This window comes from Arthrobacter sp. LjRoot78 (genome assembly GCF_964254335.1).
Lineage (GTDB): Bacteria > Actinomycetota > Actinomycetes > Actinomycetales > Micrococcaceae > Arthrobacter.
Window position 1 is genome coordinate 2546802 of the sequence record NZ_CAXUTG020000001.1, and the last position, 113016, is coordinate 2659817.

Sequence of the window (113016 nt, forward strand, 5' to 3'; positions counted from 1 at the left end):
TCGCTGACGGACGGGCAGGTGGTGGTTGCCGCCGGTGAAGAGGACGTAGTGCGCATCATCCTGGACGGCGCGGACGTGACCAGCTCCACCGGATCCCCGTTTGTGGTGCAAAGCGCCAACGAAGCAATCGTCTTCCTGGCAGAGGGCACCTCCAACGCCCTGGCCGACGCCGCCAGCTACACCGACCAGGGCGACGATGCACCCAACGCCGCGCTGTACTCCATGGCCGACCTCACCATCGCCGGCAGCGGCTCACTGACCGTGGACGGCAACTACAACGACGGCATCTCCGCCAAGGACGGCCTGGTGCTGGCCGCGGGCAATGTTACCGTGGACGCCAAGGACGACGGGATCGTGGGCAAGGACTACGCGGTCCTCCTCGACGGCGCCTACCAGGTCACAGCCGGCGACGACGGCTTCAAGTCGGACAACGAAGAGGACGAAGGCCGCGGCTGGGTCCTCATCAACGGTGGAACCCTCAACGTCAGCGCCGGCGACGACGGCATCAAGGCCTTCAACACGCTCTCCATCGCCGCCGGCACCGCCACGGTGAAAGAGTCCGAAGAAGGCCTGGAAGCCCAGCACATCGTGATCTCGGGCGGTACCGCCAGCGTCACCTCCAACGACGACGGCGTCAACGCTTCCGGGGGCAGCACGGGCACCACCTCGCAGGGCGGAATGGGCGGCGGCATGGGTGGCGGCGGCGGAGAAATGGCCGCAGGAGACTACACCGTGGAAATCAGCGGCGGCTCACTCACCATCAATTCGCAGGGTGACGGCCTGGACTCCAACGGCAGCGCCACCATCACCGGCGGCACGGTAGTGGTCAACGGCCCCACCAACGATGGCAACGGCGCACTGGACGTCAACGGCGAACTCGTGGTCAACGGCGGAACGGTGGCGGCCGCGGGAAGCTCCGGCATGGCTGTCACCCCGGGGACGTCCTCGGCGCAGTCCGGCGTCCAACTGACCTTCGGTTCGGCCCTTCCGGCCGGCACCACCATCCAACTGGCGGACGCCAGCGGCGCAGTCGTGGGGACGTTCGTGACCTCCAAGCAGGCAGCTTCGCTGGTCTACTCCTCCGCAGCCATCACGGCCGGCGAGGAATACACGGTGTACACCGGCGGGACCGCCAAGGTCACCGCCGGCCTCGGAGAAGGAACACTTGACGGTGCACAGGAGCAAGGCACCGTCACCGCCGGCGAATACACCGCCGCACGCGGTCCCGGCGGCCGCTAGGGGCAATACGCAGGCGGGGGACGACGGCGCGGCCGCGTCCCCCGCCGTCATGCCTGGCCGCTTTCGCCCGCCGCCCTTCCGTGCCGTCCTTCCGCGCGGGCCTTCTGTGCTCGGCACCATGTACGGACTAGACTCAGGAGTCGGTTCTCCTTACTACGCTCGGAAGAGGTATTCCCCTGATACGAGTCATCAGCTACAACCTTCGCAAGCACGCGGCGGTCGGTGAACTGCAGGATCTGGCCAGCGACTTCGGGATAGATGCCTTGTGCCTGCAGGAGTGCGACACCACGGATCTGCCGGACACACTGGGGCCGCTTCACCTGGCCGATTCAACCAAGGGCAACAGGCTGGGGCTCGCCATCTACTACCGGATGGACCGCTTCACAGCCTTTGAAACCAACACTTTCGCGTTGAAGAAGTCATTGCACGACCGCGTCCTGGCCCCGGCCCATGAGCGTCTGATCGGCACCCGGGTGGTGGACAACGAAACAGACCATGAGCTGGTGATCGCCTCGTTCCACGCGGCGCCCCTGACGGCCTCCAATTCTCTGCGCCGCAAGCAGATCAAGGCGGCCCACGCGGAGCTCCTCGGGATGGGCAGCGGGCTGATGACGCTCATGGTGGGTGACTTCAACTACCCGTTCTTCACCAAAAATCTCAACGAACACATGAAGAACTCCGGGTACGAGCTCTCCCTCAGCGACCGGCGGACTTATACGAGGTACAAGGTCTTCAAGGGGCATTTCGACTTTGCCACTTCCCTCGGCCTGGACATCGAAAGCGTGGAAACCCTGCCACGCGGCGCCTCGGACCACCTTCCCATCTTGGTCTCGGCCGAATACGGCCAGGATTACGGCCCCATCCAGGGCACGCCGTAACCTGACGCCGACCACCAGCCCGGGAGGCCCCAATGCACCGCGATTGGATCCTGAAAGCCGTTCCGGGCATCCAGCTGGCCCGGACATACCAGCTGCCCTGGCTCAAGTCCGATCTTGCCGCGGGAGCAGCCCTTAGCGCGGCGCTGATACCCGCCGGCATGGCCTACGCCGAAGCGGCGGGGCTGCCCGCGGTCACGGGGCTGTACGCGTCGGTGGTGCCCATGCTGTTTTACGCGGTTTTCGGGCCTGCCCGCGTGATCATCGTGGGACCTGATTCATCGCTGGCACCCATGATCGCCGCCGCATTGCTCCCGCTCGCCGGACGGGATCCGGCCCATGCCGTGGCGCTCGCCGGCGTCCTGGCAATCCTGATCGGAATCTTCCTCGTCGCCGGCCGGATCTTCAGGCTGGGCTTCATCACCGGGCTGCTGTCCAAGCCGATCCGGGTGGGCTACCTCAATGGCATCGCCCTCGCCATCATGGTCAGCCAACTGCCCAGGCTGCTCGGGATCACAGTCTCCGGCGACACGCTGCCGGCGAAGGCGACGGAGACCGTCGAAGCCGTCCTGCGTGGAGCCGCCAATCCCGTGGCGCTGCTGTTCGGGGTCGCCACAGTGGCCATCATCGTCGCCGGCCGTTTCCTTCCCTGGAAGGTTCCGGGCGTACTGCTGGCTGTGGCAGCCTCCATTGCAGCGGCCGCCGCCCTGGACCTCAAGGACGCCATGCCGATGGTCGGAGCCCTCCCGACCGGCCTGCCGGCACCGGCGCTTGCTGGCATCACCATGCACGATGTTGCCGGGCTAATCGGGCCGGCGGCCGGCATCGCCCTGATCGCATTTGCTGATACGTCCACGTTGTCCAAAAGCCTCGCCGGACGACGCGGCATCCACACGAGCGGCAACCAGGAAATGGGGGCACTGGGGATCGCCAACGTGGCCAGCGGAATGCTCGGCGGCTTTCCGGTCTGCGGCAGCTCTTCCCGGACGCCGATCGCGCTCGACGCCGGAGCCCGCACGCCCTTCAGCGGCATCGTAGCCGCGCTCCTGGTGGTGGTCTTTATGGTGGCGGCGCCCGAGGTGACGGCATTCCTCCCCACCACCACGCTGGCCGCCGTCGTCATCGTGGCTGCAGCCTCGCTGGTCGACGTCAAGACCATGCTCCGGCTGGTCCGGATGAGCCGGATGGAAACGGCCCTCCTCATTGCCACGTTCCTCGGGGTCGCGTTCGTCGGCGTGCTCCAGGGCATCGTCATTGCCATCGGGCTGTCGCTCATCGCGTTCGTCCGGCGGGCGTGGGATCCGTACCGCACTGAGCTTGCCAGCCTGGAGGACGTCCCTGGCTACCACGACCTCAGCCGGCACCCGGAGGGCCAGCGTGTCCCGGGCCTCGTGATCGCCCGCTTTGACGCCCCGCTCTTCTTCGCCAACGGTGCCGTGTTTGCGGAGCACATCCGCCATCTTGTGGCGAACGCCCCGGGACCGGTCAAATGGGTGATTGTGGCGTCGGAGGCCATTACGGACCTGGACACCACCGCCTTGGACGACCTCGTGGAACTCGACGACGAACTGGCCGGCCAGGGCGTCAGCCTGGTCTTCGCCGAGTTGAAGGGCCCCGTCAAGGACCGCCTGCTCAAGTTCGGGGTCAGCAGCAGGTTCGGCCCGGACCACTTCTTCCCCACGGTCAACAACGCGGTGCGGACCTACAAGCGGACGTTCGGAATCTAGGCCCGTCAGTCCGAACCCAGCGGGATCACTTCGATCCGGGTCCCCGGGCCCGTGATCACCAGGACACGGTCCGCCGCGACACCTTCCAATGCCCGGGCGAGCTGTTCGGACAACCCGCCCGCGGCTTCCTCGGTGGGGCCGGACGAAGCAGTGCCGGAAGACGCCGTACCGGACGCCACCGCGTCGGAGGTTCCGGCGTCGGCCTTTTTCCACACAGTGACAGCCGCACCGGTGACCTCCGCTGCCACCCGTACCAGCGGCTCCGGATCTCCCGCGGCCACCAGGATCAGTTTCCGGACCGTACGCTTCCGGGGCGCGGCAGCAGCAGTGAGCGAACGGTCGTGACGCCAGACCGCGAAGTGGTACCCGGCAGCGAGCCCCGTCGCCACCAGCAGGCCCAGCGGCGCCCGGGTGCGGTCCACCAGGCTTCCGCCGCTGACGTCGTCGAGCAGGAATTCGAAGACCCGGTATCCGATCACCAGGAGGGTGATGACGGCGACGATCGCGCTCAGGCCGAACACGGCGATGAGGTACACCCGCCGGCCGCGGCGTCCGAGTTCGGTCGGCTCGGGCGGAACCCCGGGTTTCCAGGTGAGCCACCAGAGAGGTCCACCAACTGCAAGCGCGCTGATTCCGCCCAGCAGCAGGGTACGGATGCCGTCGCCGGCCAGTGGCGTCGCCGCGATGCTGAGGGCGGAGTTGACCACAATGCCGATTCCGGTGGCGGCGGCCGCCAGGCCTACCCCTGACGTCACAAGCTTCGCCGACTGCAGCGTGGTGCCCGATCGTCCTGCGGAGACGGCCCGGTGGTACGCCCAGACGAGGGAACCCACTGCGCCGGCCGCAATCGCCGCGCCGAGCGGCTCCAGAATTTCACTCACCGGGTCCGTGCGGTCAAAGGCAAGCCTGAGCAGGACAAACAAGACAGTACCGAAGCCGCCCACCGTCAGGAGGACAGCACCCAGGATTCCAATAACTACCAGGGCGACGTCGGCGAAATCAGTCGTCAGCCGGCGTCCGCCGTCGTGAATCCAGTGCCACCACCAGATGGCGACGCCACCGAGACCCCAGGCGAGCGCCTGAAGCACCAGCTTCCACCACGGATCCCCGAGGGACGCGGACGCGGTGAAGCCCTGAATCGCGGTGTCCAGGAGATTCGCGAGCGCTGTGATCGAGCCGCCCACACCGATGATGAGCCCGAAAGCCGCCCCCACAACCGTGGGAACGTCCGGAATCAGCGAGGGGCTTTTCCGCGGATGGCGCCACATCCAGCGGTGCCATGCCAGCACGGCGGCCCAGACCAGTCCGTTGGACAGTGACAGCTGCCAGCCCAGCCGTTCGCCCCCGATGACTGCGGCCACGGCACTGAGCAGCGCTGTGGCCGACGTGATGAGCGAGACCGCATACATGCCCGTCAGGTACAGCCCCCAGCCCGCGGACGACCGCTCAATGGCGTCGTCGAGCCGCCGCCACACGAACCACCAGAGGGCGGCAGCCATGGGGCCGCCGATCAGGGTGAACGCCAGCGAGCGGGCCAGGCCTGCCACGTCACCTGAGACGAGCACCGTTCCCGCGCCAAGGACCCTCCCCAACAGCCCGCTCAGGCCGATGGTGGTCACCACGACCAGGGCGAAAAGAAGGGTGTAAACGATGAGGCGCCGGACCGTCGGCTGGGCGGATCCGGCTGCGGGCGCAGGCACCGTCTGGGCAGCGGTCACGGCTTCACTCCGCGGTTCGTGCAGACCCGGAGCTGCCAGGGAGCGGAATCGATCAGCCACTTGCCGTCCGTTTTGACGAGATCGAACACGTCCTCGGTTTCGTACTCCGAGTTCCCGAAGGGTCCGCTCCCGTTGGACACCACCATCAGCACCCTCACGTCCGCGGACGACGCCCGTTCAGTGGTGGACACCAAGGTAACGCGCAGGTTTTCCGTGGACGACCGCTCAAAGTCGACGCACTGGGTCCGGGCGGTTTCCGTGAGGTAGGCAGTGGCCGCCGCCTCATCGCCGTCGATGACAGCTGCAGAGTAGCGTTGCACCACACCCTGGGGCGTGGACTCATCCAGCAGGGCCGGTTCACCCCGCGAGAAGACCACGGCGAGCGCAGCCACCGCCAGCACGCCAATAATTGCCAGGATCACCACGAGGATCCTGTTAGGTCTTCCCGCCGCCGCGTTCATGTGGTCAGTATGGCGCACGGCCCACCCCCTAGCTACGGTACTTTCGGCCCTATCACCGGTGGTGGGCATCAACAAGGCTGGAGACAAATGTTGCTCCACGGGAAAAGGGAATCATGCGCAGGCTCCTGGCTGCCGTACTGCTTGTCCTGCTCGGCCTGCTATGCGGTTCCGCCGCCGCCCTGGCGGAACCGCCGGTGGAGTTCGTGGTGGAGGACCGCGCAGGCGTGCTGGACCGCAGCCGGCTGGTCCCGGCGGTGGAAGCCATCGACTTCTACGAACCCACCCGCGTTGCGGTCTTCACCTACCGCGGTGCGGCGGCGGACAACCTCAACGAGGAAGTCCTTCGCTTCGCCCGCGCCGAACATCCGGAATGGATCAGCACGGACGGCCAGAAATGGGCGGATGGTCTCTTCATCTTCGCCTTGGATCCGGTAGGCCGCCATGTGGGCACGTACATGGGCGAGGACCGCAAGGTGTCCCTGGAACAGCGGGAGGAAATCCAGAACGCTTCCAAGGATTTACTGCGGGATGCCCAGTGGACCGACGGAACCATCGCCGGCATCCGGCGCGGAGCGGAACTGATCAACCAGCCCTGGTACCGGTCAGCGGCGTTCCTGGTCACGGCCTGGAGCGCCGTGGCAGCGGCTGTCCTTGGCGCCGCCACCTGGCTGATTGTGCGATGGCGGACCAGGGTGGACAGCCGCCGGGAACTCGCCCGCGGGGACGCCAGCTACGCCAACGTGAGCATGGACCTGCAAGTCACCGAGCTGAACGCCGGCACCATCCCGGAGTCCTCGCGGTACGGCAGCACGGTCCTGGAGAAGCACCGCACTTTCCTGGCCAAGTACAACGCGGCCACCCAGCTGTCCAACCAGGCGCACGCGCTGACTCCGCGGGCCATGGGACGGCGGCCCAACCTGAAGCTGGTACGGAATTATGCCGACGCGTCTGCGGAACTGGATGCGCTCGATGACGTCATAGCCGACACCAACGCCCTGCTGAACCGCGGATCGGCGTGGGCACCTGCGTGGGACCGGCAGCTGGCGCCGTTCCGCAGCGACCTGGCCGCCATCGAACAGATGCTCAGCAAGCGCCATGCCGAGGGCGACTCGGCGACAGCTGCGGCGCTCCGGTCTCTCCGCGAGCAGAGCCAACGTGACATCGAGCGCTGGTCGGCCGAACTCGCCGAGGGCACCATCAGCCCCGAAACTGCCCTGGACCGGTTGCGTGATGCCCGGACGCATCTGACCGAACTGCTGAAGAACCACGCGGACACCGTTATTGCAGGCTTCGCGAAGAACGAGCGGGAAGCCAAAATGATGCGCGAGGAAATGGAAACCGCCCAGGCGGGCACCAAGGCCAAGCACGGCCGCGCTTACGAGCCCAGCATCCTGGGCACGGTCTATCCGTCGTACTACTTCTTCTCGGTCCCGGCCTTCAATACCGGATTCAGCACAGGCGTGGGCAGCGTCAGCACGGCCCGCGGCGGCGGCAGCACCACCGGCTATGGCGCCAGTGGCGGCAGTTTTTCCGGGTCCGGAAGTTCGTCCAGTTTCTAGGTCGGGGCTGCCGGCGGGCGGCCGGCTGCGTTCCGCCACGGGGTCTCGACAAGAATCCGGGATCGGAGGAAGCTGGGCATCGTAAGACGATCGCTACATCGGTTCGCCGCGCGGGTTCAAGCCTGGCAAGCCGAGTCCGCTGGCCGGTCGCCGTTGCGGCCCGGACAGCCCCATCCGCAATTCTGATTGATGGAGAGAGCCATGACCACGAATGTTGTCGCTCAACTCGCAGTTAAGTCCCACAATTCTCCGGACGAACAGCGCCGCCCCGATAAGACGGAAGTGGATCTTGTATCCGTCGACGCCTACACCATCGGAAGATTCAAATTTGAACCCGGCTGGCGCTGGTCCGAGTGCATCAAGCCCGTCGTTAAGACCGAGTCATGCCAGCTCAGCCATGTCGGTTTTTGCGTTTCCGGCAAACTCGTGGTCCAGACCTCTGACGGCAACCAGATCAACATCGCCGCTCATGATTCCTACAGCATCCCGCCAGGCCATGACGCGTGGGTCGAAGGCGACGAACCCTTCACCGGGGTGGAGTTCGTCAGCGCCGCGGTGTTCGCCAAGTCCCCCGAGTAACCGGCCGCGCCGAAGCAACCGAAGCGGCCGGGCGTACAACAGCCCGGTTGGCTGCGGGGCCACTACTGCGGGTTCACTGCTGCGGGTGGATCCTGTCAATCACGAAGTCCCGGCCGGGGATGACAGTGGTTTGATGGCCGTCGTCGAATCGCACCACATACGGCGGCGCTCCATCAGCGCCGTGAACCTCAACGATCTGGCCGTGCCGCTCCGACGATCCGACCGTCTTGCCCCGGATAGTGATCCGGTCTCCCTGGGTTGCCTTCATGGCAATCACCTCCAAGAACCAGAGTACGAGTCTCGGGGCGGGGATAACAGGGCCGTTGCGCACTGGAAGTTCGAGGGTGTACGGCCGGGATACGACTGAACTGACCTTGACACGGGACCGAGGGGGAACGGCTATGGCGGAGGAAAAACCCAACAACTGGTGGGCTACGCTGCCCGGCCTGCTGACCGCTGCAGCAGCTGTGATCACCGCTGTGACGGGGCTGCTGCTCGGGATGGGGCAACTGGGGATGTTCGACGCCGGCCGTCCCGCCGCTTCGACGGCGAGCGCCTCCGGTACGGGTTCCCCGGCCGCTTCCACCGGCGCCGCACAGCCGGGCGCTGGTGCGTCGACGTCCGCCCCCGGGTCCGGCACAGGTAACCGCGCGGAGTGGAAGGTAGCCCTGCCAGCCGAACGCACGTACCGGGCCGCCGACGTCGAATATGAAATTCTCAACGCCAGTGCGCGCCCCGATGTGTCCGGCAAAATCGCACTGACCCTCACGCTCAGGTGCACCAACCACGGCCGGTATGACCTGAACTTCTGGGACTCAACGTTCAGGCTGAACGTCGGTGGCGTCAGTTACTCCCCCGATCCCGGCCTGAACGAGTTGGTCGCGGGTGATTCGAGCAAGTCGGGTGGCGTCCGCTTCACCCTTCCGGCGGACACCCGCGACGCGCTGCTGCGCATCAAGTTCGCGGAAGGCGAGAGCACGGCCCAGCTCACCATCTCGCCGCCCTGAGGTACCCGTGTGCGCCGTTGTGCCACGAATACGCGGAAGGCCGGCGACCTGCTGCCCCCAAGGCAGCTGATCGCCGGCCGTTACGCCCGCTTGAAGAAGCAGCGGGGAGGCTAGGCTCCGGCGCGGACGAAGGTCACGCCGCCGGTGGCCGTCAGCCAGGACAGCGGGTGCGTGACGGTGGCGTTTACGCCGTTCATTCCGCCGCTGATCACCTGGCCGTCGCCGATGTAGATGCCGACGTGGCCGGACTGCACCACCATGTCGCCGGGCTGGGGCTCCCCCACTACGGAGCCATAGTTCATAAACTGCATGGGTCCCAGGTCCCCGACCGGAATGCCGGCTGAGCCAAGGGCCTTTTCCACCATGGCGGTGCAGTCCTGGGTGATGCCCAGCTGCGCGTAGGCGGCAGAAACCATGGCGGCGTTGACACCGCCGGCAGCAGGCGCCGGGGCGGGAGCGGGCACCGCGGCCTGGACCTGCACGGAAACAGCAGGAGCGGCAGGCGCCGGAGCCGCCGCGGGGGCTGCCGCCACTGCCGGGACGGGCTCTTCGACCGATACCTCCACGGGGGCGGGGGTGGTGCTGACGTCCGGACGTTCGTAGCTGATCTTGACATGGGAATCAGCGCTGAGCGGGGCACCCACTTGGGCATTGATGTCGGGGGCGGACGCCGGCGCTGAGTCACGTTCCGCCGGGGCTTCAGCGGCCTGGGCCGCCATGCCGCTGGACAGGACCAGGCCTGAGGCAGCGGCTATGACCGCAGCCTGCCGGCCGGCCCTGCTCCGGCCCCCGGCCGATGTGGACCTGGAGCGCCCCGCGGGCGCGGTTGACCGATGATGAGCGGGCAGTTTGCGTGAAAGCATGAATTAACCTCTCCCGATGCCTGCGAGGTTAGCTGTCGGATTCGGATGGGAGACACCCGGCCGCAGCGCCCTTCCGCGTTGCGGATGGCGTGCGGCTTCACCCCGAAGACCAGCACGAACTCTGCCGGTCAATAGTGGTTTCCCCGTCCCTGCCGGATGGTTTCGATCGGATCCCGGACCGCGGCAGGGTTAGGCAATCCGCCCGGGAGTGCCGGTATCTGAGACAACGGGCACCGTTCCACCGTACGCGGGCCACCGTTGGGATGTCACATCAAGGTAACGGGGCCGTCGGGCCCTCCCCCGGCACCGCTGTGGCCCGGCTCGCGCTGCTACAAGCAGGTAGCGGCACGCTACATATACTTGGATCTGCGGTTTGTCAAATTCGAGTGTTTTCCATTGACGCCGCGAGGCGTAGTCTACGTGCATGTTCTTGCGGGGGGACTCACACGCCTGGAGGAATCATGCGTTGGTCAAATCGTTCTGTCCACAACCAGCCACGTCATGTCGCGGAACTCCCAGAGCCTACGGCCGGGGCTAGTCACGGCCGGCGTTGGGTCGCCATCCTGGGAGCGCTGTTGCTGGCTGTCAGCACGGTGGTGGGTGTCGCCGGCACATCGAAGGCCGCGGGGCCGACCATCGTCAGCCTGACGTTCGACGACGGCCTCGGCAGCCAGTTGGCCGCCGCGCAGGAGCTCAAAGCCCACGGTCTGGTGGGAACCTTCTTCATCACCACGTCCTTTGTGGACCAGTCCGGGTTCCTGACCCGGGCGAACCTGCAGACTCTGGCCGCCGACGGCAACGAGATCGCCGGCCACAGCGTAACCCATCCAGACATGACAACGCTCAGCGCAGCGGCCGCGAGCGCGGAGGCCTGCAACAGCAAGTCGACCCTCGAAGGCTGGGGCTTCACCGTCCGCAACTTCGCCTACCCCTTCGCTGCGGTGAATGCCACGGCCCAGTCCGCAGTCAGCGGCTGTGGGTACGCCAGTTCCCGGGGCCTCGGCGACATACGCTCTCCTGCCAGCTGCGCCGACTGCCCTGTGGCCGAAACGCTACCGCCGCAGGAACCCATGGTCACCAGGGCACCGGACCAGGTGGCCGCCACGTGGAGCCTGGCGGACCTGCAGGCCACCGTCACCAACGCGGAGACAACCGGCGGCTGGCTGCAGCTGACCTTCCACGAGATTGCCAACGGAACGGACCCGTCCCTGTCGATCAGCCCCGCACTGTTCAAGGAATTCGTCACATGGCTGGCCGCACGGACAGCAAACGGTACGACGTCGGTCCGCACAGTCGCACAGGCATTGGGCCAGTCCCCGGTATCGCCTTCTCCCTCACCGTCGCCTTCCCCCTCCCCCTCCCCGTCTCCATCGCCCTCTCCCAGCGGACCTGTGGTGGGCGGCGCCATCGGAGCGGCCTGGCTTGCCCAAGGCTCAGGCGGCGGGCTTCTCGGTTCCCCGCTTACGAATGAAATCGCGGGGCTTAAGAATGGCGGCGCCTACCAGGTCTTCCAAGGCGGCCAGATCCACTGGTCACCAGCCTCGGGGGCACACAGCACCAGAGGTGCCATCGGTGCAGCCTGGGCCGCGCAGTCCTGGGAAAACGGAAAACTTGGCTACCCCCTCACAAACGAGGTCGCCGGCCTGAAGGGCGGCGGCGTCTACCAGGTCTTCCAAGGCGGCCAGATCCACTGGTCGCCAGCCTCGGGGGCACACGCCACCCTCGGAGCCATAGGTTCGGCATGGTCCGCGCAAGGCTGGGAAAACGGAGCGCTGGGTTACCCGGTCAGCGACGAGATCCCGGGACTCAAGAATGGTGGCGTCTACCAGGTGTTCCAGGGAGGCCAGGTCCACTGGTCCGCGGTCACAGGTGCCCACAGCACCAAGGGCGCCATCGGCGCCGCCTGGGCAGCACAGCGCTGGGAAAACGGCCAGCTCGGGTATCCAACCAGTGACGAGTACGTCGGCGCCGGTGGTGTCGTGGCCCAAAACTTCCAAGGGGGAATCGTCACTTGGTCACCGTCCCGTGGAATCCGTATCACATAGGAGGCCGGACGGTGGACCGGAATGAACGCACCGACCGCGCCGGATCTGTGGGCGAAGAGTGAAACACTATTGCGTGGCGATCTGCCAGCTGAGCGATCAGCCGCAGGAGGACTTCGACGTCAATACCGAGCTCCTGATCCTTGAGGGAAAGGAGCTCCATGTGGCGACGTGGGACGCGGAGCCGCGGGACGGCGGCTTCGACGTCCTGGTCCTCAACGACCGCGTCAGCGCCCTCGGGTTCATGGTGGTGACGGACTGGGAGTTCCTGGAGGGCAAGGCCTACGGGGTGGTGGAGCGCCGGGCCGGCGGCTGAGGGGCGTCCGCCCGCGACAGCTCGGCTGCCCGCCTCAGCCACGGATCCGGATCCCCCGCCCAGCGGTCCAGCACAACGTCCGCACGTGCCCTTGCCTGCCCTTCCAGGCCTGCGATCAAGGGACGGACGACGTCGGTTGCGAGGGGGTCCGCCAGCTCACCCAGCTGCGCCTCCCGCACAAAGCCCTCGATCCGGGTGAGGTCGGAGTTGTCCAGAAGGGCAACCCGGGACTGCAGCAGGACAACCGCCGCCAGCCGGCGTTCGAAGACGGCCACCGACCACAGTTCGGTGCTGAGCGCGGTAATGTCATCGTGTGTGAGGTCCCGGTGGCGGCGCAGCATGTCGCGGATGGTCCCCCGCACAGCACCCACGGAGGCGCCGTAGTACTGGAGCCCGTCGCCCAGCCGGGCTTGTGCTTCTTCTGCCCGGAGCCAGGAGCTCTCGCGCTGGAGCGAGGCATCCACGAAGTCACAGGCGTCGGTCATCCCACTATTCTGCCGTTCCCGCAGGCGGAGGATCGAACTCCCGAAGGCATTCTGTGCGGTATAGCTGGAGCAGCCCCGACGGAATGCCGTCGTCGTGTAGTCCTCCGGTACTGCGGCGTGAGATGCTCGGTCCCATGCGTGAACTGGTCGTTCTCGGCACCGCGTCGCAGGTTCCCACGCGGAACCGCAACCACAACGGGTACCTGCTTCGCTGGGACGGCGAGGGCATGCTCTTCGATCCCGGCGAAGGCACCCAGCGGCAGATGATCCACGCCGGCGTCTCAGCCAGCCAGGTGACGCGGATCTGCCTGACCCACGTTCACGGGGACCACTGCTTCGGACTTCCGGGCGTACTGTCGCGAATGGTGCTCGATGGTGTGCAGCACCCGGTGGACCTGCATTTTCCGGTCTCCGGCACCGAGGTGGTCCGCGCCCTCGTGTCCCTCGCCTCCCCCGGCCTCGAACTGCGGCTGCACCCGCATTCCGCACCGGGGCCGATCGCGCCCGGCCTGGAGGTGCGGCCCTTGCGGCATCGCATTGAGACTTTCGGCTACCGGCTGGTCGAGCCCGCCGGCCGCACGCTGCTGCCCGATCAGCTTACGGCGGCGGGAATCTCGGGAAGAGACGTCGCACGGCTGCAGCGGGAGGGAAACCTCAACGGGGTACGGCTGGAAGACGTGAGCGTTCCGCGCCCCGACCAGAGCTTCGCGTTCGTGATGGATACCGCGGAATGCGACGCCGCCGGGGAGCTCGCCGAAGGCGTGGACCTCCTCGTGGCGGAGTCAACGTTCAGCGACGACGACGCCGGGCTGGCCTCCCGGTATCTTCACCTCACTGCCGGGCAGGCCGGCGATCTGGCCTCCGCTGCCGGGGCCGGAATGCTGGTCCTCACGCATTTCTCGTCCCGGTATGGGGACGTCAGCGTGTTGGCGGAACAGGCCGGTGCCCGCGCAGGCCGGGCCGCCGTCGTTGCCGCAGAGGACCTGGACAGGATTCCCCTGCCCAGGCGGGAGCGGGCTTCCTGGCTTGCGGGCGGGGCTCGGCCCGCGATTGGTACGCCGCGCCCGTTCCCTACACCGTCAGTAGACAAAGATGTCGATCCAGGCGCGGTTGTGGGCATGCAGCAGGACCAGGAACAGCACGAAATCGAACAGCAGGTGCACGGCCACGATGTAGGACAGTGACTTTGTCCGGGTGAAGATGAACGCCTGGAGCAGGGCGAAGGGAAAGATGAACACCGGCGCCCAGGCGTGGAACCCCAGTTCCCAGAGGAAGGACGTGAACAGGACGGCCTGCAGCACGTTGGCCTGGGCCAGAGGCAGGTGCCGGCGCAGGAGGATAAAAACGGTGCAGATAAAGAAGAGCTCATCCCAGATCCCCAGCACGTTGGTGCCCAGGAAAAGCCGGAAGATCCCCTCCGGGTCGGACACCGCGGGCCAATTGCTGTAGACACCGGTGTTGACCATATACGCCGGAAGCACCGCGTAACCCATCACGACGACGGCGGCCAGGTACCATTTCTCCGCACGAGTCCAGGGGTGGCCGGTGAGCACAGGAAACTTAACCGCATGGTCCTTGTAGACAAAGCGCGAAACTGTGTAAGGAACGCCGACCGCGAGAATCATGGCCGTGCCCATGACGAGCATATGTTCGGTGCTGATGTCCGTGGTGATCGGCACCAGGCTGATGGCCACGAGCCCGGCGGCGATCAGGGCCAGGTCGCGCAGGAGCGCACGGTCGATCAGTCCCGCCGTGATGAGGGCCAGCGCCAGGAGGCCGTACCCTGGGATTTTCTGTTCCAGGACGAACAGGACAAAGCCGGAGAGCGACACCAGTGCAGCCGGGAGCAGTTTCATCGAGATGCCGCTGCGGACGCTGACGCCGGCTCCTGCTCCCGTTCCGGCCGCGGGCGAACGGTTAGACATACTTGCTGAACCACGCCAGTGTGTCGTTCCACGCGGCGGTGGCCTGGGTCTCGTTGTAGCGCTCGCCGGTGTCGTTGTGGAACGCATGGTCGACGCCGGGATACACCTTCAGCTCGTGCCGGACATCAGTGGCGGCAAGGGCATCGCGGAAGGCCGGCATCGCCCCGGTGATGCGGTCATCGAGTTCAGCGTAGACGCCAAGGACGGCCGGTTTGATGGCCGGGACCTTCTCCAAATCCGGGGCGGGCCCATAAAAGGCCGAGGTGGCCTTCAGCCCGGACAGTTCCGTCGCCGCCTGCCAGGTGATGCCGCCGCCGAAGCAGTAGCCCGTCATGGCAATCCGCCCGGAATCGACGAAGTCCTGTGCCTTCAGGTAGTCGAAGGCTGCCGAGAAGTCCCCGACGTGGCGCTTCGCTCCGGCCTGGGTCAGTGCACCCGGGACGGCGTCCCGGTCCAGGCTCGCCGTTCCTCCCTCCCTGCTCAGCAGGTCCAGGGCCAGGGCAGCGTAGCCTGCTTTGGCGAAGCGTCGTGCCACGTCCTGGATGTGCGGGGTCAGCCCGCGGTTTTCATGGCAGATGAGCACGGCGGGTCCGGGCTTGCCGCCTTCCGGCCGGGCAAGGTAGGCGCTGATGTCGGTACCGCCGGCAGGGAACTGCACGGTTGCGGTGACCAGGCCGGGAGCGCCCTCGGGAACGGACAGCGGGCTCTTGGCGCCGGGCACCGCGCCTGCGGATGCCGTGCTTGTGCCGGTGCCGTTGGACGCCGCGGACGGGGTGGGCGTCGGCATCGGATCGGTGCTGCGTGGAAGCTCCTGCGGCGTGCAGCCCACCAGTGCCATGGCGGCCGCAGCAGCGGCCATGCTCCCGGTGATGAACGCCACCCGGCGCATGAACGTGTGCCGGCTCATGGCACCGGCACGGTAATCGTCGAAGAATTCCTCGATCAGGTATTTCTCAAATTTGCCGAGCTGCTGGGTCATGGAGAGCCTCCTGCCATTTGCCAATTATCCTCCCCTGCGGTCAATCCTGGGGCAAGGGCCCGCTGGGTTTGCCCCAGGATTGACCGCAGCGCTGTGGCTCAGGGCGTTGCCCTAGAACGGGTTGAGCAGCCGGTCCACGAACTGCCGGGTGCGTTCCTCCCGCGGGTCGCGCAACACGGTGTCCGGGTGGCCGCGTTCGACGACGACGCCCCCGTCCATGAAGATGACTTCGTCGGCCACCTGCCGGGCGAACGCCAGCTCGTGGGTGACCACCACCATGGTCCAGCCTTCGTCCGCCAGCTCCTTGATGACAGTCAGTACATCGCCCACCAGCTCAGGGTCCAGGGCCGACGTCGGCTCGTCGAAGAGCAGCAGCTGCGGCCGCAGAGCCAGGGCACGCACGATGCCCACACGCTGCTGCTGCCCGCCGGAGAGCTCGAAGGGGTAACTTTTCTCCTTGGCGGACAGCCCCACGCGGGCAAGCAGCTCCCTGGCCTCAGCGATGGCTTCGGCCTTGGGGCGCTTCTGCACCTGGACCGGGCCTTCGATGATGTTCTCGAGGACGGTCTTGTGCGGGAAGAGGTTGTAGTGCTGGAACACCATGGCGCTCCGGTCCCGGAGCGCGGCCAGCTGCTTCTTGGTCACCGCTGCGGAGAAGTCGACGGCGAGCTGGCCCACAAAGTCCACCACGCCGTCGTCGGGTATTTCGAGGCCGTTGAGGCACCGCAGGACGGTCGTCTTACCGGACCCCGACGGCCCGATCAGGGCGACGACTTCGCCGCGCCGGACGGTCACGTTCACGGATTTCAGCACTTCATGGCTGCCGAATGCCTTGCGCAATCCCCGTACGGTCAGCAGCGCGGCATCGTCCGGGAGGGCGGATTCAGTGGGCGACATAACGGTCCAATCTTTTCTCCAGGGCGGACTGCCCGCCGGCAAGGACCAGGCAGATGACCCAATAGATGACCGCGGCCTCCAGATACAGCAGCATGAATTCCTGGCTGAAGGCCGCCACCTGCTGCGCCTGGCGGAAGAGCTCGGTGACAAGGATCAGGGAAGCCAGGGATGTGTCCTTGACCAGGCTGATGAAGGTGTTGGACAGGGGCGGCACCGAGACCCGGGCCGCCTGCGGCAGGATGATCCGCACCAGCGACTGGCGGCGGGACATGCCGATGGTATGGCCCGCCTCCCACTGCCCCTTGGGAACGGACAGGATGGCCGCACGGATGACCTCGGCCGCGTACCCGCCCACGTTCAGGGAGAAGGCGATGATGGCGCTGGGCCACGGGCTGATGGTGACCCCGATGGACGGAAGCCCGTAGAAGATGACGAACAGCTGGACCAGCAGGGGCGTGCCGCGGATGACCGAGATATACATCCGCGCAACGGTGGAGAACACGGGGTTCCGGCTCAGCCGCATCAGCGCGATCAGCAGGGCAAGCAGCAGCCCGAGGACGAAGGACGCCAGGGCCAGCGGAATCGTGCCCGTTACCGCGCCGATGAGGATGGGCCCCAGTGAGCTCCAGACGAGGTCCCAGTTGATAGTCATGCGCTGAAGCTGCGCTCGCCGTCGGCCTCCACCCCGCTACTTCGTGACGTCCGCGTCGAAGTACTTCTGGGAAATCCTGGTCAGTGTGCCGTCGGTCCGCAGTTCGCCGAGGGCCTTGTTCACGGCTTCGGCCAGACTGGTTGATCCCTTGCGGAAGGCGAGGGCGCTGAGCGATTTGTCCGTGGTCTCGGCGGCGATCTTGATGCCGCTGTCCTTCGCGGTCTTTTGGTAGTCCAGGTACGTCAGTTTGTCGTTGATGGTGGCGTCAACGCGGCCCTGCTTGAGCAGTGTGACCGCCTGCGCCCAGCCTTCCACAGCCTCGACGTTGGCGCCGCTTTCCTGAGCCAGTTTGTACCAGTTGCTGGTCAGTGACTGCGCGGTGGTCTTGCCCTTGAGGCTGTCGAAGGAGCTGACGCTGCTGTCGTCAGCCTTGGTGACGATAACGCCGGTGCTCACCGTGTAGGGTTCGGAGAATTCGTACTTCGCCTTGCGTTCGTCGGTGATGGAGACCTGGTTGGCCACGACGTCGAATCTCTTGGCTTCCAGCCCGGCGAAGATGGCGTCAAACTGGGTTTCCTGGAAGGAGGGTTTGACTCCGAGCTTTTCAGCGACGGCGGTGATGATCTCGACGTCGTACCCGGTCAAGTCGCCACTGCCGTCGGCGTGGAACGAGAAGGGCTTGTACGTGCCCTCGGTGCCGATCTTGAGCTCACCTGCGCTCTTGACGTCGCTGAGGGAGGTGTCCGCGCCGCCCGCCGGCGTCGAGCCGGACGGCGTGGTGGAGCCGGAGCCGCAGCCGGCAAGGGCAAGGGCTGCAGCTGCCATGAGGCCGATGGCGGAAAGACGTGTGCGCTTCATGATGAACCTTCGTCCTGTAGCCGGAAGGGCTCGCCAGCTGCACCGCAGGCCGGCAGTCCACCTCCGACGATAGCAACATCTGCCTTGGGGAGAACAGATGCCCGGCGGGTTAGGCTCATGCCATGTCGCCCGATCGCTACCTCGCCGAGCTGGCCCGCTTCCTCGAACGCCTCACCGGGCTCGCCCGCCAGCCTGACGACGTGTTGTCCCGTCCGGTACCGGCGTGCCCAGGGTGGACGCTGGAACAGCTGTTCGGGCACCTTGGATCGATTGAACGCTGGGCGGCCGCGGTGGTTCGTGGCGGGACATACGTCGAGGAACCGGCGCCGCCGGCCACAGGTGCGGCCGCGTGGTTCATCGAGGGCGCCGAACCGTTCCTCGCGACGATGGCGTCCGTGGATCCCGGGGCACCGTGCTGGAACTTCGGAGCGCCGCCGCGTACGGCAGGCTTCTGGCTCCGGCGCCAGGCGCACGAGCACGCCATCCATCTCATCGACGCCTGCCAGGCGTCCGGACGGGCGGCGCCGGCTTTGAGCGAGGACTTCATGATCGACGGCGTTGACGAGGTCCTGGCGATGTTCACGCCGCGCCAAGTGAGGCTGGGGCGGATGCAGCCGCCGGAGCAGGCAGTTTCGTTCCGTGTGCCCGGCTTTCATGTTCCCGGCGCGGGAAGCTGGACAGTGGGCGGCGGCACCGCTGCGGCATCTGTCACCGCGGCGCTACCGGACATGTACCTCGGCCTCTGGGGCCGGTCCAGCCTGCAGGAGACGGCAGCCATCGACGGCGACGCAGGCCTCGCGCTTCGTGTTCTGCGGGAGCCTCTTACGCCGTAAGGCGGACAAGCGCCCAAGGCAACCAGCCGCCGTCGTGCGCCGGTTCAGGCCTGTGACTGCAGGCTTGCCACGCGGCGGAGCCTGCGCCTGCGCACCGCCCCGCCGATCCGGCCTTGGACCATCAGCAGCCGGGGAACGGCAAAGTAGACGGCCGTGGGGACCACCACCAGGGTCAGGACGAAGGCGCGAAGGACCGGAGGCCATTCCGGCGCAACGAGGCCCAATACGTACATTCCCAGCGCCGCCATGGGAAAGATCGCCACCCAGGTGATGAATGCCCTGGTGTGGATGGACGCCAGGCCGGGGGGTCGATGATGGTGCCCGTCCGTCTCATCTGCCGCCAGGGCCTTGCCATCGTGTTCCACTCAATCTCCAAACGTTTAGTTGGAATTGATGCTAGCGAGCCGTTCCCCGCAAAAGCAAACGAACGGTTGGAGATAGAATGACGCGATGGCCTGGGACACGGATGCGACGCGCGAGAAGCTGCTCGATGCCGCCATCGCCGAGTTTTCCGAGCGCGGCTTCGCGGGGGCACGAATCCACCAGATCTCCCTGGCGTCGGGGTGCAACCGCGAACGGATTTACTTCTACTACGGCGGCAAGGGGCAGCTCTTCGAAGCTGCACTCGGGCGGCAGCTCGTGACGGCATTGGAGGACCTCCCCGTGGTGGGCTCGGGTCCTGAGGCCATTGCCGACTTCGCCGGGAGGTACTTCGATTTCTCGACAAGCTTTCCCAGCCTGGCCCGGCTGACGTTCTGGGAAGGGCTGGAGCGCGGTGACCCCATTGACGCCGAACGGCGGGCGCTGCTGGCGGCGGACAAGGCGGCTGAGATCCGCCGCGCGCTCCCGGCCATCAGCGAGGCGGCGGCCGAAGACCTGCTGTTGACCATCGTGACGCTGTGCCACGCCTGGGTCGCCGTCCCGAACGTGCGTGCTGTGATCACCCCGACGGCGGACGGGGTGCGCCGGCGCACGTCGATCATGCGGACTGTTGAGCTGCTCTCCCGGGACGTCGAGAGCATGGGACCACTTAGCTACTGACGAGCCGTGCCTTCTTGGATATGCTCAGGGTCTCACGGGCCAATGGCCCACCCGCCCCGACGCTTCGGCCAGGGCCGAAAGACTGCCGGGCTGAGCAGAGAGGCCAGCCATGGACTTTGCAGCGGACTTTACCCAATCGCTTGACCCGTTTCCCCAGTACCGGGCGATGAGGGAGAATGCACCCGTCTTCCAGGACGAGCAATCCGGGAGCTGGCATGTCTTCCGGTACGACGACGTACAGCGGGTGCTGTCCGAACATGCCACTTTCTCCTCAAGGATGGGCGGGGACGATCCGTCGGAGACAGGCCAGCTGTTTGCGGCGAGCCTGATCACCACGGATCCGCCCCGGCACCGGCAACTGCGCTCGCTGGTGACCCAGGCGTTCACACCGAAGGCAGTGGATGCGCTGGCTCCCCGCATCTCAACCCTGACGGACGACTTGCTGGACGGGATCGTTGGTGCCAGCACTGCCGATCTCATTGAGGGATTGGCCTACCCGCTGCCGGTGATCGTCATTGCGGAGCTCATGGGTGTGCCCCCGGAGGACCGCGACCGTTTCAAGCAGTGGTCCGATGTCATCGTCAGCCAAACGAGGTCCGGGGCGGCGGATGCCGACCACCACGCCACCAACGTTGAGATGACCGGGTACTTCCTGGACCTGATCGAACAGCGCCGGACGCAGCCCGGAAACGACCTGATCAGCAACTTGCTCTCAGCCGAGATTGACGGGCAGAAACTCAGCGTGGCCGAATTGCTGGGCTTCTGCAGCCTGCTACTGGTGGCCGGCAACGAAACAACCACCAACCTGATCGGCAACGCTGCGCTTTGCTTCACCGAAGTGCCGGGAACCATCGAACGGCTCCTCGCCGAGCCGCAGCTGCTGCCGCAGGCGATCGAGGAAGTGCTGCGGTACCGTTCACCGGTCCAGTCCATGTACCGGGTCGCGGCTGCCGACACCGCTTTGGGCGATGTTCAGATTTCAGCCGGCGCTCCGCTGGTGGCGTGGATCGGATCGGCGAACCGCGACGAGCGGCACTTCACGGAACCTGACCAGTTCGACATCGATCGTGGCCCTTCCCGGCATCTCGCGTTCGGCCAGGGCATTCACTTCTGCCTGGGCGCCCCTCTTGCCAGGCTTGAAGCCAGAATCGCGCTGGAGGCTATCCTGTCGCGGCTGCCCGGCTTGGCGGTTACCGAAGGGACGCGACTTGAACGGATGGACAGCACCATCGTCTACGGACTCAAGGAGTTGCCGGTGACATGGGAGGCGGGCTGACTGAGTCGAGACACGTCAGCGGCCAACTTCCTCGGTCACTTCATTGAGCGAAGATGCCCCGCAACGCACAGTTCTTGGGGTGTGTTCGTCGACCTGTTGTCACACTGCCGACGCCTGCGTAGGCTCGGCATTCAGCCGGTTGTCACACCGGAAAAATCGGATTGTGTCGTCTACCGGCCCCGGTTCAGGCACAGTCCCGGTGGGGAAAGGGACAACGATGTCTGGTGTTTGGTTGGTGAGCTATGTCGGGAACTTACTTGATGCACGGCGAATTCAAAAAATCCGCGTTGGGTCCGGGGACCAGAATCGGAACCTCCTCGCTCAGCTCGCATGCGCAAGCGGATACGAATTAATCTTCTTTTTCGATGCTTATGAAAAAGGAATTCATCCCGACAAACTCAGGCTACTTCAAGCGGCAGAGGCCCGTTCGGCGCGTCTTGAGCTCGTTGTGGCCTTGGACGACGCTCGACGTCTCGCCACAACTTTGGATGAACCCCACACGGTGAGCTACGCCAAACACGAAAAACGTTGGCTAATCAACAACTTGGTCAAGCAGGGAATAAGGAAACCGATAGGCGACGTGTAGACCGACCGACCACCAGGAACTCCCCTGTGCGAAGGGGCTCCGGCGATTGTCGTCATCCTGGTTCCTCCGCGCTCTTAGGACTCGTCACATATCTTTCCTTGTTCTGCTAGTTGCGCCCGGATCGCCGGGATGACTGGAACGCTGGAAAGGTCATGGGTATGAGCAATTCCGACTAAGTCCTGGCAAACCTTGTTGCAGAGCTCGGCTGGGTGCGGGCGACGTGCACGTGAGCACGCTACTCGGACCCGCCAAGCCCGTGTTCCAGCCGGCTGGAGATCGGTGCCGGATCAGGCAATGGTCGACGACGGCCTGGTCGCCAGAGTGCCCCGGCCCGACGTTGCGCTGGCGCAGCACGTGATGCCGTTTGCCGCCGGGACGCTGGCCACCGCCGGCGGACCGGTCCTCTCCGCACGGGATTCCCTGAAGGTCACCGTCCACGGTAAGGGCGCACACGGCTCCATGCCGCACATGTCCGTGGACCCCGTGGTGCCGGCCTCATCGATCGTGCTCCGGCTGCAGACTGTCGTCTCCCGCGAAACCAAGCCCGGCGACTTTGCTGTGGTCACCGTGGGGGCGCTGAATGCTGGCACCACATCGAACATCATCCCGGACCATGCCACGCTTCTGCTGAACATCCGAACTTACGACAACCAGGTCCGGGCCACCGTGCTCGCCGCGATTGAACGGATCGTCAGGGGCGAGTGCGCCACCGTCGGATCGCCCCGGAAACCCGAGTTCGAGTACTATGACCGTTTCCCGCTGACCAGCAACAACCAGGCAGTGACAGCTAAAGTCATTGCAGCGTTCGCGGCGCACTACGGTGCGGACTCGGTTGCCCACGCCACGCCGCAGACGGCGTCGGAGGACTTCAGCCGTATTCCGGACGAGTTCGGCGTTCCGTACACGTTCTGGTTCATCGGCGGGGCTGACCCGGAAACGTACTAGGCCGCCGTAGTCAAGGGGACGGTGTCCCAGGACATTCCGGCGAACCACTCCCCCTCCTTCGCTCCGGTGATAGATCCGACGTTGTCCATTGGTGTCCAAGCCAACGTCGTGGCCGCGTTGTCCTAGCTGGGTAAGGATGGCTAAGCCCAAAACTTATCGCCATCAGCACCGGGCCGGAGGCATACTAAGGTATGAGCGACGCCGACGACTTCCTGATCTGGGTGAAGTCCTCACTGCATGAGGCGGAACTGGCCCTCCATAACGGCGACTCGGCCCCGCGCCGGGCGCTTTGGTCGCGGCACGAGCCTGTGAGCATCCTGGGCGCGTGGCGGAATGCGTTTGGGCAGCAGGAGGTGGACGAGGCCTTCGCTGTCCTCGAGAGAGCCTTCTCCAACTGCACGTCCTACACTTTCGAACTGCAGGCCTACGACGTGGTCGGCGCCATGGCCTATACCGCCGGCTTGGAGCATATTTCCACCTCCGTCGACGGTCAGCCACGCAGTTACACCCTCCGCGCCACCCAGATCTATCGCCGCGAGGACGGCGAGTGGAGGGTGGCGCATCGGCACGCCGACACCGTGAACGGGTGACGATGATGTGTTTCTCGGCTGCCTTGGACCGCTGGCGGCACACAGGGCACCGCTGGCGGCACACAGGGTGAGGAGAAGGCCGTGACCGGAGGAACGAGGCATAGCGGACCGCACTGGCGGCGAGTTATGGCGGCCCTCGCCAACAACGACGCGCGGACCGTTTACGCCCGGATAGTGCTAGGCACCAAACTCCCCGAAGCTGACCCTGATCTGAAGGATCAGCGACGCAACCGTGCCGTCGACGCCCTTCTTGAGTCCGGGCTCGTTGACCGGAACGCGGCCGGTGAACTGGTGGCGTCCGAGGCGGTCTTCCGTGACCTTCTCACGCAGCAACCCCGGCGGCAGCCTGAGACGGGCGTGGCCCGGTTTATGCGTTTGGGCAGGATCGAGAGGTATCCGGTCAACAAGGCGGAGCGCCGGGACCTCCTGGCCTGGATCGTCGGCGATGCCATCAAGGCCGGCGAAGACCTCACAGAAAAACAGGTCAATGAACGGCTTCTCAGTTATACCGACGACGTCGTGTTGCTTCGTCGCTACATGGTCGACTTCGGCCTGCTGGAACGGACCCGCTCCGGGTCCTCGTATTCCCGGCCGAAAGAGACATAGTGCCCTTGTGCGGCAAGGGCTGCTGGTGATTCCAGGAACTGCATCAAGAATGTCGGTGCCTCCTGAGATGCTGTGGGTATGGACAGCAGCACAGCCTGGAGCGCGGAGAGCAGGGAGGCCATGGCGGCCGTCTCCGCCTCCGCTGCCGTCCTGGCGTCGTCTTTCGGCGCCGGCGCGGAACGCGCGGAACGCGCCGAGGTGCCCGACGCCGGCCTGCCGCCGGAGGCCGATCCGCTGCGGGATGTGGCTGATGCGTGCCTGGACGGACTGGCCGAACTGGGCCGGCTGGAAGCCCGGACCGCCGCTTTGAAGGTAAGGCTGGCCGCAGACTACCTGCAGGCGGCCACGGCCCTGACGCCGCCGGCGGTATCCCCGCAGGACTGCACCGCCCAGGAGATGGCCACCGTTGCCGAGCTCGCCTGCGTCCTGACCGTCACTGAACGCGCTGCCGGCGCCCTCCTGTCCGACTCCCTGACACTGACCACTACCCTGCCTTTGACGCTGGCTGCCCTGCAGGCCGGGACGATTTCCTGGCAGCACGCCCGGATCATCGTCGACGAAACCACCGGCCTGGATCCCGCCGGAGCGGCCGCCCTGGAAGCGCACTTCCTGGACCCCGACGCACCGAACCCGGCCCGCGGGTGCCCGGCCGGGGACCTTGTCCCGTCCCGGTTCCGCGCCAAAGCCCGCACCTGGCGCGAACGCCACCACCGGGTCAGCATCGAAAAACGCCACACCAAGAGCGCAGCAGACCGGCGGCTCGAGTACCACCCGGACCGGGACGGCATGGCCTGGCTTTCGGCCTACCTCCCTGCCGACACCGTCGCAGGGATCTGGGAACGGAGCACCACCGCCGCCCGCGCCCTCCAAGGCCCGGACGAAACCAGGACCCTCACCCAGCTCCGCGCCGACGCCGCGGCCACCTGGCTCCTCACCGGCCACACCGCTGGCGAGCACCCCGGCGCGGCCGGCACCACCGGCGGAACGGCCGACGGCGGCACCGGGTTGGGCGGGAATGCGGCCAGGGGTGTCCCGTCGCCGCGGGCCCAGGTTCTTGTCACTGTCCCGGTCTTATCCCTCCTGGGGGCCACAGACGAACCGGCCATGCTCGACGGGTACGGCCCGATCCCGCCGTCCATGGCCCGCCGCCTGATCGCAGACGGCGCCGACTCCTTCTACCGCGTCCTGACGGACCCCCGCGACGGGGCGCCCTTGGAAATCGGACGGACCAGCTACCGCCTCACGAAAGCCCAACGTCAGTGGCTCCGGCTCCGCGACGGGAAATGCCCGTTCCCAGGCTGCAACAACCACTCCCTGGACAACGAAGCAGACCACCTCCTGGCCTGGGCCGACGGCGGCACCACCGGAATCTCCAACCTCGGCCAGCCCTGCCCCAAACACCACCGCCTCAAACACAGCTCCGCCTGGACACCCACCGCAGCCAGCCAGAACAACCCGCCAGGATGGACCTCACCGTCAGGGCGGCACTACCCAAGCGAACACCAGGACTGGGAACCACCCCGCTGGCCACACGACGTTCTGGCCACGGAAGAACCCTGCCTCGATCCCGAACCGGAGGTACCCCCGGACCCCTTCCCGGAATGGCACCTCTTCACGGCCGGGCATCGACTTCTCACGGCGGACGTTGACGACTACCCGTTGCCAGAGCCCTGGGACGAGTTCCTCCCGGAGGCATTCCTACTTCAGGGCGCCTGATCTGCAGTGTCCTGATTGACAGCGTGCTGCAGGATCCTTCACCCCTCAGGGGGCGTGAACTGGCTGGCGGTAAACTCCGCGCCTTGGGGGTCCCGGATAAAGGCCGTACGCGTCCATTTGGTCTCGTTCTGGCGAATGACTTGTGCGCCGAGTCGCTTGGCCTCCGCTACCGTCCGGTCCCGGTCAGCGACGGTGAATGAGACGTGCCAGTGCGGCGGTTCGTCGGGGGCCGCGGTCGCGATCCAGGCGATCGCGTCCTCGAAGCCGGGTGGGGCGACCAGCCCGGACTGCCTCGCCCTGATGTCCGGATCGACTGTCGCTTCAAGGTGGTCACCATAACCGGGCCTTCGGATCATTATCGCGAAGCCAAGGTCGTCGACCTGCCAGTCGAACGCGCCCTGGTAGAACGCAATGGCCGCGCCGGGCTTGGCAGTGTGGAGGTCGCTGAAATTCCAGGCCCCTGGCACATTGACCACTTGTGCCCCTAAGCGCCGTCTGGCCTGCCAGATGCGGAACTCGGCACCCTCCGGATCGGTCAGTGCCGCACTGCGTCCGCCTTCACCGGCATCTGCGGGGGCCAAACGCACCGTGGCACCGGCGGCGACCAGCCGCCGTACGGCGGCATCCGTGTCCTCGACGGCTATGTAGGTGCTCCACACAGCCGGAGCCTCCTGAGCGCTGGCCATCCCGCCGACGTCCTGGCCGTCCAGCTTTGCTATCAAGTAACGGCCAGGCGCTCCCGGCGGCATGACGTCCTCGAACGTCCAGCCAAAGAGTCCAGAGTAGAACTCGACGGCCGCCTCGACGTCAGGCTGCTCCGTATCGATCCAACTTGGGACGCCGTGCGGGTAGGTCCGTTCGGTCATATCTGGCTCCCGTCCATGGACAAAGCCTAACGAGGCAGGATCCGGCCGGGTACCCCACAAGGCCGGCGCCTTGACGCCCGGGCGCAAGCGCGGGAACGGCCCCGCACGCGTCTGCATGCGGGGCCGTTCGAAATTTCTATAGGTGCAGCAAGAAGAAGAACAGACTGAACCTAGAAGTCCCAGTCCTCATCTTCGGTGTTGACAGCCTTGCCGATCACATAGCTTGAACCCGACCCCGAGAAGAAGTCGTGGTTCTCGTCGGCGTTCGGGGACAGGGCCGACAGGATGGCCGGGTTCACGTCGGTGACGGAGGCCGGGAACATGGCCTCGTAGCCCAGGTTCATCAGTGCCTTGTTGGCGTTGTAGTGCAGGAACTTCTTGACGTCCTCGGCCAGGCCGACGGAGTCGTAGAGGTCGTGCGTGTACTGGACTTCGTTCTCGTACAGCTCGAAGAGCAGCTCAAACGTGTAGTCCTTGATCTCCTGACGCTTCTCCTCGGAGACCTTCTCCAGGCCCTTCTGGAACTTGTAGCCGATGTAGTAGCCGTGCACGGCCTCGTCACGGATGATCAGGCGGATGAGGTCTGCCGTGTTCGTCAGCTTGGCCCGTGAGGACCAGTACATCGGCAGGTAGAAGCCCGAGTAGAACAGGAAGCTCTCCAGCAGCGTGGAGGCCACCTTGCGCTTCAGCGGATCGTCGCCCTGGTAGTAGTCCATGACGATCTGCGCCTTCTTCTGAAGGTTCGCGTTCTCGGTGGACCAGCGGAACGCCTCGTCGATCTCCTTCGTGGAGGCCAGCGTGGAGAAGATGGAGGAGTAGCTCTTCGCGTGCACGGACTCCATGAAGGCGATGTTCGTGTACACGGCTTCTTCATGCGGGGTGATCGCATCCGGAATCAGCGAGACGGCGCCGACGGTGCCCTGGATGGTGTCCAGCAGGGTCAGGCCGGTGAACACGCGCATGGTGAGCTGCTGCTCGTCAGGAGTCAGCGTTGCCCAGGACTGGACGTCGTTGGACAGCGGGATCTTCTCCGGCAGCCAGAAGTTGTTGACGAGGCGGTTCCAGACATCCACGTCCTTGTCGTCCTGGATACGGTTCCAGTTGATCGCCTCGACGTGGCTAAGCAGCTTGACCTTTTCGGTCATGTCATCCCCTAAACGTTGGGTTGTTCTTGAAGTTAAGCGTACGACGGCGGGCGGGCGCCCGCCGTCGTACTGTCGCGATTTAGTTGAAGATTAGAGCATGCAGCTGACGCAGCCGTCCACCTCGGTCCCTTCCAGCGCGAGCTGGCGGAGACGGATGTAGTAGATGGTCTTGATGCCCTTTTTCCAGGCGTAGATCTGGGCCTTGTTGATGTCGCGCGTGGTGGCGGTGTCCTTGAAGAACAGCGTCAGGGACAGGCCCTGGTCCACATGCTGCGTGGCCGCGGCGTAGGTGTCGATGACCTTCTCGTAGCCGATCTCGTACGCGTCCTGGTAGTACTCCAGGTTGTCGTTCGTCAGGTACGGCGCCGGGTAGTACACGCGGCCCAGCTTGCCTTCCTTGCGGATCTCGATCTTGGACGCCACCGGGTGGATCGAGGAGGTGGAGTTGTTGATGTAGCTGATCGAGCCCGTCGGCGGAACGGCCTGCAGGTTCTGGTTGTAGATGCCGTGCTCCATGACCGAAGCCTTCAGCTCGCGCCAGTCATCCTGGGTGGGGATGTGGATGTTCTTGAACAGCTCCGCGACCTTCTCGGTCTGCGGGATCCATTCCTGCTCGGTGTACTTGTCGAAGAACTCACCCGAGGCGTACTTGGACTTCTCGAAGCCGCCGAAGGTCTGGCCGGTCTGGATGGCCAGCTTATTGGAGGCGCGGACGGCGTGGTACACCACCGAGTAGAAGTAGATGTTGGTGAAGTCCAGGCCCTCTTCGGAACCGTAGTGGACCCGCTCACGTGCCAGGTAGCCGTGCAGGTTCATCTGGCCGAGGCCAATAGCGTGGCTCTGGTCGTTGCCGCGGGCGATGGAGGGCACCGAGGTGATGTTGGACATGTCCGAAACAGCCGAGAGCGAGCGGATCGCCGTCTCGATGGTCAGGCCGAAGTCCGGCGAATCCATGGTCTTCGCGATGTTCAGCGAGCCCAGGTTGCAGGAGATGTCCTTGCCGGTCTGGTCGTAGGACAGGTCATCGTGGTACGTGGTGGGCTGGGAGACCTGGAGGATCTCGGAGCACAGGTTGGACATGATGATCTTGCCGTCGATCGGGTTTTCCCGGTTTACGGTGTCCTCGAACATGATGTACGGGTAGCCGGACTCGAACTGGATCTCGGCGAGCGTCTGGAAGAACTCGCGTGCCTTGATCTTGGTCTTCTTGATCCGGGAGTCGTCCACCATCTCGTAGTACTTCTCGGTGACCGAGACGTCGGAGAACGGCATGCCGTAGACCTTTTCGACGTCGTACGGGGAGAACAGGTACATGTCCTCGTCCCGCTTGGCCAGCTCGAAGGTGATGTCCGGGATCACGACGCCGAGCGAGAGGGTCTTGATGCGGATCTTCTCGTCCGCGTTCTCCCGCTTGGTGTCCAGGAACCGGTAGATGTCCGGGTGGTGGGCGTGCAGGTACACGGCGCCAGCACCCTGGCGGGCACCGAGCTGGTTGGCGTAGGAGAAGCTGTCCTCGAGGAGCTTCATCACGGGGATGACGCCGGAGGACTGGTTCTCGATCTGCTTGATCGGTGCACCGACTTCGCGGATGTTGGTCAGCGCGAACGCCACGCCGCCGCCGCGCTTGGACAGCTGCAGGGCGGAGTTGATGGACCGGCCGATCGACTCCATGTTGTCTTCGATGCGGAGCAGGAAGCAGGAGACCAGCTCGCCGCGCTGCTTCTTGCCGGCGTTCAGGAACGTGGGGGTGGCCGGCTGGAAGCGGCCCTCGATGATCTCGTCCACCATCTGCAGGGCAAGCTGCTCGTCGCCGCGGGCCAGGTGCAGGGCAACCATGCACACGCGGTCCTCGTAGCGCTCCAGGAATCGCTTGCCGTCGAACGTCTTCAGCGTGTAGGACGTGTAGAACTTGAAGGCGCCCAGGAAGGTCTCGAAGCGGAACTTCTTCTTGTATGCGCGGTTGAAGAGCTCGCGAATGAAGTTCATCGTGTACTGGTCGAGGGTCTCGCGCTCGTAGTACTGGTTCTTCACCAGGTAGTCGAGCTTCTCTTCCAGGTCGTGGAAGAACACGGTGTTGTTGTTCACGTGCTGCAGAAAGTACTGGTGCGCGGCCTCGCGGTCCGCCTCGAACTGGATTTCACCGCTCGGTCCGTACAGGTTCAGCATGGCGTTCAGCTCGTGGTAGCCCAAGCCCTTGTAGGCGGCGGGCAGCGGCGGCTTCTCTGCAGTCTTCTCGACGGCGGGCATGGTTACTTCTGTGTCTGCGACAGTAGTGTCCAAAACTTGTCCAATCCTTGATTTACCAGGCGGACGTCTTCAGGCGTCCCCATGAGTTCGAAGCGGTAGAGGTGCGGTATCTGGCATTTAAAGGCGATGATGTCGCCCGCCATGCAGTAGTTGTCCCCGAAATTTGTGTTTCCTGCGCTGATCACTCCGCGGACCAAGGTTCTGTTCTGCGGGTTGTTGAGGAACCGGATCACCTGTTTTGGCACGGATCCCTCGCCGCCGGTCCCGCCATAGGTGGGAACCACCAGCACGAAGGGCTCGGAGGCCACGAGTTCAGGCTCACGCTGGTGCAGGGGAATCCTGGCCGCATCCCGGCCGAGCTTCTCCACGAAGCGCCGGGTGTTCTCGGAGGCCGAGGAAAAGTAGATGAGGTGACTGGATGTCCGTGTCATCGGCGTCGTATTCGCAGCATCCGCTGCGAGCGGCGCATCGGCAAGTGCCGGCGCTGCCATGGGAGTCACCTCATCTACGTAAAGTTCTTTGCCGGAAACGGCGGATGAAGCTGGGGCTAGGCCACGGATGCGGCGGCGCTCAGCGCCAGCTCTTCGATCTTGTCCGGGCGGAAGCCTGACCAGTGGTCCTGGTCCGTGACCACGACGGGGGCCTGCATGTAGCCAAGGGCCTTCAGGCGCTCAAGGGCGTCTGCATCCTGAGAGATGTCGACGCTCTGGTAGGTGATGCCCTTCTTGTCCAGCGCGCGGTACGTTGCGTTGCACTGAACACAGGCCGGCTTCGTGTAAACCGTAACGGTCATGGTTCCTGTCCCCTTTGTTGAAGTCACTGCTTTTTGAAGTCTCTTGTTCATCGTTGCGGTAGACACTGCCCGGAACTGAAACCCCTCATCCGCGCCGGTCCTGCGTCCCGCTCAATCTGTATGTCGATACTACATGTAGTGCACGGCCCCGATGTGGACCCCAAGATGATGTATTACAAGTATGTCATTTAATGCACCGTTAATCCACAGGCCGGGTGGTCAAAAATGTCCGGGATTCAGCTGTTTTCGCGGACGAAATCCACACCCTGTGGAGTAGTTAGCCACAATTAAACGCCCCGCGTGTCGCCCGGTGGACGGCGTGTCGCGACTGTGCGGCGGGCGTGTCGGAGGGCACACAAAAGGGGCCCTGGATGCAGACTCAGGGCCCCGATGTGATGAACGGAACTAGATGTGGTGCTTTGTCGCTGCGTGGTCCAGGACTATCTGCTGGACGTCGAGGTAGCCCGTCTCGAACCCTGCCCGGGAGTAGCAGAGGTAGAACAGCCACATCCGCTGGAAGATCGCGTCGAAGCCCATGGCCGCCACCTCGTCGGCGCGGGACATGAACCGTTCCTCCCAAAGGCGCAGGGTCTGCGCGTAGTGCTCGCCCATGGCGAGGCGTTCACGGACCCGGAGTCCGGTCTGCTTCTCGGTGATTTCCTCGATGGCCCGTACGGAGGGGATGACGCCGCCGGGGAAGATGTACTTGTGCACCCACGTGTAGCTCGTCCGGGTGGCGATCAGCCGGTCGTGCGCGATGGTGATGGCCTGGATGGCCACCTTCCCGCCGGGGGCCAGGACGCGCTCGATAGTCTGGAAGTACGTGGCCCAGTATTCGTAGCCGACGGCCTCGATCATTTCCACCGAGACGACGGCGTCGTACTCGCCCTCCACCGCCCGGTAGTCCTTGAGTTCAATGGTGACGGCGTCGGCGTAGCCGGCCTCGGCCACGCGCTGCCGGGCGAGCTCCTGCTGTTCGCTGGACAGCGTGACGGAGTAGACCGTAGCTCCGCGGGCAGCGGCTCGCAGCGCAAGCTCGCCCCAGCCGGTGCCGATTTCCAGCACGCGTGTCCCCTCGCGGACGCCGGCCTTGTCCAGCAGCCGGTCGATCTTGGCCTGCTGCGCCTCGGCGAAACCGTCCCAGGCAACGGTCCGAAGGGCGTCGCCGCTCTCCGGGAAGAGTGCGCTGGAGTAGGTCATGGTGCTGTCCAGGAAGGAGGCAAAGAGCTCGTTGGAGAGGTCGTAGTGCCGCGAAATGTTGGAGCGGGTGTTCTGCTCCGTGTTGCGCTCCCTGCGCGGCTGCCGCGGCAGGTAAAGGGCCCGCAGTTTCTGCAGCGGCTCCGGCACCAGGGTGCCGACGCGGGCAGCGAAAACCTCCATCACCGCGGTGAGGTCGTCGGCGTCCCAGTCGCCTGCCATATAGGACTCACCCAGGCCGATGAGTCCGCCGTCGCCGAGCCGGGCAGCGAACGCTTCGGGACGGTTCATGGTCATCACCGGGTACGGACGGTCGGGGGCGTCTGCCGTGCCGAGGGCTGCCTTTCCAAGAACGGTCCCGTCGGGGTAGCGGACTTCGAGCGGAAGCCGCCGCACGGCTGCCCTGAAGATGGCATCGGCAGCCCGGCCGGCCACCCGCGCCTTGAGGGTGGAGGGCACCGTGGCAATGCTCGGCCAGATGTCGGCGTCAACCACGGCGGGCGGCTGGGGAACAGTGTAGGGAACTCTGGAGTCAGCGGCGAGGACGGCACGGTCCGGGGCGGAACGCTCGTTCGCCGGCTTTCCTGCTGCGGATCCGGTAGCTTCGGTGATGGTCACTGGACTGCCTCCTGTGAGGGGTGGTGTGGTCGTTTGATGATGGGCAGCCGACGTGCCCAGAGCTTGAGGCCCTGCCAGCGGATCTGCGCGGCTACACGCAGCGGTGCCAGGGGAACGGCGAGCGCAGCGGAGAGAATGTTCGGCAGGGAGGCTTCGTGGCGTTCGCCGTCGACAGTTGCGATGAAGGGCTTCTGCCCTTCGCGCTCCAGAACGATGGAGACCGCGAGCCGCTCCCCCGGTTCCGGGAGCCTCATCCGGTACTGGCCCTCGACGTCGTTGAACGGGGAAACGTAGAACGCTTTGGGCACGCTGGCCCTGCCGGCGTCGTCCGTTTCGAGCAGATAGCAGTGCCGTTCACCATAGGTGTTGTGCACTTCGGCGACGACGCAGCGCAGGTTGCCGCCGGCGTCGTGGCACCAGAACAGGCTGAGCGGGTTGAACACGTGGCCGAACACCCTGGCGCTGGCCAGCATGGTGATCCGGCCGCCGTCGGGTTCTATCCCCCGGGTCCGCAGGAACCGTTCCACGTTGCCGCGGAGCGTGCCTGCCGGGTCGCCGAGGTGATCCGAGGCACGGAATTCGGCGAGCGGCCGGAGCGGCCACGGCACTGACGGAAGCCGGTCGACGTCGACGAACCAGCTGTAGCTGCGGTACGTGAACGCATTGTGCAGCGGCGTGCGGCGCACGTGCGCGATGGAGGTGCGGTAGATGGCTGCCCGTGTGTTCATCAGGCGCCCTCCGCGGCAACGCCCGCCAGCGCAGCACCGGACACGCCGGCCGGCTGTTCCCAGTCCCGGCCGAGCCGGGCGGCCGCTTTGACCCCCGAGAGCGCGCCGTCCTCGTGGAAACCCCAGCCGTGGTAGGCGCCGGCAAAGGCAAGGCGCCCGTCCCCCAGCGCGAGGATCTGCTGCTGGGCCCGGAGCGAATCGGGCGTGTACTGCGGGTGTTCGTACACCATCCGGTCCAGGACGGTGCCGTCGGCGATGAGTTCGGACTCACCGAGGCTCACGATGTAGCGTCCGCCGTCAGCGGGCTTGAGCCGCTGCAGGCGCGTCATGTCGTAGCTGACCAGCACTTTGTCCGGACGTGCGTCGCAGGACGGCAGCCGGTAATTCCAGGACGCCCGGGCATTTGCACTGGCCGGCAGCACCGCTTCGTCGCGGTGGAACAGCGTCTGGTTGACCGAATAGGGCATTCCGCCGAGCGCCTCCTTCTCAGCAGGGGAAGCATCAGAGAGCATGCGCAGTGCCTGCGCGGGATGCGCGGCAATCACGACGGCGTCATAGGTTTCCGTGCCGTGCGGGGTGGTCAGTTCAACACCCTCCCCGTGGCGTCGCAGCGCAGTCACCGGACTGGACAGCCGGATATCGGGAAGGGTGGCGGCCAGCTTGTCCACGTAGGTGCGCGAGCCCCCCTTGACCGTCCGCCACTGCGGGGAGCCCGACACTCCGAGCAGGCCGTGGTGGGCCAGGAAGGTAAACAGGTAGCGGGCCGGGTAAGCCAGCGCCGTGGTGGGGTCGCAGGACCAGACGGCGCTCACAACGGGTGTCATGAAGTGCGAGATGAAGTAGCTGCTGAACTTCTCCCGGGCAAGGAACTCCCCCAGCGTCAGTTCCGGCTCCGCGCTGACGTTCTCGTGACCGGACGCATCCTCGTGACGGGACGCATCGGTGCCCGGTCCGCCGTCGGGTTCCGCTGCCAGCAGGGCGCGGGCACGGCGGTGGAAGCGCGTTACTTCCAGCAGCATCAGCAGGTACCTGCCGCGCAGCAGGGTGGAGGGCCGCGGGATAATGCCGCGCCCCTTGGCGCGGGCACCGGCATATTCGAGGCCGCAGCCGTCGCAGCGGACCGACATGCTCATCTCGGAGTCCTGCGTCTCCACCCCGAGCTCCGCGAAGAGCCGCAGGAGCGTCGGGTAGGTGCGTTCGTTGTGCACGATGAAACCGGTGTCCACGCCCAGGACCGGGCCGTCCGCCTGCGGGACATCGTGGGTGTGGGCATGGCCGCCCAGCCGGGAGTCGGCCTCGAATAGGGTCACATTGTCCCGCTGGTTCAGGACATAGGCTGCGGTCAGTCCTGCCACGCCGCTGCCGATGACGGCCACCCGCCGGCCGTCCGGAATCGTTGCTGCTTGCGACACTGTTCTGCTCCTGTTGGCTTCGCCTGAATCGTCCTGATGAATCGTCTTATGGGCAATTCGTCACCGAAGGGCGCCCGGATGACTGTGAATTCCAGCCGGCCGCCTTGACGCGATTCTTCCCCATGGACACGGCCCGTCAGCGGCGACATTCCGGGGCCGCTGGGCGATATGCCACAATGAAGCGGGATTTCCGAGGCGAAGGACAAGCATTGATCAACCCTGTTCACCTGCGGACCCTCGTGGAGGTGACCCGCCTGGGTTCATTCGCGGCGGCCGCCAACCGGCTGGGCTACACGGCATCGGCTGTTTCCCAGCAGATGTCCGCCTTGGAGCGGGACACCGGCGTGGATCTCTTCCAGCGTTCAGCCCGGAGTATCCAGCCCACTGAAGCCGCCCTGGTGATGACGCGGCATGCCGCCAAGGTCCTGACGGACATCGAGGCCCTGATGGCCGCTGCCTCCAGGACGCACGACGCCACCCACCAGGAACTCCGGCTCGGCATCTTCCCCAGCCTGGCAACCTATGTGCTGCCGCGGATCCTGCAGAACCCGAAGTGGAAGGACCTGGGCATCGACCTCAGGGTGTCCGTGGCGGAGCCGTCCCAGACCATCCAGGGGCTTCGCACAGGCGGCGAACTCGACGTTGCCCTGGTCTACCAGGTGGGCCAGTCCGGCCTCGCGTGGCCGCACACCGTGAACCGGCAATGGATCGGCGACGACGAATTCCGCGTGGTGCTGCCTGCGGCCTGGGGTTTCCGCGCCGACGCCAAGGTGGCGGCGGACCACCTCTCCGACATGCCGTGGATTGTCCATCACCCGGGCACCAGCGACGCCACGGTCATTGAGCGCCTGTTCGCCAGCTGTAACCTGCACCCGCGCGTGGTGGCCTACAGCGACGACTTCCACGCGAGCCTGGAAATGGCAGCCGCGGGTCTGGGTGCCGCGCTCGTGCCCGAACTAGCCCTTCGGCACCGGCCCACCGGAGTGGTGGTCCTCGATGTTCCGGAGATCAGGCTTGCCCGCAACGTGTTTGCCCTCCTGATCAATGACAAGCAGACGGCGCGGGTCCAACTGTTCGTCGAACTGCTGGCCGACACCCTGCACAGCCTGGGAGCCACGCGCTAGGATTCGCGGCCCCGGAAACGGCGGGCTTTGGAAGGTCGGATTTTCGGAAGCCCCGGCGCCCGCCCGGCGAATGACAGCAGCGCGGTCACGAGCTTGTCCTTCGCCTTGCCGTACGGCGGATACGCAAGACCGAAAGTATCCGGCCACAGCGGCTTGTCCAGGCTGGCCCGCTCATGCGAGAACGTCCGCACGGAATGTTCGCCGTGATAAGCCCCCATTCCGCTGCCGCCGACCCCGCCGAATGGGAGGCCCGGGACCGAGACGTGCGCGGCCGGCGCCCCATACGCAAGCGCACCCGATGAGGTCTCGGCAGCGAAGGACCCGCGGACGCTGTCGTCCGTGCTGAACACATAAACGGCCAGCGGCTTGGGGTCGGCATTGATCATGCGGATGGCTTCGTCCCGTCCTGATACAGGCACCAGCGGGAGGAGCGGGCCGAAGATTTCCTCGCCCAGGATTGCGTCCCCGGGGGCCGGCCGCAGCAGGGTGGGTGCGAAGTAGCGGCTGCCGGGGTTCCGCTGGCCGCCGTGGACCACCGTGCTGCTGTCCGCCAGTTCAGCGAGCCGGTCGAAGTGCCGGTCATCAACGATCCGGCCGTAGGAAGCGCTGCCCGCAGGATCCTTGCCGAACATAGCGGTGATGGCGTCCACGATCAGCGGTTGGAGGGCGTCCAGTATCTTGGGTGTCGCCAGCACATAGTCCGGAGCCACGCATGTCTGGCCGGCGTTCACGAACCGGCCCCAGGCAATGCGCCGTGCAGTGGTGGCCAGGTCGGCGGTTTCGTCCACGAAGGCCGGGCATCTGCCGCCCAGTTCAAGGGTCACGGGAGTCAGGTGCTCGGCAGCAGCCCGCATGACCACGCGGGCTGCGTCCTGCCCGCCGGTGAAGAAGATGTGGTCGAAACGCTCCGCCAGCAGCGCCGTGGTTTCCGGGATGCCTCCGGTCACCACCTCCGCGGCGCCGCCAAGGTATTCAGGCATCCAGCGGGCTAGGGCCGCGGACGTGGCGGGGGCATGTTCGCTTGGCTTGACCACCACGGTGTTGCCGGCCGCCAGCGCTCCGGCCAGGGGTGCAAGGGTCAGCTGGACCGGATAGTTCCAGGTGCCGATCACCAGCACCACACCGAGCGGAGTCAGCTCGGTCCACGCCCGGGCCGGTTGCAGGACAACAGGCACGTCCACCGGGCGGGGCCGGAGCCAGGCCGCCAGGTGCCGTTCCAGATGGGCGGCTTCGGCCGTCACAAAGGAAATTTCGGTCATCGCGGACTCAGTCCGGTGCTTGCCCAAGTCGCTGAATAGTGCAGCGATGAAATCCTCACGCCGTTCGGTCAGCATCCTGCGCAGGTTGCCGAGTTGTTCGAGGCGCCACGCCAGCGGGCGGGTCACCCCGCTGTCGAAGAGCTCGCGGGATCGGGCGACGGCGGCGGCAGTGTGCATCCGATCAATGTACCCGTGCCGGGACGCAGCCCGGGCTGCAGCCCGGGGATACAGCCCCAGAAAAAATCCCGGATGCTGGAATGGACTGCCCGAGAGGGCTATGTTGAAGATATGAACAAGGTAGCGAGCCGGCACTTTGGTGAAATCGAGCTCAACCACGGCCGGGACCACAACATCGCAGCGAAGCATGAACTGGGCGGCCAGCCGGTAGAGCTGGACCTGAACATCAATGCCCACGACCACTTCGACGAGGCGGCCATGCACAAGGTGGACTACCGGCTGCGGTACTTGCCCGAGCTCGTGGACCAGGTCCGGGACATGATCGCCGATGAGCTGGAGCAGGAGGGTACCAGCCCCCAGGAGTACCGGCACTTCCACTGCAACGCCATCAAGGAGGAGCACCTCAAGAAGGTGTTCGGCGTGGAGGACAAGAGCCAGCTGACAAATGCTGTGTTCCTGAAGGCGTTGAAACTAGGCCATGTGGGTATCTACCCCGGCCAGCCCGAACGCTACTTCGTCCTGGATTTCACCCTGGGCGAGCACTTCACCGACGAAGTCCTGGTGGCGTCCGCGGACGAGGACGGTGTGGTGGACGACGAAATTGTCTGGGAGTCGTAAATCGCTTCATCGACTGCTCCGCAACGGCCCTTTTGAGCCATCAAAACGGCGGTTGCTCAGCAATCGATAGTTAAAGCCCGACGGCGGCCGGTCACCTGAGGTGACCGGCCGCCGTCGTGCGTTGTTCAGTGGTTGCGGCTGAAGGAGCCCTACTTGGCTGCTTGCAGCAGTTCCGCGCGGACCGTCCTGGTGGCCGAAACCAGGTTGCGCAGGGACTCTTCGGTCTCGGCGTAGCCGCGGGTCTTCAGGCCGCAGTCCGGGTTGACCCAGAGCTGGCGGGACGGAACGTGCTTCACAGCGGTGCTGAGCAGCTCGGTGACTTCCTGCTCACCCGGGACGCGCGGCGAGTGGATGTCGTAGACGCCCGGGCCAACGCCGCGGCCGAAGCCGTGGGACTCGAGGTCGTGGACAACCTCCATGCGTGAACGTGCGGCTTCAATCGACGTGACGTCGGCGTCCAGGCCGTCGATCGCGTCGATGATGGCGCCGAACTCGGAGTAGCACAGGTGGGTGTGGATCTGGGTGGCGTCGGCGGCACCGGCGGTGGCCAGGCGGAACGAGTTTACGGACCAGTCCAGGTATGCGGCCTGGTCGGCCTTGCGCAGGGGCAGGAGTTCACGCAGGGCGGGCTCGTCCACCTGGATGACCTTGATGCCGGCGGCTTCGAGGTCGGCGATTTCGTCGCGCAGCGCCAGGCCCACCTGGTTGGCGGTCTCGCCCAGCGGCTGGTCGTCGCGGACGAAGGACCAGGCCAGGATGGTGACCGGACCGGTGAGCATGCCCTTCATCGGCTTGCTGGTCAGCGACTGGGCGTACTCGGCCCAGGCCACCGTGATGGGGGCGCTGCGGGTGACGTCGCCCCACAGGATGGACGGACGCGTGCAGCGTGAGCCGTAGGACTGGACCCAGCCGTGGACCGTGACGTCGAAGCCCTCCAGGTTCTCGGCGAAGTACTGGACCATGTCGTTGCGCTCGGGCTCGCCGTGCACCAGGACGTCATAGCCGAGCTCTTCCTGCAGCTCCACAACGCGCTTGATCTCGTCCTTCATGAGCTGCTCGTACTGCTCATTGGTCAGGTCGCCCTTGTTGTTGCGGGCCCGGGCCGAACGGATTTCGGAGGTCTGCGGGAAGGAGCCGATGGTGGTGGTGGGCAGCGGCGGCAGGTGCAGGGCCTCTTCCTGGGCTGCTTCGCGGACCGAGTACTCGGAGCGGTTGAAGTCGGCCGGGGTCAGGGCCGCGGTGCGGGCCCGGACGTCGGCACGCTGCACACCCTCGGCGGCGGCACGGGAGGCGATGATGCGGGTGGCTTCGTCGATGGCGGGCTGCACTGCGCCGGCATCGGTCAGCAGGCCTGCGAGGGTGACAACCTCAACGGCCTTCTGGTCGGCGAACGCCAGCCAGCTGCGGAGCTGAGCGGACAGCTGGGCCTCTTCCTCGACGTCGTGCGGGACGTGCTGGGTGGAGGTGGAGGTGCTGATGGCGAGCTTGGCCACGGACTTCTTCAGTTCGGCGATCTTCTCCGCGGAGGCGGCAAGATCGTTGCGCCAGATGTTGTGGCCGTCCACGACGCCGGCAACCAGGGTCTTGTTGCCCACTGCGGCGAGTGCCGCTGCGGACGGAACAGCGCCCTTGAAAACGTCGATGTGCAGGGCGTCGATGTTGGTGGCGGCGAGGGTGCCGAGCTGGCCGTTCAGTGCGCCGTACGGGGTGGAGACGAACAGCTGCGGGCGCTGGGCAACAGCGGACAGGACTTCATAGGAACGGGCAACCGCGGCCTGGATCTCCTCGGCGGAGGTGTCCTGGTCAACCACCAGGGCGGGCTCGTCCAGCTGGACCCAGCTGGCGCCGGAGGCGGCGAGCTTCTCCAGCAGCGCGGCGTAGACCGGCAGGACGTCCTCGAGGCGCGACAGCGGGCTGAAGCCGGCCGGCGCGTCGTCGGAAGCCTTGCTCAGCAGCAGGAAGGTGACCGGACCCACGATGTACGGGCGGGTCTCCACACCGTTGGACAGGGCGTATTCGAATTCCTCGACAATGCGGTTGGAGGTCAGCGCGAAGTTGGTCTCCGGGCCGATTTCCGGGACGAGGTAGTGGTAGTTGGTGTCGAACCACTTGGTCATTTCCAGCGGCTGCTCGTCCTTGTTACCGCGGGCCAGCGTGAAGTAGCCGTCGATGTCCAGCTGTCCCTCGGCGTTGAGGAGGTTGCCGAAACGGGCCGGTACGGCGCCGAGGTGGGTGGCGGCGTCGAGCACCTGGTCGTAGAAGGAGAAGGTGCCCGGAACAGCGGCGGCTTCGGTCAGGCCCAGGCCCTGCAGGCGCTTGGCGGTGCCCAGCTGGATTTCCTTGGCGGCGGCGTCCAGGGCGGCGGCGTCGATCTTGCCGGCCCAGTAGGCTTCGACGGCCTTCTTGAGTTCGCGGCGGCGGCCGATGCGCGGGTAGCCCAGGATCGAGGCGGAGGGGAAGGGCGTGGTCACGGCCGGGGTGTTCTGCTCAGTCATGTGAAGTCCTTGAAGGTGTTGGTGAAAGTCAGGGGTGAATTACTGCTGGAAGATTTGGTGCTGGGGGCCAATACTGGCGGCCGGAGCCGGCGGTTGGGACCGACTTCTAGCTCGCCATTTCCTGGTGGCGGCGCGCAATGGCATTGAGCCTGCTCGCCGGACGGGCAGGGCGTGGCAGGGCCAGCTTGTCCAGGACCTCCAGCGCGCAGGCGTGCTCGTTGAAGGTGTACAAGTGGATTCCCGGCGCTCCGGCGTCCAAGGCGGCGTTGGCCAGATCCACTGTTGCCCGGACCCCGATCAGCCGGCGTTCGGCGTCGTTGTCCGCAGCGGCCAGCCGCGCCATGAGTTCCGGAGCGGGTTCGACCCCGGTCAGCTCGCCCAGGCGGTTGAGCCTGCGCACGCTGGTCAGGGGCATCACACCCGGAATGATGGGGATCGTGACCCCCGCCCGGCGCGCCCTAGTGATGAGGTCGGCGTACTGCTCGGTGTGGAAGAACACCTGCGTGATGGCGAAGTCCGCACCGGAGCGCTGCTTGGCCAGCAGCACTTCGACGTCGTGAGCCTCCGTCGGTGATTCCGGGTGCCGGGTGGGGTACGCGGCAACGCCCACCGCCACCTTGCCGGCACAGAGCAGCGCCGAACGGCGCTGCTCCACGCGCCGGATCAGTTCGATCAGGTCCTGGGCATACCGCAGGGAACCGCTCGCCGGGGTTCCGCCGTCCTTGGGCTGGTCACCACGGAGCGCCAGAATCCCGCGGACGCCGACGTCGAGCAGTTCACCGATGATTTCGGAGAGTTCCTCCGGCGTGTTGCCCACGCAGGTCAGGTGGGCCAGCGGACGCAGCGTCGTTTCGAGCAGGAGCCGGTTGATGAGTTCGACGGCGGTGTCCCGGTTGGAGCCGCTGGCTCCGTACGTCACGGAAACGTAGTCCGGGTCCGTGGCTTCGAGCTCCCCGATGGTGGTCCAGAGCGACGCGGCGGCAGCCGGGGAACGCGGCGGGAACAGTTCATAGGAAAGCGCCACCGGAGCGGTGTCGGAGAGATTCGGATGTGTGTCAATAAGGCTAGGCGGAGACATTTGCGTCCTTGGCTTTTGGGCCATTGCCGGCATGTGCACCTCAGTCCAAGGGACCTCGGATACGCAGAACCGTCAATGAATTTGAGTTTGGGAACACGGAGTGAACTTCGGCAGGGCGCAGCCGCGACTGTTACGCCTGATAGGAAGTTGTCCGTGAGCAAATGTCAGGCCCACATGGGGGCACCCACACCCTCCTGGCGGAGGATCGCTGACACGTTACCTCGGTAACTTGTATAAGACTCTAGGGCGCAGCTTGGGCGCGTTCAAGCTGGCCCCCGAATTAAGACGCACCTTTACGCTCTGTTGCGCCGCCGCACAGAACATTGTTCGCCCAAAAGCCCAAAATTGACCTTGGCCTCTAGCCCGCCCGGCCAAGGTGCTCCTAGCATGGCGTGAAGAGCAGGTAAGGAGGCATCGTCCATGACCGGCTCCGGACCCCCGCGGCACCTGACGGCACTCATCCCCGAAGGTGTCATCGGATGGATGGCCTCAACGGCTCTTTATCACGCCGCGCTGCGCCCGCATCTCCTCCGCTGGGGAGCTACCCGGGCAGAAAGGGCGGCATCCATGCCGGGCGACTCCCTGGTAGCTGACCCGTTCGTGGTTTCCACAAGGGCCGTTTCCATTCGGGCCGCTCCTGGCAGCATCTGGCCGTGGCTGGCGCAGATGGGAGACGGGCGCGGGGGCCTGTACAGCCACGATTTCCTCGATCGCGCGTTCGGTATATTGAGCGGTCCAAGCGTCAACCGGATCCTTCCCGAGTTTCAACAGCTCGGAGCAGGCGACGTGATCCCGCTTGGCAGGGGTCCGGATTGGCCGGTAGCCGCCCTTGACCGGGAACGGCACTTGGTGCTGGAGCCTGTGCCGGCCCGCGTCAGCTGGTGTTTTGCCCTGAACCGGGACACGAACGCCACCCGGCTGGTGAGCCGCGTGCGGATCAGGATCTACACCCGGCCCGTGCTGTGGGTTCTTGCGCCGCTCATCGATTTGGTCTGGTTCATCATGGAGCGCAGGATGCTCCTAGGGATACGCGCGCGTGCAGAGCGGCTGGAAAATAGCCAAGCCCCCGAAGAACAGTGAAGGTCACCAGGGCCTGTCCGTGCCGCTCCCGGCATCGGTGTTGCCCAGGTATTCGTCCCGCTGCCTGCCGCCGTTTCGTTCCCGCTGCGCGGACTTGGCGGACTCCTCCAGCTTGTCCAGCTGGCTCTGCTGCGGCTCCGGATCGGGCTGCGGCTGCTTGTCCGCGTCCCCGGTTCCAGCGTCGGGCGCGGCACCGCCGAGCTTACCCGCTTTGGACTGCAGCCGTTCTTCCGCTCCGCGGAGGCGGTCACCCTCGCCTTCTGCGCCGTTGGCGTTGTCTTTGCTTTCGTCCGGGCTGAAGCAACCTGGCGGAGCAGCCCTGATCACGGCCAGGCCGTCGTCATACAGGCGGGCCGCATCAGCGGCAGACTGCGCGGAGTTGGTGGCAGCGGTGGCGTCGGCGGCCGCTGCTGCCGCGTTGGCCAGCCGTTCAATGCTGAGGACCAGGTTGACGCGCACCTTGCACTCGTCGGCTGGCGGAGCGTCAGCGAGGGATGCCTCAAAGCGGGCGCGGGCCCCGGTGAAGTCCCCGCTGAGGACTAGGGCGTCGCCTGCTGCAAAGGGGGCCTTGTGGCGTTCCACGAAGTTGGCAATGTCCAGGCCGGACGCGGCGGAAGCAGTGCCGGCCTGGTCGCCGCGGCCGAATGACGCAGCCGCTTCGCTGCCCAGATAGCCGACGCTCAGAAGTTTGACGGCGAGCGCCACGGCAACCAGCACGGGCGCTGCGGACAGCAGCAGCAACCGGCGTCGCCTTTTCTTGTCTCGGCCCGGCACGGCGGCCGTGCTCTTTTCCCGGTTCATCAGCCGGCCTCCGTTCGTCGCGGCCGGAGTTGCCTCAACTGGCGGAGGACGCGGATGCTCTCCCACAGCGCAAGGACGAAAGCAACAAGTGCCGGGGCCCAGTAGAGTTCCGTCCTGCCCTGGAGTGACTCCGATGTTTCCTTGAGCGCGCCGGGCCTGGCCGCCTGCATCATCGGGGCCGTCCCGTCCCCGGGCGCGCGGTGGACGTAGGGAACGCCGAGCTGTGCCGCCACCTCCCGCAACGTGTCCTCGTCGATCCGGGACACGGCGTCCCCGGCGCTTCCGCCGCTGCGGTCCTGGATGTAGGCAGCGGCATCGCCGGACGAATAGCTGGATTTTTCCTTCATCCGGCCGCCTTGCCCGGTGCCGTAACCAAGCACAGCGCCGCCGTTGACCAGCGAGGCATCGACGCGCATCGGCTCCGGCGCCTTGCCGCTGGTCTGCTCGCCGTCGCCGAGGTAGTACACAATCCGTGCCCGCTCGGGGTGGCTGTCCCTGGCCGCCTTGAGCCGCTCGTTGAGGACAGTCCGGGCAACGGTGACACTGCTGCCTGTCGAATACTGGGTGATCTCAGGTTCCAACACGCCGGTGAGAGTGCCGAGGGCTGAGGTGTCCGTGGTCAGCGGCATCCGGACCACCGCCTGGGAGTCGAACGTGATCAGGGAAAACCGTGCGCCGGCCAGCTCCCCTGCGATAGCCATGATGTCCTTCCGGACGCCGGCGAGCCTGGGGCCGCCGTCCCCATAATCCTCGGCCGCGATGCTGCTGGTGGTGTCCACGACAAAAAAGACATTCAGATCTGCTTCTGCTGCCCGGACGCTGCCGCCGGGCACGCCCGGCCGGAGTGCCGCGAGCAGCAGCAGTACCACGAGGCCCGCGGGCAGCAGCAGGCCGCGGAGTCCTGCTCCGTGCTGCCGGCTTCGGACGGCCGTCCATCCCAGGAGAATGACGACGCCGGCAATAACAGGAAGCATGATCCACCAGGGCCAGATGGGTTGGAAGGTCACGACCTCAGCCTCCAGGTTGCGCCGGCCAGCACCAGGCCGGAGACCAGAGCGATGCCCAGCGGGATCTCGGCGCGGTCCGAAACGACGGCCTGCGGGGCGGCGGTGAAGGCCGTGGCCTCCGTCGACTGAACCTTGCGGATGATCTCCGCGACCGCGTCCGGGCTGTCCAGGGGGTAGTAAGCCCCGCCCGTCCCTTCCGCGGCCGCGCGAAGTTCGGCACCGGGTTGATCGGGGTCCGTTCCGTAGTCGAAGTCCCCGGGGTTGAGGGCGTAGACACGCACGTCCTTCTTTTTGGCCAGCGCTGCCGCTTCCGGCAAGGTAAAAATGGGTTCGCCCGAGACGAAGTTGTCGGTGGCCAGGACGACAGAACGGGACCGCTCCTGCGAACCGCCGCTTCCGGCCGGGCCCCCGCCATCGGTTGCCGGGAACCCCTGCACGCATGAGGCCAGGCCGTCCCCGATCAGGGAGGATCCGGCGCCGTTCCACGTGCCGTCCAGGAATCCGGCGCTGCCGGGTGCGCCGTCAAAAGCTTCCCTGGCTGCCTGCAGCTGTTCCTGCACGAAGTCGTAGTCGTCCGTCAGGGGAAAGACCTGCACCGCGCTGCTATCGAAGACGGTCAGGCCAATCCGTTCGCCATCGAATCCCTGTGCCAGGCGGGCGAAGACCTCGACTACGGCCGCGTCGGCGCTGTTCATGGATCCGGAGGCGTCAAGACACAGGATGATGTCGCGATTGCGTTGTTCGGGGCTGACGGTGTTGCGCTCGGCCGGCCTGGCTGCGGCCACCACCGCTGCTGCCATCAGGACTCCCCCTGCCACGGCAGCCACCGTGAGCCAGCGGCGATGGCGACGCACCGCTGCCTGGTACTCCGGCAGTTCGGTGAGCCGATTTCCGTGGGCCACCGGCCGCAGGGTGGTCTGGCGGCCCCGCTCCCGTATCCGGGCCAGCCAGTACGTCCCCGCACCAAGGAGGAGGGCAGCCGGAATCATCCACCAGAAGATCAGCTCCATGTCCGGACCACCTCCCGCGCCGTTTCCGCGGCGGTTGCGACAGAGTCGCCGGGTTCCGGGTCGCCGGGTTCAGAGTCGCCGGGTTCAGAGTCCCGCGGTTCAGGGCCGAATTCCGCAGGATAAAGGCTGCTGACGGCGAGGGCGGCTGCGGGAATGTTCTGTTCGCGGAGCTCTGCCAGGGTCATCCGCGGGGCATCGATCCCGGCAATATCGCGGACAAAGCTCCTGATGAGCAGGCTGAGCGCCTGGTGCGCGGCGCGGGCGGACAACCGGCCCGTGGCCGAGTCGGCTGCCACAGCATCAATGCGGCGCAGGTAGTCCCCTTTGAGGCTGGACGGATCCGACGGCGGCCCGGAGGCGGGCGCCGTCCATGAGCCCGTTTTTTGCCGGGTGCTCAGGAAGACATAGGCCAGCCACACGGCCACGAGCAACAGCAGGCCCAGGCCGGCCCACGGCAACCAGGGGCTGTAGCTCAAGGGGGCATAAAACCCTGCGTCATTTTCCACGGCGGTGCCGTTCCAGCAGGGTGAACACGGCAGGCATCACGTCGTGGCTGCTGCCTGCCTGGACGTGGGCAATGCCCAGCCGCCGCAGCACGGACTCCCGGGCCGCATCCCGCTGTTCCTGTGCCGCCGTGTACGCGCGGATCACCGCATCCGATGCCGAGAGGCGGCCGGGCAGGAGCCCGGCGTCCGCAACGTCATAGCGGTCGGCAGGCAGGGCGGCCGTTTGTGCCCCGGCCAGCTGTGCGTCCCGGACTGTCAGCCAGAGGACCTCGTGCTGGGCACGCAAACGGCGCAGCAACCGCTCCATCCCGGCATCCGGTACCAGCTCGTCGGCCACCACGAAGAGCAGCATGCGCTGGCCGAAGTTGCGTGCCACATAGGAGAGCTGCTCGCCGATGCTGCTGCGGGGTGAGGTCAGCGCCGTGCTGTCGTTGACTTCGCGGAGGAGCCTTTCCAGGTGCGCTTCACCGGCTTTCGCGGGCAGGGACCGGGATGAGGTCTCGTCACCGCACACCAGGCCCACCACGTCGCCGTGACGGTGGGCAAGGTAGCCCACCACCCCCAAGGCCATCACGGCCACGTCCTTCTTCGCCTCGCCACCGAGCGAGGAAGCAGCCATGTTGCGTCCGGTATCCGTCACCAGCAGCACCGTCTGCCGCCGCACGGCAACATAGCGCTTGATGAGCGGGGATCCGTGCCGGGCGGAGGCCTTCCAGTCGATGTCGCGGACTTCGTCTCCGGGAAGATAGGCCCGGAGGTCGTCAAAGTCGAGGCTGCGGCCCTTAAAGACGGAACCGTATTCGCCGTCGAGCATTCCGCGGGCTTTGCGGTGGGCGAAGATGGACATCTTCGATTTCACCCGGGTCAGGAGGCTGGACACAGGCCCGGGCTCAGGGAGTCTGTACGGACGCCACAATGGCATCGATGACCGTCTCCACCGGAACCTGCTCTGCCACCGCCTCGAAGCCAAGGATGATCCTGTGCCGGAGCACGCGGTGGGCCAGTGCTTTCACGTCCTCGGGGATCACGTGGTCCCGGCCGTTCAGGAGGGCGACTGCGCGGGCGGCCTGGCTAAAGGCGATGCTGGCACGCGGGCTGGCTCCGAACTCGATGAAACCCGCGAGCCGGGCGTCGATGTACTGGCCGGCATTCCGGGTGACGAACACCAGCCCGACGATGTACCTGACGATCGCCGGGTCAATGTAGACGCGCTTGACCAGCTCCTGCACCTCCGAGACCGCGTCCAGCGACGCGGCGGCGGCCGGACGCTGTTCGTCGGTGAAGACGCCCGAATCGATCCTGCGGATGATCTCGGCCTCTTCGGCCGGTGTGGGGTAGTCCAGGACGTCTTTGAGCATAAAGCGGTCCATCTGTGCCTCGGGCAGCAGGTAGGTGCCCTCCTGCTCGATGGGGTTCTGAGTTGCCAGCACCAGGAACGGGCTGGGCAGCCGGTGCACCACTCCCCCGATGGACGTCTGCCGCTCCTGCATGGCCTCGAGCATGGCACTCTGTGTTTTCGCGCTGGAGCGGTTGATCTCGTCCAGGAGCACAATGTTGGCGTGCACCGGCCCCAGCTGCGTGACAAATGTTCCCTTGGCTGCGTCATAGATCTGGGTGCCTACAATGTCGCTGGGCAACAGGTCGGGGGTGCACTGGATCCGCCGGAACTCTGCACTCACGGATTCCGCCACGGTCTGCGCAGCGGTGGTCTTCGCGAGCCCGGGGACGCTTTCCAGCAGGATGTGGCCGCCGGTCATGAGTCCTACCAGCAGCGATTCCCGGAGCCTCACCTGCCCCACGACCTTCGCGTCGAAACTGCGCGAGATGCTGGCCATGACCTGCTGCGCCCTGGCCAGTTCCGCCGCTTGGATCCGGACGGCGGCCGTTGACTGAAGCACTGGAAGTCCCCCTGGTTGCTGTTCGTGAACGGCCGCTGGTGCTGCCGGACTGCGTTGCGGTCGCAACGCGTCCGCCACGGGCCATCCTATCCAAGCCGTGGTCCGCGGATTCCGCAATGGGGAGCCCTCCCCATGCGGGCCGCTCAGGACTATCCTGATGGCATGATTCAGCTTCCAGCCAGTTACCAGGAGTATCTCGCCGGCAAGAGCGAGAGTTTCATCAACACCGTCCGGCCGATCCTCATGCAGTCGGCGGCGGAGAAGGTGCATGGTGTCAGGGTCCTCTACAACCCCGGCCCCACCGGCCACCAGGCCCATCTGGATGACACGATCCCGTTCGGGACGGTTGTCGAAGACATCGACTGACGGCGGGCTCAGCCCTTCATTGCACCGGAGAGCGCAAACGATCCGCCGGCCCCGCGCGCCACGAGGACGTAGAGGACCAGAACCGGAACCGAATAGAGGATGGAGAATGCGGCCAGCTGGCCGTAGGCAATTGCGCCGTGCTGTCCGAAGAAGCTGAAGATCGAAACCGATGCGGGCTGCTTCGACGGCGACAGCAGCAGGATGAAGGGCACGAAGAAGTTGCCCCAGGTCTGAATGAAAACGAAGATGAACACCACCCCGAGGCCTTGGCGCATGAGCGGCAGCACCACGGCGCGCAGGGCCGTGAGTCCGGACGCGCCATCCACCCAGGCGGCCTCTTCCAGCGAAACGGGAACCGCATCCATGAAGTTCTTGGTCATCCAGATCGCCATGGGCAGCGCGGTTGCCGCCATGAAGAGAACCGTGGCCAGCTGGGAATCAAGAAGCCGCAGCTGGACGAACAGGCCGTAGACAGGCACCATGATGGCGGTTACCGGCAGGCAGGTGCCGCACAGGATCGAGTACATGAACGGCCGGTTGAACCTGGACTCGAAGCGCGACAGAGGGTAGGCAGCCAGCACGGCGGCCACCAGGGTCACGGACGCTGTCCCGGCTGAGAGCAGCAGGCTGTTCCAGAGCGGCCTGAGGAGCAGCTCCGGCGTAAGGACCGCTGTGAAGTTGGCTAACGAGGCGCTGGCCGGCAGCCGGGTCTGGTAACCCGCTTCGGCGTCCAGCGAGCCGAACACCAGCCACAGCAACGGCAGGACGAAGCAGGCGCCGATCAGCAGCAGAGCAGCATCTGCCGGACCCCGGTTCCGGTGGCGTCCCGGCCATGCCCCTTCGCCGTGCCGGGGGCGCCGTAACGTCTCTTCGAAAGTCCGTCGGCCCGCCGTCGTCATCGTTTATCCCCCCTGAGCAGCCGGACGTAGGCAATCCCGAACACCAGGCCCAGAACGATAAGCACCGAGGCGATGGCGGTACCGTAGCCAATGTCGCCGAACTTGAAGGCTTCCTGGTAGGCAAGGACGGGCAAGGTGGTGCTGGCGCTGGACGGACCGCCGGCCGTCATCACCCAGATCAGGGTGAAAACGGCCAGGGTCTGGAGCGTCACCAGCATAAGGTTGGTGGCGATGCTGGACCGGATCAGCGGCAGGGTGATGAACACCAGTCGCTGCCAGCCAGCTGCACCGTCCATCAGGGCGGCTTCGGAGATGTCCTGCGGCACGTCGGCCAGGGCCGCCCGGTACACCAGCATGGAGAACGCGGTGCCGCGCCAGATGTTGGCCAGCACCACGGCCACCATGGGGTAGGCGTACAGCCAGTCGGCGCCGGCAATGCCCGCACCGCCAAGCACCTGGTTCAGCGTCCCGTCCTTGCTGAAATAGGCGTAGGCGGCGAAGGCCGCAACGATCTCGGGTAGCACCCAGGCCGCCACCACGGCGGTTCCGACGACGGCGGCCACCGGCTTGCGGGCACGCGTCATCAGGCCCGCGATCAGGAGTCCAAGCATATTCTGGCCCACCACCGCCGACGCCACGACAAAGACAACCGTCAGGACAACCGAGGCCGGAAAAGCAGCGTCTCCCAGCAGCCGCACATAATTCTCGACGCCGGTCCAAGCCGGGTTCCTGGCGTTGCGGCCGGTGAGGGCCGCGTTGGTGAAGGAGGCGTGGAAGGACCAGAGGATGGGAGCGGCCAGGAAAACGAGGATCAGCAGGACTGACGGCAAAACCGGCAGCAGCCGCAGCTGCTGCCGGACCGTTTTTCGTTCAACCATGCGTCATTTCTGCACGACCTTGGCGTCCCCCACCAGGTCCTTGACTGTCTTGTCATACTGCGCGGCTGCTTGCTGCGGCGAGAGGGCGCCGGTGATCACGGCTTCGGTGGCAACCTGAACTGCGGCGGAAATCCGTGGATAGTCAGCTGTGGCAGGCCGGTAGTGGGTGACGGAAACGAGGTCGGAGACGTCCTTGACGAACGGATTCGCTGCCAGGTATTCGGTTTCTGCGGCGACATCCGTCCGGACCGCGATCTGGGAACCGGACACGGTGAACGCCAGGGAGTTCTTCTTGCTCAAGGCCTCGGACAGGAACTTGAAAGCCAGGTCCGGGTTCTTGGAGTCCGCCCCGACGGCCAGCGTCCAGCCTCCCGACATGCTGACGCCGCCGGGTTCCTGGCCGTGTTGCGTGGGGAACTTCGCCACGCCCATGTCCTCGGCGTAGCCGGCCCACTCGTAGTTGCCGCCCTTCTGCCAGAACGACGGCGTGTAGGAGCCTTCCACGGTGGCTCCCATCTTGCCCTTCGGCAGCCATTCGCCGAAGACTTTCTTCCAGACGTTGGCATCGAGCGCCTCGGCGGGCGTCACGGCAAGCCCTTCGTCGTAGAGTGTCTTCAGGAAAGCCAGGGAATCCTTGAACCCTTGGGAGCCCACCACCCATTTCTTCTCCTGCTGGTCATACAGTTCGCTGTCCGTGCCGTAGAGAAGCTCGTAGAAACTCTGCATGACGGTGCCCTCACCGGTGGCCTTGCCGGCATACATGTTGAAGGGGACCAGCGACGGGTCCGCGGCTTTCATCTTGCGGGCCGCGTCCAGGATTTCGTCCCAGCTCCGGGGCTGCCATGGGACGGTGATTCCTGCCTTTTGCAGGACTGTCTTGTTGTACCAGATGGCGCGGGTGTCGGTGCCGAGGGGCACCGCGTAGATGCCGCCGTCGTCGGCGGTACCGGCGGCTTTGGCGGCGTCGTTGTACAGCTTCCAGTCCGCCCATTTCTCGAGGTAACTGTCCAGTTTCAGGAGGTACCCGGCGTCGACGTCGGACCGTACCTTGAAGGTGTCCTCATAGAAGACATCCGGGGCGGTCTCCGCCGACCTCAGGGCCAGCGACAGCTTGGTGCCGTAATCGTCATCGTTGGCCTCGATGGGCTGCAGGTCCACGGTAGTGCCCTGGTTTGCCGCTTCGAAGTCCTTCTTGGCGTCCTTGAACAAAGTGTCGAGGGCAGTAAACGAATCGGTCTTCTGGTAGACGATCTTCAGGGTCTTTTTTTCGGCGGCCGGCTGTTCCGCGGAGCAGGCTGATGTTGCCACCAGCGCTGTCGCACAAAACAGCGCCACAAGGAATTTGGCAGGGCGGTGCATGACGCTCCAATCTTCGAGCGGCTGCAGCCCCCAATGTCCTCCAGCTGGCCCCAGCCTTTAGCCGATTTGCAATTTCAACTTAGTGCTTCCCGCTGTCAATGCAGGGGACGCGGCCTCAGCCTTCCAACAGCAGCCGCTGCGCGCGAGGGGCCAGCGTATGCTCGAGCACCAGGCAGGCGGCGCCGATGGCACCTACGTCCTCTCCAACACCGGTTCCGACAACTTCAATGTCATGGATCTGGCGGGCCGCGCTGTTCTCCGCCAGCAACCCGGGGACGCGGTCCAGGTATCGACGTGAGAGGCGTGTCCAGAACGGACCGCCGAAAACGACTCTTTCGACGTCGAGGGTATTGGTGACCACAGCCACGGCGCGGGCGACCAGGACAGCGGAGTGGTCGAGGATCTCCGCCGCCTTGCGGTTGCCCGCGTCGGCTTCGTCACAGAGCCTCGCGAAGCTTTCCTGGATGTCCAAGGCGCCGGAAGGGTGGCGCACAACGTCAAGGACGCCGGCGGTTTCGGCCTGCGCCACGAGGACCTGCGGGATGCTGCTGGATTTCACGCAACCCCTCAGCCCGCAATCGCACGGCGGGCCGTCCGGGTCCACAATGATGTGCCCGATTTCACCGGCATTCCCCGAAGTTCCGCGGACCACTTCGTCGTTGAGGACGATGCCGCAGCCAATGCCGGTGCCCATGTACATAAAGACGAAACTGCCGGAGCCGCTAGGCCCGCCGGCCCACGTTTCGGCGACGGCTGCGCTGGTGACGTCCTTGTCCACCAGGGTGGACAGGCCGGTGGCCTCCGCGAGGGCGTCCCGGAGCGGCACCCTGTCCCAGCCGAGCAGGAGGGGCGGATCAACGACCGTTCCCTCATCCAGGTTGATCGGGCCGGGGGCGGCAACGCCCAGGCCGGCAATTTTGTCAGGATCAACGCCGGAGGCGGCCACCAGGTCCTTGATCTCCGCGGCAATGATGGCAATGATTCCGTCCGGATCGCTGGCGCCCGGGGTGTTGATCCGGGAGTGCCTGACGACGGATCCCACGAGGTCCAACACCACGAAGGTGGTGACGGTGGGATCGAGGTGAACGCCCACCGCGTACATGCCGGCGGGGTTCAACCGGAGGATGGTGCGCGGCTTTCCCGGTCCGCTGCCTTCCTTGCCGGCTTCGACGATGAGGTTCTGGTCAAGCAGGCGGCGTGAGATGTTGGAGATCGTCTGCGGGGACAGGCCCACGATCTGGGCCAGTTCCACCCGGCTGAGGCCTCCCGAGGAGCGCCGGATGGCGTCAAGGATCACCGTGAGATTGAAGTCCCCCATACGGGGCAAATTGGTTCCGCGCCTCGGCGATGGCGTGCGGATCTCAGTCACGGATTCCCCTAAACTTCTTCGGTTATGCACTGCTGATGCTTGAATCGTACGTTACCCGCGCGCGCGGCGGTACGCTCACACGCGGACTTTGGCCACGGTGGTTTCGCTGCCGTGGCGTGCTTTCACCCGGCCCCGGCATCCCGGCATCGCCGCAGTTGCCGTTACGCAGGGCGGCAGGTGCTGACCGCAACAGTGAATTTGGCGTTCCTGCCTGCCACTCGGGTGGGCCCGACGAACCGTTCCAGCGCGGGCAGATACTGCAGGTGGCTGTTGTAGACGGTCCAGAGTTCCCCGCCCGGCGCCAGCACCCTTCCGGCGGCACGGAACATTTTGATTCCCGCCCCGGCGTGGACGCTGGCACCCAGGTGAAAGGGCGGATTCAACAGGATGAGGCCGGCGCTTCCGTCCGGCAGGGAGTCCATCGCGTCGTCCTGGAGGACCGTGATCTGACCCGCCAGGCCATTGGCTTCAGCGGTGGCCCTGGCAGAGTCGACGGCCGCGGCCGACTGGTCAGTCGCCGTGACGTTCGATTCCGGATGGCTTCGGGCATACATGGCGGCCAATATGCCCGTCCCGCAGCCGAGGTCCACAACGTTGGGTACCGACGGCATGTCGGGCAAGTACCTCAGCAGGAACCGTGTTCCGATGTCGAGCTTGGTACCGGCGAACACCGCACCGCGCGCACAGACCGTGAGGTCCAGTTCGCTGTTGCTGTCCGCCACGGGAAACGGCGGCGCTCCCGTTACGGGCTTGGCGTCCTTGGCTATCAGGACCCTGGATTTTTGCCGGGCCAGTTGCGGTTGGACGTCGTTGAAGTACCGCTGCAGGACGCTGTTCATGCCCAAGCTCATGTGCTTGACCCGGCCGCCAGCCAGCAACACCGTGTCCGGAGCCGCGTAGCGGGCCACGGCGTCCGCCGCTTCCTCGAGCTCCGCGAGCGTCTTGGGCAGTTGGAGCAGCACCACGTCGGCGTCATCGAACAGTGCGGCACCGAGCGGCAACTGCTCAAAACCGGCGTCAACGCCAAGCCCCGCGGCATTGTTGCGAAGTGCCCGCTCCCCCGTGATGAGGTCCTGATGAACCTTCACGTCCCGGACGCCGTAGCCGGCCAGCGCCCCCAGCGTGAGGGCCCCGTAGCGGTCACCGATCACTGCGATCCGGCTCTCCGGCGTCAGCAGTTCCGACGCTGTTTCGAGGAGTAGCTTGTCGGTGGCATCCCAGGCCTGCAGGTTCGGGGCTTCAACGTCCGGGAACCGGCGCAGGCCGCCGAGTACTGATGCCACGCTGTTGTCCGCCACGTGCAAGCTGCCGCCTTCCCTGTCCATTGTCATTCCGCCGGCCGGTAGGGAACCACGGGGGCGAAAAGCTACCCAGTAAACCTACCCCGAAACGGTCCTGTCCGCGGCTGGCGCAAACGGTCAGGTCCGCACTTCTCCGGCCGCGCGGCGCTCGAACATCCGCAGGATGCCGGCCACAGCCGCCCGGCCGGCCCGGTTTGCACCGATGGTGGACGACGACGGCCCGTAACCCACCAGGTGAACCCGTTCCTCCGCGGCCACCTGGGTGCCGTCCATGGCGATGCCCCCGCCGCTGCCCCGCAGGTGCAGCGGGGACAGGTGTTCCAGCTCGGCCCGGAATCCGGTGGCCCAGAGGATCACCGTAGCGGCCAGGAAGCCTCCATCTGCCAGCCTGACGCCGTCGGGCTCTATCGCCGTGAACATCTCCCGCCGGTCCAGGGCGCCGCGCGCGGCAGCCGCACGCAGCGAGGGGGTCCGGAGAAGACCCGTCACAGACACCACGCTCTGGGGAGGAAGTCCCTGCCGGACCCGCTCTTCGACGAGGGCGACGGCGTCGTGACCCGCCTGTCGGTCAAACTCGGCGTCGCGCCACACTGGCTCCCGCCGGGTAAACCAGCTCGTGGTGGTCACCTGGGATATTTCGTCCAGCAGCCCGACGGCGGAAATGCCGCCGCCCACCACAATGACGTGCTGCCCGCGGAATTCCTCTGCCGCTACGTAGTCGGCCACGTGCAGCTGCCTGCCCCGGAAGCTGGACTGTCCCGGGTAGATCGGCCAGAACGGCCTGGTCCACGTGCCGGTGGCGTTGATGACCGCCCGTGCGGACCATCCGCCCTCGGAAGTTTCGATCCGAAGGCGCCCCGTGGGATGGCCGTCTTCTCGGGACACCGAACGGACCTTGACGGGCCGCAGGATATTCAGCCCGAGCCCGCCCTCGTAGTCCCCGAAGTAGCGTGACAGGAACGCGGAACTCGGCTCAGCCGGGTCGACATCCGGCTTCGGAATGCCCGGCAGGTCGCTGATTCCGTTGACGGTGGCCATCCGGAGGCTTTGCCAGCGGTGCCGCCACGCGCCGCCAGGCCCGGCTTCGGCGTCCAGCACAACGTAGGAACCCGGCGCGTCCGCCACAACGGCGGGAGCGGCGTTTTCGTCGGTTCCCCCCGCGGGCAGAAAGCCGCGACGCTGCAGGTGGTAGGCGGCGGACAAGCCGGCCTGGCCCGCGCCAATCACCACTACATCCGCGGCCTGCAGTCCGGCCGCCTGGGCGTTGAGGATCTCCGGTCCCGCCTAGACCTTCTTGACCACGCTGGATTTGAGCTGCATGGGTCCGACGCCGTCCACTTTGCAGTCGATGTCGTGGTCGCCCACTCCGTCCATCAGCCGGATGCCGCGGACCTTCGTCCCGACCTTGATGACCGTGGAGCTTCCCTTGATCTTGAGGTCCTTGATGACCGTGACGGTGTCACCGTCGGCGAGGACATTTCCCACCGCGTCCTTGATGACGGACTCTGTTACTCCTGCGGTATCCGTTGCCTCGGCAGACCACTCGTGGCCGCACTCGGGGCACACCAGCAGCGCACCCATCTCATAGGTGTACTCGCTGGAGCATTCAGGGCAGGGAGGGAGGGATTCGTTCACGCTCCCATATTAGTCGAGCGTTAAACAACAGAAGCCGCCCGGTCGGGCGGCTTCTGTTGTGTGAATCTGAGTGGAGCTGAGGGGACTCGAACCCCTGACCCCCTGCATGCCATGCAGGTGCGCTACCAGCTGCGCCACAGCCCCAAACTCTTGTGTCTTTCGGAACGATCTCCGTAAGCAACTTGATTATCTTAAACCACAATTGCGTAAGACGCCAATTCGGGCCCGGAGTGCCGGGTCCGTCCGCCGCCGCTGCCTAAATAGCGAGCCTCGGCACGGACCAGGGGGGCGCGGACAAGGGGCCGGAAAACAAAAAAGTCCGCCGGAATCTTTCGATTCCGGCGGACAATTCGGTGGAGCTGAGGGGACTCGAACCCCTGACCCCCTGCATGCCATGCAGGTGCGCTACCAGCTGCGCCACAGCCCCGAATTTTCATTGCTCCGGCACCTTCAGTCTTCACTGACGGGCCCGGTTCTGCGTCCGGATCTCTCCGAAGCAACTCAAATATCTTAGAACAGGCGTTCCGAAAATTCCAAATCGGGCATATTCGGTGGCCTGCCCCGGATTACTCGCTGTCTGAGGAAACAGCCGCTTTGGCCGACGTGTCTTCCCCGAGCTGAAGGTCAACCACGGGGCAGTCCTTCCACAGGCGCTCGAGGGCGTAGAAGACGCGGTCTTCCTCATGCTGGACGTGGATGACGACGTCGGAATAGTCCAGCAGGACCCAGCGTCCGCCGGAACGGCCCTCACGGCGCACAGGACGGAGCTCCTGCTTGCCCAGTTCCTCTTCGATGCCGTCCACGATGGCGTTGACCTGGCGCTCACTGGGCGCCGAGGCGATCAGGAAGACGTCGGCCAGGGCCAGCCGCTCGCTGACATCCAGGCCCACAATGTCCTGGGCTATTTTGTCCGCAGCAGCACGCGCGGCTACGCGGGCTATGGCGATGGATGAATCGGTTGCAGTCACGGGACTCCTTGTTGTGGTTTAAAGCTATGTAGGTCGGACGCGATGGGTATCAGCGTCGTGGTGTCGGGGCAGCGGTGCGGATAATGCCCCGGTGCGTTGAATCAGGGCGCCAGGCCGCTGATGATCATGGTCACGCCGGCAATCAGCGCGACGATCCCCAAAGCAAGGACGGCCAGCTGCAGCAGCCGGATACGGTGCGCCCGGCCCAGGCCGGCGGTGACAGCGTCAAGCGGTTCCAGTCCGTAGGCGCTGTTGGCCGCTACTCGCGGCTTGTCCACGAAATTCTCACCGGATTCAGCAGCCCACGGCTCTGCAGCCGGGGATGGCGGCAGGGTTGCCGCAGGATCGGCGGCCGCCTGAGCGGCAGCCTCCGCGCGGGCAAGTACGCCCGCCCGGCCGGTGGCCGGCGCCGCGTTCCGCCGCGGCGGACCGGGTTTGCGAGGTCCTTTGGTGCCGGGCTGCTGCAACCGGGGGCCGGGGTTGGTCACCACGGGGACATATGACGTAGCAGGCTTTTTCATCACCGGCCGGTCAATGCCGGGAACCTTTTCGAACTCCAGCGGAGTCACCATTGCGAGGTTGCTGACGGCTGAGGGCTCGGTCTTCGGGTGTGCAGGCTGGCTGGCCTGTTCGGCCAGCTTCTGCTTGGCCATGGCCCGTTTGTTCAGGATGGCGGCGCGCTCGGCCAAGGCGATCTGCTCCGCGAGGATTTCCGGATCCACTGCTTCGGGATCGTTCGCCGCAATGTGCTCCATCTTGGCGATCTGGTTCCTGGCCTGTTCGGCGATGAGGGAACGCGCTGCAAGGGCCTGCTCGACGGTCATTCCATCGGGAAGCCTGCTGTCCGCGTTGGCCTCCGGCGACGCCGTCCGCGGAGCCTCAGTGGGCGAAGGGCCGGGCTGCGACGCCGGCTGACCAGGACGTGCCTGCGGTGCGGACTGTCCGGAACGCGCCTGCGGCACGATGCGCTGGGAGGACGTGCGGGCCGGCGGAACGATCAGGTTCGCGGCGGTGGCAGGTGCGGCCTCGGCCTGGAGCTGCTGGAGCCGGAGCTGGCGGCGCGTGGGCGGACCGCCGGCGGACAGCCGTTCCTCCTTTTGCGCCAGTTCCTTGATGGTGCGCAGGGCGGCCCGGTCCCTTGCACGGCTCTGCGAGGAGCGTTCGGGGCCCGCAGGAGTCCGGACCGAGTCCACGGGACCTGGAGCCACACGACGGATGCGGCCGGTGCCGCCCTCGCCGTCCGGCGCCGGTGTCCCGTTCCCGGGCACTTTTGAGGCAGGGGGAACCGGGCCCGGTGCCGGGGGCACCGCGTCCTGAAGTGATTCCGCGCGCTCATCTCTGGCCTGCCGCAATTCACGGCGGCTACGGAGGGGAGGCTGTTCCTGGCTCATCTAACAACTCACTCGGTACTGGCTGGTTCGTGTAACTCGGTAAGTGCGGCACTGTCGTCCGGGTCGGCCTGCCCGGCATACAAGCCGTATTTCGCAATATATTGGACCACCCCGTCGGGCACGAGGTACCAGACAGGATTCCCGGCCGCGACGCGTGTCCTGCAATCAGTCGAGGAAATCGCCATGGCCGGCACTTCCAGGAGGCTGACGTCTTTCCTGCCCATTCCGTCGAGGACGTGCCCGGGACGGGTCACGCCAACGAAATGCGCCAGCGACCACAGTTCATCAATGTTCTTCCACGACAGGATCTGCGCCATGGCGTCCGCGCCGGTGATGAAGAAAAGGTCCGCATCGGGACGCAGCGTGCGGAGGTCACGCAGCGTGTCGATGGTGTACGTGGGGCCGGGGCGGTCCACATCAACCCTGCTGACGGTGAACCGTGGGTTGGAAGCCGTGGCGATGACGGTCATGAGATACCGGTGCTCCGGTTCGCTGACCTTCTTGCTCATCTTCTGCCAGGGCTGGCCGGTGGGGACAAACACCACTTCGTCGAGGCCGAACTTGGCCGCAACTTCGCTGGCCGCGACAAGGTGACCGTGATGGATGGGATCAAATGTGCCACCCATCACACCTAAACGCAGGCGACGCTTGGCGCCGCGCCGCTTCAGGACCGCGGTGATGTTAGTGGCCTTGGCCGTGATCGTGCTTGTTCGGGTGCTGGCGGTGGGGATCCGAGTGCTCCTCGACGGCCTCATGCCGGTTGCCCAGGTTGCTGTAGGACAGCGTCACGAACATCAGAACGAGCATGATCGCAAAAATGGACACACCAAAGACCCACGGTTCGGCCCACAGCGGAGCCAGTTCTTCATGTTCGGCGACCGACGCGCCTACCTGCTGCAGCAGCATTTTCTCCCCTAAAGAGTTCACACAATGACGACGGCGGTACTTCCCGCCGTTCCGGACTTCTGTTCCATGTTACAGCGTTGCTAGCTGCGGACCTGGCCCTCGCCCTGCACTATCCACTTGGTGGTAGTGAGTTCAGTCAGGCCCATGGGACCGCGGGCGTGGAGCTTCTGGGTGGAAATTCCCACCTCGGCGCCCAGGCCAAGTTCCCCGCCGTCCGTAAACCTGGTGGAGGCGTTGACGATGACCGCCGCTGAGTCGATTTCGGAAATGAAGCGTTCGGCGTTCGCGAGGTCGTTGGTGATGATGGCCTCGGTGTGGCCGGTCGACCATTTACGGATGTGCTTCACGGCCTCATCGAGGTTGTCGACCATGCCCACCGCGAGGTCCAGGTCCATGTACTCGGTGGCCCAGTCCTCGTCCGTGGCCGGAACAGATTCCACGGAGGCAGGCAGCGCGGCGCGGACCCTCGCGTCCGCGTGCAGTGTCACGCCCGCTTTCCGAAGGGCGACGGCGACGGCGGGCAGGACGGTGGACCCGGAATGCACCAGGAGCGTCTCAACGGTGTTGCAGACGCTGGGCCGCTGGGTCTTGGCATTGAGGAGGATTTCCACGGCCATGTTTTCACTGGCGGATTCGTCAATGAAGATATGGACGTTGCCCTCGCCGGTCTCGATGACGGGTACGGACGAATTGTTGACCACGGTCTGGATCAGGTCCCTGCCGCCGCGGGGAATCAGGACGTCCACCCGGCCGCGGGCCCGCATCAGGACGTTGGCTCCTTCACGGCCGAACTGGTCCACGCTCTGGACTGCGTCCGCAGGCAGGCCCACTGAATCAAGAGCTTCGCGGAGGACCCGGATGAGGGCCTCATTGGTGGCAGCGGCGGCCGTGCCGCCTCGAAGGATCACCGCGTTGCCGCTTTTCAGCGCCAGCCCGGCAATGTCCACGGTCACGTTGGGACGGGCCTCGTAGATGGCGGCAACGACGCCCATGGGAACGTTGATCTGGCGCAGGCGCAGGCCGTTGGGGAGCGTCTGGCCTCGGACCACATTCCCCACGGGGTCCGGCAGGCCCGCAAGGTTCTCCAGCGCAGCGGCCAGGGCCTCGATGCGCGCCTCGTTCAGCGTCAGGCGGTCCAGCAGGGCAGCCGACGTTCCGTTGGCACGGCCCGCTTCCACGTCCTTGGCGTTGGCGGCCAGGATCTTCGTCTTGCTGGCGATCAGGGCGGCACCGATGGCGCGAAGGCCTTTGTCCTTCCAGGCACGGTTTGCGCGCGCCATCCGGCGGGCAGCGTGACGGGATCGATCAGCAATGGCGTGCACGGCAGCCTCGACGTCAGCCGGGGACAGCCGGGCATTTTCCGTCGCGGAAGATTCCTCCGCGGAGTCGTGGGATTTCTCGGCGGCTTGGTGGATCAGTGCCTCAGTCATCATTCAAGTCTAGGCGAATCAGCCCGCTAGACCAGAACCAGGTCATCAACGTGAACAACCTCACGGTCGAAGCCGCGGCCGAGTGACTCCCCCAGTTCCACCGTGGAACGTCCTAGCATTTGGGGCAGTTCGTCCGAGGAATAGTTGACCAGCCCGCGGGCGATGACCGTACCGTCCGGCGAAACCATTTCGACGGCGTCGCCCGATTCAAAGGTGCCTTCAACGGCTGTGATCCCGGCCGGGAGCAGCGAAAAGCGGTGGTCACGGACAGCCTTGACGGCGCCGTCGTCGAGAATCAGCCGGCCCTGCACGTGCGCAAGGTGGGCGAGCCACATCATGCGCACCGATTTGCGGCCGCTGTTGACGGAGAACCAGGTCCCCACGTCCTCGCCGTTCAAGGCTGCCGCGGCGTTGGCGGTGGACGTGACCAGTGCGGGGATTCCCGAATCGGCGGCCATGGTGGCGGCCTCCACTTTCGTCTGCATGCCGCCGGTTCCCACGCCTGCCTTGCCGGGCTTACCGATGTTGACGCCTTCAAGGTCCTGGGGGCCGTCAACCTGAGGGATCCGTTTGGCGCCCTTCGAGGGAGGCCCGTCATAGAGTGAGTCGACATCGGAAAGCAGCACCAGGGCGTCGGCCCGGACCAGGTGCGCCACGAGGGCGGACAGCCGGTCGTTGTCACCGAAACGGATCTTGTGCGTGGCCACGGTGTCGTTCTCGTTGACCACGGGCACAACGCCCAAGTTGAGGAGCCGGTTCAAGGCACGGAAAGCGTTCATGTGGTGGCTGCGCCGCATCAGGTCATCCGCGGTCAGCAGGACCTGGCTCACGGTAACGCCGTGGGCTGCGAAGGCATGCGTGTAGCGTGCCATGAGGAGTCCCTGGCCCACACTGGCGGCTGCCTGCTGGGTGGCGAGGTCCCGGGGACGCTTCACCAGGCCCAGCGGGGCCAGGCCCGCCGAGATGGCGCCCGAGGACACGAGGATGATCTCGGTTCCCTGGTTGCACTTGGCGGCCAGCGCATCGGACAGCTCGATCAGCGCCTCTTCGGAGATTCCACCCTTGAGGCTGGTGAGCGACGACGATCCGACCTTGACCACGATGCGGCGTGCCCTGGCGAGCATGCTGCGGTCGTCGGTCCTGGGTTCCTCGATGACAATTGCGGAATTATCGGTCACGTGTGGGGGTTCACTCCTCATTTTCGGTGGTCAGTCCGCTCTCCTGGAGCGGCCGTGCGGCACGGCGCCCGCTGACTGATTCGGTCCAGATCCCGGCCTTGCGCTCGGCTTCCAGCTCGGCCCGGGCCGCTGCCTTGGCGTCGCGGCGCTCCTGCTGCTCGTCGCGCTTCTGCCCTCGGGTGGGTCGGTCGCCGATATCGGCAAAGCGGACGTCAGTGCCACGCGGCGAGGCAAGCAGTTCGGCGCCGGCCATCATGGTGGGCTCCCAGTCGAAGACCACGCCGTCGTCTTCACCGATCACTACGGTGTCGCCGGGCTTCGCGCCCTGCTTGAACAGCTCGTTTTCAACGCCCAGCTTGGCCAGGCGGTCCGCGAGGTAGCCGATGGCTTCCTCGTTGGTGAAGTCGGTCTGCTTGACCCAGCGCACGGGCTTGTCGCCCAACACGCGGAACAGCGGCTCGAGGTTCTTTTCCTCGCGGCGGATCTTAAAGCCGGACTCGTTGACTGCGCGGGGGCGCAGCACGGGTGCGTGAACCTTGGGCGGTGTGGCGGCCACGGCGTCCCGGGCGGCCTTGACGATCTCCGCCATGGCGAAGCCAAGCTGGCGCAGGCCTTCATGGCTTGTGGCGGAGATCTCGAAGACGCGGTAGCCACGGGACTCAAGCTCGGGCCGGACGAATTCGGCCATGTCCTTGCCGTCCGGCAGGTCGACCTTGTTGAGCGCCACCAGGCGGGGCCGGTGGTTCAGCGGGATAACCTCGCCGTCGCTGCCGGCGAAGCTCATATCAACGGCGTATTTTTCGAGTTCGGCTTCGATGATGGCGAGATCCGAGAGCGGATCGCGGTCAGCTTCGAGCGTGCCGCAGTCCAAAACGTGCACCAACGCCGCGCAGCGTTCCACGTGCCGCAGGAAGTGGTGGCCCAGGCCCTTGCCCTCACTGGCTCCCTCGATGAGGCCGGGGACGTCTGCAATGGTGAAGCGGACATCGCCGGCCTGGACAACGCCCAGGTTGGGGATCAGCGTGGTGAAAGGATAATCGGCGATCTTGGGCCGTGCCGCAGACATGGCGGCAATCAGGCTGGACTTGCCGGCGGACGGGAAGCCCACCAAGGCGATGTCCGCAATGGACTTCAGTTCGAGGACGATGTCGCTGGATTCGCCTTCGATGCCGAGCAGCGCGAAGCCCGGGGCGCGGCGCTTCTGCGAGGACAGCGCGGCGTTGCCGAGCCCGCCAGGACCGCCGGCGGCAGCAATGAACTCGGTGCCTTCGCCGACCAGGTCGGCCAGGACACGGCCGTCCTTGGTCTTGACGACGGTGCCTTCAGGAACGGAAAGAATCAGGGTTTCGCCGTTTTTGCCGCCGCGCCAGTCGCCCATGCCGGGTCCGCCGTTGGTGGCGTGGCGGTGGGGGGCGTGGTGGTAGTCCAGAAGCGTGGTGGTCTGGGGGTCAACGCGCAGGATGACGTCGCCGCCGTCGCCGCCGTTGCCGCCGTCGGGACCGCCCAGGGGCTTGAACTTCTCGCGGTGGACGGAGACACAGCCGTGGCCGCCGCTACCGCCGGATACGTGCAGTACTACCCGGTCTACAAAGCTCGCCACGTGAATCTCCTCTGTGCTTAACCTGACCGTCTTGGACGCCCAAATTGATTGTAATGCGGTTAAAAGAACAGTGGAGCGGGCCATCATGGCCCGCTCCACCGGTTTAGATCTTGTTGTTACTCTGCAGCTGCAGCAGCAACGATGTTCACGACGCGACGTCCGCGGCGGGTGCCGAATTCGACGGCGCCGGGGGTCAGTGCGAACAGGGTGTCGTCGCCGCCACGGCCCACGCCGGCACCCGGGTGGAAGTGGGTGCCACGCTGGCGGACGATGATCTCGCCTGCGGAAACTACCTGGCCGCCGAAGCGCTTGACGCCGAGGTACTGGGCGTTGGAGTCACGACCGTTGCGAGTGGAGCTCGCGCCTTTTTTATGTGCCATTTGAAATGCCTGCCTTAAAAATTCTGGGGAATCTGCTGAAAACCTGAAAAGTAACGGAAGGTTACTTGATACCGGTGATCTTGACCTTGGTCAGTTCCTGACGGTGACCCTGGCGCTTCTTGTACCCGGTCTTGTTCTTGAACTTCTGGATGACGATCTTCGGACCACGAAGGTCCTGGAGGATCTCAGCCGTAACCGTTACCTTGGCCAGGTCCGCAGCGGCAGACGTGACTTTGTCACCGTCTACCAGGAGCAGTGCGGGCAACTCAATGGTGCTGCCGGCTCCACCGGGGACGCGGTTCAGGGTAACGAAGTCTCCAACGGAAACCTTCTCTTGGCGGCCGCCTGCGCGGACAATCGCGTACACCACTGGGGAACTCACTTCTCTCGACGTTTATTACTAGATTTGCGTGCGGAACCTGGGTCCAATTGTTTGGCCTGGCTCACGCTGTGCCTCAACGCCGGTGGATTCCCCGGGGGAACCCATGAGTTATCCCACGAACTATTCCGTTTGTCATTCCAAACCGAGCAATCCGGGGTCATAACCCAAGTGTTGGCGTAAGCACCGAAGATCTAGACTACGCTAATTTTGCCTTCGGCCGCAAATGAGGCTGGCTCCGGTGGTAGTACGTGATGGGCGCCACTCTGTGCAATACAGACTGCCGCTGCAACGACTTCCGGAACCGTGCCCCACTACCTTACCGGCTCTGGAACACTTTGCGGTTCAGCATGCACGCGCGGCGCGTCGAAAAAATCCACCTCGTAGCGGCACGACTGCCGGAAGGCCAGCCGCATGGCCTGCCGTTCCACTTCGGAGGCGGCCTGTGCGGCGTCGTCGGTGATTCGCACCGCTTCCCTGGTGGCGGCGGCGAATTCTTCGTCCGCGTACGTGCGAAGCCAGTCGGCGTAGGGATGGCCCGACGGCGACCCGGCCGCCTGGAACTGACCGTGCAAGGTGGCACCCACCTCGGCGTACAGCCAGAAGCACGGCAGCACGGCGGCCACGAGCACTCCGTAGCTTCCGGAAACAGATGAGGCCAGCAGGTGGTCCACGTAGGACTTGGTGACCGGTCCCAAGGCGGCGTCCACGTTCCGGGTGCTGAGCCACGTCCTGTGCAGTTCGGACTCGACTTCCAAGCATTGCTGTGCCGACCGTGCCCAGAAGAGCTGCTCGGCCTCGGTGGGGGCAATAGCGGCGGCACGGGACAAGACCCTGGAATAGCCGTTCAGGTAGATGGCGTCCTGGGCAAGGTAATACGCGAAGTGCTGCTCGGTAAGGGAGCCGTCGGCCAGGCCGCGGATGAAGTCCAGCCCGTAGATGTCGTCCAGGTCCGGCCCGGCGTCCTGCCGGAGCGCCTCTGCGAACTCTCCTGCAGCCAGCGCATCCTGGCCCTTCGGGGCCAGATGGTGGAAATGGTGTACCGGGCCGTTGCCCGTTCCCACCTCCAGTGCTTCGGCTTCCCGGAGCGCTCCCTGCAGCCACGGCTTCACTGCCCGCAGGGATGCCTCCCAATCCCCCAGCCTTGCCTGCGCGGTGGCCATGCCCGATGACAGGGAACAGCCGGTGCCGTGGCTGTTCCTGGTGTCGATCCGCGCGCCCGGGACCACCACAACGTCCTGGGCGAGCAGCCCTTCGGTGTTGACGAGGGCGTCGGGGCACGCGCCGCCCTCGAGGTGTCCGCCCTTGACAAGGACGGTGGTGCCGGCCTGCGCAGCGAGGCGTTTGCCCTGGGCGAGTGCCGCTTCCCAGTCGTTCGCCAGGGGTTCGCGGAGCAGCATCGCCAGTTCGGCCAGGTTCGGCGTGATGAGGTCGGCCAGGGGCAGCAGTTCGCGCAGTTCCTCCTCGGCAGCCTTCTGCAGGAGCCGGTCCCCGCTGGTGGCGACCATCACGGGGTCGAGAACCACGACGGCGGGACGGGCTTTCCCAAGCCAGCTGCGGACGGCGGCAATCACCGCAGAGTCGCCCAGCATGCCGATTTTGACGGCATCGATGCTGATGTCATCGCTAATGGCCTCGAGCTGCGCAGTCAGGAAGCCGGCCGGCGGAACGTGGACCGCCCGGACGCCGTGGGTGTTCTGTGCCGTCAGGGCAGTAATGGCAGCCATGCCGTATCCCCCGTTAGCGGCAATGCTCTTGAGGTCCGCCTGGATCCCCGCCCCGCCGGACGGGTCGGAGCCGGCGATGGCCAGCACCCTCGGGGTACTGCGCAAGGGGGCGCTGCCTCCTGGTGCGGGCGCTGCGGCGTTGGCAGGGGTGGGCAGGAATGATGAAGCCAAAGGAGACATCCCTTCGCCGGTGCTAACCGGACAGGTTCAACGGGTCTGGATCTCAGCCGGCCCTGTGCGCGGCACCCCGTGTCAGTCCCCTAGCCTAGCTTTTCCCTGCAACGAACTCGCGGGTACGGCCCGAAACCGGCGTATTGCTACGCCTGTTCCGGGCCGCACCCGCGGTGTCAGCTGGCCGGATCAGAGCCTGCCGGATCAGAGCTCCGAAGCCGGGACCCCCACGCCAAGGATGATCGGCTCGTTGGCCGGCGCTTTGGCGGGCGCGTCCTTCTTTGCCGGCTCAGGTGCCTTAGCTTCGTGGGTGTGCCCTGATGCGGCGACCGGGGCAGTCTCGTGGTGCTCCACGGACGTCTCGTTCGCTGCGCCCTGGGCACGGCTCGCGCTCCGGTTGCGGCGGGGACGGCGGGCCCGGCCCTGCACCGCAGTGTGGTCGGTGTAGTCGGCTTCAGGAGCCTGCGCCGCCTGTACCTGCGCCGCCGGCGTTTTGGCCGCCTGCACCTGGGCCGCCGGTGCCTGCGGTTCAACCGGTGATGCCGGCGCCTCAGCCGCGGCAGGTTCGCCAAGGTGGGCGAATGCCTCAGCCAGGCGGTCAAGGGTCAGGGCCGCTCCGGAGGCAGGAGCTTCCCCGGCATGCTCAACGAACGGCAGAGCCACTTTTTCGCCGCCGAACGTCAGGACGGCCGCCGGCCGCCCTGCAGCAGCCACCTCGGCTTCCGACACCTTAGCGGGCCGGGCCGTAGCGGGTGCAGACGGGGTGGCCTGCGTCGGACCCGACTTGGCCGGCGTCCCCGCTTGCCCGGAAAGTACCTGCCCGGCCGGGGCCTGGGCGCCCTGTGCCTGGGCCGCCAGTGCCTGGCCCACTGCCTGTGCTGCCGCGGCCGCGGCCGCAGGTGCTGCATGGCCTGCCTCGGCATCGTGCAGGTGGGCAGCATGCGCTGCCGCTGCGATGTTGGCCAACGCCACGCGTGTCGCTTCAGCCTTGGCATGGCGCTCGGCGTCCGTGGGCTCGTGGTGCACCGGAGCCGGCGTCAGCGGAGCAGCCTCGGAAGACGGCTGGCCGCCCTTGCCCCGGCGGCGGCTCTTACGCTCCGTACGGGGAGGCTGCTGGGCTTCCGTCCGCGGCACGTGGTGCTCGGCGGCCACAACGTTGGCGCGGCGGTGCTCCACGGGCTCGTCGTGGGTGACAATGCCGCGGCCGGCGCAAGCCTCGCACTGCTCGCCGAAGACTTCCAGGAGCCCGGTACCCATGCGCTTGCGGGTCATCTGCACGAGGCCCAGCGAGGTCACTTCAGCAACCTGGTGCTTGGTCCGGTCGCGTCCGAGGCACTCCACCATGCGGCGAAGCACGAGGTCGCGGTTGGATTCGAGCACCATGTCGATGAAGTCAATGACGATGATGCCGCCGATGTCGCGGAGCCGCAGCTGGCGCACCACTTCCTCGGCCGCTTCCAGGTTGTTCTTGGTAACGGTTTCCTCAAGGTTGCCGCCGCTGCCGGTGAACTTGCCGGTGTTGACGTCCACCACGGTCATGGCTTCGGTGCGGTCGATCACCAGGGAGCCGCCGGAAGGCAGGAAGACCTTGCGGTCCAGGGCTTTGTGGATCTGCTCGTCGATCCGCCAGGCCGCGAAGATGTCCGTGTCCTTGGTCCACTTTTCGAGCCGGCCCACCAGGTCCGGGGCCACATAGGTGACGTACGCCTCGATGGTGTCCCAGGCTTCCTCGCCGGAAACGATCAGCTTGGAGAAGTCCTCGTTGAAGACGTCGCGGACTACCTTGATGGTGAGGTCCGGTTCGCCGTAGAGAAGCTCCGGCGCAAGGATTTTGGTGGACGTGGCCTGGCCCTCGATGCCTTCCCACTGGGCGCGCAGGCGGTTGATGTCGTGCGTCAGCTCTTCCTCGGACGCGCCCTCGGCGGCCGTGCGGACAATCACGCCGGCATCTTCCGGAAGGCGGTCCTTGAGGATCCGCTTGAGGCGGTTGCGCTCGACGTCGGGCAGCTTGCGGGAGATCCCGGTCATGGAACCGCCGGGAACGTAGACGAGGTAGCGGCCGGGCAGGGAGATCTGGCTCGTGAGGCGGGCGCCCTTGTGGCCGACCGGGTCCTTGGTGACCTGGACCAGTACGGAGTCGCCGGACTTCAGCGCGTTCTCGATCCGGCGCTGCTTGCCCTCGAGGTTGACGGCGTCCCAGTTGACCTCGCCGGCGTACAGTACGGCGTTGCGGCCGCGTCCGATATCCACGAAAGCGGCTTCCATCGAGGGCAGGACGTTCTGGACCTTGCCCAGGTATACGTTGCCGATCAGGGAGTCCTGCTGGGTCTTCGAAACGAAGTGCTCGGCCAGGACGCCGTCTTCCAGGACGCCGATCTGGATTCTGTCGTCTCGCTGGCGGACGATCATCTGGCGGTCCACGGATTCACGGCGGGCCAGGAACTCCGCCTCGGTGATCACGGTACGGCGGCGGCCGGTGTCGCGTGATTCGCGGCGGCGCTGCTTCTTGGCCTCAAGCCGGGTGGAGCCCTTGACGGACGTGACGCGGTTGTTGACCGGCGCCTCGCTGATGGCCCGGGGCGCACGGACGCGGGTCACGGTGTTGGGCGGGTCGTCGTCTCCCCCGCCCGTGAGCTCGAGGTCCTGGTCGCCACGGCGGCGGCGGCGACGACGGCGGGAGGTGACGCCGTCGTCCGCGGTAACGGTGGACTCCTCATCTGCGTCCTCGTCCCCGGCGGCGCCTTCGCCAGCCTCGGTCTCGCTGGCAGCTTCCCGGTCCGTCACGCGGCTGCGGCCACGGCGTCCGCGGCTGCGACGGCGGCGCGAGCCGCCGGCGTCGACGTCCTCGCCTTCGTCCTCCGTGTCTTCTTCTTCGCTTTCCTTGGCCACGGCAGGCGCGGCTGCCGGGCGGACCACGGCGCTCAGGTCCGGTGCCTGGAAAATCATGGAGGTGACGGCGCCAGGTTCGAGGAAGAGTGCACCGACGGGGCTGGCGGCTTCAGCCGCTGCAGGCTGCTCCGGCTCGGCAGCTACGGAAGCGGCGGATTCCTGGCCTGCGGCGGCCGCCTCTTCTTCTGTTGCTATCGGCTCTGTTGTTGCTACGGGTTCGGCAGCAGGCGCGGCCTCTTGGGCGGCGGCAGGCTCAGCGGCCGGCTGGACGTCGGCAGCTTTGACGGGGGCTTTGGCACGTGAGGCCCGGCGGCGGACGGGCTTTTCGACGACGGCGGCTTCTGCCGGCGCGTCTGCCTGCCCGGTTTCAACCTGCTCTGCTTCAACTTGATCCGCAGCAACCGTCGCCGACGCTTCATCGGCGAATACCGGAAGCGGCTCGGCAGGCTCCACCTTCTTGCGCGAACGGCTGCGGCGCGCCGGCGGCTTTTCCTCTGCAGCGGCTTCGGCAGCCGGGGCTTCTGCTGCCGGCGCCTCTGCGTGGGCCGGCTCCGATTCGACAGCTTCGACTGCCTCAGCCTTGGGGGCGGCCTTGCGCCGTGTCCGGACGGCCCTCTTGGGCGCTGGGGGCGCTACTGCCTCTTCGCTGGCAGCGGTTTCTTCGTTAACGGCTAGAACCTGGTCATTATCCATATGTGGCGACACTCCTGCCCCTGACGCACCGCCACATCCGGCACCCATTGGGGCACATATTGTCAAAACCCGCAGGCGTTGACAGAAGTCAATTGGATACCCTCAGGTTCGCACCGGCAGTGGGGTGCGGCAGCCCTGGAGGGCCGGTGGCGTTGTTCTGAAACCCGTTGTTCCTGAAAGCCACAACCAGGTGCCGTCCAATGGCATTGCAGGTAGTCCGGGATCTATCGTGGATCCGGAGCGTGCCCTGCTCATCATTGGCGGTCTTACAAACAAGCCACCGGACTGAAATTCGAATGTGGATCGTATTCCAGCCAGCTTCATTCTCTCATACGCTCAGTCAATCGGGGCGGAAGCGGAGCGATCCGGCTCACGGTCAGCGCCTGGCGGGAACAAGTCTGTGGGGCCGGTCCAGCCTCCGGCGTTACAATCAGGGCGAGGAGCCCTCTAGAAAAAGGACGCGACATCCCATGCCCAGCATCTCCAATTCCATGCAGAACGATTTGGTGGACGGTGACCTCCGCGAGCGTGGAGCGGCCCGGGAAGGCTTGCCTCCCATGACCCGGGACAAACCGTTTGGCTGGCTGATGGTCATCACCGGCGTCATTGGCTGGCTGGCCTCCGGGGCCCTGGTCCTGGAGAAGCTCGCGGTCCTCAAGGATCCGAACCATGTCACGGCCTGTGATATCAGTCCGTGGGTCTCCTGCGGAGCCGTCATGCAGACATGGCAGAGTTCCCTCTTCGGCTTTCCCAACATGTTTATCGGCATCGTGGCATTCGCCGTCGTGATCACCACGGGCATGGCAGTTCTCTCCGGCGCCAAGTTTGCCCGCTGGTACTGGCTTGGCCTGCAGGCCGGCGTGACGCTGGGCTTTGCCTTCGTGGTGTGGCTGTGGTCGCAGGCGCTGTACTCCATCCACATCCTGTGCCCGTTCTGCATGGTGGTCTGGGCCGCCATGATTCCACTCTTTGTGTGGACAACGGTCCGGAACATCGCACACGGCGTGATCAAGCTTCCGGCAGGCCCCGCGAAGATCGTCGGCGACTCCGGCTGGATCGTCACCGCCCTGCTGTATGTGGCCGTCATCGCCACGATCTTCTTCGCCTTCATCCAGGTGTTCGTCGGGACGTCCGGCTACTAACCCGGCTACTAACAAGCGCGAGCGTACAGTTGAGGCCCCCGTTTCTTCGGAAACGGGGGCCTCAACTGTACGCTCGCGCTTAGGCGGAGGGCTGTTAGTCCTGGAACCAGATCTTGATCTCGCGTTCGGCGGACTCCGCCGAATCGGAACCGTGCACCAGGTTCTGCTGGACCTTCAGGCCCCAGTCCCGGCCGAAGTCGCCGCGGATGGTGCCGGGTGCCGCCGTCGTCGGGTCGGTGGTGCCGGCGAGGGAACGGAAGCCCTCGATCACTCGGTGGCCTTCGAAGATGGCGGCGACAACGGGCCCGCTGAGCATGAACTCAACGAGAGGCTCGTAGAACGGCTTGCCCACGTGCTCCTCGTAGTGCTGCTCCAGCAGTTCGCGGTTGGCGTCGACCTTCTTGAGCTCGGTCAGGGTGTAGCCCTTGGCTTCAATCCGGCCAAGGATGGCGCCGGTCAGGTTGCGGGTCACGCCGTCGGGCTTGATCAGGACGAGGGTGCGCTCAATGCTCACAACTGCTCCAATGTGGTTGGGTGGGGGTTCGAAATTAGTTTAGTTGGTTTCGCCGTCAGGGTGGGCGGCTTCCCATTCGGCCTGTTCACGTTCGCGCTGGGCGGCCTCGCGGTCGATCCGGATGCCGGTCCTGATCCCGTACCACCAGGCAATGGCGAACAGGATCCCCACCACGAACATCATGGGTTCGATGAATCCGGTGAAAATCAGGACAAGCTGGAGGATCCAGCCCAGGGCAACACCCCACGGTTTGGACAGCACGGCGCAGGTGAACACCAGCACCAGGCTCAGGCCGATGCCCACGGAGAGGATTACAGCCGGCGGGAACTCGTCGCGGCGGAGGCCGAAGACCGCCAGCGTGGCGAAGAACGCAACGAACGCTTCGAGAACCAGGACCGTGGAGGCGAACATGACCTTGGTGGAGCGCCGCTTTTTGGGCATCCCCGGACGCCACTCACGCTGCGCTTTTGTAAGTCGGGCCATGGTCAGGCATCCGCCTTTCCGAGCAGGATCCGGGCTTCCGCCACGAGCGTGATGGAGCCGGTCACCAGGACGCCGCCGGCCAGGTCCTCATTGGCTTCAGCGTGCTCAACGGCCCATTCCAGGGCGTCGTCGAGCTTCTCGGCAACGTGGATGTTGTCCTCGCCGAAGCCCAGGTCCAGAGCGATTTCTGCGAGGTCCTCGGCCGGTACGGCGCGGGGCGAGTTGGACTGCGTGAAGCAGTATTCGGCCGCGAGGTCGCCCAGGGACTCCTTGAGCTGGCGGAGGATTTCCTCGGCGTCCTTCTCCTTCAGGACGCCCACGACCACTACGAGCTTGGTGAAGCTGAAGGCCTCGTGGATCGCCTCGGCCGAAACGCGGATGCCCTCGGGGTTGTGGGCGGCGTCGACGATGATGGTCGGGGCAGTCCGAAGCACCTCCAGGCGGCCCGGGGAGCTAACCGAAGCGAACGCTTCCTGGAGGATTTCGGCGTCGAGCGCCTTTTCCCCGCCGAAGAAGGCCTCGAGCGCGGCAATGGCGACGGCGGCATTCTCCGCCTGGTGCGCTCCGTGCAGCGGCACCAGCAGTTCCTCATACCGTCCGGCCAGGCCCTGGATGGTCACCATCTGGCCGCCGACGGCGACGGTCCGGGACTCGACGCCGAACTCCACGCCTTCGAAGCGGTACGGGGCCCCCGCTTCCCGGGCCTTCTCAAGCAGCACCTGCGCGGCACCGACAGGCTGCGCGGCGCTGACCAGGAAGCCTCCCGGCTTGATGATGCCCGCCTTTTCGTAGGCAATCTCTTCAGTGGTCTCGCCGAGGAGGTCGGTGTGGTCCAACGAAATGGGAGTCACCACCGCCACCTGGCCGTCGCCGACATTGGTGGCGTCCGTGATGCCGCCGAGGCCAACCTCCATGACGGCCACATTGACCGGCTGGTCGGCAAAAACGGCGAAGGCCAGGATGGTGAGGCACTCGAAGTACGTCAGCCGGGGCTGGCCCTCGGCCTCGAGTTCGCCGTCCACGATCTGCAGGTAGGGCCTGATCTCGTCCCAGATCCGGACGAAGGTCTCATCCGACACAGGTGCGCCGTCGACGCTGATCCGCTCGGTGACCTTGGACAGGTGCGGGCTGGTGTAGCGCCCGGTGCTCAGCCCGTGGGCCCGCAGCCCGGCTTCGATCATCCGGGCCGTGGACGTCTTGCCGTTGGTGCCGGTGACATGGATGATCGGGAACGCCTTGTTGGGCTCCCCCAGCACATCCATGGCCCGGAACAGCGGCGCGAGGCGGGGCTCCATTTTGTTTTCCGGCGCCCGGCCCAGCAGCTCGGCGTAGACGCTTTCCACGGAAAATTCGTCGGTCATTGTTTAGGCCTCTACTTTTTCTGCCGCGGTCTTGGCAACGGTGACCTGCGGTTCGTTGACGTCGGCCGCGACGGTGTCCAGCCGGACTGTCAGCGTCTCGGTCTTGACGAGCTCAGCGTTTGCCAGCAGGGCATCAACGACGTCCTGCTTCGCGGTGACGGTGGTGTGGATCCGGTCGCTGACGTTGAGTCCGGCGTCCTTGCGGGCCTGCTGGATGGCGCGGACCATGTCGCGGGCGGCACCTTCGGCTTCCAGTTCCGGCGTGACCTCGGTGTTGAGCACCACGAACCCGCCGCCGGGAAGGACGGCGGCAGCCCGCGATCCTTCGCCTTCCGCGGCTTCCGCAACGACGGTTTCCAGGGTGTATTCCTGCGGCTCGAGGGCCAGGCCGCCGGCGGTGACCACGCCTTCTTCGCTAACGGACCAGTCACCGGACTTGGAGCCCTTGATGGCCTGCTGGACGTTCTTCCCCAGGCGGGGGCCCGCGGCCCGGGCGTTCACCACGAGCTTCTGCTCGATGCCGAACTCCTCCGGGGAGGCGCTCTCGGCGTCCAACAGGCGGACGGAACGCAGGTTCAGTTCATCCGCGACGACGGCGGCGAAGCCTTCCAGCGCGTCCGCGCCGGGTGCCACCACAGTGAGTTCCTGCAGCGGCAGGCGGACACGGAGGTTCGCGGCTTTGCGCAGCGAGGATCCAGTGGAACAGATCTGCTGCACGCGGTCCATTGCTTCCACCAGCGACGGGTTGGCCGGGAAGAGTTCCGCGTCCGGCCAGTCTGCCAGGTGCACGGAGCGTCCGCCGGTGAGGCCCCGCCAGATCTCCTCGGAGACCAGCGGCAGCAGGGACGCGGCCACGCGGGAGACGGTTTCCAGCGCAGTGTAGAGCGCGTCGAAGGCATCGACGCTCTCGTCGAAGAAGCGCTGGCGGCTGCGGCGCACGTACCAGTTGGTGAGCATGTCCAGGTAGCTGCGCAGTTCGTCGCAGGCACCGGAGATGTCATAGCTGTCCAGCTGGGCGGTCACATTGCGGACCAGGTCACCGGTATTGGCCATCAGGTACTGGTCAAGGGTGTCCGCGTAGCCGTCGTAGCGCAGCTTCGCGTCATAGCCGCGCCCGCCGTCAGCGGCGTTGGTGTACAGCGTGAAGAAGCTGTAGACGTTCCACAGCGGCAGGATGACCTGGCGGACGCCGTCGCGGATTCCCTGTTCGGTGACCACGAGGTTGCCGCCGCGCAGGATGGGGCTGGACATCAGGAACCAGCGCATGGCGTCGGAGCCGTCGCGGTCCAGGACCTCGGAGACGTCCGGGTAGTTGCGCAGGCTCTTGGACATCTTCTGCCCGTCCGAGCCCAGGACGATGCCGTGGCTGATGACATTGCGGAAGGCCGGCCGGTCGAATAGCGCGGTGGAGAGGATGTGCAGCATGTAGAACCAGCCGCGGGTCTGGCCGATGTACTCGACGATGAAGTCCGCCGGGTTGTGGGTGTCGAACCATTCCTCGTTCTGGAACGGGTAGTGCACCTGGCCGTAGGGCATGGAGCCGGAGTCGAACCAGACGTCCAGGACGTCCTCGACGCGGCGCATCACGGACTGGCCCTCTTCGGGGGTCCGCGGGTCGTCCGGGTTCGGGCGCGTCAGTTCGTCGATGAACGGCCGGTGCAGGTCCACCTGGCCGGCCTTGTTCAGCGGAAGCCGGCCGAAGTCGGCTTCGATCTCGGCCAGGGAGCCGTAGACGTCGGTGCGCGGGTACTCGGGGTCGCTGGACTGCCACACCGGGATGGGGCTGCCCCAGTAGCGGTTCCGGCTGATGGACCAGTCGCGGGCGTTGGCGAGCCACTTGCCGAACTGGCCGTCCTTGACGTTCCCAGGGATCCAGTTGATGTCCTGGTTCAGCTCGGACATGCGGTCCTTGAACTTGGTGACCTCCACGTACCAGGAGGACACCGCGCGGTAGATCAGCGGGTTGCGGCAGCGCCAGCAGTGCGGGTAGCTGTGCTCGTAGCTGGCCTGGCGCACCAGGCGGCCCTGGGCGCGGAGCACCTGGGTGATGGGCTTGTTGGCATCGAACACCTGCAGGCCCACGATGTCGTGCAGGTCGCCGTGCGAGAAGAGCGGCAGGAACTTGGCGCCCTCGTCCACCGACAGCACCACGGGGATGCCGGCCTCTTCACAGACCTTCTGGTCGTCCTCGCCGTAGGCGGGCGCCTGGTGGACGATGCCCGTGCCGTCGGTGGTGGTGACATAGTCGGCCACCAGGAAGCGCCAGGCGTTCTCGGTGCCGTACTTTTCGGCGTCGCTAAAGTCGTTCCACAGCGGCTGGTACTGCAGGCCGGCCAGCTCGGCGCCGGTGTAGGTGGCGGTGACCGCGGACTCGGCCGCCTCAACGCCGGCGGTGCCGTCGCCGTAGCCAAGGTCCTTGGCGTAAGCGCCCAGCAGGTCCGCCGCGAGCAGGAAGCTGCCCTCGACGGGGGCTTCGGCCGACGCCGCCTTGATGCCGTTGGGTCCGGCAGGCAGCACGGCGTACGTGATGGCCGGCCCGACGGCGAGCGCCAGGTTGGTGGGCAGCGTCCAGGGCGTGGTGGTCCAGGCGAGGGCCTGCACACCGGCGAGCTGCTGTGACAGTCCGGACTCCCCCGCGGTGATGGGGAACGTGACCGTGACGGTCTGGTCCTGGCGGTTCTTGTAGACGTCGTCATCCATGCGCAGTTCATGGTTGGACAGCGGTGTCTCGTCCTTCCAGCAGTACGGCAGTACGCGGTAGCCGTTGTAGGTCAGGCCCTTTTCGTGCAGCTGCTTGAAAGCCCACAGCACCGACTCCATGTATTCGACGTTGAGCGTCTTGTAGTCGTTGTCGAAGTCCACCCAACGGGCCTGGCGGGTGACGTAGCTCTTCCACTCGTCGGCGTACTTCATGACGGAGGCGCGGCAGGCGTCGTTGAACTTGTCGATGCCCATGGCCTCGATCTGGGTTTTGTCCGTCATGCCCAGCTGCTTCATGGCTTCCAGCTCGGCGGGGAGCCCGTGGGTGTCCCAGCCGAAGCGGCGCTCCACGCGGCGGCCGCGCTGCGTCTGGTAGCGGCCCACCAGGTCCTTGGCGTAGCCGGTCAGCAGGTGGCCGTAGTGCGGCAGGCCGTTGGCGAAGGGAGGACCGTCATAGAAGACGAATTCGTTGCTGCCGGGCTGCCCGCCGGGGGCGTCAGCGCTGCGCTGGTCGATGCTCGCCTGGAAGGTGCCGTCCTGGTCCCAGTACTTGAGGATGCGTTCTTCGATCTCCGGGAACTTCACGGAGGCGGACACACCGGAGGTGTTGGAAGAAGAGTCGGTGGAGCCGGCGCCTGCGGCGGAGGCCTTGGGGTAATAAGTCATCTCGACATCCTGGGTTGAGCTAGTGAACAAGTGGATCATTCAGGATGCGAGGACGGCCCGTGCGCTGTTTTCCAACTGCACCGGTACCGCGGTACCACCTCACTTACCGTCGCCGGGCCCCTGCGAAAGGACAGAGCACCGGCGTCGGCCGCTCATTGCTGCTGTGACGGGCTTACCCGTCCGGTTCTACTGCCCCGGGTTCCTGCACTGCAGGGGTCCGAAGGTTCTTCCGGAAGCTCACCGGTGATGGCCGGGTCAACGCTGTTACCCGATTCTACCCAGAGTTGCCTTGGGTTGTGGTAGCCGGAAGGGTAATCCCGGGCACAAGCGGACGGTTCGACTGCATAGACTCGGAGCCATGACCATCCGCACCACAGCCTCCACGGGCTCCAGCCGCCGGCCACGACGCCGCCGGTCCGCCGCCTGGCCGGTGCTCTGCGTGCTGGCGTCAGTGCCGGTGGCGGCCCTGTCGGTGTTCCGCGCCATCCCGGCGGAATGGCCCACCATCGTTGTCCAGCTGCTGTCCTTCACACCGTGGCTGCTGGTTCCTGCCGGCGTCGCATTGCTCCTTGCCGTTGCCGGCCGGCGCAGGTGGCTGGTCTGGCTGACGGCGGTCGCGGCGGCGGCACAACTCCTGTGGCTGTTCCCGCTGGATTACGGCAGGAGCATTACGGACGCCGAAGCGCCCACGGTCCAACTGACGGCGATGAACATCAATTCGGAATTCGGCCAGGCGGACGCGGCGGAAATTGTCCGCCTGGTCCGGGAGAACGGCGTCGGGCTGCTGACCATCCAGGAACATACAAAGTCCCTTGAAGACGGGCTCACGGCTGCCGGGCTGCCGGAGTTGTTGCCGAACCGGCTCAGCGATCCCACAGACGACGCCGCGGGCAGCGCCATCTATTCAGCGCACCGTTTGGAGGCGGTTGGCGTGCTGCCCGACACACCGTTCCAGATGCCGGTTGTCCGGCTGACAATGGAAGGAGCGGGAACGCCGGCCGTCCTCGAGGTGGCCAACGTCCACGCGCTTCCACCGGTGGACGTACGCGTGGACCAGTGGCGCAGCGACCTCGCGGCCCTGGCCCGGCTGGCTGCACGGCCCGGCAACCGGCTGCTGATCGGCGACTTCAACGCCACCTATGACCACAAGGAGTTCCGTGCGCTGCTCGACGGCGGCCCGGACGGCCGGAAGATGGTGGATGTGGGGACGGCCGCCGGAATGCGGCTCGTCCCCACGTGGCCGATGGAGGGGCAGCGGCTACCCGGCATCGCCATCGACCACCTCGTCACCAGCCCCGGCATCGCCAGTTCCGGATACGCGGTCCACCGCATATCCGGAACTGATCACGCCGCCGTCCTGGCCACGTTGGCCGTCCCCTCCGCAGGTTAGTTCAAGGTTTTCGGCTGGTCGAAGCTCCGCGGCAGCTTCATGCCGGCCTCAGCCATAACGTCACGGAGCCTGTCCGGGTAGTCGGTGATGATGCCGTCCACACCGGCGGCGATCAGCGAGCGCATGGTGGGCTTGTCGTCCACGGTCCACGGGATGACCTGCATGCCTGCAGCATGGGCGCGCTGCACCATGTCGGCCGTGACGTAGGCGACGTAGCCGGGATCTGTTACCGAGCCGTTCTGCGGGGAGCCGTGCACCGGGGAGATTGCGTCGAAGCCGAGATGAGATGCCGCATTGACGAGGTCTCCGCCGAAGTCGTCCGAATCAATGCCGCCGAGCCAGGGTGAGCTGCCCGGTTGCCCGGCCTGGAGGAAGTCCTTGTTTGTCAGCGCAACAGTGCGGATCTGCGGATCGCGCTGCTGTACAAGGCGCAGCGAACCCCAGTCGAAGCTCTGGATGGAAACCCTGTGCTGCATGTTGGCTGCTTTGATTTCCCGCAGGGCGACGTCCACGAACTGCTCCCGCGGCGCCGTTTGCTCCGGAGCGCCGGCTTCGACCTTGGTCTCGATGTTGAACTTCACCTGGCTGGCCCGGTAGGACTCCGCCAAGGCGAACACTTCGGAAAGGGTAGGCATCTGTGCACCTGGAGACGCGGCCTGGCCCGGGAACTGGGAAAGGGTGAGGCTGCCGCAGTCCAGGCTCCGGACCTGGGCAAACGTCAGATCCTTGACGTACTTGCCCACATACGGAAACTGCGGATCCCCTGCCTCGACGGGAGCCGTGTCCCGGCATTTGTTGGGGCTGATCTTGCGGTCGTGCGTAATGACTTCGCGGCCGTCCTTGGTGATCTGAAGGTCAAGCTCGAGCGTCGTAACGCCTGTCTCGAGGCCTTTGGCGAAGGAGGCAAGGGTGGACTCAACCGTGAGTCCGATGCCGCCCCGATGGGCCTCGAGGTCGAAGTGGTTGTCGCCCCCGTGGGGGTTGGTGTCTGCGGCCATGGCCTGGGACGGGAGGGCGATGAGCAGGGCTGCGCTGAGTACGGCAGCGCCAAGCGTCTTCGGGTGTTGCATGGTGTGGTCTCCACTCTGGTGGTGTGCAGGTGCACGTGCCACCGTCGCCGTCGAGCACCAACAACTGGTCACGGGCGCGGAACGCACAGACCAACCCGGGATGAACCTCCGGTGGCGGGAAGCCCCCTCACGCCGGGCTGCCCTGCCCTCCTTCCCCGGATCAGGCCTGCTTGCGGATCAGCTTGTAGTTGGCCGCCTGCGCCACCGGCCGGATCACGATCTGATCCAGGTTGACGTGGTGCGGCGCAGTGACTGCGTAGCGGACCACGTCGGCTACATCGTTGGCAGTGAGCGGCTTCTCCACGCCCTGGTAGACCTTTCCTGCGGCCTCCTGGTCGCCCAGCCTGTTGAGGGCGAACTCCTCGGTGTGCACCAAGCCCGGGGCAACTTCGATGACCCGGACGTTGTTTTCCACCTCTTCCAGCCGGAGAGCGCCGGTCATGGCGTGCTGGGCAAACTTGGCAGCGTTGTAGCCGGCACCGCCCTCATAGGCGGCGAGTCCCGCCGTCGAGGTCAGGTTGAGGACTGTGCCCTCACCGTTCGCCCGCAGCATGGGAAGGAAGGCGCGGGTCAGTTTCATGGTGCCCAGGACGTTCACGTCGAACATCCATTCCCAGTCCTCGGTCTTGGCTTCGGCAATCCGGTCCGCGCCCCGTGCACCCCCGGCAATGTTGATCAGGGTGTCAATGCCGCCGGCCTTCGTCACCTCGGCCAGGAGCCTGTCCACGTCATCGTCGTCGGCGATGTCTGCCGGCACGGCCGTAGCTCCGGTGGCCTCGGCGAGCGCCGCAAGCCGGTCCGCCCGGCGGGCAACGGCGAAGACCGTCCAGCCCTCGGCCCGCAACGCGCGGACCGTCGCCTCGCCGATTCCCGTGCTTGCTCCCGTAACTACTGCTGCCTTTGTGCGCTTTTCCTCAGTCATGGCACCACCCTAACGTTGGAGGAAGTCCAGAAGCACACGGGCATGGTTGGTCTCAGGATCCCTGGCACCGTAGAGCAGGGTGACGCGCCGGTGCTTCACAGCCAACTCCCGCAGGGTGGCCACCGCCGGGTTGCTTTCGAGTTCCGCCTCGTACTGTTCGCGGAAGTCCGCGAAACGTTCCTTCATGTGGCCGAATTCGGTCCGCAGCGCAGTCGACGGCGCGACCTCCTTCAGCCAGAGGTCCAGCATGGCCCGTTCCTTGCTGATGCCGCGCGGCCAGAGCCGGTCCACCAAGACGCGGAAACCATCGTCGTCGGACGGGGCATCATAGATGCGTTTGGTCACCAGTTTGCGGTCTTCACTGTCCATACGGGGATGCTAATGCAGGGGCCCGCGCAAGCGAAGGAAGAGAACATGAAACAATTGCTCCATGGCTGAAGACACTCAGGGTACAGACACGCCCACTACCGCCCCTATCAACGTTCCGGACAAGCCCGCCCTCGAGGGGCTGGAAGCTGCCCTGACGCAGCGCTGGCTTGACGAAGGAACCTATAAGTTTAATCGGGAGACCACCAGGAAGCAGGTCTACTCGATCGACACTCCCCCGCCCACGGCGTCGGGATCCCTGCACGTGGGGCACATGTTCTCCTACACCCAGACCGACGTCCTGGCGCGCTACCAGCGCATGACCGGAAAGAACGTTTTCTACCCGATGGGCTGGGATGACAACGGCCTGCCCACCGAGCGCCGTGTCCAGAACTACTACGGTGTGCGCTGCGATCCGGCCATCCATTACGACGCCGCCTACCGCCCGCCGGCTGAACCCGCTAAGAACCAGCGCGATTTTGACGTCATCTCGCGACGCAACTTCATCGAACTCTGCGAGGAACTCGCCGTCGAGGACGAGAAGGTCTTCGAGAACCTCTTCCAGACCCTTGGCCTGTCCGTCGACTGGGACCTGACCTACCGGACCATCGATGACAAGTCCCGGGCCATCTCCCAGCGCGCCTTCCTGGCGAACCTCGCCGCCGGCGACGCCTACATGGCCGAGGCCCCCACCCTGTGGGACGTCACCTTCCGCACCGCGGTGGCCCAGGCTGAACTCGAGGACCGCGAGGTCGCAGGCGCCTACTACCGCTACCCGTTCTTCACCGAGGACGGCGAGAAGCTGTACATCGAGACCACCCGCCCGGAACTGCTGGCCGCCTGCGCCGCCCTCGTAGCAAACCCCGACGACGAGCGGTACCAGCCGCTGTTCGGCAAGAAGGTCACCTCTCCCCTGTTCGGCGTCGAGGTGGAGGTGAAGGCCCACCACCTCGCCAAGGCGGACAAGGGCTCCGGCATCGCAATGGTCTGCACCTTCGGCGACCTCACCGACGTCACCTGGTGGCGTGAGCTCCAGCTGCCCACCCGCGCCATCGTGGGCCGTGACGGCCGCATCATCGGTGACACTCCGGACTGGATCACCACCGAGCAGGGCCGCGCGGCTTTCGAGTCGATCGCCGGCAAGACGGTCTTCAGCGCCAAGGAAGCAGTGGTCGAACAGCTCGCCAGCGCCGAACTCCTCGACGGCGAGCCCAAGAAGATCATGCACCCGGTCAACTTCTTCGAGAAGGGCGACAAGCCCCTCGAAGTGGTAACCTCGCGCCAGTGGTACATCCGCAACGGCGGACGCGACGAGGACCGCCGCGAACGGCTGATCGGACGCGGCAACGAGATCGAGTTCCATCCGGCATTCATGCGGTCCCGCTACGAGAACTGGATCTCAGGACTGAACGGCGACTGGCTGGTCTCCCGCCAGCGCTTCTTCGGCGTGCCGGTACCGGTCTGGTACCCGCTGGATGCCGACGGGAACCCCGAATACGACGCACCGATCGTCCCGACGGACCAGCAACTCCCCGTCGATCCGGCTGCCGATGCCGCACCCGGCTACGAGGAAGCCCAGCGCGACCAGCCGGGCGGCTTCACTGGTGACGCCGACGTCCTCGACACCTGGGCCACCTCCTCGCTGACGCCGCAGATCGTGGGCGGCTGGAGCACCGACGAGGCGCTCTTTGCCAAGGTCTACCCGTTCGACGTGCGCCCGCAGGCCCACGACATCATCCGGACCTGGCTGTTCTCCACCGCCGTGCGTGCCGACGCGCTGCAGGACACCGCACCGTGGAAGCATGCCGCCATTTCGGGCTGGATCCTCGACCCGGACCGCAAGAAGATGTCCAAGTCCAAGGGCAACGTGATCGTGCCCACCGATGTCCTCGAGGAGTACGGTTCGGACGCTGTCCGCTACTGGGCGGCCTCGGCAAAGCTCGGTGCGGACACGGCCTACGAGATCGCGCAGATGAAGATCGGCCGCCGCCTGGCCATCAAGCTCCTCAACGCCTCGAAGTTCGTCCTGAACCTGGGCGCCACGGAAAACTCGGTGGTGTCCACGGACCTGTCCGTACTGACCAACCCGCTGGACCGCGCCGTCCTGGCACAGCTGTCCGACGTCGTGGCACAGGCCACCAAGGCGTTCGAGAACTATGACTATGCCCGGGCGCTGCAGATCAGCGAGAGCTTCTTCTGGCAGTTCACGGACGACTACGTGGAACTCATCAAGGACCGCGCCTACGGGGCAGCCGGGGAAGCAGAGCAGGCGTCGGTGCTGGCGGCCCTGGCCACCACCCTGGATACGTTGCTGAGGCTGTTCGCGCCGTTCCTGCCCTTTGCCACCGAAGAGGTCTGGGGCTGGTGGCGCACCGGATCGGTGCACCGTGCAGAGTGGCCCGCCGCTTCAGAGGTCGCCGACGGCGACACCACCATGCTCGCGACTGTCGGGGTTGCACTGAGCGGTATCCGCAAGGCCAAGTCCGAGGCCAAGGTCAAGCAGCGCACTGAGGTGCTGTCCGCCACGATCACTGCCACGGAGTCGATCACCACGCAGCTGAAGGCCGGACTGGCCGACCTGAAGGCTGCCTCGAATGCCCGCGAACTCACCCTCGTGGCGGGCGACGGCGAACTGACGGTCAGCGATGTTGTGCTGGCCCAGCCGGAAGAAGCGCCGGTCGCCTAGCCCGTTCACCGGAAACATGCGGAAGCCCCATCAGCGTTCAACGCTGGTGGGGCTTCGGTCTTTGGCGGGGTCCCTTGTTTTTGGGCAAACTTGTTTTTGGGCAAAGGGGAAGCCCCATCAGCGTTTTGCCGTTGGTGGGGCTTCGACTTTTTCGATTGTCTCGTGACGTCTGTGACAATCTGGCGGAATCCTCGGAAGTCCAGGTCTTCCTACCTCGTCACTGGTAGCCAGCTTCTGACTTTGCCGAAGGCTGCGTCAGATGCGTGTCACTGAATCTTTGGTTTCCGTGTCCCTCTTCTTTCGAAGGGGGTAAGAACTATTGTTGTCCCACCAGGGCCGATCCGCAAGGGTCCCGAAAGAACTACACGCTAGTAATTCCGGTTCCCGCGCAAGGGCGTCCGGCGGTGCCCGTCAGTTGAATTCGGGCCGCTCCGTGCGGCTGCGCTTGATCTCGAAGAAGTGCGGGTAGGCAGCCAGGGTCACCGCGGCGTCCCACAGGCGGCCGGCTTCCTCGCCCCGGGGAATGCGGGTCAGGACCGGGCCGAAGAATGCCGTGCCGTTGAAGGCGACTACCGGGGTTCCCACATCCTGGCCTACAAGGGAGATACCCTCTTCGTGGCTGGCGCGTAGCTGCTGGTCGAAGGTGTCCGAGGTAGCTTCGGCCGCGAGCTCGGCCGGGAGCCCGCACTCAGCCAGTGCCTTGCTGATCACGACGGAAAAGTCCTTCTCGCCGCCGTCGTGGATCAGGCTGCCCATGGCGTCATAGAGCGGCTTGATGACCTGGTCGCCGTGCTGCTCGCGGGCGGCGATGATGACGCGGACAGGGCCCCATGCCTTGTCCATCGCCTCGCGGTAGCCGGGGTCCAGTTCGCGGCCCTCGTTCAGGACGGCAAGGCTCATCACGTGCCATTCGGTTTCAATGTCACGGACTTCCTCCACTTCGCCCACCCAGCGGGATGTGATCCAGGCGAAGGGGCACAGGGGGTCGAACCAGAAGTCGGCTTTGCTCACGGTGGTTTCAGGCACGGAGATCTCCTCGTAAAGTCATCGGGGCGTGGCGCACCTCAGGCGCACATCTAGCAAGAGCGAAGAACTAGGCGGATTTATTCCGGCGCTTAGCCACAACGTCGTGCGCGATCATGGTGGGCTGCGCTTTTTTCGCTACGACGTCGGCCGTGATAACGACGCTGGCGATGTCGTCCCGGCTGGGGAGGTCAAACATCACGGGGAGGAGCACTTCTTCCATGATGGCGCGGAGCCCGCGGGCACCGGTGCCGCGTTCCAGCGCCTGGTCGGCGATCATGTCCAGGGCTTCGTCGTCGAACAGCAGTTCCACGCCGTCCAGCTGGAACATCTTCTGGTACTGCTTCACCAGGGCGTTCTTCGGTGTGGACAGAATCTGGATCAGGGCCGGACGGTCCAGGTTGGAAACGGTGGTGATGACGGGAAGCCGGCCGATGAATTCCGGGATCAGCCCGAATTTCAGGAGGTCTTCCGGCATGACCTCGCCGTAGGAGTCGGAATTGTTCTTGACTTCATTCAGCGGAGCACCGAACCCGATGCCCTTGCGTCCCGAACGGGAGCCGATGATGTCTTCGAGCCCTGCGAAGGCTCCCGCAACGATGAACAGCACGTTGGTGGTGTCGATCTGGATGAACTCCTGGTGCGGGTGCTTCCGGCCGCCCTGCGGGGGAACGGACGCCACTGTGCCTTCCAGGATCTTCAGAAGGGCCTGCTGCACGCCTTCGCCGGAGACATCCCGGGTAATGGAAGGGTTTTCGCTTTTCCGGGAGATCTTGTCGATCTCGTCGATGTAGATGATGCCCTGTTCGGCCTTTTTGACGTCATAGTCAGCGGCCTGGATGAGTTTCAGGAGGATGTTCTCGACGTCCTCACCCACGTACCCGGCCTCGGTCAGTGCCGTGGCATCGGCGACTGCGAAGGGGACGTTGAGGCGTCGGGCGAGGGTCTGGGCCAGATAGGTCTTGCCGCAACCGGTGGGGCCAATCAGGAGGATATTCGACTTGGCGATCTCGACGTCGTCGTGATGGACGCCTTCGGCGAGGCTGCCGCTCTTGGGTGCGTGGCCGGCCTGGATCCGCTTGTAGTGGTTGTAGACCGCGACGGCGAGCGAGCGCTTGGCGGGCTCCTGGCCGATCACGTATTCCTGGAGGAAGTCGAAGATCTCTCGGGGCTTGGGCAGTTCGAAGCTGCCGAGGTCGGCTACTTCGGCGAGTTCCTCTTCAATGATCTCGTTGCAGAGTTCAATGCACTCGTCGCAGATGTAGACGCCGGGCCCGGCAATGAGCTTGCGCACCTGCTTTTGGCTCTTTCCGCAGAAAGAGCACTTCAGCAGATCCGTGCTCTCGCCAATCCGAGCCATATGTGAACCCCTTAGTATCCTGCTGCTACCGCAGCACTGCACCGGTTGCTGGAAATCACGGTGGGTCCGGAAGGTCCGGCCGTGACATGTTCCACTCTAAGTCACATTCGGCCTGAGGGGTGGAACCTTACGTATTGAAAACGAAAGCCGGTGCGGTCCATTTTCCATGAACCGCACCGGCTCCGCGTGTCGTGCTTAATTACCTGCTGATCGCCTGCGGCTTGATCTTGCGGGAATCAAGGACCTGGTCGATCAGGCCGTAGGACTGTGCCTCGGCGGCGGTCAGGATCTTGTCACGCTCGATGTCGTTGTTGACCTGCTCGGACGTCCGGCCCGAGTGCTTGGCCAGGGTGTCTTCGAGCCAGGACCGCATGCGCATGACTTCGGCTGCCTGGATCTCGAGGTCGGAGGCCTGCCCGCCCTGGCCGCCGGACAGTGCCGGCTGGTGGATGAGTACGCGTGCGTTGGGCAGTGCCAGGCGCTTGCCGGGCGTGCCGGCTGCGAGCAGGACAGCCGCCGCACTTGCCGCCTGGCCCAGGCACACGGTCTGGATCTCGGGACGGATGTACTGCATCGTGTCGTAGATGGCTGTCATGGCGGTGAAGGAGCCGCCCGGGGAGTTGATGTACAGCGTGATGTCGCGGTCCGGGTCGGTGGACTCGAGAACCAGCAGCTGCGCCATCACGTCGTCCGCGGAAGCATCGTCCACTTGGACGCCGAGGAAGATGATCCGGTCCTCGAAGAGCTTGGTGTAAGGGTCCTGGCGCTTGAAGCCGTAGGGCGTGCGTTCTTCGAACTGCGGCAGCACATAGCGGCTGGTGGGCAGGTTCCCGGCAGACGATCCGAAATTGTAGTTCATGTTCATTTCTCCTGGAATCATTTCTGTCTTCGCCGGTTACTTTTCCGAGCCGCTGGCGTTTTGCGTTCCGCCGCCGCCGGCCACAGATCCCGCGTGCGCGGCAATCTTGTCGAAGAAGCCGTACTCGAGGGCTTCAGTAGCCGTAAACCACTTGTCGCGGTCATTGTCCTTGAGGATGGTCTCCACGGTCTGGCCGGTCTGGTCTGCGGTGAGTTCCGCCATGACCTTCTTCATGTGGAGGATGAGCTCAGCCTGGATCTTGATGTCCGAGGCCGTGCCGCCGATGCCGCCGGAGGGCTGGTGCATCAGGATGCGCGCGTTCGGGGTGGCATAGCGCTTGCCCTTGGTGCCCGAAGAGAGCAGGAACTGGCCCATCGAAGCGGCCAGGCCGGTGGCGACGGTTACGACGTCGTTCGGGATGAACTGCATGGTGTCGTAGATGGCCATGCCGGCCGTCACGGAGCCGCCCGGCGAGTTGATGTACAGGTAGATGTCCTTATCCGGGTTCTCCGCGGACAGCAGCAGCAACTGCGAGCAGATCGCGTTGGCGTTCTCATCGCGGACCTCGGAGCCGAGCCAGATGATTCGCTCTTTCAGCAGGCGGTTGTAAATGTAGTTGTCCTGGGCTGCCGGATCGACAGTAGCCATCCGGGGTGCCCCTGCTTGCTGTGACATATGTACTTACCTCTCGCTGGCGACGGTGACGTCACGGGACGACGCCACTGAAAATCACTACTTGGACACTAACCGGTTTCGCGGCCGTTTTGTTCACGCGGATCGCGCTGTTCGCTGACGGCGCACGATTGCCGCAACGGCCCATCGCACCGCACGACACCGCCGCTGTTCGGGGGTCCGCTCCGGGTTAAACAGGAAGCCCCCGGATCAGGGATCCGGGGGCTTCCGTGCAACGTGATGTTAGAACTTCACTGCTGCCGGATCGTCGCTTGACGCTTCTTCCTTGGCGGCAGCTTCGCCTTCAGCAGCTTCGCTGTCGACGGCGGGAGCTTCTTCAGCTTCGGTGGCAGGAGCTTCTTCGCCACCGGGGCGGACGAAGTCGCTCAGGTCAACCTTGTTGCCTTCGGAGTCGGTGACCTCGGCCTGGCCCAGCACGACTGCCAGGGCCTTGCGGCGGCGGACCTCGGAAACCATCATGGGAACCTGGCCGGACTGATCGATGATCTGGGCGAACTGGTTCGGGTCCATGCCGTACTGGCTGGCAGTGGTCACGATGTAGTCGATCAGCTCGTTCTGGCTGACTCCGACCTCTTCCTTGTCAGCAATGGCGTCAAGGATGATCTCGTTCTGGAAGGCACGCTCGGTGTTGGCCTTGACCTCGGCGCGGTGTTCCTCGGTGTCGTGGTCACCTTCGCCGTGGGAGTTCTCGGCCTTGAAGTGCTGCTCCAGCTGCTCTTCAACCACCGAGGCGGGAACGGGGACCTCAACGAGCTCAACGAGCTTGTCCAGGACCTTGTCGCGCGCCTCGACACCCTGCTCAACAACCTTGGATTCAGCAGCCTGCTTGCCGAGATCCGCACGCAGTTCTGCAAGCGTGTCGAACTCGGAGGCCAGCTGGGCGAAGTCGTCGTCAGCCTCGGGAAGCTCGCGCTCCTTGACGGACTTGACCACTACCTTGACCTGGGCGGCTTCGCCGGCGTGGTCGCCGCCAACGAGGGTGGTTTCGAAGATGGCGTCCTCGTCGGCGCTGAGGCCGGTGACGGCCTCGTCCAGGCCTTCGAGCATGGTGCCGGCGCCAACCTGGTAGGACAGGCCTGAGGCGGAGTCAACTTCGGCACCGTCGATCGAGGCGGTGATGTCGATCGTCAGGAAGTCGCCGTCGGCGGCCGGGCGGTCAACGGACTTCAGCGTGCCGAAGCGGCCGCGGAGTTCGTCAAGCGCCTTGTCAACGTCCGCTTCGGTGGACTCGGCGGCAGCTACCTCAACCTTGATGCCGGAGTAGTCCGGCAGCTCGATCTCGGGACGGATGTCAACCTCGGCGTGGAACTTGAGTTCGCCGTCGGTCGCGGTGGGGTCCGGAACCTCGGTGATTTCAACCTCGGGACGGCTCAGCGGACGGATGCCGGTTTCCTGGACTGCGTCCTGGTACCAGCCGTTGAGGCCTTCGTTGATGGCCGTTTCCAGCACGTAGCCGCGGCCAACGCGCTGATCGATCAGCTTCGCGGGGACCTTGCCCTTGCGGAACCCAGGGACCTGGATCTGCGAAGCAACAGTCTTGTATGCCTCTTCGATGCTGGGCTTCAATTCCTCAAAAGGGACCTCAACATTGAGCTTGACCCGCGTGGGGGTGAGGTTCTCGACAGCGCTCTTCACAGTCTAAGTACTCCTGGTTTTGTGGGATGGGGTTCTGCAAACGCAATGATCTGACAAGCTGCAGAGTCGGGGTGACAGGATTTGAACCTGCGACTTCCTGCTCCCAAAGCAGGCGCTCTAGCCAAGCTGAGCTACACCCCGTAAGTGCACAGAACAGTCTACGGTCATATCGGCCGGATATGCACATTTGACACCGGGGCCCTGAATTAGGTTTAGTTATATCCGGCTCGAGCAGCCGACCGGAAGTGCAGCGCCGCGGCTCAGTAAGCAGCAGTACAGTAGTGGCAGTACTGTAATCGCAGGACAGCAGCAGTGCATTCCCGGGGACGTAGCTTAATGGTAAAGCCTCAGTCTTCCAAACTGATTACGCGGGTTCGATTCCCGTCGTCCCCTCCAGGACAACAAGTCTTCTCCAAGACAACAAACAGCCCCTCTCCGGAGGGGCTTTTTTGTACCCTCAGGACCCCTGCTGGCACACGGGGCACCAATAGAGTTTGCGGGCAGCCAGATCCGTCAGTGCCACCGGGGTCCGGCAGTTGCGGCAGTCGAGGCCCTGCCGCCGGTAGACGAAGTGCGAGTCCTCCGGCGCCGGCAGTCCGGCGGCCGGCTCTGTCCAGTAGCTGGGAGGGGTGGTGATGATCCTGCCGTCGCGGACGCCGTCGGACATAACGGCAACAGTGTCCTCCCACAGCGCGCCGGCCGCTTTGGCGTCCAGTGAACGGCCCGGAAGCCAGGGATCCAGTCCCTGGCGGAAGAGCAGTTCTGCGCGGTAGACGTTCCCGACGCCGGCAATCACCTTCTGGTCCATCAACAGCGCCGCCAGGGGCGTCTTCCGTGCCGTCACTCCGGCGACGAAGGCATCCCGGTCCCCGGGAAGGTTGCGGAGCGGGTCTGGCCCAAGCCGCGCCAGGACGGCGTCGGCCTCGGCCTCAGTGATGGCGTGGCATGTGGTGGCGCCCCTGAGGTCAGCCCAGCCGTGGGCGCCGGCCAGCCTGACCCGGACCGCGCCGACAGGCGCCGGCGGGCCGGCGTATTCCGAACCGCTTTCCACCGAACCGGCGTCGTCCTCGAAGACCTCCCGCTCCCCCACCTTCCTGGGTGCGCCGATGCTGGACGCACCACGGAACGAGGCGTCACCGCCGAAGTCCCACGCACCGTACAGGCCAAGGTGCACGTGGAGGACCAGCCCGCGGTCGAAGTGCAGGAACAAATGCTTTCCGTGGGCCGCCGCGTCCACGAGCGTGCTGGCGTCCAGCAGCGCCGCGCCGTCGGCGAACCGCCCCTGGGGACTGGAAACAGCGAGTCGCTGCCCGGAGAACACGTCCGCAAACTGGCGTGCCAGCCGGTGGACCGAATGCCCCTCCGGCACTAGGCGATAACCTCGCCGGTGTTCTCGTAGGCCGCGATCTTGCCGATGCGGCGGACGTGGCGTTCATCGTTGCTGAACGGTTCCTGCAGGAAGGCCTCGATGATTTCCGTTGCTTCGTCCACGCTGTGCTGGCGGCCGCCGACTGCCACGACGTTGGCGTCGTTGTGCTCGCGGGCCAGCGTGGCGGTGGAAAGGTTCCAGGCCAGCGCGGCCCGCACGCCCTTGACCTTGTTGGCGGCGATCTGCTCGCCGTTTCCGGAGCCGCCGAGCACGATGCCCAGGGCGTTCACTCCGGCAGCCTGGTCCGCGACGACGGCGAGCGCAGCGTTGATGCAGAAGGACGGGTAGTCATCCAGGGCGTCGTAGACCTTGGGCCCGTGGTCCACCACGTCGTAGCCCTTGGCCGTGAGGTGGGATACGAGGTGGGCGCTGAGTTCCATGCCGGCGTGGTCGGTGGCGATGTGGACGCGCGGAAAATCGGAAGATGTGGTCACGGCAAGGTCCGTTCAGTCATAAGCACCGGTAGGCTTCCGGGCTGCTTCGGGGGTCGCATCCAAGCGTACTAGGGTGCGGGCGCCGGCGGCCTGCCATGAACACTCTGTGGACGCCTGTGCCGGCGAAACCAGGGCCGGCACAACTCAGGGCCGGCGAACTCAGGGCTGGGGCGGGCGCTTCTCGCCGCGGGCCCGGGCGGCGACGCGGGACAGGACGGCGGCCACCCGTTCGGCGGAGTCGGGGCTCCCGCCACTGACGGCCGCTTTCCTTCCGTCCGCGCGGTTGACGACGACGGCGGGGCCGCTACTGACCAGCATGGCGGTGGTCCCGCCGTGGTGGCGGTAGCCCCAGCCGCCGTAGTCTGCGGCGCGGACATCGGCCGGCGTTGCCGAGGAAATCGCCGACGCCGGAATTTCCATCACGCGGACGAATCCGGCGGCAAAGACCCGCAACCCGCTCCGGTCAACGATGACCCGGGCGAAGAGGAAGGCGGCTGCCAGCACCGCCAAGACCACCAGGAGGAGGCCCAGCCACGGGACTGCGATGGAGACCAGGGCGGCCGGGAACAGCGAGGCGACGCCCAGCATCACAAACACGGAGCTGCGCGCATGGACCCACAGCCGCACTGAATCCGCCGCCAGCTCGGGGTCCGATTCACGCTCCAGCGCCTCCCGCAAGGCGCGCTCGTCGTCCACTGACCACCGCTCGTCGGCCTTGAAAACGAAGCCCATGATGACGCCCAGGGGCAGTGCCGCCCCGCTCCCGAGTGCCAGGACGGACATATCAACACGTGCTTCGCGGACATCGGCGATTCCCGCCTGACCCACGAGCACTGCCGCCAGCACCGTGGTGACAAAGAGACTGAGGCTGAGCCCGGCGCCCATCATCAAACGCCGCATGACGGCGGGCCGGCTCAACGGCACGGCCTGTCCCAGGACGAGCCAGCCCACCACCGCGATCATCAGGCCGCCCCAGGCCACAAAGGCGGAGAACGGCGCAAAACCGGTCGGTCCGGCCTCGGACCACAGCACCGCCATGGGGTCCGGCACATCCGTCCGGAGCAGGAAGGCACAGACGACGAATGCGACAGCCAGCAATGCAGGGAAACCCACCGCGAACCGCAGTGCCCTGACGTCCACCGAGTCCCTGAACTTTCCCATACCCCAACGCTACTCCGTGCCGATGCCGCGTGATCCACCTAACTTGCCATCGCCGGGTGAAGTGAAAGAATAACTTCACAGTGCCGGCAATGACCGTTGCCGGCCGGCAACCGCAACCCTTTCTGGAGGCCCCACCTTGCCAGGCATGAACCTGACGCGCGCCGAAGCCCGTGAGCGCGCCAAACTCATCTCCGTTGAGTCCTACGACGTCAGCCTGGACCTGACCCAGGGTGACAAAGTCTTCGGATCCACTACTGCCGTAAAGTTCAGCGCCCGGCCCGGATCCTCCACCTTCATCGACGCGATAACCCACAAGGTCCACAGCGTCATGCTGAACGGCCTTGAACTCGACCCGGCGGAGGTGTCCGACGGTGTCCGCATCCAACTGCCGTACCTCGCCGCGGAGAACGATCTGCTGGTGGTTGCCGAGGCGCCCTACATGAACACCGGCGAAGGGCTCCACCGCTTCGTGGACCCGGTCGACAACGAGGTCTACCTGTATACGCAGTTCGAGGTTCCGGACTCGCGCCGGATGTTCGCGGTGTTCGAGCAGCCCGACCTCAAGGCGAGCTTTACGTTCACCGTCACCGCGCCGTCGCACTGGGACCTGGTGTCCAACTCCCCCACGCCTGTCCCCATCGAAACCATTCCCGGTGAAGACGGCGGCGCCCGCTCGGTCTGGGAGTTCGCTGCCACGCCCCGGCTGTCCTCCTACGTCACGGCACTGATCGCCGGTCCGTACCAGTCGGTGCGCAGCGAGGTGAAGTGCGCCGACGGGCGCGTCGTTCCCCTGGGCGTGTTTGCGCGCAAATCGCTCATGCAATACCTCGACGCCGACAACATCTTCGAACTCACCCGCCAGGGATTCGAGTTCTTCGAGGCGCAGTTCGGCTGCCCTTATCCGTTCGCGAAGTACGACCAGCTCTTCGTGCCCGAGTTCAATGCCGGCGCAATGGAAAACGCTGGCGCCGTGACCATCCTGGAAGGCTATGTGTTCCGCGGCAAGGTCACGGGCGCGCAGGTGGAACGCCGCGCCATCACCGTTCTTCACGAGCTCGCGCACATGTGGTTCGGCGACCTGGTCACCATGCGCTGGTGGAACGACCTGTGGCTCAACGAATCGTTCGCCGAGTACATGTCGCACCTGGCTGCGGTGGAGAACACCGAGTTTGACCATGCCTGGACCACGTTTGCCTCGGTGGAGAAATCGTGGGCCTACCGCCAGGACCAGCTGCCCACCACGCACCCCATATTCGCCGAGATCAACGACCTGCAGGACGTTGAAGTGAACTTCGACGGCATCACGTACGCCAAGGGCGCCTCGGTGCTGCGCCAGCTGGTGGCCTGGGTGGGTCCGGAGCAGTTCATGTCCGGAGTCCGCGAATACTTCAGCAAGCATGCGTGGCAGAACACCGAGCTCAGCGACCTCATGGTGGAGCTGGAAAAGGCCAGCGGCCGCGACCTGGACGAGTGGGGGCGCCTGTGGCTTGAAACCGCCGGTGTCAACACGTTGACTCCTGATGCGGCGGTGGATTCTTCGGGAGCCATCACCTCATTCAGCATCGTGCAGTCCGCGGTGGCCGAGCAGCCCACCCTTCGCCCCCACCGCCTCGCTGTCGGCTTCTACGACGTCACCGACGGGCAGCTTGTCCGGGTGCACCGCGAGGAACTGGACGTCGACGGCGAACGTACCGAGGTGCCCGCCCTCGCCGGCCTGCGGCAGCCGGACCTGATCCTGCTCAACGACGACGACCTCGCCTATGCCAAGGTCCGGCTCGATCCGAAGTCGCTGGCTACCGCAACGGCCCACCTGAAGGACTTCCGCGAGAGCCTGCCGCGGACGCTGGTCTGGGGTTCGGCCTGGGACGCTGCCCGCGACGGCGAAACACCGGCCCGCGGCTACGTCGAACTGATCCTCGCCAACATCGCGTCCGAATCCGATTCCTCGGTGATCCTGGTCCAGCTCCGCCAGCTGGCCACAACGCTCAGCTATTACGTAGCCGAGGAGCACCGGGAGAAGACGTCCGTGGCGGCAGCGGACACTCTCTGGGACCTGGCCGGTTCCGTGCCGGCGGGCTCGGATGCGCAACTGCAGTTCGTGAAGTCCTTCGCGCTGCTGGCGCGCAGCGACGGCCAGCTGGATACCGTTTCGGCACTGCTGGACGGCTCGGCCTCCCTGGCAGGCCTCACCGTCGACCAGGATCTGCGGTGGGAGCTGCTTGCTTCGCTGGTGGCCGGCGGCCGGGCAGGCCAGGACCGGATTGACGCTGAACTCGAGCGGGACAACACCGCGAACGGCCAGAACGCGGCAGCGTTGGCCAAGGCCGCCATCCCCACGGCCGAGGCCAAGGCTGCGGCCTGGGATTCCATCGTGGTGAAGGGCGAGCTGTCCAACGCCCTGCAGGCCTCCGCGGTGGCAGGATTCACCCGGGTGCTGGACCCGGCGCTGCTGGCGCCGTACACGGAGAAGTATTTCGACGCCGTTCCCGGCATCGTTGCCAACCGCACCCACGCGCTCGCCCAGCAGATCGTCGTCGGACTTTACCCGGCCCAGCAGACCACCCAGGCAACTGTGGACCGGACGGACGAGTTCCTGGCTGCGCTGCCGGAGGAGGGCACCGCCCTGCGGCGCATGATGCTGGAAAACCGCGACGGCGTGGCGCGGGCGCTGCGGGCCCGCGAGGCCGACGTCGGATAGCCACCGGCATCTGTCCCCACGAACCGGAACCCCGGAGCTGCCATGCCGCTGCCCCGGGGTTCCGGCGTTCGGCCTTATTAGAGGTGCTGCGTTACTAGAATTGCGGCATGACGCTTGATGAGCACCGCTACGCCGTGACTGTGCGATGGACCGGGAACCGGGGAGACGGAACGTCGACGTACCGGGGGTATTCCCGCGACCACGACATCGAAATCCCCGGGCTTCCCGTCCTCAAGGGGTCAGCCGACGCCACCTTCCACGGGGACAAGACGCGGTACAACCCCGAACAGCTGCTGTTGACCGCCCTGTCCCAGTGCCACATGCTCTCGTTCCTGCACGTGGCGGTGAAGCACGGCGTGGTGGTAACGGCGTACGAAGACCGTGCCGTGGGCTTGATGCGGACCAACCGCGACGGCAGCGGCCAGTTCGAATCCGCCACACTCAGGCCCGAAGTGACCGTTGCCGCCGCCGTGGACGCCGCGCTCCTGGTACAGCTGCATCACGAGGCAAACAAGGTCTGCTTCATTGCCCGGAGCGTGAACTTTCCCGTGCTTCACGAAGCCTCAGTGCACGTTCAGGAACCCTAGCCTCAGGCAGGAATTGGTCCGCGCAGGAATTCTTCCACGAGCCGCCGCTCGGTTTCGGCGCTGAGCCCGGCTTTCCGTTCCCTGTCCAGGCCGCGGCGGCGTTCGTCCTCGAGCGTGTCCCGCAGTGTCTCCTGCCACGGCCGCAGGCTGAGGCCAGCCGCAACAGCCGCAGCGTTGGAGCGTGTGGCAAAACCGTCGTGGCCCGCCGGGAGCCAGAGCGGCAGTGAATCCGGACCTGCCCAGTACCCGATCCCCCGGGCAACCAGCCAGGCTTCCGGGACGCTGTACGTCCGGCCGGAGTACATGCCCTGGCGCCGGGATTCATCCAGGTAGTCGCCGAACCGCACGGCGTTGCCCACCGCATTCAGGGCACCCGTGATCTGCAGTCCGGCGGCCTTCAGGATCCACGCGGCAAGGTCGCGGACGTCGATGACCTGCGTCGCGCTGGAGCCGATGTCCGGAATGATGGCGGGGGCGGCATCCCGGGCAAACCGTGCGGGCCAGTAGCCGTAACGGTCCGAACTGTCGCCGGGGCCGCCGATCAGCCCCGCCCGGCAGAGGTGGACCTTGCCCTCGGCGATGGTGGCCGCGTCGTGCTCAATCGCCGACTTCGCCTCGCCGTAGTTCTCCGGGACAGCGGCTGTGCCCGGCGTGAGCGGCGGTAGTAATGCGGCACTTTCGTCTGCGCCCGGCACCGAATCGTCTGCGTACACGGAGCAGCTGGACACTACTGTCCAGTGCGCTGCCATCGGCGCCAGCGCCTCGAGTGCGTCCCTGGCTTGCTCCGGATCACGGGTTACGTCGATGACGGCGTCCCAGTCCCCCAAGGCCTCATCGTAGGACTGGCGCCCGATGGTGCGGTCAGCCCGCAGCCAGGCCGTCCCCTCCGGCGGGCCGGCCGTCGAACCGCGGGCAAGGCAGGTCACATCGTGGCCCGCGGCGGCCGCCTGCCGGGCAATTTCGGCTGACAGGAAAGCGGTGCCGCCAAGAATCAGGATGCGCATGTGGCCACGCTACGACGCTAGTGTTGAAGGTGAACAGAGTGTTATGCGCCCGGCGAACGCCCGGCAGCTCCGGCTGAAGCCGATAAGTAATAAGGAGCATCCCTGCCGATGTACAGCATGTTGTCGATCACCCCGCCCGCCACACCGGACATTTCCGGAATCAATGCCGCAGGAATTGTGATCAGCATCGGAGTGGGTGTCACGATCTGGCTCGTCGCCTCCTTCGTGATTGCCGGAATCACCAAGAGCGTGGCCGCCGGCACCACATTCTTCAAGAAGCCGCACTTCCGATGGGTGGCCCCGGCCCTGCGCGCCCTGGACCACGAACGCCGGGTCCAGCGCGCCAGGACGATCGGGTCCCTGTTGAACAGCGTGGCGGGTGTCCTCATCGCCGTGATCACCATCATGTACGTCCTCAAGAACCTGGACGTGGACATCGCGCCGCTGCTGACGAGCGTGGGCATCCTGGGTGTCGCCATCGGCTTCGGCGCACAGCAACTGATCCGCGACTTCCTGGCCGGCATCTTCATCACCATCGAGGACCAGTACGGCATCGGCGACGTCATTGAGACCAGCGAAGTGGTGGGCACGGTCGAATCCATGGGCCTGCGCATCACCCGCGTCCGTTCCGACGACGGTGCCATCTGGTACCTGCGCAACGGCGAAATCCTGCGCGTGGGCAACCGCTCCCAAGGAAACTACGTGGCCCCGGCGGACGATTCCGCGGATGTGCCCGCCCCGGAGACCGCACCCCAGCAGAAGGCCGGAGAATAGAACCATGACGATTCCCAGCGCCGGCGAACCCCGCCAGCCACAGCAGCTGATGCAGAACGATCCCTTCACGCAGCCTGGTTACACCGACAACTTCTACGACGCAGTAGGCGGCCACGAGACCTTCGTGAAGCTCATCGACGTCTTCTACGACGGCGTGGCCACCGACCCGCTGCTCCGGCCGATGTATCCGGAAGAGGACCTGGGTCCGGCGAAAAGGCGTTTCCTGATGTTCCTCGAGCAGTATTGGGGCGGCCCCACCACCTATGGCGAGGAGCGCGGACACCCGCGGCTGCGCATGCGCCACATGCCGTTCCGCGTCACGCCCGAGGCGAAGGAGCGGTGGCTGCACCACATGCGAACAGCAGTGGACGCGCTGGAACTGCCGCCGCTCTATGAAGGCACCCTGTGGGACTACATGGAGCGCGCCGCGCTGTCCATGGTGAACAGCCCCTCGGACGCCTGAGGGCGGTCCGCATCTAACGCTCGGTCAACGCGGCTTCCGCCGCGTCGCGAGTGCGGCGCGTGCGTTGCCGCCAACATGCACCAGCAAGGCAATCACGAGGAACGCAACGAGCACCTGCGCCGTCGTAATCAGCGCGGCCGGCCAGCCGCCCTCGAGCGTCGGATCGAGGAAGTCGTACACGTACCAGCCATCGATGGCCCCGCGCATCCAGGAGTAGACGAGGAAGGCGGACGGGTAGATGAGCCAGGTTAGCGGCCGCGACCATTTTCCGTGGACAGTCTTCGTGACCAGGAGCCAGTCGAGCGCGATGAACAGCGGAGCCAGGCGGTGATGTGCCAGCTGGGGCCAGTACATGTCCCAGCTCCACCACGGCTCGTCCGGCGGGGCGACGAGGACCGCGTAGATGATTCCCGTCATCACCAGATAGAACGTGAGTGCGCCCAGCACATGGTCCCACCAGTCCGGCAGCCTCGACCGCGTCCGGGCGGCGGAAACGACAAGGACCAGCCCCAGGACGAGGTTCGACTGAACCGTGAACTCCGAGTAGAGCTGGCCGACGTCCACATCGCTGCCCGGAAGGGTGGCGTCGTACGTCTTCTGGGCCAGGGCGACCAGAACAATGAGGCCCACCGCAAAACGGAGCAGGCGGATCCAGATACGGTCGGGATGCAGCGCATCGTTGAATGCGAGGTGCCGCTCGATCGGGGGAACCAGTACGGCCACGTCGCTCATGCGGTCAGTATGTCAGGCCGCCAGGGCTGGCGGGGAGGAGCTAAAGTCCCGACCCTGTGCGCGCCAGGACGTGTCCGCGGGATCCGCTGAGCCGGAACCAGCGCCCCGCCCGGTAGAGCTGCTGTTCGCCGTCGGCGAGGAAGCCGAGGGTGAGGGCGGCGAAGGCCGCGCCCAGCGGCAGCCCGGCAGCGCCGGGGAGCTCCCTCCCCCAGACTGTAGCCCGGGCGTTGTTGACGATCAGCGCGCCGGGTTTGTCCGGGATGATGGCGGCGATCTCGGTGATACCGGCCTCTGCGGCCCGGCGCAGTTCAGCGTCCGGCAGTGTGGCGACGGGCTCCCAGCCCGTGCGGGGCGCACCGACGCCGGCCCACGATTCGGTGACGGTCACTGGCGGCAACGGCAGTTCGACGTCGTTCTCCCCCGCCCGGGCGAGCCGGTCAAGGACCGCCGAAATCGGAACGGTGACGTCAGTGTCCGCTGGCTGCGCCAGGGCCATGGTCCGCAGCCCGAGGATCGTCGGCGTCGCCTCCCCCAACAGCCTGGGGCGCAGCACGCACACGTAAGCGGCCAGTACCGGGCCGGAGGCCTGGAGGCGGATGGCGCCGTCGTCGATCGACTTGGCGCGGGTGGCAAAGGTGCGCAGATCGGCGAGGTCGCGGGGATCGGTGAACTGCAGGGGCTGGGTTAGGACGTCAGACACAATATCGACTCTACCGGCTGTGCCTCTTTGGGACCGCGCCGGAGTCACGTCTAAAGTCGAACCATGACTGAAGCCGATGCCGGACTGCAGGGGACACCGCCCGTGGACCCTACCTCCTCGCTTATTGAACTCCTTGACCTCGGCGAGCTTGAGGGTGCCCGGACCGATGAGGACATCTTCATGGGGCCATCCCAGCGCCAGCCGCGGCAGCGTGTCTTCGGCGGCCAGGTCCTGGCACAATCGCTCATCGCCGCGAACCGGACCGTTGACCCCGCGCGCAGCGTGCATTCCATGCACGGATATTTCCTGCGACCGGGTGATGCCAACAAGCCCATTACGTTCGGCGTCCAGCGGCTGAGGGATGGCCGTTCATTCTCGGCCCGCCGGGTGCACGCGTACCAGGATGGCATGCCCATCCTGTCCATGATCGCCTCCTTCCAGGAGGAAGACGAGGGAATCGACCACCAGTCCGCCATGCCCGCGGGCATCCCCGACCCCGAATCGCTGCCCAGCACGGCGGATCTCCTGGGCAAGTTCGACCACCCGGTTGCACGGCACTGGGCCTACGAGCGTCCCTTCGATATCCGGCACGTGAACCCGCCGCTGTATGTTTCGGCCAACGGTGAGAGGGACGCCCGCAATGCCGTGTGGATGAAGACCTTCGGGCCGATGCCGGACGACGCCAACACGCACCGCGCTGCCCTTGCCTACGCCAGTGACTACACGCTGCTGGAATCCATCCTGCGCAAACACGGTCTCAGCTGGATCACGCCGGGCATGAGCGTCGCAAGCCTCGACCATGCCATGTGGTGGCACCGGCCCGTTCGCGTCGATGAATGGCTGCTGTACGTTCAGGAATCTCCGAGCGCCCAAGGCGCCCGCGGGCTGGCCACCGGCAAGATCTTCAGCCGCGACGGGCTGCACGTGGCCACGGTGGCACAGGAGGGCATGGTCCGGGTTCCGACCGACCTCAAAAGCAAAGTTGCGGGCGCTGTCCAGGCAAAGGTCCTCCAGCACCAGCTGCGCAAATCCGGGAAGGACTGACCCGGCAGTTTCGGAGCGCGGCCGACGGCGGCCCACTCCCGGCTGTTGGCGCGGATGCAAAAGGCCGGCTCCCTTCGGGGAGCCGGCCTTTTTGCATTACCGCGGTGGCTGTGGGGCCTAGTCGCGGGTCAGGCGGCGGTGCGTGACGCGGTGCGGCTTGGCCGCGTCGGGGCCCAGGCGCTCCACCTTGTTCTCTTCGTACGACTCGAAGTTTCCTTCGAACCAGTACCATTTCGACGGGTTTTCCTCGTCACCTTCGTAGGCGAGGATGTGGGTGGCCACCCGGTCCAGGAACCAGCGGTCGTGCGACACCACCACGGCGCAGCCGGGGAACTCCAGCAGTGCGTTCTCGAGGCTGCTGAGCGTTTCGACGTCGAGGTCGTTGGTCGGTTCGTCAAGGAGCAGCAAGTTGCCGCCCTGCTTGAGGGTCAGCGCCAGGTTCAGGCGGTTGCGCTCACCACCGGAGAGGACACCCGCCTTCTTCTGCTGGTCCGGGCCCTTGAATCCGAACGCCGCTACATAGGCGCGGGACGGCATTTCAACGTGGCCCACCTGGATGTAGTCGAGGCCGTCGGACACAACTTCCCAGAGTGTCTTGTTGGGGTCAATGCCGCCGCGGCTCTGGTCAGCGTAGGAGATCTTGACCGAGTCGCCGATTTTCAGGTCGCCGCCGTCCAGCGGCTCCAGGCCCACGATGGTCTTGAACAGGGTGGTCTTGCCGACACCGTTGGGGCCGATGACGCCGACGATGCCGTTACGGGGCAGCGTAAAGGACAGTCCGTCGATGAGGGTCCGGTCCTCGAAGCCCTTCTGCAGGTTCTTCGCCTCGAGCACCAGGCCACCGAGGCGGGGTCCCGGCGGGATCTGGATCTCTTCGAAGTCGAGCTTGCGGGTACGGTCCGCCTCTGCGGCCATCTCCTCGTAGCGGGCCAGGCGCGCCTTGGACTTGGTCTGGCGGCCCTTCGCGTTGGAGCGGACCCATTCGAGTTCTTCGGTGAGGCGCTTGGCCTGCTTGGCGTCCTTCTTGCCTTGGACTTCCAGGCGGGCGCGCTTCTTCTCCAGGTAGGTGGAGTAGTTGCCTTCGTACGGGTAAAGGTGCCCGCGGTCGACCTCTGCGATCCATTCCGCGACGTGGTCGAGGAAGTACCGGTCGTGGGTTACGGCGAGGACAGCGCCGGCGTAGCTGGAGAGGTGCTGCTCCAGCCAGAGGACGCTTTCGGCGTCGAGGTGGTTGGTGGGCTCGTCCAGCAGCAGGAGGTCAGGTTTCTGCAGCAGGAGCTTGCACAGCGCGACGCGGCGGCGCTCACCACCGGAGAGGAGGGTGACGTCGGCATCGGCCGGCGGACAGCGGAGGGCATCCATGGCCTGCTCGAGCTGGGAATCGAGGTCCCATGCGTCGGCGGCGTCGATGGCTTCCTGGAGCTGGCCCATTTCCTCCAGCAGGGTGTCGTAGTCGGCGTCGGGGTTTGCCATTTCCTCGGAGATCTCGTTGAAACGCTGGATCTTGCCGTAGATCTCGCCGACGCCTTCCTGGACGTTGCCCAGGACGGTCTTCTCCTCGTTCAGCGGCGGCTCCTGGAGCAGGATGCCCACCGTGTAGCCGGGGCTCAGCCGCGCCTCACCGTTGGAGGGAGTGTCCAGGCCAGCCATGATCTTGAGGATGGTGGACTTACCGGCACCGTTGGGGCCAACAACACCGATCTTTGCACCCGGGAAGAAGGACATGCTCACATCGTCGAGAATGAGTTTTTCGCCAACAGCCTTGCGGGCCTTGGTCATTGTGTAGATAAATTCCGCCATGGTTCCAAATCTAGTGGGTCGGCGGGGTTAACTCACATTCGCGGTTGTCATCGGTGGGCGGTTGGTAGCGGTCCGGTTGAGGCTCAGCCGCCGACGAAGCACTTTCCAGTTGCCAGCACGGGCAGGACTGTGACGACGACACTTCCGTCGCGGATCTGGCCGATCACACAATCCGCACCCTGCAGGGCGGCGGCCTCAATGGCGTCGACCTCCAGGCCCGTAGGCGTGCGGCTGGCGGATACCTGCAACGAACCGGCGGGTATTCCCGCACCGGTCAAGGCCGCAGTCAACTGTTCCTGCCCCGGTTTGGGGTTGGCCGCGGCGACTCCCTGCAGGGCGTTGGTCACAGTGTCCTTCAACTTGGCAGTCGCCGCGTCGGGTTCCGGCTCCGCGGCAGCGCCTGTGGCAGTGGTCGCGGTCCCGGCTGGCGTTGCAGGCTGCGCCGCCTCCGATGCCGGCACAGCGGCCGGGGAAGCCGACGGCGAGGCCGGGGATCCGGAGTCCGTGCTGGTGCAGCCGGCGAGGGCCACCGCAAGCATGGAAGCTGCGAGGAGCAGCACTGGCGCGCCCGTTGGGCGCCGTCGGGTTCCGAACTGTCGCGTTCCGGACCGGCCGATCGGGTACCGGCGAATTCCGGATTGTCGCTGGGATGTCTCTGCTCGGATCACTTGGCCATTCTGCCATGCGGCACCGCAGGGGGACGGTGCCGCACTGGCGGCATCAACGGGATGTGTTCAGGCGGCGGCCCCGGTAAGTTCGCCCGTCTCCGAGTCAAGCTGCAGGACGTCACCGTTTTCGTTGTCAACGAAGATCCCGTCTGCGGATGCATCGCCGGTTTCATTGGGGTCGCCAGGGTCGCCTATGCCCTGGGTGTCGGAGGCAGAACCTTGCGGGTCCTGGCCCGTGCCCTGCTGCGCGGGGTTACCGGCGTTGCGGATGAAATTGGCCGAACCCCACATGAGGTCGTGGCCGACGGATTCCGCGTCGATCTCGGCAGAGTGGTAAATCCGGCCCTCCTTTTCCCAGCTCCGCATTTTGAGCCTTCCCACGATGATGACCCGCTGGCCCTTTTTGATGCTGCAGGCCATGTTGCCGGCAAGCTGCCGATAGCCCTGAACGGTGAACCAGTTGGTATTCCCATCGACCCACGTACCGGATGCCTGATCGTACCGGCGGTCCGTGGAACCGAGCCGGAAGGATGCCGTTGGGACGCCCCCGGGCGTGGTGGAGGTCTTGATCTCCGTGGCGACGAAGCCCCGGACGGTCATATTGTCAGTCATCTTGGTGTCCTGTCTCGAATGATGATGCCCTAGCAGGCACCTTCAGCTTCACGCCGCAACGCAGCCGTTTCGAGGCACGGCTCCCCCTATGTGCAAAACTCCGGGGAACACGGGGTTGTTGGGGATGAGTCGAAACGCCGCACACGGGCTGACTGGCCGAACGCGCGCGGCACTGTAAACTTTTCTAGGCGCCGCCGGAGCAGTCCGGAGGCGCCCACGTGCCCCAGTAGCTCAGGGGATAGAGCAGCGGCCTTCTAATCCGCCGGTCGGGGGTTCGATTCCCTCCTGGGGCACAAGAACGAGGCGGCCCGCCCCTGCATCAACTGCAGGGGCGGGCCGCTTTGTTCATTCTGCGGACCTCAGGATGCGAGACCTCCATCGAGGCTGCCAGTGCACCCCTCCGCCTTTCCAGCCGGCAGTCTCCGGAGGAATCTCAATAACGTTGTCAACGGATATTGGCAGTCCCGCTCCGGGTCGTGGCCGGGGGCGAATGAAAGAACACCCCGGCAGTGATGCTTCGAAGCAGGGCGTGCCGCGGCAAAGATGGCGCGCCGGGACTTCACAGCATCGAGGCATGACCGCCGCCGCAGTCACGTTCCTGTATCGAATCACCGGGACCGCAGGTGGTCCCACGACGGACCAAGTGTGGGTCTGTCCAAACACCAGTGGGGCTACTCCTGCGCTGTCACGGCTGTGACCGTATCCTTCGACTTATTCCGATAGATGAACTGGGTGGGAGTGCATGCCATGGACATCACAAGAAGAACCCTGTTTGAGGCCGGCGCGGCGGTCGGTGCAGGATTCCTGCTGGCACCGGTCATCACATCGGCGGCCTCCGCGGCCGTTCCGCCGGGGATCACGCCCTTCACCGAGCAACTGCCGACGCTGTCGGAACTGGGCGTCATCGATGCTACGGGCGGTGGCAGCGCAACCATCGAGATGATCAATGCAACTCATCAATTCCACACTGCGCTGGCAGCAACCCCGACGTATGCCTACCGGGGCGGTACCGGCTCGCAGAACTACCTCGGCCCCGTCATCGTGGCCAGGCAGGGCGTTCCGTTCGACCTGACAATGGTCAACAGTCTCGGCGCGCACCCGCTGGCGTCCGCCATCGACTTCGGCCTCGAAGGCGCCGTCGCCGCCGACGCCACCACCCCCCGGGTCTCCACACACCTGCATGGCGGGAACACCAGCCCGGGCAACGACGGTGACCCAACCGATACCTTCGTGACTGGCGCATCGAAGACCTACCATTACGAAAACACTCAGGAGGCTGCCGGACTCTGGTACCACGATCATGCCCTGGGGATCACCAGGCTAAACGTGCTCGCAGGACTTGCCGGCGGCTACCTGGTTCGCAACGGCGACGACCCCGGAGACGGCACCACCGGCCTGCCACCTGCCCCATTCGAGGCACCGCTGATCATCCAGGACCGAATGTTCAACAGCAACGGCACCTTCCTCTACCCGGCCAATGCCAATCCCGGAACGTCCGGCCGGCCGTGGGCCCCCGAATTCTTCGGCGACGTCGCAACGGTCAACGGCAAGGCATGGCCAAACCTCAACGTCGCCCGGGGCAAGTACCGGTTCCGCGTATACAACGGGTCGAACGCCCGTTTCTATAATCTCAGCCTCAAGTCCGCCGGCCCCGCCAACACGTTCTTCCAGATCGGCTCGGATGGGGGCCTGCTCAACGCTCCCGTACCCCTAAACACGCTGTTACTCGGCCCGGGTGAACGGGCCGACCTCGTGATCGACTTCGCCGGACTGAAGCCAGGCGCCAACGTCCTTCTCACTAACGACGCCCGCGTGCCGTTCCCGGGAGGTCCGCGCGCACCCAAGCGGGGCGGGTCGCCCCTGCCTCAGATCATGCAGTTCACGGTGACCAGTGCACCCGGGTGGACAGCACCGCTGCCTACGACTCTGCGCGCCGCGCCCATCACTCCGCTGGCCACCCCGGCCCGGCCCGTTACGGCCGTCCGGTCCATGTCCCTGGTCGAAAACCTCAACGCGCTGGGCTCTCCGCTCATGGTGTTGCTGAACAACAGGAACTTTGAGGCCGCAGGCGCCACGACAACGGTCGGCACGGACACCCTCGAAGAGTGGGAACTGGTCAACACCACCGTCGATGCCCACCCGATCCACCTGCACTTCACCCAGTTCCAGGTGCTCAACCGGCAGAAGTTCGACTCTGCGGGCTACCTCGCCGCCAACTACGGTCCCCAGCCGTTGGCGCCGAACACCGGTCCGTTCCCGCCGGCACCGGTTGCTGCGTTCCTGAGAGGCGGACCGCAGGTGCCCCCCGCCAACGAACGCGGGTGGAAGGACACCGTTATAGCCATGCCCGGGGAGGTCACCCGTATCGTTGTACCGTTCGCCGCGAACGCGGGCGGCTCCGTGACCGCCTTCCAGAGCTCGTTCACCGGGCCCTACGTGTGGCACTGCCACATCCTCGAGCACGAGGACAACGACATGATGCAGCGCTTCGTCATCGCTTGACACCCCGCGCCGGTGGCGGTGAGTCGCTTCAGATCTGGGCCTCCGAGGCGGATCACATCACGACGGGGCCAATTCAAGCCTGCCGCATGACCGCCCGGCGAAGAACTGCCCCTCAGTGCATTTTCGCGCACCTCGAACAATCACATCGGGCTGTCCGATAAACAGTGTGTGGGTCCGGCCGGTTTTCATTAGTGAGTGGTTCTTTCGGACCGACCGGCGAAGGTAAACGCGAACGCGTTCAGCGCAGGCCTCCACTTCATCACCGAGAGTGCCCGACCGACGCCGGTCGGATCAAGGGACCTGGTGACCAGATTCAGGCATTTCAGGGCCGCGGCCTCGTTCGGAAAGTGCCCGCGGGCCCTCATTGCCCTCCGGTAGCGGGCGTTGATCGACTCGATCGCGTTTCGTTGTGCAGATCACCGCCGGATCTCCACGTCGCAACAAAGCCATACCCGCCTCCCCCGGGTAGCCACGACCCTACAAAGGCCGCGGAACCACCCAACAACAAAATAAGGACAGTATTAAGTGACATGCAGGAATAAGGGATCGCGCCCTTCTCCACGCAATTTACGCTAAGCATGCTTATGATTTGATGGCGGCGCCGGCTCATTTGAAGTGGCGCCGGCGCCGCACCTTCCACGACGGTGGATCACCTCGAAGAGGATGGACCGAATGACTCAGCAATCACCGGACTACGAGCCGAACGAAGCAAACGCGGTCCCGCCGACCCCCGCAGCTCGGCCGACCCAGGGCACCCCGGCCCAAGGCGTGCAGGTTCCGGACGCACCTGGCCAGGCTCCGGACGCACCTGGCCAGGCTCCGGGCCCACGCGCCACACCAACTGCACCGATTCCGCCAGAGGACCGGCATGTGACGCGCGCAGGCATGGTCTGGGCCGCCGTCGCCACCGCGTTGGCGGTGATGGTCCTCCTGATCATCTTTATCCTGCAGAACCAGGACTATGTGCAGGTCAGGTATTTCGGGCTGGAGGGCGCGGTTCCGCTGGGAATTGCACTCTTCATAGCGGCTGTGGGCGGCGGGGTGCTTGTGGCAGTTGCCGGCGCAGCCAGAATCATCCAGCTGCGCGCCGCGGCCCATCGACGCCGAGTGCTTGCGCAACGGGTCCGCTAGGCAAGGCGCAGCCGTCCACCATGAGAGCGGCGGGGCCGCGTCACCCGTGATCGACGCCGGGGTGCCCCTCCGGCGTGTCATCCATCTCAGCGATGTCGGGCTCGATCGTTGCGGCCAGGTCACCGGCGATGGAATCCCGTGCTGCCTCGTCCGCCGGCCGTGACGTGCCGTCGTCGCCGCGCGCGCTGCCGTCTTCGTCTGGAATCTCAGTCATGTGCCCAAGCTAGCCCCGGACGTCCTTCTTGTCGACGGGGCACTCCTCCCCGGCCCGCCACCCCGGCAGGCACAATGCCGTCAGCGTTCCAGCAGTTCCTTGAGGTTCCCCAGTACCATTTCCCAGAGTTTCGCGGACTCTTCCACCTCGGAATCGCTCTTGTTGTTTCCCTGCCTGATCGTGACCTGCGTTCCCGCCGGCGTCTCATCCAGCCGGTACTCAACAGTGTGGTAGTTTTCCGGCACGTCCGGCAGCCCCGACAGCGGGCTGTAATGGGTGATGCGGAGCAGCTCCCCGGGCCGGTTTTCGAGGACTATGCCCTTGTCCTCATAGCTCTTGCCTTTCCACTCCCCCGCGAACGTCACGGGGTCACCTTCCCGCCAGGTAGTGGTCAGGTTGGTGCCGAGGAAATATTGTTTGACGATCCCGGGATCGGTCAGCGCCTCCCACACCGCGCTCCCCGGGGCCGTCACAAGCACCGTGGCTTCAGCGTCCTTGATCTGCTCATTCATGTGTAGTCCTCCTCCGCACGACAATACGCGCGAGCATCCGTCCTGTTAAGGGAACAGGACGGCTAAGGGAACACGACGACGGCCCGGCACCGTTGGGGGCGGTATCGGGCCGTCGGATGGAAGCGGTCAAGCTGGATGCGGTCAGGTCGGAAGTGGTCAGGCGTACGGCAGGACGAGTCCCGCGTAGCGCTCCTTCATGGTTGCCAGGACGCTGTCGCCGTCGGCGTCCCAGATTTCCTGGTTGAAGATTTCCACTTCGATGTCGCCGGTGTAGCCGGCGTCGCGGACCCAGGTGCCGATGGTCGCGAAGTCGATGACGCCGTCGCCCATCATGCCCCGGGACAACAGCGCATCGGCCGCGATGGGCAGGTTGAAGTCGCACACCTGGTAGGAGGCAATACGGTTCTCCCTGCCGGCCCGTTCGATCTGCGCCTTCAGTTCCGGATCCCACCAGACGTGGAAGGTGTCGACGGCGACGCCGACCGCCTTCGCGTCGTACGGTGCCGCCAGGTCCAGCGCCTGGCCAAGCGTGGAGATCAGGGCGCGGTCCGCGGCGTACATCGGGTGCAGCGGCTCCAGCACCAGCCGGACGCCATTCTCGACGGCGAAGGGAACCAGGTCCGCGAGGCGGTCAGCGACGCGCTGGCGGGCAGCCACCACGTCCTTCTCCCCCGGCGCAAGGCCGCCGACCACCAGGAACAGCTCATGGCTGTCCAACGCCACGGCTTCGAGGATCGCGGCGCGGTTGTCGGCGAGCGCAGCAGCCTGCCCCTCGGCGTCAACTGCCGTCAGGAAGCCGCCACGGCACAGCGATGAGACGCGCAGGCCGGCGTCCCTGATGAGCTTGGCCGCCTTGTCGACGCCGACCTCGTGCACGCGGTCACGCCACGGGCCGATCGCGGGGATGCCGGCCCGGGCGCAACCGTCAACGGCCTCCGCCAGGGTCCACTTCTTGGTGGTGGCGCTGTTGAGGGAAAGCCTTCCGAAGTCGGCACCTGAGAAGTCGCTCATACTCCCACTCCGTTGATCCGCAGGTAGTCCGACATCCGGAACGCGGCCAGGGCCGGGTCCTTCAGCAGCCCGGCCTGGTCTGCCAGCTCGAAGGTCCTCGCCAGATGCACCACGGAGCGGCCCGAGTGCAGCCCGCCGACCATCTGGAAGCCCGGCTGCTTCCCGTTGAGCCAGGACATGAACGCGATCCCGGTCTTGTAGTAAAACGTGGGGGCGCTGAAGATGTGCTTGCCCAGCTCCCGGGTGGAGTCCAGGATGGCACGGGCTTTGACGGCGTCGCCGGCGTCGTAGCTTTGCAGCGCTGCCGAGGCCGCCGGATAGATGGCGGCGAAGATGCCCAGCAGGGCGTCCGAATGGCGGGGGCCGTCGCCGTCGATCAGTTCCGGGTAGTTGAAGTCGTCGCCCGTGTAGAGGCGGACGCCCTCGGGGAGGTTGGCGCGGAGTGCGACTTCATGGCTCGCGTCCAGGAGCGAGACCTTGACGCCGTCCACCTTGTCCGAATGTTCGCGGATCAGGGACAGGAACGTATCGGTGGCCGTGGTGACGTCGTCGGAGCCCCAGTAGCCGGCCAGGGCAGGATCAAACATGGTTCCGAGCCAGTGCAGGATGACGGGCTGGTCAACTTCCCGCAGGAGGGTCGAGTAAACATGCAAGTAGTCGTCTGCTCCGCTGGCCACCTTCGCCAGGGCACGGGAGGCCATGAGGATCACCTTAGGGCCGGCTTCGGACACCACGGCGATCTGCTCGCGGTAGGCGTCGATGACGGCCTGGATGCCCGCGGCGCCCGGCGGCAGGGCGGCCGGATCCAGTTGGTCGGTACCGGCGCCGCAGGACACCAGGTCGCGGACGGACTTGCCGGCCGTGGCGGCGCTGCGGGAGGAGACCACTGACGCGGCCTCTGCGCCGGTGCGCTTGATGAGCTGCTGGGTGGCTGCCCAGTCAAGGCCCATGCCGCGCTGTGCCGTGTCCATCGCATCGGCAACGCCGAGGCCGTAGGACCACAGCTCGTGCCGGTAGGCCAGCGTGGCATCCCAGTCGAGCTGCGCCGGGGCGCCCGGGGTGTTGTCCGCGGTGACTTCCGGGATGACGTGGGCCGCTGCATAGGCGTGGCGCGAAGTGATGGGCGCGGCGGGCCGGGACCAAGCCGGGGCGGACTGGAGCCGGTATTCGCGCGTTCCGCCGTCGTGGGTGGGCAGGATCAGTGATGTCATCAGAGCGAGATCTCCGGGATGTCGATGGTGCGGCGTTCGTCGTTGGACTGCAGGCCGAGTTCGGCGAGCTGGACGCCGCGGGCGGCGGAGAGCAGGCCGAAACGGTGTTCGCGGCCGGCGACGACGTCCCGCAGGAATTCTTCCCACTGCAGCTTGAAGCCGTTGTCCAGTTCGGCGTTGGCAGGGACTTCCTGCCACTGGCTGCGGAACGATTCCGTGACGGGCAGGTCCGGGTTCCAGACCGGCTTGGGAGTGTGTGCACGCTGCTGGGCGACGCACTTGTTCAGGCCGGCGACGGCGGAACCGTGGGTGCCGTCGATCTGGAACTCAACCAGTTCGTCGCGGTAGACGCGGACGGCCCAGGAGGAGTTGATCTGGCCGATGACGGGCTCGCCCGCGGGGGTTTCGAGTTCGAAGATGCCGTAGGAGGCGTCGTCGGCCGTGGCCTTGTATTCCTTGCCGGCCTCGTCCCAGCGGGCCGGAATGTGGGTAGCGGTCTTGGCGTTGACGCTCTTGACCTTGCCGATGATGCCTTCGAGGACGTAGTTCCAGTGGCAGAACATGTCGGTGGTCATGCCGCCGCCGTCTTCCTTGCGGTAGTTCCAGGACGGGCGCTGAGCTGCCTGGATGTCACCTTCGAAGACCCAGTAGCCGAATTCTCCGCGGATGGACAGGATGCGGCCGAAAAAGCCTTCATCCACGAGGCGGCGCAGCTTGACCAGGCCGGGCAGGTACAGCTTGTCGTGCACGACACCGGCAGTGACACCGACTTCCTTCCCGATCCGGGCCAGTTCGATGGCCTCTTCGAGGGTTTCGGCCGTGGGCTTTTCGGTGAAGATGTGCTTGCCGGCGCGCATGGCCTTCTTCAGCGTCGCTGCCCGGAGGCTGGTCATGGATGCATCAAAGACAATGTCCACCGTGGGGTCGTTGATGACGGCGTCCAGGTCGGTGGACCACTCGGAGACCTTGTGCAGCTCGGCGAGCTCCCGGATCTTCGCTTCATTGCGCCCGACCAGGATCGGTTCGACCTGGACCTTGGTGCCGTCCTCAAGGGTGAAGCCTCCGGCGTCGCGGATGGGGAGGATGGAGCGCAGCAGGTGCTGGCGGTAGCCCATCCGGCCGGTAATGCCGTTCATGGCGATACGGATCGTCTTTGTTTCGAAGCCCATGTGTCCTCCACAGTTCGTAATCTCATCAGGCGTTGGGAAAGCGCGTTCCCACTGCATTTATGATGCATCTTCCGGCGCCGCATGGCAAGCGCTTTCCCGAAAGTCGTTCAAACTGCCATAATGGCCACTACGCGTACGTTGGCTGAACAGGAGAAACCGGTGGCTGCAAGTACCCTCACCGAGGTGGCACGACTGGCCGGGGTCTCACCGGCTACTGCATCACGCGTCCTCAACGGTTCCGCCCGCAAACCCGGCCCGGGAGTTTCCGAGAGGGTCCGGCAGGCGGCAGAAGCCCTCGGCTACATCCCCAACGCCCAGGCCCAGGCGCTCGCGAAGTCCAGCTCCGGACTCGTGGGCCTGATTGTGCACGACATCGCCGATCCGTATTTTTCGGCCATTGCCCGCGGGGTGCAGGAAGTGGCCCGCGAGCAGCACAAGATGGTGCTACTGGCCACCACGGGGGGCACGCCGGCCGATGAGAAGGAAGCAGTAGCCGCATTTGCGGCCAGGCGGGCCGACGCCATTGTCATTGCCGGCTCACGGTCCAGCCGGCCGGAGGACGCACAGGGCAATGCCGAGCTGGCCGCCGAACTTGACCGCTACTGCCGCAACGGCGGGCATGTTGGTGTGGTGGGCCAGGCCATCGTCGGAGCCGGCGCGCTGGACGGATATCACTTGGTGGAAGTGCCGAACGAAGAACTTGCTGCGGAACTCGCCGGAAAGCTGGCGGCAAGCCACTCGGGCGACTTCGTGGTCATCGGCGGACCCGAGGGACTCATCACCTCAGATGACCGGATCCGCGGCTTCCAGTCCGGCCTTGCCGCGGCCGGCCGCCCCGCAGCTGAAGTCCTCCGGGCATCCTTCAACCGCGCCGGCGGCTACGATGCCGGCCTCGCGCTGGCCGAACGCTTGAGGAATGCACTGCAAACCGAACCAGCGACCGAGGGCGCAAGGCCCGACCTGTGCATCTTCGCCGCGAACGACGTCATGGCAATCGGCGCCACGGCAGCGCTCCGTGCCCAGGGATTCAGGATTCCCCGCGACGCCCTGATCGCCGGGTTCGACGACATCGAAACCCTGCGGGACTTCCGCCCGGGACTCTCAACCGTCCGCCTTCCGCTGGAGGAAATCGGCCGCCTGGCCACCCTGAGCACCGCGGGGCCCGGTCCCGACGGTACCGAAGGACACCACGACGACGGTCCGGCTGTCACGGGTCAGGTGACGCTCAGGCGGAGCACCGAGTGGACCGCCTGAGCGGCGGTCCCGCGATGCCGGCCGGCCTCAGCGCCATCCCGGCCCGCCAGCCTTCTGCCCGGAGGCCCCCGGCGATGCTGGTCCTTCCGGGCGGTGGCTACGAACACCACGCCGACCACGAAGCCGAACCGGTGGCTGAATGGCTGGCGTCGCTGGGCATCCACGCCTTCGTGCTCCGGTATCGGGTGGCTCCGCACCGCCACCCGGCCCCGCTGGCGGACGCGAAGGCCGCCCTGGCCTGGATCAGGCGGGGCAGCCACGGACTCCCGGTGGAGAGCTCGCGCGTGGGGGTGCTGGGATTCTCCGCGGGCGGCCACCTGGCTGCCACCCTGGCCTCGGGCCTTTCCGCCGGAGACGACGCTCTCGACCTGCCGGAGTCCCGGCCGGACCTCGCCGTCCTCTGCTACCCCGTCGTGTCCTTCCAGGCGTCCGTCCACCAGGGCAGCATCAACAACCTGCTCGGCGGCTCACCGCCCGGTGGCCTCCTGGAAGAGCTCTCCGCCGAGCTGACCGTCACGGGCCGCACTCCCCCGGCCTTCATCTGGCACACGTCTGACGACGAAGCCGTCGATGTGGAACACAGCCTGCTCTATGCCCTGGCGCTGCGCCGGGCAGCCGTCCCTGCGGAGTTGCATATCTTTCCGCACGGCCGCCACGGTCTGGGTCTCGCTGACGGGGTGGCCGGGGTCGAGCGATGGACGGAACTCTGTGCCACCTGGCTCGCCGGACATGGCTGGTGCCCGTGACCGCAGCGCCCGTGACTACAGCGCCGGCCGACTGGCCCGACGTCGAACGCCTCTTCGGAGTACGCGGTGAGCCGTCGCGCTGCTGGTGCAGGTTCTTCGCCCTGACGGGTGCCGGATGGAATGACTCCACGCCCGGGGACCGGAAGAAACAGTTGCGGGCAAGGTTCGACGCCGATGCCCCGGCACCGGGGGTCCTCGCCTTCCGGGACGGACAGCCGGTGGGCTGGTGTGCGGTTGAACCGCGCGACTGCTACGCGCGTATCCTGCGTTCGCAGGTATTCAAGGCGGCCGGACCGGCCGTGCACAGCCAGCCGGAGGACGGTCCCGAGGGGTCTATTTGGTCGGTGACCTGTTTCGTCGTCGCACCGGGCCACCGCCGCAGCGGCGTGGCTGCAGCACTGCTTCGCGCCGCCGTCGGACATGCCATAGGTCATGGCGCCGGCAGTGTGGAAGGCTACCCGGTGGATCCGGTGCTGCGCCCCAAAGCCGGCCCGGCGGACCTGTACCAGGGAACGTTGAAGCTGTTCCTCGACGCCGGCTTCGAAGTGGTCAGCGATGCGGTACCCGGCCGGGCAGTGGTCAGGCTCGCCGTTCGAGCATGAGATCTTGCCGGTCCCGAAAGTCTAGGGTCCCGGCCTCAGCCCCTGTGGTGCGGCCAGGACGGAACGCAGGGCACTTCCGGCTGCTCCCAGGAGGGCGGCCGACTGACCGAGTTCCGAGATTGCCACACTGGCAGGGCCTACGACGCCGGGCGCATAGTCGGCCAGGCTCCGGACCACGGCGGGTGCGATCCACGGTCCCATCCGGGTGAAATGGCCGCCGAGGACCACGGCGGAGAGGTCCATCAACCGGGCAGTGGACGCCGCGGCGATCCCGAGGTAGTGGCCGGCGCGCGACACTGCGGAAATGGCGGCCGCGTTTCCGGCTTCAAGCAGTG

The 113016-nt window shown here is 65.6% G+C and carries 107 protein-coding genes, 5 tRNA genes, 1 pseudogene and 2 riboswitches (2 of these 115 running past the window's edge); of the genes and pseudogenes, 36 read left to right on the forward strand and 77 right to left on the reverse strand.

Annotation, left to right across the window (positions count from 1 at the left end; genetic code table 11):
• The 3 genes from ACSQ1X_RS11795 to ACSQ1X_RS11805 form a co-directional block, all read left to right on the forward strand.
• Positions 1-1239, forward strand: the 3' portion of a protein-coding gene (locus ACSQ1X_RS11795) for a carbohydrate-binding domain-containing protein (protein ID WP_436057804.1). 345 nt of this gene lie to the left of the window's left edge; 1239 of the gene's 1584 nt are visible here — the last part of the coding sequence; its start codon lies beyond the left edge, outside the window; it ends in the stop codon at positions 1237-1239.
• Between the two features lie 179 nt (positions 1240-1418).
• Complete coding sequence (locus tag ACSQ1X_RS11800) at positions 1419-2117, forward strand: endonuclease/exonuclease/phosphatase family protein (protein ID WP_055803404.1); 699 nt, start codon at positions 1419-1421, stop codon at positions 2115-2117.
• 32 nt (positions 2118-2149) lie between these two features.
• Positions 2150-3841 (forward strand): SulP family inorganic anion transporter, encoded by a 1692-nt coding sequence (locus ACSQ1X_RS11805; protein ID WP_436057805.1) that lies wholly within the window; start codon positions 2150-2152, stop codon positions 3839-3841.
• Positions 3842-3846: 5 nt separating this feature from the next.
• Here the strand turns inward: ACSQ1X_RS11805 and ACSQ1X_RS11810 are convergent, their stop codons facing one another.
• Together ACSQ1X_RS11810 and ACSQ1X_RS11815 are read right to left on the reverse strand one after the other, a co-directional pair.
• The gene (locus ACSQ1X_RS11810; RefSeq protein WP_436057806.1) at positions 3847-5559 is read right to left on the reverse strand and encodes a DUF5671 domain-containing protein; all 1713 of its coding nucleotides are present in this window, start codon (positions 5557-5559) and stop codon (positions 3847-3849) included.
• Complete coding sequence (locus ACSQ1X_RS11815; RefSeq protein WP_436057807.1) at positions 5556-5981, reverse strand: hypothetical protein; 426 nt, start codon at positions 5979-5981, stop codon at positions 5556-5558. Before ACSQ1X_RS11815 ends, ACSQ1X_RS11810 begins: the two co-directional genes overlap by 4 nt.
• A gap of 152 nt (positions 5982-6133) precedes the next feature.
• On the opposite strand from ACSQ1X_RS11815, the gene ACSQ1X_RS11820 reads away from it, so the two are divergent.
• Both ACSQ1X_RS11820 and ACSQ1X_RS11825 read left to right on the forward strand, forming a co-directional pair.
• Positions 6134-7579, forward strand: a complete 1446-nt coding sequence (locus ACSQ1X_RS11820; protein ID WP_436057808.1) for a DUF5129 domain-containing protein — start codon at positions 6134-6136, stop codon at positions 7577-7579.
• A gap of 201 nt (positions 7580-7780) precedes the next feature.
• A complete protein-coding gene (locus ACSQ1X_RS11825; protein WP_055803417.1) occupies positions 7781-8158 on the forward strand; it encodes a cupin domain-containing protein in 378 nt (125 codons plus the stop codon).
• A 73-nt stretch (positions 8159-8231) separates the two neighbouring features.
• Here ACSQ1X_RS11825 and ACSQ1X_RS11830 read toward each other — a convergent pair whose 3' ends face one another.
• The gene (locus ACSQ1X_RS11830) at positions 8232-8426 is read right to left on the reverse strand and encodes a DUF1918 domain-containing protein (RefSeq protein WP_436057809.1); all 195 of its coding nucleotides are present in this window, start codon (positions 8424-8426) and stop codon (positions 8232-8234) included.
• A 133-nt stretch (positions 8427-8559) separates the two neighbouring features.
• On the opposite strand from ACSQ1X_RS11830, the gene ACSQ1X_RS11835 reads away from it, so the two are divergent.
• Positions 8560-9165, forward strand: a complete 606-nt coding sequence (locus ACSQ1X_RS11835; RefSeq protein ID WP_436057810.1) for a hypothetical protein — start codon at positions 8560-8562, stop codon at positions 9163-9165.
• 110 nt (positions 9166-9275) lie between these two features.
• On the opposite strand, the gene ACSQ1X_RS11840 is transcribed toward ACSQ1X_RS11835, so the two are convergent.
• Positions 9276-10028 carry an NlpC/P60 family protein gene (locus ACSQ1X_RS11840; protein ID WP_436057811.1) on the reverse strand — a complete coding sequence of 251 codons (753 nt, stop codon included), beginning with the start codon at positions 10026-10028 and terminating at the stop codon, positions 9276-9278.
• A gap of 3 nt (positions 10029-10031) precedes the next feature.
• Positions 10032-10224: riboswitch (cyclic di-AMP (ydaO/yuaA leader) on the reverse strand.
• 379 nt (positions 10225-10603) lie between these two features.
• Between ACSQ1X_RS11840 and ACSQ1X_RS11845 the strand changes: the two genes are divergently transcribed.
• A complete protein-coding gene (locus ACSQ1X_RS11845; protein WP_436057812.1) occupies positions 10604-12073 on the forward strand; it encodes a polysaccharide deacetylase family protein in 1470 nt (489 codons plus the stop codon).
• Between the two features lie 73 nt (positions 12074-12146).
• Positions 12147-12386 (forward strand): hypothetical protein, encoded by a 240-nt coding sequence (locus ACSQ1X_RS11850; protein ID WP_436057813.1) that lies wholly within the window; start codon positions 12147-12149, stop codon positions 12384-12386.
• On the opposite strand, the gene ACSQ1X_RS11855 is transcribed toward ACSQ1X_RS11850, so the two are convergent.
• Positions 12353-12871, reverse strand: coding sequence for a DNA alkylation repair protein (locus ACSQ1X_RS11855; protein ID WP_436057814.1), 519 nt, complete (start codon positions 12869-12871; stop codon positions 12353-12355). The genes ACSQ1X_RS11850 and ACSQ1X_RS11855 overlap by 34 nt on opposite strands.
• A 134-nt stretch (positions 12872-13005) precedes the next feature.
• On the opposite strand from ACSQ1X_RS11855, the gene ACSQ1X_RS11860 reads away from it, so the two are divergent.
• Positions 13006-14055: a ribonuclease Z gene (locus ACSQ1X_RS11860; protein ID WP_436057815.1), complete on the forward strand. Its 1050-nt coding sequence runs from the start codon at positions 13006-13008 to the stop codon at positions 14053-14055.
• On the opposite strand, the gene ACSQ1X_RS11865 is transcribed toward ACSQ1X_RS11860, so the two are convergent.
• The 5 genes from ACSQ1X_RS11865 to ACSQ1X_RS11885 form a co-directional block, all read right to left on the reverse strand.
• Positions 13951-14796 carry a CPBP family intramembrane glutamic endopeptidase gene (locus ACSQ1X_RS11865; protein ID WP_436057816.1) on the reverse strand — a complete coding sequence of 282 codons (846 nt, stop codon included), beginning with the start codon at positions 14794-14796 and terminating at the stop codon, positions 13951-13953. The genes ACSQ1X_RS11860 and ACSQ1X_RS11865 overlap by 105 nt on opposite strands.
• The gene (locus ACSQ1X_RS11870) at positions 14789-15775 is read right to left on the reverse strand and encodes a dienelactone hydrolase family protein (RefSeq protein WP_436057817.1); all 987 of its coding nucleotides are present in this window, start codon (positions 15773-15775) and stop codon (positions 14789-14791) included. Before ACSQ1X_RS11870 ends, ACSQ1X_RS11865 begins: the two co-directional genes overlap by 8 nt.
• A gap of 111 nt (positions 15776-15886) precedes the next feature.
• A complete protein-coding gene (locus ACSQ1X_RS11875; protein ID WP_436057818.1) occupies positions 15887-16672 on the reverse strand; it encodes an amino acid ABC transporter ATP-binding protein in 786 nt (261 codons plus the stop codon).
• Positions 16659-17324 (reverse strand): amino acid ABC transporter permease, encoded by a 666-nt coding sequence (locus ACSQ1X_RS11880; RefSeq protein ID WP_436057819.1) that lies wholly within the window; start codon positions 17322-17324, stop codon positions 16659-16661. Before ACSQ1X_RS11880 ends, ACSQ1X_RS11875 begins: the two co-directional genes overlap by 14 nt.
• A 36-nt stretch (positions 17325-17360) precedes the next feature.
• Positions 17361-18182 (reverse strand): amino acid ABC transporter substrate-binding protein, encoded by an 822-nt coding sequence (locus ACSQ1X_RS11885; RefSeq protein WP_436057820.1) that lies wholly within the window; start codon positions 18180-18182, stop codon positions 17361-17363.
• A 122-nt stretch (positions 18183-18304) separates the two neighbouring features.
• On the opposite strand from ACSQ1X_RS11885, the gene ACSQ1X_RS11890 reads away from it, so the two are divergent.
• Positions 18305-19015, forward strand: a complete 711-nt coding sequence (locus tag ACSQ1X_RS11890) for a maleylpyruvate isomerase family mycothiol-dependent enzyme (RefSeq protein ID WP_436057821.1) — start codon at positions 18305-18307, stop codon at positions 19013-19015.
• Between the two features lie 44 nt (positions 19016-19059).
• Here ACSQ1X_RS11890 and ACSQ1X_RS11895 read toward each other — a convergent pair whose 3' ends face one another.
• Positions 19060-19380 (reverse strand): hypothetical protein, encoded by a 321-nt coding sequence (locus ACSQ1X_RS11895; RefSeq protein WP_436057822.1) that lies wholly within the window; start codon positions 19378-19380, stop codon positions 19060-19062.
• A gap of 85 nt (positions 19381-19465) precedes the next feature.
• On the opposite strand from ACSQ1X_RS11895, the gene ACSQ1X_RS11900 reads away from it, so the two are divergent.
• From ACSQ1X_RS11900 to ACSQ1X_RS11930, 7 genes are all read left to right on the forward strand, one after another.
• Positions 19466-20056: a TetR/AcrR family transcriptional regulator gene (locus tag ACSQ1X_RS11900; protein ID WP_436057823.1), complete on the forward strand. Its 591-nt coding sequence runs from the start codon at positions 19466-19468 to the stop codon at positions 20054-20056.
• Between the two features lie 166 nt (positions 20057-20222).
• Positions 20223-21332: a cytochrome P450 gene (locus ACSQ1X_RS11905; RefSeq protein WP_436057824.1), complete on the forward strand. Its 1110-nt coding sequence runs from the start codon at positions 20223-20225 to the stop codon at positions 21330-21332.
• A 217-nt stretch (positions 21333-21549) separates the two neighbouring features.
• A complete protein-coding gene (locus ACSQ1X_RS11910; RefSeq protein ID WP_436057825.1) occupies positions 21550-21918 on the forward strand; it encodes a hypothetical protein in 369 nt (122 codons plus the stop codon).
• A gap of 279 nt (positions 21919-22197) precedes the next feature.
• Positions 22198-22863, forward strand: a complete 666-nt coding sequence (locus ACSQ1X_RS11915; RefSeq protein WP_436057826.1) for a peptidase dimerization domain-containing protein — start codon at positions 22198-22200, stop codon at positions 22861-22863.
• 191 nt (positions 22864-23054) lie between these two features.
• Positions 23055-23453, forward strand: coding sequence for a nuclear transport factor 2 family protein (locus tag ACSQ1X_RS11920; RefSeq protein ID WP_436057827.1), 399 nt, complete (start codon positions 23055-23057; stop codon positions 23451-23453).
• Between the two features lie 81 nt (positions 23454-23534).
• Positions 23535-24059, forward strand: coding sequence for a DUF2087 domain-containing protein (locus ACSQ1X_RS11925; protein ID WP_436057828.1), 525 nt, complete (start codon positions 23535-23537; stop codon positions 24057-24059).
• A gap of 78 nt (positions 24060-24137) precedes the next feature.
• Complete coding sequence (locus ACSQ1X_RS11930) at positions 24138-25775, forward strand: DUF222 domain-containing protein (RefSeq protein WP_436057829.1); 1638 nt, start codon at positions 24138-24140, stop codon at positions 25773-25775.
• 38 nt (positions 25776-25813) lie between these two features.
• On the opposite strand, the gene ACSQ1X_RS11935 is transcribed toward ACSQ1X_RS11930, so the two are convergent.
• The 8 genes from ACSQ1X_RS11935 to ACSQ1X_RS11970 all read right to left on the reverse strand — a co-directional run bounded on the left by ACSQ1X_RS11935 (position 25814) and on the right by ACSQ1X_RS11970 (position 34781).
• Entirely contained in the window at positions 25814-26641 is an 828-nt protein-coding gene (locus tag ACSQ1X_RS11935; protein WP_436057830.1) for a VOC family protein, read from the reverse strand.
• Between the two features lie 170 nt (positions 26642-26811).
• On the reverse strand, positions 26812-27786 hold the full coding sequence (nrdF, locus tag ACSQ1X_RS11940) for a class 1b ribonucleoside-diphosphate reductase subunit beta (RefSeq protein WP_028269034.1): 975 nt from the start codon (positions 27784-27786) through the stop codon (positions 26812-26814).
• Between the two features lie 90 nt (positions 27787-27876).
• Positions 27877-30033 (reverse strand): class 1b ribonucleoside-diphosphate reductase subunit alpha, encoded by a 2157-nt coding sequence (gene nrdE / locus ACSQ1X_RS11945; RefSeq protein WP_200939385.1) that lies wholly within the window; start codon positions 30031-30033, stop codon positions 27877-27879.
• Between the two features lie 2 nt (positions 30034-30035).
• Positions 30036-30464 (reverse strand): class Ib ribonucleoside-diphosphate reductase assembly flavoprotein NrdI, encoded by a 429-nt coding sequence (gene nrdI, locus ACSQ1X_RS11950; RefSeq protein ID WP_055803727.1) that lies wholly within the window; start codon positions 30462-30464, stop codon positions 30036-30038.
• Between the two features lie 116 nt (positions 30465-30580).
• Positions 30581-30826: a glutaredoxin-like protein NrdH gene (nrdH, locus tag ACSQ1X_RS11955; RefSeq protein ID WP_011692201.1), complete on the reverse strand. Its 246-nt coding sequence runs from the start codon at positions 30824-30826 to the stop codon at positions 30581-30583.
• A gap of 405 nt (positions 30827-31231) precedes the next feature.
• Positions 31232-32641, reverse strand: coding sequence for a class I SAM-dependent methyltransferase (locus ACSQ1X_RS11960; protein ID WP_436057831.1), 1410 nt, complete (start codon positions 32639-32641; stop codon positions 31232-31234).
• A complete protein-coding gene (locus ACSQ1X_RS11965) occupies positions 32638-33369 on the reverse strand; it encodes a DUF1365 domain-containing protein (RefSeq protein ID WP_436057832.1) in 732 nt (243 codons plus the stop codon). Before ACSQ1X_RS11965 ends, ACSQ1X_RS11960 begins: the two co-directional genes overlap by 4 nt.
• A complete protein-coding gene (locus ACSQ1X_RS11970) occupies positions 33369-34781 on the reverse strand; it encodes an NAD(P)/FAD-dependent oxidoreductase (RefSeq protein WP_436057833.1) in 1413 nt (470 codons plus the stop codon). Before ACSQ1X_RS11970 ends, ACSQ1X_RS11965 begins: the two co-directional genes overlap by 1 nt.
• A 209-nt stretch (positions 34782-34990) precedes the next feature.
• On the opposite strand from ACSQ1X_RS11970, the gene ACSQ1X_RS11975 reads away from it, so the two are divergent.
• Complete coding sequence (locus ACSQ1X_RS11975; protein ID WP_055803472.1) at positions 34991-35905, forward strand: LysR family transcriptional regulator; 915 nt, start codon at positions 34991-34993, stop codon at positions 35903-35905.
• Here the strand turns inward: ACSQ1X_RS11975 and ACSQ1X_RS11980 are convergent.
• Positions 35902-37341 (reverse strand): aldehyde dehydrogenase family protein, encoded by a 1440-nt coding sequence (locus ACSQ1X_RS11980; RefSeq protein ID WP_436057834.1) that lies wholly within the window; start codon positions 37339-37341, stop codon positions 35902-35904. The genes ACSQ1X_RS11975 and ACSQ1X_RS11980 overlap by 4 nt on opposite strands.
• 111 nt (positions 37342-37452) lie before the next feature.
• Here ACSQ1X_RS11980 and ACSQ1X_RS11985 point away from each other — a divergent pair, with 111 nt between their 5' ends.
• Positions 37453-37959, forward strand: a complete 507-nt coding sequence (locus ACSQ1X_RS11985; protein WP_055803732.1) for a DUF2004 domain-containing protein — start codon at positions 37453-37455, stop codon at positions 37957-37959.
• Between the two features lie 149 nt (positions 37960-38108).
• On the opposite strand, the gene metE is transcribed toward ACSQ1X_RS11985, so the two are convergent.
• Both metE and ACSQ1X_RS11995 read right to left on the reverse strand, forming a co-directional pair.
• Positions 38109-40454: a 5-methyltetrahydropteroyltriglutamate--homocysteine S-methyltransferase gene (gene metE, locus ACSQ1X_RS11990; RefSeq protein WP_436057835.1), complete on the reverse strand. Its 2346-nt coding sequence runs from the start codon at positions 40452-40454 to the stop codon at positions 38109-38111.
• Between the two features lie 106 nt (positions 40455-40560).
• Complete coding sequence (locus tag ACSQ1X_RS11995; protein WP_055803476.1) at positions 40561-41532, reverse strand: methylenetetrahydrofolate reductase; 972 nt, start codon at positions 41530-41532, stop codon at positions 40561-40563.
• Positions 41533-41952: 420 nt separating this feature from the next.
• On the opposite strand from ACSQ1X_RS11995, the gene ACSQ1X_RS12000 reads away from it, so the two are divergent.
• The gene (locus tag ACSQ1X_RS12000; RefSeq protein WP_436057836.1) at positions 41953-42612 is read left to right on the forward strand and encodes a hypothetical protein; all 660 of its coding nucleotides are present in this window, start codon (positions 41953-41955) and stop codon (positions 42610-42612) included.
• Positions 42613-42615: 3 nt separating this feature from the next.
• Here the strand turns inward: ACSQ1X_RS12000 and ACSQ1X_RS12005 are convergent, their stop codons facing one another.
• From ACSQ1X_RS12005 to ACSQ1X_RS12030, 6 genes are read right to left on the reverse strand one after another with little or no spacing between them, the layout of a single operon-like run.
• Positions 42616-43413: a hypothetical protein gene (locus ACSQ1X_RS12005; RefSeq protein ID WP_436057837.1), complete on the reverse strand. Its 798-nt coding sequence runs from the start codon at positions 43411-43413 to the stop codon at positions 42616-42618.
• Complete coding sequence (locus ACSQ1X_RS12010; RefSeq protein WP_436057838.1) at positions 43413-44420, reverse strand: vWA domain-containing protein; 1008 nt, start codon at positions 44418-44420, stop codon at positions 43413-43415. The genes ACSQ1X_RS12005 and ACSQ1X_RS12010 overlap by 1 nt, the downstream gene beginning before the upstream one ends.
• Complete coding sequence (locus ACSQ1X_RS12015; RefSeq protein WP_436057839.1) at positions 44417-45430, reverse strand: vWA domain-containing protein; 1014 nt, start codon at positions 45428-45430, stop codon at positions 44417-44419. The genes ACSQ1X_RS12010 and ACSQ1X_RS12015 overlap by 4 nt, the downstream gene beginning before the upstream one ends.
• On the reverse strand, positions 45421-45906 hold the full coding sequence (locus tag ACSQ1X_RS12020) for a hypothetical protein (protein ID WP_436057840.1): 486 nt from the start codon (positions 45904-45906) through the stop codon (positions 45421-45423). Before ACSQ1X_RS12020 ends, ACSQ1X_RS12015 begins: the two co-directional genes overlap by 10 nt.
• Before the next feature lie 19 nt (positions 45907-45925).
• Positions 45926-46816, reverse strand: a complete 891-nt coding sequence (locus tag ACSQ1X_RS12025; RefSeq protein ID WP_436057841.1) for a DUF58 domain-containing protein — start codon at positions 46814-46816, stop codon at positions 45926-45928.
• Positions 46817-46826: 10 nt separating this feature from the next.
• On the reverse strand, positions 46827-47834 hold the full coding sequence (locus tag ACSQ1X_RS12030; RefSeq protein ID WP_055803495.1) for an AAA family ATPase: 1008 nt from the start codon (positions 47832-47834) through the stop codon (positions 46827-46829).
• 162 nt (positions 47835-47996) lie between these two features.
• Here ACSQ1X_RS12030 and ACSQ1X_RS12035 point away from each other — a divergent pair, with 162 nt between their 5' ends.
• Positions 47997-48200, forward strand: coding sequence for a hypothetical protein (locus ACSQ1X_RS12035; protein ID WP_436057842.1), 204 nt, complete (start codon positions 47997-47999; stop codon positions 48198-48200).
• 8 nt (positions 48201-48208) lie between these two features.
• Here ACSQ1X_RS12035 and ACSQ1X_RS12040 read toward each other — a convergent pair whose 3' ends face one another.
• From ACSQ1X_RS12040 to ACSQ1X_RS12135, 20 genes are all read right to left on the reverse strand, one after another.
• Entirely contained in the window at positions 48209-49099 is an 891-nt protein-coding gene (locus tag ACSQ1X_RS12040) for a carbohydrate ABC transporter permease (RefSeq protein ID WP_055803498.1), read from the reverse strand.
• A complete protein-coding gene (locus ACSQ1X_RS12045; RefSeq protein ID WP_436057843.1) occupies positions 49096-49977 on the reverse strand; it encodes a carbohydrate ABC transporter permease in 882 nt (293 codons plus the stop codon). Before ACSQ1X_RS12045 ends, ACSQ1X_RS12040 begins: the two co-directional genes overlap by 4 nt.
• 3 nt (positions 49978-49980) lie before the next feature.
• Positions 49981-51336, reverse strand: a complete 1356-nt coding sequence (locus tag ACSQ1X_RS12050; protein ID WP_055803505.1) for an extracellular solute-binding protein — start codon at positions 51334-51336, stop codon at positions 49981-49983.
• Between the two features lie 115 nt (positions 51337-51451).
• A complete protein-coding gene (locus ACSQ1X_RS12055; RefSeq protein ID WP_055803508.1) occupies positions 51452-52654 on the reverse strand; it encodes an ROK family transcriptional regulator in 1203 nt (400 codons plus the stop codon).
• Positions 52655-52866: 212 nt separating this feature from the next.
• Positions 52867-54003: a class I SAM-dependent methyltransferase gene (locus tag ACSQ1X_RS12060; protein ID WP_055803738.1), complete on the reverse strand. Its 1137-nt coding sequence runs from the start codon at positions 54001-54003 to the stop codon at positions 52867-52869.
• A gap of 120 nt (positions 54004-54123) precedes the next feature.
• Complete coding sequence (locus ACSQ1X_RS12065) at positions 54124-55236, reverse strand: NAD(P)-binding domain-containing protein (protein ID WP_436057844.1); 1113 nt, start codon at positions 55234-55236, stop codon at positions 54124-54126.
• 54 nt (positions 55237-55290) lie between these two features.
• Complete coding sequence (locus ACSQ1X_RS12070; RefSeq protein ID WP_436057845.1) at positions 55291-55641, reverse strand: zinc ribbon domain-containing protein YjdM; 351 nt, start codon at positions 55639-55641, stop codon at positions 55291-55293.
• A 71-nt stretch (positions 55642-55712) separates the two neighbouring features.
• A tRNA-Ala gene (locus tag ACSQ1X_RS12075) sits at positions 55713-55785 on the reverse strand.
• Positions 55786-55995: 210 nt separating this feature from the next.
• A tRNA-Ala gene (locus ACSQ1X_RS12080) sits at positions 55996-56068 on the reverse strand.
• A gap of 139 nt (positions 56069-56207) precedes the next feature.
• The gene (rsfS, locus tag ACSQ1X_RS12085) at positions 56208-56609 is read right to left on the reverse strand and encodes a ribosome silencing factor (RefSeq protein ID WP_055803517.1); all 402 of its coding nucleotides are present in this window, start codon (positions 56607-56609) and stop codon (positions 56208-56210) included.
• A 101-nt stretch (positions 56610-56710) separates the two neighbouring features.
• Positions 56711-58000 (reverse strand): hypothetical protein, encoded by a 1290-nt coding sequence (locus ACSQ1X_RS12090; RefSeq protein WP_436057846.1) that lies wholly within the window; start codon positions 57998-58000, stop codon positions 56711-56713.
• A gap of 8 nt (positions 58001-58008) precedes the next feature.
• On the reverse strand, positions 58009-58626 hold the full coding sequence (gene nadD / locus ACSQ1X_RS12095) for a nicotinate-nucleotide adenylyltransferase (RefSeq protein WP_436057847.1): 618 nt from the start codon (positions 58624-58626) through the stop codon (positions 58009-58011).
• A gap of 55 nt (positions 58627-58681) precedes the next feature.
• Entirely contained in the window at positions 58682-58906 is a 225-nt protein-coding gene (locus ACSQ1X_RS12100; RefSeq protein ID WP_011692229.1) for a hypothetical protein, read from the reverse strand.
• Between the two features lie 80 nt (positions 58907-58986).
• Positions 58987-60336: a glutamate-5-semialdehyde dehydrogenase gene (locus ACSQ1X_RS12105; RefSeq protein ID WP_436057848.1), complete on the reverse strand. Its 1350-nt coding sequence runs from the start codon at positions 60334-60336 to the stop codon at positions 58987-58989.
• Positions 60337-60362: 26 nt separating this feature from the next.
• Positions 60363-61460 carry a glutamate 5-kinase gene (gene proB / locus ACSQ1X_RS12110; protein ID WP_436059333.1) on the reverse strand — a complete coding sequence of 366 codons (1098 nt, stop codon included), beginning with the start codon at positions 61458-61460 and terminating at the stop codon, positions 60363-60365.
• 64 nt (positions 61461-61524) lie between these two features.
• Entirely contained in the window at positions 61525-63114 is a 1590-nt protein-coding gene (obgE, locus tag ACSQ1X_RS12115) for a GTPase ObgE (RefSeq protein WP_436057849.1), read from the reverse strand.
• Positions 63115-63230: 116 nt separating this feature from the next.
• Positions 63231-63494 carry a 50S ribosomal protein L27 gene (rpmA, locus tag ACSQ1X_RS12120; RefSeq protein WP_009372867.1) on the reverse strand — a complete coding sequence of 88 codons (264 nt, stop codon included), beginning with the start codon at positions 63492-63494 and terminating at the stop codon, positions 63231-63233.
• A 61-nt stretch (positions 63495-63555) separates the two neighbouring features.
• Positions 63556-63864, reverse strand: a complete 309-nt coding sequence (gene rplU / locus ACSQ1X_RS12125) for a 50S ribosomal protein L21 (RefSeq protein ID WP_011692233.1) — start codon at positions 63862-63864, stop codon at positions 63556-63558.
• 323 nt (positions 63865-64187) lie between these two features.
• Positions 64188-65780 carry a bifunctional hydroxymethylpyrimidine kinase/phosphomethylpyrimidine kinase gene (locus ACSQ1X_RS12130; RefSeq protein ID WP_436057850.1) on the reverse strand — a complete coding sequence of 531 codons (1593 nt, stop codon included), beginning with the start codon at positions 65778-65780 and terminating at the stop codon, positions 64188-64190.
• Positions 65763-65860: riboswitch (TPP riboswitch) on the reverse strand. Its footprint overlaps the gene before it by 18 nt.
• A gap of 115 nt (positions 65861-65975) precedes the next feature.
• Entirely contained in the window at positions 65976-69353 is a 3378-nt protein-coding gene (locus ACSQ1X_RS12135; RefSeq protein ID WP_436057851.1) for an Rne/Rng family ribonuclease, read from the reverse strand.
• Between the two features lie 470 nt (positions 69354-69823).
• On the opposite strand from ACSQ1X_RS12135, the gene ACSQ1X_RS12140 reads away from it, so the two are divergent.
• A complete protein-coding gene (locus ACSQ1X_RS12140) occupies positions 69824-70495 on the forward strand; it encodes a vitamin K epoxide reductase family protein (protein WP_436057852.1) in 672 nt (223 codons plus the stop codon).
• 94 nt (positions 70496-70589) lie between these two features.
• Here ACSQ1X_RS12140 and ndk read toward each other — a convergent pair whose 3' ends face one another.
• From ndk to ileS, 4 genes are read right to left on the reverse strand one after another with little or no spacing between them, the layout of a single operon-like run.
• On the reverse strand, positions 70590-71009 hold the full coding sequence (gene ndk, locus ACSQ1X_RS12145; RefSeq protein WP_055803537.1) for a nucleoside-diphosphate kinase: 420 nt from the start codon (positions 71007-71009) through the stop codon (positions 70590-70592).
• Between the two features lie 39 nt (positions 71010-71048).
• Positions 71049-71492, reverse strand: coding sequence for a DUF4233 domain-containing protein (locus ACSQ1X_RS12150; RefSeq protein WP_436057853.1), 444 nt, complete (start codon positions 71490-71492; stop codon positions 71049-71051).
• 2 nt (positions 71493-71494) lie between these two features.
• Entirely contained in the window at positions 71495-72853 is a 1359-nt protein-coding gene (locus ACSQ1X_RS12155) for a bifunctional folylpolyglutamate synthase/dihydrofolate synthase (RefSeq protein WP_436057854.1), read from the reverse strand.
• Between the two features lie 3 nt (positions 72854-72856).
• The gene (ileS, locus tag ACSQ1X_RS12160; RefSeq protein WP_436057855.1) at positions 72857-76219 is read right to left on the reverse strand and encodes an isoleucine--tRNA ligase; all 3363 of its coding nucleotides are present in this window, start codon (positions 76217-76219) and stop codon (positions 72857-72859) included.
• 358 nt (positions 76220-76577) lie between these two features.
• Here ileS and ACSQ1X_RS12165 point away from each other — a divergent pair, with 358 nt between their 5' ends.
• Positions 76578-77609 (forward strand): endonuclease/exonuclease/phosphatase family protein, encoded by a 1032-nt coding sequence (locus tag ACSQ1X_RS12165; RefSeq protein WP_436057856.1) that lies wholly within the window; start codon positions 76578-76580, stop codon positions 77607-77609.
• Here the strand turns inward: ACSQ1X_RS12165 and ACSQ1X_RS12170 are convergent.
• The 3 genes from ACSQ1X_RS12170 to ACSQ1X_RS12180 form a co-directional block, all read right to left on the reverse strand.
• Complete coding sequence (locus ACSQ1X_RS12170) at positions 77606-78679, reverse strand: glycerophosphodiester phosphodiesterase (RefSeq protein WP_436057857.1); 1074 nt, start codon at positions 78677-78679, stop codon at positions 77606-77608. The genes ACSQ1X_RS12165 and ACSQ1X_RS12170 overlap by 4 nt on opposite strands.
• Positions 78680-78839: 160 nt before the next feature.
• Positions 78840-79601 (reverse strand): SDR family oxidoreductase, encoded by a 762-nt coding sequence (locus tag ACSQ1X_RS12175; RefSeq protein ID WP_436057858.1) that lies wholly within the window; start codon positions 79599-79601, stop codon positions 78840-78842.
• A 9-nt stretch (positions 79602-79610) separates the two neighbouring features.
• Positions 79611-79970 (reverse strand): DUF488 domain-containing protein, encoded by a 360-nt coding sequence (locus tag ACSQ1X_RS12180; RefSeq protein WP_436057859.1) that lies wholly within the window; start codon positions 79968-79970, stop codon positions 79611-79613.
• A 61-nt stretch (positions 79971-80031) separates the two neighbouring features.
• Here ACSQ1X_RS12180 and valS point away from each other — a divergent pair, with 61 nt between their 5' ends.
• On the forward strand, positions 80032-82653 hold the full coding sequence (gene valS / locus ACSQ1X_RS12185) for a valine--tRNA ligase (protein WP_436057860.1): 2622 nt from the start codon (positions 80032-80034) through the stop codon (positions 82651-82653).
• A gap of 411 nt (positions 82654-83064) precedes the next feature.
• On the opposite strand, the gene ACSQ1X_RS12190 is transcribed toward valS, so the two are convergent.
• The 6 genes from ACSQ1X_RS12190 to ACSQ1X_RS12215 form a co-directional block, all read right to left on the reverse strand.
• Entirely contained in the window at positions 83065-83679 is a 615-nt protein-coding gene (locus ACSQ1X_RS12190; protein WP_055803562.1) for a mycothiol-dependent nitroreductase Rv2466c family protein, read from the reverse strand.
• Positions 83680-83746: 67 nt separating this feature from the next.
• Positions 83747-85036 (reverse strand): ATP-dependent Clp protease ATP-binding subunit ClpX, encoded by a 1290-nt coding sequence (gene clpX, locus ACSQ1X_RS12195; RefSeq protein ID WP_055803565.1) that lies wholly within the window; start codon positions 85034-85036, stop codon positions 83747-83749.
• A 199-nt stretch (positions 85037-85235) separates the two neighbouring features.
• Positions 85236-85895, reverse strand: coding sequence for an ATP-dependent Clp protease proteolytic subunit (locus ACSQ1X_RS12200; RefSeq protein ID WP_028268993.1), 660 nt, complete (start codon positions 85893-85895; stop codon positions 85236-85238).
• A 36-nt stretch (positions 85896-85931) separates the two neighbouring features.
• On the reverse strand, positions 85932-86543 hold the full coding sequence (locus tag ACSQ1X_RS12205) for an ATP-dependent Clp protease proteolytic subunit (RefSeq protein ID WP_028268992.1): 612 nt from the start codon (positions 86541-86543) through the stop codon (positions 85932-85934).
• Positions 86544-86810: 267 nt separating this feature from the next.
• Positions 86811-88223 (reverse strand): trigger factor, encoded by a 1413-nt coding sequence (gene tig / locus ACSQ1X_RS12210; RefSeq protein ID WP_436057861.1) that lies wholly within the window; start codon positions 88221-88223, stop codon positions 86811-86813.
• A 66-nt stretch (positions 88224-88289) separates the two neighbouring features.
• Positions 88290-88364: transfer RNA gene (locus ACSQ1X_RS12215), tRNA-Pro, on the reverse strand.
• Between the two features lie 181 nt (positions 88365-88545).
• Between ACSQ1X_RS12215 and ACSQ1X_RS12220 the strand changes: the two genes are divergently transcribed.
• Positions 88546-88619 (forward strand) — tRNA-Gly (locus ACSQ1X_RS12220).
• Between the two features lie 61 nt (positions 88620-88680).
• Here ACSQ1X_RS12220 and ACSQ1X_RS12225 read toward each other — a convergent pair.
• From ACSQ1X_RS12225 to ACSQ1X_RS12235, 3 genes are all read right to left on the reverse strand, one after another.
• Positions 88681-89592, reverse strand: a complete 912-nt coding sequence (locus ACSQ1X_RS12225; protein ID WP_436057862.1) for an Fpg/Nei family DNA glycosylase — start codon at positions 89590-89592, stop codon at positions 88681-88683.
• Positions 89592-90086: a ribose-5-phosphate isomerase gene (locus ACSQ1X_RS12230; RefSeq protein ID WP_055803575.1), complete on the reverse strand. Its 495-nt coding sequence runs from the start codon at positions 90084-90086 to the stop codon at positions 89592-89594. Before ACSQ1X_RS12230 ends, ACSQ1X_RS12225 begins: the two co-directional genes overlap by 1 nt.
• Before the next feature lie 159 nt (positions 90087-90245).
• Positions 90246-91247: a hypothetical protein gene (locus ACSQ1X_RS12235; protein WP_436057863.1), complete on the reverse strand. Its 1002-nt coding sequence runs from the start codon at positions 91245-91247 to the stop codon at positions 90246-90248.
• Between the two features lie 145 nt (positions 91248-91392).
• Between ACSQ1X_RS12235 and pepN the strand changes: the two genes are divergently transcribed.
• Both pepN and ACSQ1X_RS12245 read left to right on the forward strand, forming a co-directional pair.
• On the forward strand, positions 91393-93945 hold the full coding sequence (pepN, locus tag ACSQ1X_RS12240; RefSeq protein WP_436057864.1) for an aminopeptidase N: 2553 nt from the start codon (positions 91393-91395) through the stop codon (positions 93943-93945).
• 107 nt (positions 93946-94052) lie between these two features.
• Complete coding sequence (locus ACSQ1X_RS12245; RefSeq protein WP_436057865.1) at positions 94053-94532, forward strand: OsmC family protein; 480 nt, start codon at positions 94053-94055, stop codon at positions 94530-94532.
• 2 nt (positions 94533-94534) lie between these two features.
• On the opposite strand, the gene ACSQ1X_RS12250 is transcribed toward ACSQ1X_RS12245, so the two are convergent.
• The gene (locus tag ACSQ1X_RS12250; protein ID WP_436057866.1) at positions 94535-95536 is read right to left on the reverse strand and encodes an NAD-dependent epimerase/dehydratase family protein; all 1002 of its coding nucleotides are present in this window, start codon (positions 95534-95536) and stop codon (positions 94535-94537) included.
• Positions 95537-95644: 108 nt separating this feature from the next.
• Between ACSQ1X_RS12250 and ACSQ1X_RS12255 the strand changes: the two genes are divergently transcribed.
• Positions 95645-96310, forward strand: coding sequence for a mechanosensitive ion channel family protein (locus ACSQ1X_RS12255; protein WP_055803588.1), 666 nt, complete (start codon positions 95645-95647; stop codon positions 96308-96310).
• A gap of 4 nt (positions 96311-96314) precedes the next feature.
• Positions 96315-96773, forward strand: a complete 459-nt coding sequence (locus ACSQ1X_RS12260) for a globin (RefSeq protein ID WP_436057867.1) — start codon at positions 96315-96317, stop codon at positions 96771-96773.
• Positions 96774-96797: 24 nt separating this feature from the next.
• On the opposite strand, the gene ACSQ1X_RS12265 is transcribed toward ACSQ1X_RS12260, so the two are convergent.
• Positions 96798-97505 (reverse strand): Pr6Pr family membrane protein, encoded by a 708-nt coding sequence (locus ACSQ1X_RS12265; RefSeq protein WP_436057868.1) that lies wholly within the window; start codon positions 97503-97505, stop codon positions 96798-96800.
• Positions 97506-97545: 40 nt separating this feature from the next.
• On the reverse strand, positions 97546-98205 hold the full coding sequence (locus ACSQ1X_RS12270) for a hypothetical protein (RefSeq protein ID WP_436057869.1): 660 nt from the start codon (positions 98203-98205) through the stop codon (positions 97546-97548).
• A 63-nt stretch (positions 98206-98268) separates the two neighbouring features.
• On the opposite strand from ACSQ1X_RS12270, the gene ACSQ1X_RS12275 reads away from it, so the two are divergent.
• Complete coding sequence (locus ACSQ1X_RS12275; RefSeq protein ID WP_436057870.1) at positions 98269-99249, forward strand: acyl-CoA thioesterase; 981 nt, start codon at positions 98269-98271, stop codon at positions 99247-99249.
• A gap of 117 nt (positions 99250-99366) precedes the next feature.
• Here ACSQ1X_RS12275 and ettA read toward each other — a convergent pair whose 3' ends face one another.
• The 3 genes from ettA to ssb form a co-directional block, all read right to left on the reverse strand.
• A complete protein-coding gene (gene ettA, locus ACSQ1X_RS12280; protein WP_055803603.1) occupies positions 99367-101049 on the reverse strand; it encodes an energy-dependent translational throttle protein EttA in 1683 nt (560 codons plus the stop codon).
• A gap of 83 nt (positions 101050-101132) precedes the next feature.
• The gene (locus ACSQ1X_RS12285; RefSeq protein WP_436057871.1) at positions 101133-101609 is read right to left on the reverse strand and encodes a DUF6993 domain-containing protein; all 477 of its coding nucleotides are present in this window, start codon (positions 101607-101609) and stop codon (positions 101133-101135) included.
• A 174-nt stretch (positions 101610-101783) separates the two neighbouring features.
• Complete coding sequence (gene ssb / locus ACSQ1X_RS12290) at positions 101784-102329, reverse strand: single-stranded DNA-binding protein (protein ID WP_436057872.1); 546 nt, start codon at positions 102327-102329, stop codon at positions 101784-101786.
• A 220-nt stretch (positions 102330-102549) separates the two neighbouring features.
• Between ssb and ACSQ1X_RS12295 the strand changes: the two genes are divergently transcribed.
• Both ACSQ1X_RS12295 and ACSQ1X_RS12300 read left to right on the forward strand, forming a co-directional pair.
• Positions 102550-102622 (forward strand) — tRNA-Arg (locus ACSQ1X_RS12295).
• 454 nt (positions 102623-103076) lie between these two features.
• A complete protein-coding gene (locus ACSQ1X_RS12300; protein WP_436057873.1) occupies positions 103077-104831 on the forward strand; it encodes a multicopper oxidase family protein in 1755 nt (584 codons plus the stop codon).
• 188 nt (positions 104832-105019) lie between these two features.
• Here the strand turns inward: ACSQ1X_RS12300 and ACSQ1X_RS12305 are convergent.
• Positions 105020-105235 (reverse strand): annotated as a pseudogene (locus ACSQ1X_RS12305) (transposase); the annotation flags it as partial.
• Positions 105236-105503: 268 nt separating this feature from the next.
• Between ACSQ1X_RS12305 and ACSQ1X_RS12310 the strand changes: the two are divergent.
• Entirely contained in the window at positions 105504-105962 is a 459-nt protein-coding gene (locus tag ACSQ1X_RS12310; RefSeq protein ID WP_436057874.1) for a lipopolysaccharide assembly protein LapA domain-containing protein, read from the forward strand.
• Positions 105963-106002: 40 nt separating this feature from the next.
• On the opposite strand, the gene ACSQ1X_RS12315 is transcribed toward ACSQ1X_RS12310, so the two are convergent.
• From ACSQ1X_RS12315 to ACSQ1X_RS12335, 5 genes are all read right to left on the reverse strand, one after another.
• On the reverse strand, positions 106003-106176 hold the full coding sequence (locus ACSQ1X_RS12315; RefSeq protein WP_156372431.1) for a hypothetical protein: 174 nt from the start codon (positions 106174-106176) through the stop codon (positions 106003-106005).
• A gap of 80 nt (positions 106177-106256) precedes the next feature.
• A complete protein-coding gene (locus tag ACSQ1X_RS12320) occupies positions 106257-106688 on the reverse strand; it encodes an SRPBCC family protein (protein WP_436057875.1) in 432 nt (143 codons plus the stop codon).
• Between the two features lie 156 nt (positions 106689-106844).
• A complete protein-coding gene (locus ACSQ1X_RS12325) occupies positions 106845-107699 on the reverse strand; it encodes a sugar phosphate isomerase/epimerase family protein (RefSeq protein WP_436057876.1) in 855 nt (284 codons plus the stop codon).
• Positions 107696-108910: a dihydrodipicolinate synthase family protein gene (locus ACSQ1X_RS12330; RefSeq protein ID WP_436057877.1), complete on the reverse strand. Its 1215-nt coding sequence runs from the start codon at positions 108908-108910 to the stop codon at positions 107696-107698. The genes ACSQ1X_RS12325 and ACSQ1X_RS12330 overlap by 4 nt, the downstream gene beginning before the upstream one ends.
• Positions 108910-110079, reverse strand: a complete 1170-nt coding sequence (locus ACSQ1X_RS12335; RefSeq protein WP_436057878.1) for a Gfo/Idh/MocA family protein — start codon at positions 110077-110079, stop codon at positions 108910-108912. Before ACSQ1X_RS12335 ends, ACSQ1X_RS12330 begins: the two co-directional genes overlap by 1 nt.
• Positions 110080-110238: 159 nt before the next feature.
• Between ACSQ1X_RS12335 and ACSQ1X_RS12340 the strand changes: the two genes are divergently transcribed.
• From ACSQ1X_RS12340 to ACSQ1X_RS12350, 3 genes are read left to right on the forward strand one after another with little or no spacing between them, the layout of a single operon-like run.
• Positions 110239-111333, forward strand: a complete 1095-nt coding sequence (locus ACSQ1X_RS12340) for a LacI family DNA-binding transcriptional regulator (protein ID WP_436059334.1) — start codon at positions 110239-110241, stop codon at positions 111331-111333.
• A 14-nt stretch (positions 111334-111347) separates the two neighbouring features.
• Positions 111348-112079: an alpha/beta hydrolase gene (locus ACSQ1X_RS12345; protein WP_436059335.1), complete on the forward strand. Its 732-nt coding sequence runs from the start codon at positions 111348-111350 to the stop codon at positions 112077-112079.
• Positions 112076-112681, forward strand: a complete 606-nt coding sequence (locus ACSQ1X_RS12350; protein ID WP_436057879.1) for a GNAT family N-acetyltransferase — start codon at positions 112076-112078, stop codon at positions 112679-112681. Before ACSQ1X_RS12345 ends, ACSQ1X_RS12350 begins: the two co-directional genes overlap by 4 nt.
• A gap of 21 nt (positions 112682-112702) precedes the next feature.
• On the opposite strand, the gene ACSQ1X_RS12355 is transcribed toward ACSQ1X_RS12350, so the two are convergent.
• Positions 112703-113016, reverse strand: the end of a protein-coding gene (locus tag ACSQ1X_RS12355; RefSeq protein ID WP_436057880.1) for an ROK family transcriptional regulator. Its footprint extends 925 nt past the window's final position; the window shows 314 of its 1239 coding nt (coding positions 926-1239); the start codon falls outside the window, past its right edge; its stop codon occupies positions 112703-112705.

Bases quoted from the DNA above. Each gene is read 5' to 3' on its own strand.
- ACSQ1X_RS11805 (WP_436057805.1), top strand. From the start codon at position 2,150: ATGCACCGCGATTGGATCCTGAAAGCCGTTCCGGGCATCCAGCTGGCC.
- ACSQ1X_RS11820 (WP_436057808.1), top strand. From the start codon at position 6,134: ATGCGCAGGCTCCTGGCTGCCGTACTGCTTGTCCTGCTCGGCCTGCTA.
- ACSQ1X_RS11825 (WP_055803417.1), top strand. From the start codon at position 7,781: ATGACCACGAATGTTGTCGCTCAACTCGCAGTTAAGTCCCACAATTCT.
- ACSQ1X_RS11830 (WP_436057809.1), bottom strand. From the start codon at position 8,426: ATGAAGGCAACCCAGGGAGACCGGATCACTATCCGGGGCAAGACGGTC.
- ACSQ1X_RS11835 (WP_436057810.1), top strand. From the start codon at position 8,560: ATGGCGGAGGAAAAACCCAACAACTGGTGGGCTACGCTGCCCGGCCTG.
- ACSQ1X_RS11840 (WP_436057811.1), bottom strand. From the start codon at position 10,028: ATGCTTTCACGCAAACTGCCCGCTCATCATCGGTCAACCGCGCCCGCG.
- ACSQ1X_RS11855 (WP_436057814.1), bottom strand. From the start codon at position 12,871: ATGACCGACGCCTGTGACTTCGTGGATGCCTCGCTCCAGCGCGAGAGC.
- ACSQ1X_RS11860 (WP_436057815.1), top strand. From the start codon at position 13,006: ATGCGTGAACTGGTCGTTCTCGGCACCGCGTCGCAGGTTCCCACGCGG.
- ACSQ1X_RS11865 (WP_436057816.1), bottom strand. From the start codon at position 14,796: ATGTCTAACCGTTCGCCCGCGGCCGGAACGGGAGCAGGAGCCGGCGTC.
- ACSQ1X_RS11870 (WP_436057817.1), bottom strand. From the start codon at position 15,775: ATGACCCAGCAGCTCGGCAAATTTGAGAAATACCTGATCGAGGAATTC.
- ACSQ1X_RS11875 (WP_436057818.1), bottom strand. From the start codon at position 16,672: ATGTCGCCCACTGAATCCGCCCTCCCGGACGATGCCGCGCTGCTGACC.
- ACSQ1X_RS11880 (WP_436057819.1), bottom strand. From the start codon at position 17,324: ATGACTATCAACTGGGACCTCGTCTGGAGCTCACTGGGGCCCATCCTC.
- ACSQ1X_RS11885 (WP_436057820.1), bottom strand. From the start codon at position 18,182: ATGAAGCGCACACGTCTTTCCGCCATCGGCCTCATGGCAGCTGCAGCC.
- ACSQ1X_RS11890 (WP_436057821.1), top strand. From the start codon at position 18,305: ATGTCGCCCGATCGCTACCTCGCCGAGCTGGCCCGCTTCCTCGAACGC.
- ACSQ1X_RS11900 (WP_436057823.1), top strand. From the start codon at position 19,466: ATGGCCTGGGACACGGATGCGACGCGCGAGAAGCTGCTCGATGCCGCC.
- ACSQ1X_RS11905 (WP_436057824.1), top strand. From the start codon at position 20,223: ATGAGGGAGAATGCACCCGTCTTCCAGGACGAGCAATCCGGGAGCTGG.
- ACSQ1X_RS11910 (WP_436057825.1), top strand. From the start codon at position 21,550: ATGTCTGGTGTTTGGTTGGTGAGCTATGTCGGGAACTTACTTGATGCA.
- ACSQ1X_RS11920 (WP_436057827.1), top strand. From the start codon at position 23,055: ATGAGCGACGCCGACGACTTCCTGATCTGGGTGAAGTCCTCACTGCAT.
- ACSQ1X_RS11930 (WP_436057829.1), top strand. From the start codon at position 24,138: ATGGACAGCAGCACAGCCTGGAGCGCGGAGAGCAGGGAGGCCATGGCG.
- ACSQ1X_RS11935 (WP_436057830.1), bottom strand. From the start codon at position 26,641: ATGACCGAACGGACCTACCCGCACGGCGTCCCAAGTTGGATCGATACG.
- nrdF (WP_028269034.1), bottom strand. From the start codon at position 27,786: ATGACCGAAAAGGTCAAGCTGCTTAGCCACGTCGAGGCGATCAACTGG.
- nrdE (WP_200939385.1), bottom strand. From the start codon at position 30,033: ATGCCCGCCGTCGAGAAGACTGCAGAGAAGCCGCCGCTGCCCGCCGCC.
- nrdI (WP_055803727.1), bottom strand. From the start codon at position 30,464: ATGACACGGACATCCAGTCACCTCATCTACTTTTCCTCGGCCTCCGAG.
- nrdH (WP_011692201.1), bottom strand. From the start codon at position 30,826: ATGACCGTTACGGTTTACACGAAGCCGGCCTGTGTTCAGTGCAACGCA.
- ACSQ1X_RS11965 (WP_436057832.1), bottom strand. From the start codon at position 33,369: ATGAACACACGGGCAGCCATCTACCGCACCTCCATCGCGCACGTGCGC.
- ACSQ1X_RS11980 (WP_436057834.1), bottom strand. From the start codon at position 37,341: ATGCACACTGCCGCCGCCGTCGCCCGATCCCGCGAGCTCTTCGACAGC.
- ACSQ1X_RS11985 (WP_055803732.1), top strand. From the start codon at position 37,453: ATGAACAAGGTAGCGAGCCGGCACTTTGGTGAAATCGAGCTCAACCAC.
- metE (WP_436057835.1), bottom strand. From the start codon at position 40,454: ATGACTGAGCAGAACACCCCGGCCGTGACCACGCCCTTCCCCTCCGCC.
- ACSQ1X_RS11995 (WP_055803476.1), bottom strand. From the start codon at position 41,532: ATGTCTCCGCCTAGCCTTATTGACACACATCCGAATCTCTCCGACACC.
- ACSQ1X_RS12000 (WP_436057836.1), top strand. From the start codon at position 41,953: ATGACCGGCTCCGGACCCCCGCGGCACCTGACGGCACTCATCCCCGAA.
- ACSQ1X_RS12005 (WP_436057837.1), bottom strand. From the start codon at position 43,413: ATGAACCGGGAAAAGAGCACGGCCGCCGTGCCGGGCCGAGACAAGAAA.
- ACSQ1X_RS12015 (WP_436057839.1), bottom strand. From the start codon at position 45,430: ATGGAGCTGATCTTCTGGTGGATGATTCCGGCTGCCCTCCTCCTTGGT.
- ACSQ1X_RS12035 (WP_436057842.1), top strand. From the start codon at position 47,997: ATGATTCAGCTTCCAGCCAGTTACCAGGAGTATCTCGCCGGCAAGAGC.
- ACSQ1X_RS12040 (WP_055803498.1), bottom strand. From the start codon at position 49,099: ATGACGACGGCGGGCCGACGGACTTTCGAAGAGACGTTACGGCGCCCC.
- ACSQ1X_RS12045 (WP_436057843.1), bottom strand. From the start codon at position 49,977: ATGGTTGAACGAAAAACGGTCCGGCAGCAGCTGCGGCTGCTGCCGGTT.
- ACSQ1X_RS12050 (WP_055803505.1), bottom strand. From the start codon at position 51,336: ATGCACCGCCCTGCCAAATTCCTTGTGGCGCTGTTTTGTGCGACAGCG.
- ACSQ1X_RS12055 (WP_055803508.1), bottom strand. From the start codon at position 52,654: ATGGGGGACTTCAATCTCACGGTGATCCTTGACGCCATCCGGCGCTCC.
- ACSQ1X_RS12090 (WP_436057846.1), bottom strand. From the start codon at position 58,000: ATGAGCCAGGAACAGCCTCCCCTCCGTAGCCGCCGTGAATTGCGGCAG.
- nadD (WP_436057847.1), bottom strand. From the start codon at position 58,626: ATGGGTGGCACATTTGATCCCATCCATCACGGTCACCTTGTCGCGGCC.
- ACSQ1X_RS12100 (WP_011692229.1), bottom strand. From the start codon at position 58,906: ATGCTGCTGCAGCAGGTAGGCGCGTCGGTCGCCGAACATGAAGAACTG.
- ACSQ1X_RS12105 (WP_436057848.1), bottom strand. From the start codon at position 60,336: ATGACTGAGGCACTGATCCACCAAGCCGCCGAGAAATCCCACGACTCC.
- proB (WP_436059333.1), bottom strand. From the start codon at position 61,460: ATGCTCGCCAGGGCACGCCGCATCGTGGTCAAGGTCGGATCGTCGTCG.
- rpmA (WP_009372867.1), bottom strand. From the start codon at position 63,494: ATGGCACATAAAAAAGGCGCGAGCTCCACTCGCAACGGTCGTGACTCC.
- ACSQ1X_RS12130 (WP_436057850.1), bottom strand. From the start codon at position 65,780: ATGTCTCCTTTGGCTTCATCATTCCTGCCCACCCCTGCCAACGCCGCA.
- ACSQ1X_RS12135 (WP_436057851.1), bottom strand. From the start codon at position 69,353: ATGGATAATGACCAGGTTCTAGCCGTTAACGAAGAAACCGCTGCCAGC.
- ACSQ1X_RS12140 (WP_436057852.1), top strand. From the start codon at position 69,824: ATGCCCAGCATCTCCAATTCCATGCAGAACGATTTGGTGGACGGTGAC.
- ACSQ1X_RS12150 (WP_436057853.1), bottom strand. From the start codon at position 71,492: ATGGCCCGACTTACAAAAGCGCAGCGTGAGTGGCGTCCGGGGATGCCC.
- ACSQ1X_RS12155 (WP_436057854.1), bottom strand. From the start codon at position 72,853: ATGACCGACGAATTTTCCGTGGAAAGCGTCTACGCCGAGCTGCTGGGC.
- ileS (WP_436057855.1), bottom strand. From the start codon at position 76,219: ATGACTTATTACCCCAAGGCCTCCGCCGCAGGCGCCGGCTCCACCGAC.
- ACSQ1X_RS12165 (WP_436057856.1), top strand. From the start codon at position 76,578: ATGACCATCCGCACCACAGCCTCCACGGGCTCCAGCCGCCGGCCACGA.
- ACSQ1X_RS12170 (WP_436057857.1), bottom strand. From the start codon at position 78,679: ATGCAACACCCGAAGACGCTTGGCGCTGCCGTACTCAGCGCAGCCCTG.
- ACSQ1X_RS12175 (WP_436057858.1), bottom strand. From the start codon at position 79,601: ATGACTGAGGAAAAGCGCACAAAGGCAGCAGTAGTTACGGGAGCAAGC.
- ACSQ1X_RS12180 (WP_436057859.1), bottom strand. From the start codon at position 79,970: ATGGACAGTGAAGACCGCAAACTGGTGACCAAACGCATCTATGATGCC.
- valS (WP_436057860.1), top strand. From the start codon at position 80,032: ATGGCTGAAGACACTCAGGGTACAGACACGCCCACTACCGCCCCTATC.
- clpX (WP_055803565.1), bottom strand. From the start codon at position 85,036: ATGGCTCGGATTGGCGAGAGCACGGATCTGCTGAAGTGCTCTTTCTGC.
- ACSQ1X_RS12200 (WP_028268993.1), bottom strand. From the start codon at position 85,895: ATGAACTACAATTTCGGATCGTCTGCCGGGAACCTGCCCACCAGCCGC.
- ACSQ1X_RS12205 (WP_028268992.1), bottom strand. From the start codon at position 86,543: ATGGCTACTGTCGATCCGGCAGCCCAGGACAACTACATTTACAACCGC.
- ACSQ1X_RS12235 (WP_436057863.1), bottom strand. From the start codon at position 91,247: ATGGGAAAGTTCAGGGACTCGGTGGACGTCAGGGCACTGCGGTTCGCG.
- pepN (WP_436057864.1), top strand. From the start codon at position 91,393: ATGAACCTGACGCGCGCCGAAGCCCGTGAGCGCGCCAAACTCATCTCC.
- ACSQ1X_RS12245 (WP_436057865.1), top strand. From the start codon at position 94,053: ATGACGCTTGATGAGCACCGCTACGCCGTGACTGTGCGATGGACCGGG.
- ACSQ1X_RS12250 (WP_436057866.1), bottom strand. From the start codon at position 95,536: ATGCGCATCCTGATTCTTGGCGGCACCGCTTTCCTGTCAGCCGAAATT.
- ACSQ1X_RS12255 (WP_055803588.1), top strand. From the start codon at position 95,645: ATGTACAGCATGTTGTCGATCACCCCGCCCGCCACACCGGACATTTCC.
- ACSQ1X_RS12260 (WP_436057867.1), top strand. From the start codon at position 96,315: ATGACGATTCCCAGCGCCGGCGAACCCCGCCAGCCACAGCAGCTGATG.
- ACSQ1X_RS12265 (WP_436057868.1), bottom strand. From the start codon at position 97,505: ATGAGCGACGTGGCCGTACTGGTTCCCCCGATCGAGCGGCACCTCGCA.
- ACSQ1X_RS12275 (WP_436057870.1), top strand. From the start codon at position 98,269: ATGACTGAAGCCGATGCCGGACTGCAGGGGACACCGCCCGTGGACCCT.
- ettA (WP_055803603.1), bottom strand. From the start codon at position 101,049: ATGGCGGAATTTATCTACACAATGACCAAGGCCCGCAAGGCTGTTGGC.
- ssb (WP_436057872.1), bottom strand. From the start codon at position 102,329: ATGACTGACAATATGACCGTCCGGGGCTTCGTCGCCACGGAGATCAAG.
- ACSQ1X_RS12300 (WP_436057873.1), top strand. From the start codon at position 103,077: ATGGACATCACAAGAAGAACCCTGTTTGAGGCCGGCGCGGCGGTCGGT.
- ACSQ1X_RS12310 (WP_436057874.1), top strand. From the start codon at position 105,504: ATGACTCAGCAATCACCGGACTACGAGCCGAACGAAGCAAACGCGGTC.
- ACSQ1X_RS12315 (WP_156372431.1), bottom strand. From the start codon at position 106,176: ATGACTGAGATTCCAGACGAAGACGGCAGCGCGCGCGGCGACGACGGC.
- ACSQ1X_RS12320 (WP_436057875.1), bottom strand. From the start codon at position 106,688: ATGAATGAGCAGATCAAGGACGCTGAAGCCACGGTGCTTGTGACGGCC.
- ACSQ1X_RS12325 (WP_436057876.1), bottom strand. From the start codon at position 107,699: ATGAGCGACTTCTCAGGTGCCGACTTCGGAAGGCTTTCCCTCAACAGC.
- ACSQ1X_RS12330 (WP_436057877.1), bottom strand. From the start codon at position 108,910: ATGACATCACTGATCCTGCCCACCCACGACGGCGGAACGCGCGAATAC.
- ACSQ1X_RS12335 (WP_436057878.1), bottom strand. From the start codon at position 110,079: ATGGGCTTCGAAACAAAGACGATCCGTATCGCCATGAACGGCATTACC.
- ACSQ1X_RS12345 (WP_436059335.1), top strand. From the start codon at position 111,348: ATGCCGGCCGGCCTCAGCGCCATCCCGGCCCGCCAGCCTTCTGCCCGG.